The sequence below is a fragment of the Paenibacillus sp. CMAA1364 genome (genome assembly GCF_054373195.1).
The window spans coordinates 57,672-158,006 of sequence record NZ_JBITNB010000006.1 but is presented as its reverse complement, the minus strand read 5'-3'; the positions used below and the strand labels follow the sequence as shown (position 1 = coordinate 158,006).

The window sequence follows — 100,335 nt, the reverse complement described above, 5'->3', positions numbered from 1 at the left end:
ACCTGTGACAACTCGATTAACAGTCGAGTGCTCTACCAACTGAGCTATCAGGGAACAACATAATATCATTACAACCTTTAATATAGCATTATGAACAGACCTTAGTCAAGGTTGGTTCAATAATGATAACTCTAGCGTACCGTTGCATTTCCCACACCGATAACGTGTTATATCTACTTTTCGCTTACGTAGATATTCCATTCCACAAGCGATACATATCAACTTGTATTTATACAACAGAGGCTTTCTAGCTTGCGATCCAGTAAGTGACTGACAGAATCTACTGCCCCCCACCTGATTCAATAATTGTTTGAAATCTTGATCACGATGTTGGTACCCTTTTCCATTCAAATGTAGATGATAGTGGCATAATTCATGCTTAATAATTCTCTCCACTTCTACCCTTCCATACATCACTAGTTGATGTGGATTGATCTCAATATCATGTCCCTTAAGGAAATATCGTCCACCCGTCGTCGATAATCGACCATTGAATGTAGCACGATGAATGAACGGCATGCCAAAATAACAGTTTGAGATATGTTCCACCCAATCTTGCAATTGCTCATTGCTCATCATTTCGGTCATAACTCTTCTTTGATTCCTTCCTACTACTTGAATTTTAACTTCACGATAGGCTACACTGTCAAGTATACTTATATATTGCTAGAGGTCATCTAACTGTGCTTCTTCAACTTCATAATGATATCAAGGGGGATTCTAATATACTATGGCAAAGATGAGATACGTTATTCTACAATTACAACATGAACTTGAGTTCGTGGAAATGCCAGCCGATTATACTTATCAATTAAGCGCACTTAATCTACGTCTGAATAAAGAGATTGCCAAACTAACCGCAGCTAATGTTCCCACATTACCATTAGCTGTCGCAGAATGCGATGACCTTGACCTATTGCAAGAACAAAACCAAATCCAAAGTGGTCTTGATTACATCAACAAGTTGGAGCAATCCTTCGCCGCAATTAATGAGGGTAGTTACCCTCTCATATCTCTTCTCACCGAGATCCGCGCTCTTCAAGCGCAACTAGAACAATGGTACGAAGAAGAATCGATTTAGATCTGCACACTCTAGGCTGATCCTCCATATGCTAACGAAACAATAGGGATGCAAGAGGAGGAGATACGTTTGCCACAGTGGCTATCTAATCAATTAATGCGCGCTTTTAATAAAAGAGATCGTCGTCAAATCAAATTATTAAATGATTGTTGGTTCTTCTATCTAACTACTCCAGGTAAGAATCGTAACGCATCTTCATAATCTTCATTAGATCAATATGACAGTTAAAAGCTTCGCCATCCGTAGAGGATAGCGAAGCTTTTGGTTTTGCCATAAGTTCTTATATTTGATTCTTATTGGGGTTCTTCATGGTAAGTCCGACGCGCCCCTTCTTCTCATCTATATTTAATACCCACACCGTTACATTATCACCAACAGAGACCACATCCATAGGATGCTTGACGTATCCATTACTTAGCTGTGAGATGTGTACTAAGCCATCATTCTTGATTCCAATATCCACAAACGCTCCGAAGTCTATCACATTACGAACCGTTCCTTGCATTTCCATGCCCGGCGATAAATCTTCCATCTTTAATATATCTGTACGAAATATAGGAAGCGGAAGTTCTTCACGGGGATCGCGACCCGGACGTTGTAAGCTTTCTATAATATCACGTAACGTAGGTACACCAACATCCAGAGTTACCGCTAACTCCGCAACATCCTGTTGTTCTAACAGTTGATTGAACTCTTGGCTTCCAAGCTTCTCTAGTCCTATATTTAATTCACCGAACAACTTATCTACAACTGGATAAGATTCCGGATGAATTGGGGTACGATCTAGAATATGTTTACCTTCAGAAATTCTCATGAACCCTATACATTGTTCATATGTCTTTGCTCCTAGACGCGGAACCTTTTGCAATTGCTTACGTGTAACGAATTTCCCATTCTCTTCACGATATTTCACGATATTCTTAGCCGTAGTAGCATTCACACCCGCTACGTAGGATAACAACGATGGTGAAGCGGTGTTCACATCTACGCCCACATGGTTAACTGCAGACTCCACGACTGCCTTGAGGCTCTCCTCCAAGTGCTTCGGGCTAACATCATGTTGATACTGACCCACACCAATAGCTTTAGGATCAATCTTAACCAACTCTGCTAAAGGATCCTGAATGCGACGGGCGATGGAGACTGCGCTTCTCTCCGAGACATCCAATTCAGGGAATTCCTCTTGTGCCAACTTTGATGCAGAGTACACACTCGCACCCGCTTCATTCACAATAAGATACGCTAACTCCTGATCCTTCATATCACTAATCACTTCAGCAACGAATTGTTCCGTCTCTCTAGAAGCTGTTCCGTTACCTACAACAATCAATTGAATCTTATATTTCGTAATCAACTCACGAAATTTCTCTGCTGCTTCTTTTGTTTTATTGTGTGGAGCCGTTGGATAAGTCACAGCAACCTCAAGTAATTTACCCGTATCATCCACCACTGCCAACTTACAGCCCGTACGAAAGGCTGGATCTACTCCTAATACACAACGTCCTTTCACTGGCGCTTGTAACAGCAAGCTACGCAAATTACCAGAGAAAATAGATATGGCTTGATTCTCACCCTTCTCCGTCAATTCAGCACGTATCTCACGTTCAATAGAAGGAGAAATGAGTCTTTTATACGCGTCCTCGATAACCGATTCCAGTATACTCTTCACACATGAATCACTCTTTATGACTTGAGAACCCATAAATTTGTAGATGGATTCAACGGGTACATCAAGACCTACTCTAAGGATGTCCTCCTTCTCTCCACGGTTAATGGCTAGAATACGATGAGGTGGCATCTTCTTCGCCAACTCTGTATACGCGTAATAGTTCTCATATACCGATTCATGTTGCGAGTCTTTCGCTTCAGAGACCAACAATCCATGATCCATACTATATCGGCGTATCCAAGTACGTATGGTGGCTTCATCCGCAATATTCTCGGCAATAATATCCATAGCTCCTTGGATAGCCTGCTCAGATGTCTCTACACCCTTGTCTGTATCTATATATTTCTTCGCTTCTTGGTCTAGATCTCCAATTTTAGGCTGGTTAGATATCCATGTAGCTAATGGCTCCAAGCCCTTTTCCTTCGCCATACTCGCTCTTGTCTTGCGCTTTTGGCGATATGGACGATACAAGTCTTCCACTTCTTGTAATTTAACAGCTTGCTCAATCGCCGCCTTTAATTCAACGGTTAATTTATCTTGTTCTTGTATAATGCGTATGACTTCACGCTTACGTTCTTCTAAATTACGCAAGTAAGCCACACGTTCTTCGATATCTCTTAGCTGGGTCTCGTCTAGTTCACCCGTCATTTCTTTGCGATAACGTGCTATGAAAGGAATGGTATTCCCTTCATCAAGTAAACCAACTGTGGTACGAACTTGCTTCAATAAAATGCCTAATTCTTTAGCCGTTTGCTGCACAATACGTTCTTGTTCAGCCAATTTCACAGCCTCTTTATTGACATCTTCAACTACGATATGCTCTGACAATGGTATCCCTCTTTCCAAATACGGTATGTAATATATTATCACAAACTTCTGCTTATATTGCCAGTGGACCTCTTGGATGATGAGTTAACTATCCTTCACGAAATAAATAAGGCGTACCATAGGCACGCCTTATTACTATCCATATCATCAACAATCAAGATTTAGAAATCAATTAAACTCAAACTAATGAGTAAGGCCTCATCAACCTTTTTCATCGTTTCTTCGTCAAGATGAGTAATCTTATCTGTTAATCTTTGCTTGTCAATCGTTCGGACTTGTTCCAGCAGTATGACAGAGTCCCGATCAAAGCCATGTGAGACTGCATCAATCTCCACATGCGTAGGAAGCTTTGCCTTTTGTATCTGTGCTGTAATAGCCGCAACGATGACCGTTGGACTGAACCGGTTACCTATATCATTCTGAATAATCAATACAGGTCTAACCCCACCCTGTTCTGAACCAACTACAGGCGAAAGGTCTGCAAAAAACACATCACCGCGTTTTACAATCAATATTCACACCCCGCTTACTGCGCGACCTAGAGTGCTGTCTGCATCTTCCTCTGCGTAGAAAGCTTCAGAAGCCATGGTCAAGTTAATCTTGGCCATTTCCATGTAACCACGTTGCATTGTCTCACGGATATACCTCTTCTTCCGTTCAATCAAATATAGTTTCATGGCCTGTCTAATGAGTTCACTACGATTGGAATTCTCCAATGCAACAATACCATCTACTTCCTGCAAAAGATGATCGGGTAAACTGATCATAATTCTCTTGGTGTTCTGCAAATTAGCCACTTTCTCTTCCACCCCCGCAACACTTCGTCACTTGTGCACCAGTATAACTTTATTCAAAGGAATTTATACAAAGGAATATATATGCATTTCGTATATCATGTATGCTATATTCCATTATAAACTACAATCGGTATTTATATAAGATCAACTCTGAAACTATTTTACTATAGAGTTCATATCTTATAATCCTTTATCCCTATAAAATAAATAAATGGTGATTTCCCTATCGTAATAAGGGATTGACGATGTGTTGAAGGACGCCACCTTGAACATAATGGCGTGGAACTCTCGCAGCTAATAGACAGATCACTTCATAATGGATGGTATCTAGCTTGGATGCCAACTCATCTGCGGTAATCCATTCATCAGATTGTTGACCGATGAGCACAACCTCTTCGCCCACTTGGATTTCTTCTGCTTCATCAGCAAAAGTCTGTAACGATACCATACACTGGTCCATGCAGATTGTTCCGACGATCGGAATCCGGCGTCCGCGTATGAGCACTTCAGCCTTGCCCGTTAGTCTGCGGGAATAACCATCAGCATAGCCGATCGGGAGTGTTGCAATAACTTCATCCTTCTCCGTCACGTATTTCGTGCCGTAGCTAATTCCCCAATGTAGAGGGAGGGTCTTAACATGTACTATGTGCGTCTTCAACGTCAATACTGGCGTTAATGCAATCTTCTGTCCGTCCACTTCATCTGATGGATATAATCCGTAAAGGCCAATGCCTACACGTACCATGTTAAATGAAATTTCGGGCATATCAATTGCAGTCGCACTGTTTCCGGTATGTATAATAGGGATTTCATATCCCCTCTCCACTAACCTTTCAGTAACAGATTTGAACCGTCGGTACTGCTCCAGTGTGTATGTCTTATCTTCTTCATCTGCTCTTGCATAATGCGTAAATAACCCTTCGACTTGAACCCCAGGGATGGAGAATGCCTTCTCAATAAAAGCTATGGCGTCACCTCCAGGCAACACACCAAGCCTTCCCATGCCCGTGTCGATCTTAATGTGTACTCTTAACGGCTGATCTACACTTAGTCCATGTATTCTCTTGGTAGCATCGAGTACGTCATAAGAGAATACAGTCACCGTAATATGATGCTCCCAGGCAACTTGAACCGACTCTGGCGAAACATACCCTAGAACTAGAATAGGGGATTGAATACCCGCCCTGCGAAGTTCAATCGCTTCATCGAGGAACGCGACACTGAGGTAATCTACACCCACCTCCTCCATGTTCTTAGCAACTTGTACTGCCCCGTGCCCGTAAGCATTCGCTTTGACACAAGCTAAGATCATCATTTCTTCGGGTAATGCGGAGCGGAAAGCTAGATAATTGGAACGTAAATGATCCATATTAATTTCCGCCATTGTTGCACGATAGTTCACTTGCAATACTGTCACCTTCTCTGAATATTGAGGACTCATCATTCATGTTTGTATCATCTAATGTTAATGTTCAGAAAGGTCCATGTCAATTTAAGAAAAAAAGACGGATTCACATCATTGCAGAGGGAGAGTACCCTAAGAACAATGGAATCCGTCTACATAAACTTACTTACCCGTTTTTTCAGATAAAGACGCAGCAACTTTCATCATTTCACTTACTGGAAGATTAGCGCTCGTAATTCTAAATTCAATCCCACTATCCATCCAAGTTAATGTCTGTTGGTCGTCTCCAGTCAACAAGCCCACAGTGAACCCTAAATCGATCACGGAACCTGGCGCAAGAGACACTGCACGATCACGCGGACGAGCCTCCATTAATGTGAATTGATAGGCCCCTTCATAACGTAATAACACGGCGTGATCTTTGCTGTCTGCCATCTCGTTCGTATCTTTGAGCACGACACCCTCAGGCAAATAGTCTGGGTCAATGATGCCAAAGCTACCTAATGTCTCCATCACAGGCTCTGGTTGTGTGTCCTCTGTTATTTCTGTAACGACTTCATTCCCGAACTCATCCACTTGGGCAATCGTTTGGACGGAACCTTCACCCATTGCGGTCATGTTTCTTTTCATATCGAATGAATCCTTATCGAACTTGGTATTAAATGCAAATGCATTAAATTTCACTTCCACTACCACGTTGGCTTCTGAATCCGATACCTGTACTTGCTTCGGTGCGTAACTGTCTTTGTTCAACCAAATTTTCTGACGCACCAAGGATTGGCTGTGATAATTGGCGGCAACATCAAATACATAACTATCCTTATCATCGATGAATTGTCGTGTGCTATCACTTAGAATCCCTTGGGCCAATGTCTGGAATAAATAGACCTGACCTTGTTTCTCTGGCCAATCACTTTGGAAGCGGAAGCTTTTATTCAAACTTGGCGTAAGTACGAATACACCATCATCATTACGTAGGACAATTTGCGTGATATCCTTCTGTGCATTCTTCAAGCTGATACGGTAAAACGTCGGATTCTGGTACCATACTTCCACATCATATTGTTGCGGCTTCTCACCCGTGTACAACGTCATTGTCCCTGAGCCTTGATATGAGCCATCCTTCGTTTGCAACTTATCTACCACGTTGTTCAGACCCTTGACGACAGACGCGGCATCCTGCTTACCACCACACCCTGCTAACACAACGCTAATACATAACACCATAGCGAGCATCCACGTTATACGACGCATGACTTCATCCCCTTTATCCACATGTATTGAATTGATTAGTACATGTTTATGAGGGACTTGGTCACAATATGCAGACTAGCATGACAAGCTGGTAGTAAGTTCTACAGACAAATATGACTTTTAACCCCTTTTGCATACCATTATTGTTCTAAGATCGCCTTCAAATCTTTATCTAGTATTAGTAGCTTCCACAGCATCGTCACTGTCTCAGCACGAGTTGCCTCCCCTTTGGGACGAAGCTCACCATTATAGCCTTGAATAATTCCTGCCTTTGTTGCCAACATCATCGCATGCTGGGCATAAGCGGATACACTAGACCAATCATGGAGCTCTTCATTATCTCCTTGCGGCAATGCTGATTCGTTAACGAGCCTCATCATAATCGTGATAATTTCCTCACGTGTAATCGTTTCATCTGGATGGAAGCTTCCATCTTGATATCCTTGGGCGATCCCAAGCTTCTTCAATATACCGATATCGGTCTCTGCCCAATGTCCTTGCACATCTGCGAATCGGCTCGATGACGCCTCATTAGAACTAAACATAAAGAGTCTTACCATTATCTTCGCAAACTCTGCTCTGGAAATGGAATGATTAGGCTTAAAGCTACCATCCGTATAACCATTAATTACACCTAATCTTGCAAATCGATGAATCGTATTCTTCGCCCAATGCTGCTGACTATCCGTAAACTCTGTCTCGTCCGCATTTGTTGAATCGAATCGCTTTTGTATCGCTTCCAGTAGCTCTCTCCAATTTATCAAATCGCTTTTAAAGATCGACGTCGATGGTACCGTCGGTTGCGGTGTCGGCGTTGGCGTTGGCGTCGGTGTCGGTGTCGGTTGCGGTGTTGGTGTTGGTGTTGGCTTAGCATCCTTTTTAATTTCAAATCCAACCGATGCTAAATCATATATCTGTCCCGATGCCAATACCACTCTAGCAGCCACTTTATAAGTGCCTTCTACCAAGAAGGTTTCTAAGCTTTTCTCAGCTTTACCATCGTAAACTACATCTGTCCAACTACCATCGTTCACTTTATACATCGCTTTAACGATGCTGAAGCCATCCACCATATACGGAGATATTACGGTCTCAACAGCTCCAGCATAGGTTCCATTATCTTGCTTCTGCCCCTTCATTACTAATTCTAGTTGCGGCTTAGCAGACTCTGTATTCGTAACCGCGAGCTGGTATGTCTTTTTCTTCGCTGACGAGCTAGCTGGCTGAACCTCAACCTGCCATTCGTTCACACTTCCTGTTACTGATAGTAATAACGGCTGGTCTATAGAAACAAATCCCTTATTCGATTGAATGACCTTGCCCTCACGATCTGTCACAGATACAGTTGCTTGACTATTAGATGCTACTGCCACAACATGCGTTTGCTTCAGATCATTCGCCTTCAGTGCATAGTTCGTTTGATTTGGATCAAAATCCAATGCAATCCCGTTGAGCTTAACTGTACTTAGCGTAGCATCCAACTTATCTGCACTTTCATTGAAGAATACACCTTGTACAGACTCCCCAATTCGGCTGAATTGGACTTCAACGGTTTTCTTCTCCTCAGCGGTAAAAGCTAATAAGCCGGCTGCATCACTCGCCACATACTTTGTCTCAAGTACATTACCCTGCGCATCTAGTAAATGAATTAGCACATTACCAGAGGATATTGGCGCCATATTCATGTTCTGCATCGTTAAATTCACCTTTGTATGAGAAGTGGTGTTCGTCTGCTCCAGCGTTAGCAATACATGATCTTCATTGTATTTGACTGCCAGATTATCAAGCATAATCTTCGCTTCATTGTCAGACTCATCAAACTCCTTCATCACCTTACCTCCAGCATCCTCAACCCAACTGCGCAAATAAATCATTATCCCTTTGTCTGGTATTTCCTTCAAGCTATGTTTTGTCAAATAGGTTTGTACATTGAAATCTACAATTTTAACATATGCCCCTTGATCGATTAATTTCAAATCATTTGCATCTGTTAGCTCAATCACCTTGCCAATTAACGAATCGTCTGAGTAATTGTTATCTTCATACAGAGCAAGCTTAACGACCCGTCCTTTATTACTTAATTCTGTTCCATTTTTATTGTAAACTGGAATCGATAATGTGCGCTTCCCGTCCTCTTCCGTCATCACCTTAATCTTCGAAATCCCCGTATCTGGCACATCTAACTGCAACGTACCTGTGGTCGAGAGCTTTTCACCACCAGTAAAAGTAACCTCAACCTGATACGATGCATCAGCTATCGGTGATGGAACGGTGTGATAAGCAACCAGGGTTTGTCCGCTGTTCGGCACGAGAGACAGCTGGTTCTGATCATAACTCGTACGATTTCCATCAATCGTAATATCCACCGCTCGAATGGCTTCCAGACCTTGATTGATGACATGGAACTGGATCGGTAAATCATAACCCGCTACAATCTCGCCCGGATTAAAGACAACATAATCGGCATTGAATTGATTATGGTACGATGCGTTTGCACTGTACATAGCGCTAACCGTCTTGGATACGGTAACCGGAATCTCACTTCCTCCTGCTTCCCCTTCCTTCTTCGGTGTAATCGAACCAACAACCTCCGTATCGGTTGTATACGTCGTTCCGAGCAATAATGCCTTGATTTCTGTACCTGAGTTATTGCCGATATAAGCCGATATCGTGTCAATGGCGGTATCGTTCGGCATAGCTCCCAGCTCCATGACCCCCGACAAGAACAATTCTCCGTTGTCTAGGCCAAGCTTCACTGCCTTCAATACATCCCGACTAACAGGGACTCCAGCATTTACGTCCACCTGTGCTTCTTTCCAGATTAATGACAAATGATCAAGCTGTTTGCCTTGCTGCGACATTTTTACAAACGTAAAATTCGGGTTAATTTTAATATCATTATATGCCTTTACTGCGCTAAGACTGTCCACAAACTCCGAATATACCTCGCCGTTACGATTAACAGCCCGCATTCGAATATCTTCTGTCACGTTGTCGTCTTGGCCACTTGTCGTATGCCAAGCGATAATAAAGCGTTCAGTTCCATCCGGGAAGATCGCACTCGTTAACTGTGGATTTTCATTGGCATTACGATCATGGGTCACCTGCAAGTTTTTCAAGACACCCTTAGTCTTCCAGGCGGATGCCTGAGCTGTTGCATCTTGATCCGTATCAATCACCGCATATACGATCTCATTATCGGTTCCAGCCACATATTGCTCCGTTGGAATTTGCTCAACATTGCCTTTATTAACTGTATAGACGACAGCCGTTGTTCCATCATTCAGTGTTGCTGATGACATCCCCATTACGGTACCGTTCGTACCGTTATATAATGTCTCTGCATCGCTCCACTTGTTGCTGGCCACATCATACGCCGTGTAGACAATACTGTCCGATTGAGAGAAATCAAGTGGATTGTTAACATTGGATGAAGCGACGCTTCGGTAAGAAACGACAACCTTGCCATTGCCCACGGAGACAATCGGTGCAATATCAGGACTTTGATTGTCCGTTATGCGATGTGTCGTCCACTTGGTCCCATCATAGATAGAAGCCATCACTTCAGCACTATTATTCATCAGCAGTATATCAGCGCCAGTTAGCTCTTCTCCAGCTTTCTTCATGATTTTATCCTTTTGTCTGACCCAAACAGCCGCGATCAGATTACCTTCACCTGCGAGCTGTAGCCCTGTATCTCCATAACCTTTTAGCGCAACGTCGTCCACTATCTTTCCACGATCATCGTAGCCGCCCTGATGATTACGAACTGCCCAAGCAGCAACCGTATCCTCAATATTCGTACTGTTATTATCGGAAAGATATACGAATAGTGAGCCATCCGCCGCAACCTGTGGGTTGGAATACGGATACGCATTGGTTAGCAACACATCTGGTCCAGTTGAATTCGCGGCAAGCAGCTTTCTGTGAGCACTGCTTGATGCTTGTTGCCATGCACGATCATATTCGTTCAGATAGCTACGATCCTCCATCGTCTGTGAACTGAGAACCTGCATTGGATCTTCACCAATAAATTGCATGTAAGCCATAATGGCTGCGTCTGCATTAGCCGCAGTCAGTGGCGAAACAGAATTCTCCTTCCAATAATCTTGAATGTTGTTCCAATTTTTGGACACCCACGTATGGCTGTAGCGTAAGGATGCGAAATCATGTTTTATCGAGATGAACAAAAACTTAATAACGACCCGTACACCAACAATACTTTCCATGGTCAGCTTGTTGCCATATAACACTCGATCATTGCTATTTTGTAAATAATCCCGATTTAGCCAAGTGCTTGTGTTCTCAAGCGTGATTCTACCGAACACACCAATCTTGGCCGCAATAATCGAATAGTCAAAGCCAATTCCGCCGAATGCTTCGATATAAGCAATAACTCGTAACGAGGTCAAATAATCATTGACACTGTCCAGCTTAGGATTGCTCCATGCATACCCCGGAATTTCATCGAACAATACGGAAGCTTTAAATCCAACCTCAACACCGCCGCCAATGGTTAGCGAGAAGGTCACAGGTACAAAACCAGCTTGGATGTTCCATGCCCACGAATACTCGAAGCCCCCCCCCGCATTAAATCCACCAGCATGCACAACTGCTTCCCACTTATCCATTTTCACATTGTATTTGATTTCGCCAACGTAATATCCGCCGACACTAAATGGAATGCTTTTTCCGGAATGTTGATCTTTGTTCACTTTCGAATATTGCTGTTTCTGATCTTCTATATAATTACCCATCGCAATTTTATACATATCTCCGGCACCAGGCGCAAATTTGTTCTTAGACTCGAAGAACTCTACATCGCTTGTACCTTTCGTCGATGCCATACTATTAAGTGATGAAGACATAATCATCTTGAACACCATCGGGTCGTCCGTCGGATACACTCTCATTGATAGTGGACCAACGTCCATCTTTATATTCCCTAGTAAGCTGAGCGTTTCCAACGCTACTTTATCATTATTGCTTGGACCAGTGGTTCTTCCATCGGTGCTGTTCATGTCCTTTTTAAGTTTCTGAATGCTAGTGCGCAGATCATCCTTTTTGACTTCAGGTACCCCAATCATATTGACAAGTGTTGACATCGCCGTAAAGCTTTTACGGAAACTGTCTGCTTTATCATACAGCTTGAAATGAACGGATCCCGATTGCGCTTTATCAAGCCAAATCGTATCCTTATTCAATATCTGCACATGGCGCGTCAGCCATATATTTGAGAACGGATATTTCATGGTTTGATAAGACTGTCCTTGCGGAAGCAGACCCGCTGCATTTAGTAGTTCCGCATTGGCTTCTTCATTTACATTTTCGCCCCACCATAGTAACTCTGTTGTCAGATTAACATTTGGGAATGCATCACTGGGCCCAAACTTGCCTCTGTAATCCCGAATATCCGTCTTGGAACTAAGATCACTATTCTTCAAATATTGATTTACGATCACTGGTGTTGGCTGCTTGCTTGGATTACTAATCATGTTAGCAATCTTGTCGCCAATGATGATGCGATCAACTGGACTAGCATCCCCGTCAAATATTAGAAGGCTTGGGTTGTACAGATTATCACCAAATTCGACCTCAATTATAAATTCAAGTTTGTCCTTTGCAGACAAATTAGCTGCATTCTTCTCCCCCGCCGCCTGTGAATAAAAGGCCGTCGTATCAAAGATAACCTCCAGCTTGCCATCTCCAGCTAGATTTGTAGTAACGCCGTTACCGCTAATTTCTGTAGCCTCAGCATAATTTCCATTTTTGTACACGCCACCACGATAGGTCAATTTTCCGTTATAAGGCTTGCCGTCAGGCGTCTTGAAGAATACCTCGACCTTCGATAGCTGCCGAAGCTGCAGAATATTAATCGGATACAGCTCCATTTGAGCCGGATTACCTTCCTTCGACAGCAATCGATCCTGACTGAATACCCCTGTATAGGTTGATCCATTAGATACAGAAGTTACATACACATCGCTTGCAATACCCTTATCCTCGTAAAGCGCCAATTCTCCGTTGACATCACTTGTCACAGATCTTTCTGCGCCATCGCCATTCGTATACGTTAAGGTTGTCTTTGTCTTAGGATACATTTGGAATAAGTACAATTTGTCTTGTAGCGTCTTCACCGTTACATCCAGTTCCGTATGAATACCTGTTTGGGCATGGGTTGCTGTAATCTTCGTTGTGCCATCGTTCAATCCAGCTAACAGAAACTTTTGCTTTGGCTGATACGAAGAGTTGTTGAACTTTTCAATATCCTCGACATATCCGTTACCGTTATAATAGATTCCACCGATTTGGTTGTTGCCTGATTTCCAGGCGATCTGATCCGTAATCTCGCCCAAATCCTCAAAATCTTTATTGTTGATGCCCAACCGATTGTTTAGCGTAATATTACGCTTCAGGGCCAGAATCTGATCACTCGTCATCTGCTTGATGTCGTTGATATTGCTCATCGTATGCGACGTAACAGACTGACCGTCAATTTGGATTTGCAATGCATCACTTTTGTAAACCTGCAAGAACAATGAATCGTATGACCATGTCGAATCCATACTATTCTTCACTGCCAGCGTAATCGCGTATATATCCTTTATTCGATTGCTTGCCGTCACTGGATCAATATGCAAGCTATAGCCACCGCCTATTGACGATACTTGCGCATCGCTAAACTGACCTGTTGCTTTATCGAATACGATACGGCTTCCCGGAATAAGGGCTCCATTCTTTGTAATCTGAAATTCAAATTCTCCTTTATTAACCGGATCGAAATTGTCAAGCGTCCATGTAATTGGCAACGTGCCTACAGAATCGTGTGCAAATTGACCCATGGATTTATCAAGTGTTACGATTGCCGCTTCCGACTTTACGACGATATAAGAAAGGGCGGAAAGCGTCGATAGCTTATTTTCCGGGTTGACCGTGCTAATACGCACCGTATAGCTAGGTACACTATTGCTTGAGATCAAGGTCATAAGTCTTCCTGGAATGGTAAAGTTGGTAGCATTGACTAATGAAGCATTAGCCGGAGCTGCCCATGTCTCCGTTGGCTGTTGCGTCGCAAGCTGTGCCTCATCCCAAAACCCTTCATAAAACTCAAGCTTGAAGTTGGCAGCCTGTACCGTACCGCCAGCCCCAGCCAGCTCTTTATAGCGGTCCATAACGTTGGTTGACCAAATGATGTTTGCATCCTTGTTCTTATTCACATATACACGGTTGGCAGAGCTCGGAACGACCACTGCTGCAGATCCGTCAGCGCTAATCTTAATCATTTGTGAAATGACTGTAGCTTCTGCCACTTCTCCATTGTTTTTGGCCGCAAGCGTAAAGGTAACATCGCCTGCCATCTTGGGAATAATCGTTCCATCGGTCGTGATATCCGCTACCTGAGCATCACTACTGCGCCATTCGAATTGATCAGGTGTAACATGTGTGGCACCTTGCGGATAGGTGAATCCCAGTTGGGTTGACGTTACATCAACTAGATTTACCACATATTCCGTACCGGAAGGCCATGTTGTAGGATACGTAATCGCCAAGTCCTGGGAAACAATATACTTCGGCATTGTCACCTGAAGATTAACTCTATGATCAGCCAACATCCCGAAATCATCAACATTTCCTGCATCAAGTCCACCTGGTATCAAATTACGATTATAGTAAACTTTTGCCCGGAGCTGTTTACCATCTAGCAGTGAATCTCCGTCTTTCAACGTATCATATACACTTTTTGTAATCTGCAACTCTCCTTCAAGCACAGGTGGAGATAAAGGCAACCCGTCCACACCGAGCTTCCAGTGCACATTAAATAAACCATTCTCCTTATCGCCAATTGAAATCCTCACTCGCTTGGCAATATCCTCGGGCGTCGTCACCCCATCAATCAACCAATCGGCTTCGCCATTAACGTTACTTAACTCGAGCGTCGCCTTCAACGTCTGACCCATCGTATAGTTGGTATTGGAGTTGTCCAGCGTCAATGACTGAAAAGCATCCGCACGTGCAGACACAATGTTAATATTCGGCGGATTGGTAAAGTCTGTGCCCCATGGAATCGGAGCAATTGAACGATATTCAAAGGCTTCTGGCCCCAGCTGAACAGCGGAGTTCTCATTCAAAGCACTGACCACCTGTAGATCAGCAGGCGTCATACCCTTGCCAATCACTGCCATATAGCCGCCAATGAGAGACAAGCTAGGGTATGCCAGTTCGTAAATTTCCGGTCTCTTAAAGTCAGCAATAGGCATGACATCAGGATAGGCAACACCACCGCCAGCAAGCAACAATCTTGGCATGCTCGCCTGATCTCTCGGCTGCTCACGTGAAATGACACCGCTATATAGCACTTGCATGGGTACAATTTGCCCAGTCGTATAAGAGCCTCCCTTTGCCGAGACTTCTAGCATAGAAGGATCCTTCATCGAAGCATCCCGATTCGCTCGGTAGTAGCATGCTCCAAAGCCGACACCATTCAACGAATCACTTTTATAGAGTGCTTGCCCCGTACCCAATGTAAAGGATAAGTATCCACCCCCTTCATAGGAATGGGTAAATGGCACATATTCGCGGGTCGTCGACAGATTATCAAAGTCTATTCGATCCAAATTATTGAAGTTGGAAAAATGTAAATAATCCGCTCGCGCATAGCTTGCCCAGACATTATTCTGATAGTAGAGTACGTCACTCGTAAAAGATCCTATTCCGCTTACGCAATAGCTTTGTACCAAATCTCGCCTCGCGTAAAGACTATTAATTGTGATTTTCTTTGTCGTTTCCCCCGGTTCAAATACAACCGTTCCTTTAACATCCCCACCACCTCTTTTTGTACTATGAAGCGTGCTATCCATCAGCTCATAAGAAAACGATACTCTTTTCGACTGCGCTTTGCTCAACTCAAACGTGAAGTTTACTGTTTCTGTAAATGAAACGCCTGTCGCTTCCTCCAGATAAGTTACGGATACGACCGTTTCGTCTCCATATTCTACGCCTGTTGCAGATTTAAGTACGTTCGCTCCATTCATCGGCTCGCCGTTTTCATTGAAGAAGTTTAAGCCTCCCTCACCTTCAACCTGCGATAGTAATGAGTCGAGGCTGTCCAGATGCTCATTAGACAACCCTCCTTGTGATCCAAGAAGCTTGGCTAGTTGCTCTTCAATCCCGATCATTTGTTTGAGTACGGCAAGCGTAATTGGCTCACCGTCGACTTCAGCCATTTGTGTCAAATCGATACTCTCATCTGTTAATAATTGTTTAATTTCCTCTAGCGTATAACTCATACCATTCAATGAAACTGAGGAGTTTAACAACCCCCCCTTCGAATCTACCAAACCCAGCTTTTGAATCATCTCCAGCATCGCAGGAGCTTGTTCAACACCATATTCAGCTTCTAATAGACGTAGTAGCTCAACATTATACTGACTAGTATCGCTCGGTCCTACTTCTGGTGCCACAGCGAATATCGATGTTGTTATACTTGAAGTCAACATTCCAAACACCACTAAACAAACAATAAATTTCTTGAATATAATTAAATTATTCATGATTTCTTCCCTTCTACAAAACCTCTTCTATTTTCGATAATCATTTTTCGATAATACTATGATATAAGAAGGGATCTAAGCTTGTAGTCCTACAAAAGTAGTACATGCACAAAAAAAGTCGAAGAATGGGATCTATCCATAAGGGATTCAACCATATCTTCGACTTTTTATTCGATTATTTGCAATAATTTAGCCTTGGCAACTGCCTGCCCACGCCTTTTAACTCCTAACTTACTGTATATTCTCGTTGTATGTGTTTTAACTGTCGTTTCAGCAATACTAAATCGTTCCGAAATCTCCCGATTGGACAGCCCTTCCGCAAGTACTGTCAACATCTCCAGTTCCCGGTGGGTTAATGGCTCGATGAATGGGTGCTGATCTATTGCCACCGCTACTTCAGCTATGACATTTGTTATCGTGCCTTCATCTTCAAGTAGCTTAGAATAAATAATACGAATCGCTATTAGCTCTAGTAATTTTACATCCTGCTCTGTAAATACTTTTGCTATTCGCGTATTTTCCAAATAAAGCAGTATTCCTTGCGGATCACCTGGAACCGCGATCGGCATACATAAGATGGATCGGGGGGCATACCGGTTAATATGCTCATCCTCCAAAAAGTAACTTTGCAACGCATCGTCAAGCACAATAGCTTTATTCGTCACTGTGGAATGACGTAGTACACTTTTCGCATACGGTATCGCATGTAATTGTTCAATGGCTAGATCTTCATGCACTGTCATGTCTAACTGTGAATCGACCCTAAAGCTATCGTTAAACCTGCGTAATAGTAGCGCCCTGTCCGCACCTGAGTGCTGCAATACTGTCGTTAACAAGCTCTCCTGCCATTTTCGTTGCTCTAACTTATCAACCGAGTTAATCACTTGCCAAATAATTTTGGATTGTTCCTCTTCCACGTCTGCTTTTGTAGAATTCAGGATTTCCTCTTCCTCGCCCTTGCTTGGAAAATCCAACAATTCCAACTTTCTTTCTTGCTTGCCTTGCACGATTGACTTTCCATATAGATTGGACAGCGGTTGTAACAGGTCAGCATGCTGGTTTCTAATTTGTATTGCTTTGGAAGGAATCCCCCATAGCGAATAGGCTGCGCACGCATCCATCATCGCAATCATTCCTCCCGAATGACTAACCAAATCATGCTGATAGCAGAGCGCTAATCGTTCACAAGCAATTCCCTCCATTAATCCGTGTTTTTCATCCCGTGCTTGTTTCACCGCGCTCATATACTCATGTAACGCTTCCATTGGCTTTGACGTGATGTGCGTGCATTCTGCCTTAAGCAATAAATAGGCAGCCGAATTATATCCAAGGAACCCCTTCCAACTCTTCATCCTGCCCAGCTGCGCACGCACAATCTTGCGAACCCGCTTCTGCTCCGTTGCATTTAATACAGGGTATATAGCCGTTAGCGACAACATCTCATATACTCGCTGCTTTCGGTTCCGCACCCAGTCAAGACCTAGTTCAGTTGCCCTGCATCGCTCTACCCAATACAACGCTTCCCGATAATTCCCAAATAAATAGGCTATCTCAAGCTTGCATCCGCAGATATAGTTATCCTCGTCATCAATATCTGGAATTTCATACTCTGATTCAGGGATAGCAATAAATTGCTGTATTGTAGATTCACCCTGTAATGAGCTAATATAGTTTCTCGTTACTTCAACCAGTTGTATCAATTTGTCGACTGATCTATGCTTCATATGCGAATCAAAGAAATCTAATATATTCACTAACGGCTGCACTTCTCCATTGTAAGTGACTAGAAAAGTTATCATCGCCATATTGGAAAATTCCACATCATTCAAGTTCAAACCACGACACATCGCTTTAACCATATAGGCGTTTGCTTCCCGTGAATATTCTAACTGCTTCGACAATGCACCAATAAACTCCATTTGATACGAAAAGGATATTCTTAATCCATCAAAATGTTGTAGCGCCTCCAATGTCGCAAACGGGATGATAGGCGAATAACTATCAATTACCCTATATACAAGCTGTTCATAAACACCAATAATACAAGCTAGCGGTTCATTCATTCCTTTGCGCAAGCCATAACGAATAAATCGGGCATAGAGATCAATCAGCGCCCCCGCATCGCTTATAAGCAATGGAAATAGGACTTGTTCCATCAGCTCGCACAATACAACATACTCTTCGTCATGATTCATCGGCATGGAATGAATCTTATCACGGTACTTATATAGAATTATTCTAGTATGTAACACTTCTTTCAAAATCGTTGCCTTTGACGCCCTCTCTGACAGTTTCCAGCCGTACTCCGATAAGGCCTCTTTACCGTATTGAACGGCCGTCTCATTTTCCATCATCGTATGAAACTGAATCAACGGTTTCCAAATCTTTATGCGATCTACTTTATTTAGATTCTTACTATACTCGTTTAAATCAAGCAATAGGTTCTGTGCCTGTTCTATATGACCACCCATATATTCAGACCATACCAAATCCAGCTTTAATTGAAGGTAGAGCGGGCTAACTGTTTCCTCTCGTTCCTTGTGCATTAGCTTAAGTCCAGCTTCGGCATATTGCTTTCCCTTTGTAAATCGACCATCCATAATAGCTTGATGGGCCGCATATAAATTCTTTTCAATTAACTGTTGTCTTTCTGGCTCATCCATGACTTTAACAGCCAAATTCAAATGATCGATTGCATCTGAAACATTCAGATCATTCAGCCCCGTATGCTGTCGTTGCTGCAATAGCAAGCCGATCTGCCGATGCCAATGGGGATTCTTTTCCTGATTTGAGACGTATATCATTTGATGAACAGTAGAATTAAGAAACGAATAACCGTTCTCCTTAGTATCACCAAGCTGTATCTCACCATCTGCAAAAATAACCCCCAACTCGAGCGCCTCTTGCAGTATGTGGGCCAACTGCTCCTGTGTTAATCCGCACAATTCTGCAAGAAACGGAGGCTGAAAGGATAGTCCAACAACTGCAGCAACCGTGAGTATCTCCATCGCTTCGACAGAAACCTTAGCAATAGCTTCTTCAATAAAATCAAGATGAAATTCCGGGTTATGAATATACTTAACTAATTCATTCGGCCATACCCAATAATGATGCTTCTCATCAAAATTAAGCTGCTTAGTCTGCACCCAGCCCTCTAGCAACAAACGAATGGCTCGTGGATTACCACCAGTATGTTCATACACCACTCGTGCAAATAAGTCCAAACGAGCCAACGAGTCATGCATGGCGATCGCAAGAACTTGTCTAACCTCTTCATAGCTTAGGGGGAGTAACAGCACCCGCTCCAATGGATACCTATTCCATCTGTCAGATAACCAGCAAAGTTCCGGGCTGACATCGAATGGTATTTCATCTTCTTGCAGCGCTACTGTTTGATATACTCCAATAACTAGCAGCCCCGTCGTCATCTTTCCCGCCGTTAGTGACTTAAGCACTTCATATGTACCTACCTCAGCCGATTCGAGACAGTCAACAAAAAGAACAAGCGGCGGCTTGTTTGCGGCAAAACAGCGAATCATACTTGCCAATAGCTCCGCAATAGGATTGGACTGGTCCATTATATGCTCTGAGAACCCCATTCGTGCTTCCTCTACGTTAACATCCAGCAAAGGTGCCGCTTCAGGTAATAATGAGACAATTGTGCGTGCATCATTGTGATCATATACAGCTTGCAGCTTTTCTTTCAGCGCAGTAATAGCCTTTGGTGGATCACTCCATAACTGCTCAATCCATTGCCGCAAAGCTTCTAGAATTGGTTTATATGTAGACATGAGCTGCCCTAAGCTATTCTGCTGATCGAAATCTGGAAATTGCAATTGAATGCTATTTCCTTCAATAAACCTTCCCCCGCTTCGCACTGTTTCCCACTGTAGCCGATGCACCAGCGTTGTCTTGCCAATTCCTTCTGATCCAACAATCCAACGGAATGCTTGATTCCCTTGAAGTGCCTGTTGTACTCCTTCTGCCAATTGCTCCATAGCGATGCTATGTCCATACCTTGAGTCTATGAATTGTAATGATTGAATACGGTCCCGTCTGCCTGGTTCAAAGGGTTGCTTCCACCCTTCCACTCCGATATGTTCGCATTGATGCAAATCATCTAGCAAGCCGTACGCACTTTGATAGCGATCTTCGGGAGCCTTGGCAAGCAGCTTCATTATAATTTTCTCTAGCATCCCGGACGCATCAGGACGGATTTCCGCCAAAGGAGTTGGCATTCGAGAAATATGTACGATATCCCATGCTTCATCTGATTCCGGTTCCAACGGCAGCCGTCCAGTTATCAACTCATACAATATGACACCTAACACATATAAATCGCTACGGTTATCTGGCATGCGATTAATTCTGCCCGATTGTTCTGGAGAACGATAGGTTTCGTTATTATCCGATTTATTAGATAGTCTTGCTACTTGTCCATTTCTCGTTATGTAAAGGTTGGCAGGGTTAAAACTGCCAATAACCACCTTCTGTTTATGTTCAGCATGAACCATTTCAGTTAGTAAAATAGCAAGCTCAAAGAATTGTCCATATGATATAAATGATTGGTTTGTTATATAATCTTGTAAGCACTTTTTCATACTCGTAACATGCACACCCTCCTAGGCTACATTCTACAGTCATAGCACTTATGGATTTAAGCTATCACACCATTATAACCCTAATAGAAAGGTCAGTCTAGCATGACAAGCATGAATTAGTTATCGCCTTGTTCCAACCTTAGAACGCCGTCTACCATTTTATATACCTTGTCGCAGTATTCCACTAATCGAATGTCATGTGTCACCACGATCGTTGTCGTATTCTTACTTTTCGTTTCATGCTTCAATAGCTCCATCACTTCATAAGCACGATCAGAATCTAGGGATGCCGTAGGTTCATCTGCCAATAGAATCGATGGATTACTGTACAGAGATTTGGCAATGGCTACTCTTTGTCTCTCCCCACCAGATAGATCGGATGGATATTTATTCCGTAGATCCTCGATGCCCAGATCCTCATATAGTTGATTCATTTCTTCTTTAGTCATATTCCCCTTCTTGACTTTATCCAATAATCTCATCTGATTCTCTACAGTAAGAAATGGAATTAAATTAGAAGATTGAAGAATGAATCCTATTTCCTTCAACCGAATCTTGGAGCGATCCTTCTCCGATAACTTGGTAATATTCTGATTGTTAATCATTATTTCACCGTCAGTAGGTGTTTGTAAGCCACCAGCAATCGTTAAAAAGGTACTTTTTCCAGAACCCGATGGACCAATAACAGCAATCAGTTCACCTTTTTCTGCGTGGAAGTCCGTTTCTTTGAGTGCCTCTACTGTTTTATGCCCTGTTCCAAATATCTTCGTTACATTATTCAGTTCTAATACAGCCATGATTTAACCCCCAATCGCTTTCAATGGATCTATCTTTACAATGGTATATACCGAAATCAGTGCCCCAAATACGGAGAACACAATAAGAACTAAGCCATAAATAATCATCGTCATGTAGTCAAAGGCCACCGGTACCGCACTTGGTAGGAATGCACCCGTCACAATCGTCAATATGAAACCAATCAATACCCCAATAGTTGCCAATATAAAAGTCTGTGCAAAAACCGATTTAGCTAAGTAACCGTTAGAAATCCCTTGAGCTTTCATCACACCAAACATACTAATCTTTTGTACCGTAAGAACATACAAGAAAATAGTGACTATGATCGCAGCGATAGCAAACAGAAAGTAGATCATGAAATTTAACGTTAAGCTTTGTTCCGTATAACCTGGCAAACTTCTAATAAAAGTCTCTAACTCTATTACTTCTAGTTGATCCGTATTTTGAATAGATGACATATCGTCCGTACGAAGAACAATTGCATTTATCGCTCCCTCGTTTTCTTCAGCAAATTCTCCATATTTTATATTCAAGAATGTATCCATATCACCATAAAGAACAGGGGCTGCGTTAAACCTAGCTGCATCCGTGAAGCCAACAATGGTTAACTTCTCTTGAGTCGAAGACAGGCTGAGTTCATCCCCTACCTTAAATCCCTCGTCAATCAGTGCATCACTTGCAATCACTTCATTCGGTTTAGAAAATTCATTTCCTTCCGTCACATTAGGCATAATAAATTCATCTTTTCGAATACCAAAGAGGGAAATATTCTGCTTCGACTCACCGTTATTTACGATGGTATTTAATTGAGATAGAATCGCCTTCTCATCTGATTTAAATTGACTTTCCTCTTTCACCATAAAAGAAGACTGACCCAAGCTAGAATCGGACTCTTGCGTTAGAACAATCGCATCGGCTTTCCATTTATCCACGGATTCCCTGTTAAGACTTTGTAACCCTGTAGCTAACCCAGATAAAAAGAATACTAAATAAGAAACGAGCATCAATACACCCATAATTAAAATGAATCGAAGTTTATTCTTCTTTATTTCATTCCACGCTAGAAACATCTTTTCACATCCTATAATATAGATTTATAAGCTTTTGTAACTTTTTTTGATAATCTATTTATAACAAACTATGCACTTGTTGTCAAACGTTTGTATATGGTTTAATATAAATGATTATACAACAGGAAACAATTGTTACTTCTTATACCATATCTAAATACTTGGAGGAACCTTCTATGGAACAATGTAGAGCTTGTTATCCACAAGCACTTTATTATCAAATTCGATTTGTAGGACAAGACAATATCGTTCAACTCGCACATATCCGTACATATCTTCAAGCCAATGGAGGACTTATTAGTTATACTGATGATCAACTCGTTGTAGATGAAACTTCCGTTGCAGGCTTATATGATTATATGTGCGACCACATGAATCTCGAAGGCATCTCATTTCGCATCGATAACCACATGTGGAATCCAATACAAGAGGTAACAGGTCTGCTGGATTACCAATGGATTGATAACGTCATTCGGAATGAATTGGTAACATGTCATATTCAACCGATTGTGGATATCCATGAAGAAATATTCGCTTATGAAATGTTATCTCGGTTCACAGATGAATCAGGTCAATCTGTATCTCCCTACCACGTCTTCACAGCTGCCAAGCGACGAAATCGGACATATGCTCTAGACCGTATCTGTAGAATGAATGCTGTTAAGAATGCTGCTTTGATCGATAAGAAAGTATTTATCAACTTTATTCCAACTTCTATCTATTCACCTCAACACTGTCTACAATCAACCGTCCAATTGGCTCAGCAACTCGGTATCGAACCGTCACGGTTTGTATTTGAAGTGGTGGAGACAGAACAAGTGCATGATTTAGATCATTTAAAGGAAATATTGGCATATTACCGAGAAAAGGGATTTCATTACGCCTTAGATGATGTCGGAGCAGGTTTCAGTACGATCGAGGTATTAGAACAATTAGAACCCCACTATATGAAGTTGGACATGGCATTTGTGCAAGGGGTATCCACTGATCCGATGAAACAACACAACGCAAGAACCGTACTCGAATCTGCCTTACGTATTGGGTCCGTCCCCCTTGCAGAAGGAATCGAGAACAGAGAAGACTTCGAATGGTTAAAAGAAATAGGATACCAGTTATTTCAAGGTTATTATTTCGGAAAGCCGGCTCCTATCACTTTGTAGAATGTTATCAAATGAACATTGTACAAGGTGTGAATATACACTATACTGGATATATTAGAATTAGAGACTGCTGTATTGGGGAACACGGCTGAAAGGATGAGTAATATGAATAACTCTTACGTAAGTGGACGGTATTTCATTCAGCAAGTGGCAGATGTAACGGGTCTCTCCAAGCAAGTTATTCGAAAATGGGAAGAGCGATATGATCTTATACAGCCTGAGAGATTGGACAATGGCTATAGAATGTATAGCGAAAAAGATGTGAATACCCTTCTTAGAGTTAAAGCTTTATCAGATAAGGGACATCCTGTTAGCCAAGCTGTTATTCTCGTGAAAGAGAAGGACGATCCCAATGAGGAATTGTTTCAAGAAGATAATCCAATGACCGATTTCAAAGAAATGAATAGTTATGTCTTTCAACTTCTTGAAAAGGGCAGTCTTTGTGACGAAATAGAAATTAATCTTATTCTGCAACGAGCGTATAATGTCTTTGGACTAACTTTGTTTCTAACATCTGTCGTTATTCCTTTCCTCAAGGAAGTCGGAAATCGTTGGGAGAGAAAAGATTGGGATGAATATCAGGAATCGTTCTCAAGCATGATTGTGCGAGACTTCTTAGTGCAGATACGTCGGAATTATCCTTGCAGAGAGGATGCTCCGTTGGTGTTAGGGGCATGTCTTCCGAATGAGCAACATGAACTGCCATTGCATATTCTATTGCTTCAATTCATGATGAGAGGCTGGAGAACCCTATTAGTAGGAACATCTCCTGCACCAAAGTCCATAGAAGCATTAGTTCAAAAATTAAAACCCGCAAAAGTAGTCCTATCCGCAACAACAACGATTCCTTTTGAAAACAATCCAGATCTATTACAAGAACTTGATCAATTCGCAGCAAATCATAAGAAAATCGATTTCTACTTAGGTGGTTGCGGGGCTATGAAGTATACAGCGAACAAGAAGCTTCATTCACTTCATATTTCGAATTCTATAGAAGACATTCTATAAACATGATGTTCAAGAAAAAGGGGTTGTATACCAAGTCATGAAGATGACCTGTGATACAACCCCTTTATCATTTATTGTTCTAATAATTGTAGTATATCTTGCTCCAAGGCTTGTGGCTGATGTGTTGGTGCATATCTTCCAACAACATTGCCTTCTTTATCAATTAGGAACTTTGTGAAGTTCCATTTAATCTTTTTGGAGAGGAGCCCTTTACTGTGCTGAGTCAAATAATCAAATAGCGGATGTGCATCTTTACCGTTAACCTTTATGATCTCATGCATTGGAAAGGTAACCCCATAGCTTAATCGGCAAGATTGTTCTGCGTCCTCTGCCTTCTTAAGTTCTTGACCGAATTGATTCGAAGGAAATCCAAGTACAATTAATCCTTCTTCTTTGTACTTATCATGTAATTTCTCTAATCCGTCAAATTGATTACTTAATCCACATTTGGTCGCGGTATTTACAATCAACATAGGCTGTCCTGAATATTCATTCAGTTGATATTCTACCCCATCCGAATTCGTCACTTTGATATCGTAGATACGCATCTCAATCACTCTCCGCTCTTCTTTGGTGGCATCGGAATGAACTTACTTGTTTGCTTCTCATACAAAGGCCATTCCGCATGCTTCTTGAATTTCTTCTCTAATAAGGGTACACCTGACACAAACAGCAGTAATAACGTAATTATGATCGGACTGTAGATTCCTGTCCATCCCTTGGGAACAGATAAGGAAATGATAAATATTCCCCACCACATGGTCGCCTCTCCGAAATAATTAGGGTGACGTGTATATTTCCATAGTCCATATTTCATGAGTCTTCCTTTATTATTAGGATTCGATACAAAGGTCTTCAATTGATAGTCACCTATTACTTCAAACAGATAACCGACGACCCATATGGTTAGACCGATATAATCAAGCCATCCAAGACCAGCATTAGTTGAAGTATTCACCGTCAATATGGGCTGTGAAATGATATATAGTAACACCAATTGAAGGACATATACATTCACGAACATCTTCAAATACTTCCAGTTATTCGTACCCCAGCGTTTTCTCATATTCACATACCTATAATCCTCTGACTTGCTCCAATTACGTCTAAATAGATAATACGCCAGTCGAACTCCCCACAAGATAACAAGCAGGGTAATTAATAAGGATCGGTCTGTCTTAACTTCACTTGTCATATAACTATAACCCGCAACAATAACAAATCCTAGACCCCATGCAATATCCACTAGGCCATTATTCTTTCTCCATTGTGCAATTAGAAAGATGACTACAAAAAATATAAATAAGACCAAAATTGTTCCAACATACGTATTATTCAATGGTATTACCTCCTCTTTATTCCGTTGTTAACGCAATAGCTACACATCCGATACCTGCATTCATGGCAACGATAGAAGATATATCTGTCGTGTAGATAGGGGATTTGCCAGTAATCTGTGTAACTACCTTTTCTAACTCCGTTGCTCGTTCTATAGCGTCTGCGTGTACGATCGAATAGCTAACAATGTTCTTCGTTCGGGAAATTTCTTGGACTAACAACTTCATTTTCCTCATGGTGGCTTTCAGACTTAACGTTGCACCCATAATCATTCCTTTTCCTTGATCATCGATCGATACAATAGGTTTAAGATTCAATACCTTTGCAGCAGAACCTTGGATTTTCTCCACTCTTCCCGAGCGAACCATATACTTCAGATTATCGACGCTCACAAAGATCTTGGTAGCGGCAATTGTTGTTTCTATACTTTGAATCACTTCATCCATTTCTTTGCCCGCTGCAATCTCCTCGGCTGCCTTCAATACAACTAACCCCTGTGCTCCTGAGTTGAGCTTGGAATCAATCACAGCAATTCGTTTACCTTTGGCGTTTAACTTCTCAGCTACCTGCAGAATGCTACTATGAGTTCCGCTCATCAGCTTCGATACGGTCACTACGATAACGGATTCATAATTAGATGACACCTGATTGAGAAAGTTCTCTGTATCTCTTAACGTCGGTTGTGAGGATGTCGGGTAATTCTTCGATTCATTCATCGATTGATACAAGTACGAAGGACTAATCGTCATTTTATCCAAATAAATACTATCATCCACGATGAGATTCAATGGAATCATGTGTATTTGATATTGATCCATCAACGCTTTGGGTAAGTCCGCAATGGAGTCCGTCACTAGGGCAATATTATATTTTCTAGCATGTGTTGATTCATATTGTCTGATCATATCGTCGGCTTTTTGCTGAATGATCTGACCGAACCCTCGTAATCTATCAAATATATCTTGCGGTGCACGGGTGTGAATATGAATCCTTGCTTTATGTGAGTTCCCCGTAATGATGAGTGATTCTCCTGAATCTTTAAGTGCATTTCTCATATCATCTAGATCAAGATGCTCCCCTAAGACTAGTGCCTCAGTACAATATCTATGGTTAACATCAGGGTTCTCGATGTGATGGACTTCATCCACCACCATCTCAATGTCATCGAAGTGATAGGTCGTCTGATCCACCTGTTTGGTTCTCATGAAATGAGCGAAGCCTTCTAGAAAATGTACGAAACCCTTTGCCCCTGAATCTACGACAGAAGCATCTTTCAACACCTGAAGTAATTCTGGTGTCCTCTTTAAGGATTGCAAAGCGACCTCAAGCGATTTGGTAAGTAACTCCGTGAAGTCATTTGCTCGATCTTTCATCATATCCAAAGCGTCTGACCAATCTCTCATAACCGTAATCATCGTTCCCTCTACTGGATTGGATATGGATTTGTAAGCATAATTCACAGCGCTTTTCACAGAACTAGAGAACCCTTTAATGGATATGTCCTTCTTATCATCCAGTCCCATATATAATCCATTGATAAAGCTAGCAAAGATAATACCCGAATTCCCTCTTGCACCAATTAGCGCGGCTTCTGCAATAGATTCCATCGTTTTTTTGGCCGACTCTTTCACTCTAGCTTCTTCAATAATAGAAACCATCGTAAATGCGAGATTCGTACCTGTATCACCATCTGCCACGGGAAACACATTAATTTTATTCAATTCATTTCTTTGCTTAATAACGGCGTTTGCTCCAGATAGGAAACCGAAGTATATCTTTTCACTGTCTATAAATTGCACGTTCATCCTATCACACCTCCAATATGTTCATGATGTATCCAGTAATCATGAAGGTCTTTACTCATCTTAAATTCATTATCTAATTAATATCAGACCGCTCTTCACTTGTCAATGGTTTGTATACACTTTTTTAATGAAAGGTTGTACAGGGTTCCGCCTTTTGAATTTCAAACCTTTCCCTTGATTCTCAGGAAATATCATCCCAAGCTTGATCGCCAACATGATACAATAAGATGTATACGACTTTTAACATCATTCATATGAGGAGAGCTTATGGAATTCGAATCTACCATCATTACACCTTATAAACTTTCACTTCGCTCACGAATAGCTCTAAGACTGAGAGGGACTTATAACTTCGATACTCGTTTTTGGAGGTTGTCGCTCAGTGGTGTGTGGGCCGTGGGTTGTTATATGTTCGCTCTAACTGCGCTTAGTATTCCTACGGGCCTTGGTACGATGCTCGATATCGCCATGATGATTACTTTGGGAACACTAGGTTTGTTTGGTTCAGCACATCTGATCGCATTTCTGCTCGCACTGATTGGAATTCCTTGTCCTCGTTTATTCATAGGTGGAATCATATTTAATCTAGTCACGTTTTATTTCATGTTCTGGATTCCGGGAAGTGGCATCGTTATTTCCATCTTCACGTCTGTCATTCTTACCATGATAGGCATGCTAATAGGGTGTTGGATAGCTATTATTACGAATCCATATACGAAGATGATGACGAAGTGGATGATGACTATATTCATATCTACCATTCCTATTGTCATTGTCGGCCCCATGTTCATAGATAAGTCTGACATCGTTCGCGTGTCGCCTATAGTCGACACCACGATCGAGAACATACCATTGCCTAGTCCTGCTGAGTTGGGTTTATTTGATATTCAGCATTTCACATACGGAAGCGGAACGGACAAATACAGGGAAGAGTATGGTGCTTCCGTTAATCTACAATCAGCATCTGTCGATGCCTCTTCCTATATTGATACATGGCCTTGGTTACGAACCTTATCCTGGGGGTTCGATGAGAAATCACTGCCTTTAAATGCGAGAACTTGGATGCCAACGGGCGAAGGCCCTTTTCCACTTGTCCTTATGGTTCATGGCAATCATTTAATGGAGGATCATTCGGATGGTGGCTATGATTATCTGGGGGAGCTACTTGCTAGTAGAGGATTCATCGCTATATCTGTGGATGAGAACTTTCTAAACTATTCCGTGTGGTCCAATATCCCCGACAATGATATTAAAATACGCACATGGATCCTCCTGAAGCATCTTCAACAAGTAAAGCGGTTCTCAGAGCAAGCAGAATCACCATTCTATAAGAACGTTGACTTGCAACGTGTTGCTCTGATCGGTCACTCACGAGGAGGTCAAGCAGCTGCTATGGCTGCAGATGCAGACCGTTGGTTCCGCTCTGACCTTGATCTTGCTAAAGATCTAAAGGAGATCTCTATTCAAGCTGTGGTTGCTCTAGCTCCAACCGATGCGCTCGTCGACGGCGTACATGCTAAACTTCGCAATGTAAGCTACATGGTGCTTCAAGGAGCCCGAGATGCCGATGTGAATGACTATTTCGGAGAGCGACAATATGATCGTGTTCAGTTCTCAACACATGAGATTGGGTTCAAGACGTATCTCCATATTCCTAATGCGAACCACGCCCAATTCAATACGTCATGGGGTGGATTAGATACAGGTCTACCTAAGGGTCTGTTCCTGAATAGAAACAACTTGATGAAAGGTTCGGAGCAAAGAGAAGTTGCGAAGGTATATATATCTGCCTTTCTAGAAACAACCCTTCATGGACAAAAAGCTTATACTGATTTATTTCGCGATTACAGAACAGGATTACAATGGTTGCCCGATTCGATCTATTTCAATCGATTTGAGGATAGCCATTTCTTAGAGCTTGCTACATTTGATGAAGATAAAGTATCATCTAACGTTGTTGATAAGATAAAGACTGAAGTTAGCGGTGAACTTCGTGCTACCGAGGAGTCTATAACACCAGAGAATAAAGGTATTCTACTAAGTTGGAATAATGATGATTCGCAAGCAGCTTCCTATTCATTCACTTGGGATCATGACGACAAATCCAATTCCTATGCAGACGCCGATGGTTTCTCCTTCTCTCTAGCAGATCAAAGCATAATCAATAACAGTGAGCATCCTAACCCTTTACCTATTACAAAAGTTGATATTACCATAGAGACTAAGGATGATATATCCATCACCTTACCTCTAGTTCAATTCATGAATGTCCAACCTATGATTAATCCGCAATTCACGAAGAATAAATGGTTGGAATCGCATTTCGATGATGAAAAGTATGCTAATATGGATGATGGCATATTTCAGACCGTTCTACTTCCTTTTGAAGATCTAGAAAAGGTGAATGTAGACTTCGTACCCAACGATATCACACGCATGACGCTGATCTTTAACGAAGGTCCAGGTGAAATAGTATTTAGTGACTTTGGACTATATTGGAATTGAAAAATGAGTGTATGATACACAAGGAGGTGAGTGAAGTGGAGAATGAAACACTACGTTATACTTATGCTTACAAGGTAATCTCTACGGGGAATGAAGAACAGATCAGCGTATTTGCTGACAGCAAGGAACAGTCTTATGATCTTGCCTTAGAAACAGCTTATGATTATGAGTTTACTTCCAAGGAAGATATTGAGATGGGAGAGCTTCTAAGCATCTCTAAGGCTGTTGGTGATAACTACGTGGAATGTGCCGGTTGCGCATCCTAATATAGGATGCATGGAACTTTAAGTGGAATGTGCCATGCATCACTGCACATGCGGATCATTCTTACGATCGCTATTGAACATACAAAGACAAGCTGACATTTGTATTCACAAATGTCAGCTTGTTTCCATTAGGCTCAGACTTTTTCGTACATGTAATATTTCTTTTCATGTTTCATTAACTATTCTACCTTTGTATCACTCCGAGTCTGAAGTAATCGTAACTTTGACTGGCGACCATTCGGCAATAACTGTCTGTCCATGCACAGATACGCTACCTTCTGGCGATAGATCCTTCTCCGTCATAATCCCTAGTGCAACCGTGAACTGATTCAGCTTAACAGGGATATTCTTCTCTCTTCTAACCTCTACGCCATTCAAATAAAAGACAGCCTCATCTTTAGCACGATGATATGTTATCTTGTATGTGTTAAATTCTCTTGCCTTAAAGTTCGTATCTTCTTTGAAGATACAGAAGTAACGTTGCTTGTCTGTTTGTGGTACCTGAACACCTGGGAAGGGAAGAATACCATAGACACTGGCATACTTATCATTTCCAGCAAAGAAGTCAAGCGCTGCCCCTGTTGTAAAGTCCAATAAGTTCAACGAAACATAGCCATCATAAAGGTCCCCTGGTGCTGTGTTCTGTGTACGTGCACGAATCTGAAGCTCAAAACTCACTTCTCCCGCTTCCGGAATCTGTACAGGTTCCGCAGAATAATACATATGCTTCGCATTATCAAGAATCTGAATATGATCATTCTTTCTACTTAACGTAGCACGTGCATATAGAATCTCGTTACGTACAATGACAACGGCATCCGGCTCCCGATACTCCCAGAATGTTCCGTCTGGAAGTGGGAATCCACCCATCTTCCACACTTTTTCTTCAGACATGATCGTATGAAAATCTCCAAGTATCATTTGTTGCTCCATATCCAATCCCTCTTTTCATTTATCTAAGTATTTCTATCATCCCTGAATGAACCCTTGAATCAACATAATGATAATTAGTATGGCTCCAAATCGTACGGTTGCTTGAAGGGAACCGCCCATTAACGGCAAATAAGCTTGGGAAGGATTATGATCCTTCAACCTACCATACACACGGTATAATGGAATTAAAGCTATCCATGCGAGGAAGGCAATGTAAGGCAATGCACCGACTACGATGCATATGAACAATGATATTGCTGCCAAAAAGAGTAATACCTTAGAGAATCGTAGCGCTTTTGACTCACCCCATACGACGATTAATGTTTTCTTCCCTGCTTGCAGATCCAATTTCCAATGTAAGAAATGATGATTGAATAGAATAAGTGTTGTTAGTAATCCAATCGGTAATGACAAGAAAAACGCGCGAATATCCATATGAGCTGTCTGCACATAATAAGCACCCATGACAGGCAATACGCCAAAAGATAATAGAATAGCCACTTCGCCTAATCCTTTTCCACGATACCCAAGCTTTAATGGAGGTGCCACATAGAAGAAGGCAATCGCTCCACCCAATAATCCAAGAATAAATGCCCACCAACCACTAAAGAAGCTCAATATGATACCACATGCAATCGCGACACCAAATAGCAACCAGGTAACGATCGTATATACACGAACGCTCCAAATCCCCTTCGTTAAGTAGCCAGAATGGCTCGTTATCGCGTCCACTTCTTCTTGATTCGAATCAGCACCATTCTTATAATCCCATAAATCATTGATCATATTGGAGAACAAATGTGCTAGTGCTGCTCCAAGTAGCGTTAGCGCAAATAGACCTACATGAAATACACCATCCCATACAAAGGCCGCTAGCGCACCCAACGCGACGGGGATAAGCATGACCATAACAATTGAAGCGCGTGATGCTTTTAGAAACTGTCTTAGCTTGTCCAATCTTGATGTTCCCTCCCTATTATCTGAATAAGCTCATAATACGAACCACTAGAGCTTAGTTAGTAACATCTCATATTTACTAAAGCCATTTACTTCACCCATGTATTGATATCCATGTCGCGGATAGTAGTTATTCAAATGTTCATTATTCGCTATACAATCCAGACGTATTCGATCCTTACCTTTGAATTGAATGTCTTTCTCTACCCAATGCAGAATGTCCTCACCCAATCCTTTCCCATTATAATCACGACTAACCGCCAGTCTGTGTAAATATACAGCATCATTAAGATGTTCTTCATGCTTTCCCCATAAATCCTCATCCCATGGACTAGCTTGCTGTTTCAGAATTACAGTACCCACACAAACTTCCTTTTCTTTAAAAACATACACTTCTCCACGTGAAATGGAGCCCATCATATCATGACTATCTTCTCCTTCCAATAATCCCTCCCATTGGTTGGAACCTTTGCTATGCAGCCATCTAGCTATGCCTATGAGAATGTCCATAATGTCATGTGCATCGTCGTGCGTGGCTTGATATGAGACAACTCTGCTATTTATGCATGTATTCATTTGATATGATTCCATTCATCTTCCTCCATCTTGATAGGGATTAGTTCACATTTTAAATAAATATAACATAAATGGATATCACAGATACAACAATAGGCAATGATACCCTTTAGGCTACATAGACCTAAAGAGTATCATTGCCAATTTCATTGTTCCATCATCATAGTTATTTACTCGTACTTCGGTAACCAATTGCCATGAGCTTCAATCAGGTCATCACACATCGCAACGATGTCATCCATCGATAATTCCGAAGCCGTATGTGGATCAAGCATGGCTGCGTGATAGATATGTTCACGTTTACCCGTCATTGCAGCTTCAATCGTCAACAGTTGCGTATTGATATTCGTTAGGTTCAGTGCAGCTAGTTGTGGTGGAAGATCACCAACAAAGGTTGGTGTGACTCCACTTCGATCTACTAGACATGGAACCTCAACACAGGCTTCTTTTGGAAGATTCGTAATTAGCCCTGTATTCATGACGTTGCCACCAATCTTATACGGTATTCCCGTCTCCATTGCCTCTAGGATATAACTCGCATACTCGTGTGAGCGTTCGTGACTTAGCTCATGATTGTTGACCATATCATCACGCATCGTAGACCAATTGCTGATCTGTTCGATACAGCGACGTGGATACTCATCAAGTGGAATGTTAAAACGTTCAATCAGTTCAGGATAGTTCTTCTTGATGAAATAGGGATGATATTCAGCACTATGCTCAGACGACTCTGTGATATAGTAACCGAACCGTAACATGAGTTCCAGACGCACCATGTCGTTATGTTTCTCTTGCTGTTTCTCCCGTGCACGACGTTTAATTTCTGGATACAGATCTTGACCATCCTTCTTACATTCTAATAACCATGCCATATGATTGATTCCAGCAATCTTCGTCTGTACTCCCGTCATATCCATGTCTAAATTGTTGAACAAATCGGACAAACACGTCTGAACGCTATGGCACAACCCCACAGTTTGGATTCCGCCATATGTATTCATAACATTCGTTAACACCGCCATCGGGTTCGTATAGTTCAAGAATAATGCATCTGGACAGACTTCCTCTATATCTCGCGCGAAATCTAAGATGACGGGAATGGTTCGGAGATTACGGAATATACCTCCAATTCCCAATGTGTCGGCAATCGTTTGGCGTAAGCCATATTTCTTAGGAATCTCAAAGTCGGTGATCGTACAAGGATCATAACCGCCTACTTGGATTGCATTGATGACATACTTTGCACCACGTAAAGCTTCCTTTCGATCGGTATAAGCCTTGATCTGACATAAGCTACCTGAAGTTGCTTTTATATTGGTAAGCATATTCTCTGAATCCTTGAGTCTTTCCTGATCAATATCATATAAAGCCAATTCGAAATTCTGGAGTGCAGGTGTTAGCATGCAGTCACCTAGAACATTTTTGGCAAACACCGTACTGCCAGCCCCGAGAAATGTAATTTTATCCATTATGTACAGCCCCCTTATGAATGCGTTTACTTTATATAGATACTCTACTCCCTACAACGAAACTATGACATAGAATAATTCCACTTCTATATGGATAAATGTAGTTTCTCATATATAATTAACTTATCAATTAGGAATGTAGGAGGTCTATATTGAAATCACATACACAGCCTTTAGATGCAATAAATCCTATTCCAAGTCATGGAGAACTTGTCGTACTCTTTGCTGGTCATCACCGTACAGTGCCTAATCATGTAGCCGGTCCTCAGGTGTTAGATTATTATTTAGTTCATTATGTCGTATCTGGTAAAGGAACGTTTCGTTGTATGGGCGTTGATTATGACTTGGGACCAGGTGACTCCTTCTTTATTTTCCCAGGGGAGCTGGTTCGTTATGAGTCAGACTCTATCGATCCATGGCATTATCGTTGGATTGGGTTTATAGGTTCTGTGGCTGATTCATTACTACGACAACACCATATTACACCACATACACCAACACTACAGATGACAAAAAAACGTAACATCGCACTCTTATTTCATAACGTATATCATGCGCTTCAAGCTGGAGATTCGGCATGTGACCTACGATCGGAAGGTTATTTACGCCTATTATTCGCCGAATGGGCCAAGCATAACGACTCCATATCCGTATCTAACCGTAGCGATCATATCATTAAACGACAGGTAGAGCTGGCTATTCGTTGGCTTAATCTTCAATATGCGAAGCCGATCACGATAGAAGAGTTAGCACGCTCTCTTGGATACCACCGCACCTATTTATCCAAAATATTTAAACAAGAAACTGGGTTGTCACCTATAAGTTACCTACAATATATTCGCATGGAACGTGCTAAGATATTACTTCAAGAACGCTTGACCATAGAACAAGTTGCATCATCCGTTGGCTATCAAGATGCGCTGTATTTCTCCAGACAATTCAAGAAATGGAGTGGTTCGTCACCGACGGATTACCGCTTACAGTTTAGTAATCATTTGCCGATAACATAGAGGTAGACTATTCCATCAATGAGGAGGATGACAACATGGATATTGCAGCACTATCGATTGGACTCGCCCAGTCTAATTTAAAACAAGCCGTTGGATTTTCCGTCCTAAAAATGGCGCAAGATCAAGCAGCTGGGGACTCACAGAATCTTGTTAAAATGTTAGAGCAAAGTGTGCAACCTCATCTAGGTGGATCGATAGATATCAAAGCCTAGAACGGTACTTACACATTTACATCACGTATTTTAAAAAGGCAATCCAGCCCTTGTTACAACAAGGTTGGATTGCCCTTTTGTTATGATCTATATCGTATTTTATGATTTCAACCAATCTAATGTAAATGTAGCAAATGGAATATCAAGGTCACTCCACTCCGCATCGAAGATACGTTCATACAATATTCCGATATCTCCGTTATCTAGCACTGTTAAACAGGAATAACCAAAGAATCCTTCCTCCACTACTTTACTGAATGGCCAAGTCTTCCCACCATCCTCACTTAAGCGGACTGTTCCTTTGATCCTAATTCTCTCATCATTCGGATTTGAAAATAAGATACGGACTTTGCCGTCTCCAAGATCAGGATAAAGAATAACGCTTGCCTGACAGATTGGGTCTACTAGCGTCATATCAAAATTGACATTACCCCATGTCTCTCCGCCATCAACACTCGAAGAAACGGCTGTACGCTGTAACCCATAATGATTCCTCATGTAATATTTCAGTTCCCCAGTAGGTAACTCAATTACTTGAGATTCCGTTAGATTTTGCTTTTCATGAGAAAGTGTCTGTGCAGTTAGCACCTCGCCATCTAGAACTCTTCCATCATTCGGCGATTCCCCACGATGCCAAGTAAGACCGTGATCGTCACTATATATACAAGCACATGACATTTGTCCCGCTTCATTTGAGTAATACATAGGGAATAGCAATCGCCCAGCTTTCTCACCTTGTTGTAGTTGAATTCCGCGACCCGGGCCTGAACCTATGAACCGCATCCATTCTTCTTTTACCATGGTGTTCAATTCTATAGGAGAAGACCATGTTAACCCATCGTCTTCACTCTGAATGATCTGAAGAAAAGAAGTGCGTGCTTCAAGCAAGCTCTCGAATGGATCAATACCTTTTTTGAAATAAATATTCCCTTGCGGTTCATCACCTTTAAATACATAACCCTGCTTGTTGACCTTATACGCCGTTAAGTTGCCATCTTCATCATGTACACATCCATCGTGTGTGAGTAGATGAAGGTTCCCATTGCGATCAAACAGCTTTCTCTTCCTCTCTGAATCAAAGGCGATACCGGGCTCACTTGCCAACAAACCTATTCCCCCTGGGGTATGTGAAAAGAGCATAAATAACGTTCCTGTATGCCTATCTTGCAAGATGGATGTATCTATTGCTGCGGCTCCATCTAATCCATCACCCGCATAGGATACGAGTTTCTGAACATCTCCCCACGTTTTTCCTTGATCTTCACTCCGTCTGATTGTCGTGTCTATCTGGTTGGGATTATCCCGGTCATCAACAATTCTGGCATCGATTCCCGCAATAATGGTACCTTTTAATGTAGTCATTAAAGAAGGGATACGATAAGCCTTGGAGCCCGCAAGATTAGAATAGAATAAAGCCTGTGAATTCAACAATGACAAGATTATCACTCCTAACGTGGAATTACTTCCATTATAAGGAGTGATAATCAGTTTTACAATGCATAACGATCAGTCTATAGTTTGAATCGATTCACTACTTCTTGTAACTCTTGGGCGATCTTATTCATATCATTCACAGAAACCGCTACCTTCTCTAGTTCAGCCTGTTGATCTGTCGCTGAGGCACTAACTTCCTCCGCAGAAGCCGCTGTTTCCTCAGAGATAGCTGAAATACTATGAATTGCCATCATCGCTTGGTTCTTATGCTCCAACATATTGGATAATTCAGAGACCAACTGATGTATAGATACAGCAATGGTACTTGAAAGTTCATTATTGTCTATAAACGCCGATTCCGTGCGATGAACCGATTCATTTTGCGCTTGTATCAAGCTCACGTTGGAAGCAATAATAGATACGGTCTTTTTCGATTCTTTCAAGATGCTTTCAACTGTATTTCTAATCGCTTCCGTCTCTACTCTCGATTGCTCTGCTAGCTTCTTCACTTCCAATGCTACTACAGCAAATCCTCTTCCATGCTCGCCTGCTTGTGCAGCTTCGATACCCGCATTTAGAGCAAGTAAATTCGTCTGCTTAGCAATACCTTGAATCGACGTAATCACTTGATTGATATTAGCTATATTAGATGTTAACGTTTCAATTTGTTGTTGTATTTCTTCATTCATTTCGTTCGTTGCGACGTTATGTTTACGCAAGCTTTCTACTTCCTTCATTCCTTTTTCCGTTGATACTTTCGTCTTATTGGATAACTCATCCATATCAGAAGATAGTGTTGTCAGCGCATCAATCTGATCCGACAAATCCATCATTCTAAGATTCGTTTCTTCCGTATCCTCTGATTGCTTAGAAGCTCCTTGTGCTATCTCGATCGTAGCCATAGACACTTCTTGACTAGATACGACGATTTCTTCAAATGTGTCATGCACATGGGAAGATGACTTATTAAGTAGCGTAGATGAATTATACACGGTCTGTATAGCATCATGTGTTTGTTCCAACATATTATTATAGGCTAGTGCAACGGCACCAATCTCATCCGACTTAATCCATTTTTGATCTACTTTTTTAGTTAAATCACCATTAGCAGCAGTTTCAATGGATTCACGTAGAAATTGCAAAGGTTTTAACTGTTTGAATATAAACCACGCCGTAGCTATAGCCATTAAGACCATCATTAATATACCGGAAACAATATTTATCATCTTAATTTGATTAAATGTTTGTAGCATTTTCGCCTTAGGTAACACTAGTTGTACGGACCATGTCTCTTCTATACCGGTCAGCAACATTGGCGCAAAAGCATTAAAGGACTTTTCCCCTAATTGTTTGGAATCTATATACGTACTGTCTGGCATACCATTATCCAATGCTTCTTTGATAGGCTTCCAATCTATCGCATTTTGCATAAGGGTTCCGTTTAATTTCTCGTTAATACTATTCATCGTTAATAACCCTGTATCCGTGATAATTCCAGCGTATCCTCCATCCGGCTTAATCTTATCTACCATTTCTGTAAAAAAGTCAAGCGATAAGTCTGCCGTTAGAACACCGAAGAATTCACCTGTCGCGTTAACTAAAGGAACTGCTAACGTTGTCATAGTAACTTTTTCACCGTTCACTTCGTAATCGTAGGGTTCCGTAAGGATTGCCCTTCCTTCCTTTTTAGGGATCGAGTACCACGTTGCACTCGATTCTTCTTCATAATCTTCAATAGAAGTAACTACTGTTTTGTCTCCAATTTTTGATACGTACGGTGTAAATCGATTGTCTGGATCCATAAGGTTAGATGAAATAGTTGACTCTACTTGTTGCAATGAACCCTTTTCTAAGATGGCACCCACACCAATCAAGTAGTCATTGTATTCCAAATTCGTTTCAAGGATACTTACTACTTCCTCAGCGGATAAATCGCCCTTGAATTGGACATTCTCGAATATATTCTTTGTTGTATTGAGGGTATTGTTTGCCTTTTTAAATCGTTCACTCATCTTCGCCGCGGCCAATTGTGCATCTACAAGTGTTGCCTCTTCGGAATCTTCTACACTTTTACTATACAAGATGACACTTGTACTTACTGTGTAGCCAATAAATAATACTATAAACAAACCTAAAATTAACGATGATAACTTCCATGCAATACTCTTATTCTTCCTCATGATCATATCTCCTAGGCATCTGTGTGCGCATTATTGTGTGATAGCTTTAATCCAAAGCATGTAGCAGCCAAATTGCATTTCTTATACTTGTTCATCTCGACCAGATAACATTCCGAATATCATCACTAATATAGAAATAATCATCAGTGTGATGAGTGGAACCGTCCATACGTGAGCTATATCGTACAAATAGCCAATCAGTATGGGTCCAACTGCCGCAATAACATACCCCGTAGATTGTGCCATTCCCGATAATTCTGCAGCTTGCTGCCCATTGCGAGTACGAATTCCGATATAGCTTAAGGCTAATGGGAAATTCCCACCAAGTGCTATTCCAATCAAAATAATACTTACAATCATCGTAGTATAAGATGAACTTAGCCACAATCCACCGTAACCAGCTATGGAACACATTCCCAATGCACATGCAATCCACACTTGAGAACGTAAACGCGCTGCAATAATAGGAACAAAGAAACTAGCAGGTAATCCAACGATCTGTGTGAGCGATAGCAACCAGCCTGCCGTCCCCCGACTTATTCCGTTGTTATAAATGATCTCCGGTAACCAAGACATCGTGATATAAAATAGTGATGACTGGAACCCCATGAATAGTGCTATTTTCCATGCAAGGGGTGAGTGCCAGATTCGAGTTGCACTAATACTCACGCTTTTTACCTCTTTATTATTACTTGGATTTATTCTAAGGATCAATACCCAGACTAAGATCCCTATCACTACAGGGATTCCCCAGACAATGAGTGCCCCTTGCCATCCCATATTCAGATCCATTGCCAAAGGAATGCTTATTCCAGATGCTAAGGATGCAAATAATCCCATGGAAGTTGAGTATACACTAGTCATTAGACCGAACCTTTGCGGGAATTTCTCCTTCACAATAACTGGCAATAGCACATTACCTATGGCTATACCTGCCCCAACTAAAAGTGTTCCGGAGAAAAGAAAGACTGTCATAGAAATGGAACGAATACAAATACCTACGAGGAGAATAATTAGTCCTATCAATAACGTCTTCTCATTCGATAGACGAGTAGCGATTCGGGGAACGAGCGGTGACATAACAGCAAAAGATACTAACGGTATGCTCATTAATAAACCAGCGCTCCAATGAGCTAGTCCAATATCGTTCTGAATGATACCTACTAATGGCCCCACGGAGGTGATCGCAGGACGAAGATTAAAAGCTACCAATACAATTCCGGTGATGAGTAAAACGAGGTACAACGAATTTCTTTTAACTTGTGACTGTTGTGATTGCAATGACCCAATCTCCTCTCAACAAATGACTTCAACAAACACCTTTCATCACACACGAATACAATCCAATAGAGTAATCTCTAACGGATTGTCCAGTTAAATAAACTAGTATTCTTTTGTTTAATGGGTGAAAATGCCCATACTTATACTAGTTTGTGTCATTTTAGTTATATCATATTCATTCAAAGATGAACAGTAACTTATTCTAATTATTATGCTACGGATGGGCAAATACCCAGTTCAATTGTTGGGCATCTGCATAGGATGCTGTATAAATTAATTAGGAGGTTTTTATTTGAACTATCCAATGCAAAACATGTCTAATATGCCTATGCCTAATATGCCCATGCCCAATAAGCCTATGCAACAAACGATTACGGTCTGCCCGGTGGATCCCTACGTCGTAGAAGCATTGAAGTCTCTGATGGGTAAAAACATCATGCTTGAAACAACACGCGGACGCATCAACGGTTGTGTCTTAGACGTTAAACCTGATCATGTTGTTCTAGATGCAAGAGGTAGGAAGTTCTTTGTACGTATTAGCGAAGTTGTATGGATTTTGCCTGAATAGATTATGAATTGGGGGTGTTCTATTAGAAGATAAATCCACTAATAGAACACCCCCAACATATTCAAATCATATTTAAGTATACGATGTCCGTTATTTAACAATCGTTATCGGACAATTGACATGCTTCATTACTTTATGACTGACGCTACCAAGAACCATTTCTTGAAACGTATTTAACCCGCGGCTACCTATGACAAGTTGGTCAATGGCTTCTGCATTCACATACTTGATGATTTCTTGACTTGGATTGCCTTTTAACATGGTCATCTTCGTCTTCACTCCGACATTTTTTGCTAGTTCCAATACAGGATGTAGCTTTTGCTCTCGTTTTAAGTTTACGCTCTCTGGACTTTGCGCTAATAGTCGCTCATCTTTCGCCTTATTATAATCCGATACATAAATAACTTCTAAATTGGCCTCGGGTAAGTATTGGACAAGCGTAATGGCATGTTTGGCTGCACGTAAAGCATTTTCAGATCCGTCAATGGCTACAGCAATCTTCATTCAGATCCCCCCCTTTATATTAATCGTTCGTACAATTGTGAACTTGAAGAATTAAGTCCTCGAACGTGTACCGTCACACCTTTTTCCTCAAGCTTCTGTTTCACTTTCATGATGGCACCGACTGCCGATTCGTCCCATAGCTGACTATCTTCGAAATTAATGACGACTTCATCCGTTGTCACGTTGTCGAATGACTGCATGAATTTGGTCGTTGATGCAAAGAATAATGGTCCTTTGACCTTATATTCATCCAAGTTATATGTTACGCTCACTCTGGAAATTTTGGCAACAAAGAATAGCGCGCTTAATATAACACCAATAACAACACCAATCGCTAAATTATGTGTATATAAAATAATCGCAACTGTAATGAGCATAACAAGTGATTCCGATCTAGGCGCTTGTTTCAGAAACTTAAACGAACCCCAATTAAATGTTGTCATACTCACCATAATCATTACCCCAACAAGAACGGGCATCGGAATTAGGATAACAACATCACCCAATACGATAATTAAAAACATTAGAAACACACCTGCGGTCAATGTCGACAAACGACCTCGGCCACCTGATTTAATATTGATAATGGATTGACCAATCAAAGCACAACCTGCCATCCCACCGAAAAAACCAGTAATAAAATTGGCAATCCCTTGTCCACGTGCTTCTGTATTCTTATTGCTTGACGTATCCGTCATATCATCTATGACTTGGGATGTAAGTAAGGATTCCAATAAGCCTACAATGGATAAAGCCAAAGAATAAGGGAAAATAATGGCTAACGTTTCAAAGTTAAGTGGAATATCTGGGAAAAAGAACACCGGTAATGAATTTGGCATCGTTCCCAGGTCACCTATCGTCTGTAACTTCACACCACTGAAAATCGCAATACTTGTCATCACGACAATTGCAATAAGAGGTGCAGGAATAGCCGTGAAAAATCGCGGAATCGCGTACACTAATATTAATGTAACAATAGCAAATATATAGGTCATACTACTTGACCCAAATATATAGGGCATTTGCGTAATAAAGATCATAATTCCTAGTGCATTCACAAATCCAAGCATAACGGAGTTGGGGATGAATCGCATTAAATTAGCAACACCAAGTCCTCCAAGTATAAATTGAATAATACCTGTTAAGATTGTGGCTGCAAGGACATATTCTAGACCATGACTCGCCATTAAGCTTGCGAGCACTAAAGCCATCGCACCTGTCGCAGCTGAAATTAAACCAGGTCTGCCACCTACAAATGAAGTAATGACCGCAATTGTAAACGAAGCATATAACGCCACACGTGGATCTACACCCATAATGAACGCAAAAGCCAATGCTTCAGGAATAAGTGCGAGTCCCACAACGATACCTGCTAAAATATCGGCACCTACATTCCCAAACCACTGTTGTTTTAAAGTATGCATATTGTTCCCCTCTCATGATGGATAAACTTACAATTCATTTATACCAATGTTAGAATGTAAATAGCATACCATTTCAACTCCCATAAGTGAATAGTTTTGGGAATATAGGAGTGAAAAAATGAACTATGGATATATCCGTCCAATCGTTGCGGATCAACAATGTACTCTTCAATTAAATGAACTTGTAATGGATACAATATTTAAAGAAACACATGGACTTTCTAAGAAAAGAACAGAATTAGAAAACCTCTTCATGACTATTCAACAAGATGATGAGCTGTTCGTGCAAAATATTTCGGTATTAGCCGACTCTTTGCAACACCTATTAGATATTTTAAGGCTAGCAGAACGAGATCAATTGACAATTCATTTTATAGATGAACACATATCCAATCGAACGATACAACAAGCCTCACTGCTTCAAAGCGCTACGTTCTTCGTACATGTACAGTCCATATTATTAAGCCATTCATCTACATTTATGCTTCAAGTTGCGAAGCAAGAAGGTAAATTGATTGGTCGTCCACGAAAATCAGATCATAATTTACAACTAGCATTTTCCATGTATGATAGCAAAAATTATTCGCTTTTCGACATCAAAGAAGCGACTGGGATTAGTAAATCAACATTATATCGGTATTTAGATAATCGAGAAGTTTAATACAATGGGAATACAAGAAACTGATGCATTAGGAGGATGAAATTCATGCGTACAATGAAAGCCTTTGTTCGAACGGATTCACACACGACAAATGTAGCACTAACGGAAGTTATGATACCTATACTAAGTAAGAATGAAGTCCTCGTTAAGGTTGAGGCCTTCGGGGTTGGCGTTCATGACCGTTATTTCATACCCACGGATGCTACATTTCCCTATCCCATTGGATCTGAGGGTGCTGGTGTTATCGCCCAATTAGGTAGCGAGATAACGAAATATCACATGGGAGACCGGGTCATTCTTAGCAGTGCTCTCCAGCCTACAGGAGGTTGTTGGGCAGAATACGTAGCGGTCTCAAGTGCTAACTTAGTTCTTATTCCTGATGGAATGGACTTTACTAACGCCGCCGCTATTCCCGTAGCAGGTAAGACAGCTCTTGAGTGTATACGTGCACTTGACCTCAAGACAGGAGATACACTGTTTATCGCTGGCGCTTCCGGGGCAATCGGAACGCTAGTTATCCAATTAGCCAGTAATTTGGGTATTCGGGTCATCGCTTCTTCTTCTAGTAAGAATCATGAGTACATGAGATTACTTGGTGCGGACATGGCAGTCGATTATTCGAATCCCAATTGGAAGGATGAAGTTACTCAATTCATACCCGGTGGCGTAGATGCATCACTAGCTATCCAGCGGGAAACCGCAAAGGATTGCATGGATGTGGTTAAGAACAACGGAAAGGTCATTACCGTTTCTGGTGATCAAATCGTGGCTGAACGTGGCATTACGGTACAACAATTTCTTCATCAATTAGATATGCATCAAGCGGTAAATAGTCTAGTCCAAGATATCGTTGCAGGACAGATAAGAGTGGTTATTGACCACGTATATCCATTTGAACAAGCATTAGAGGCACTAACTACAACTGAGACTAGACACGCTAGAGGTAAACTTATTGTTAAAAATAGTTGAATCACATATATAGGTAAGGATAACTTCCCAAATGGGCAAGTTATCCTTATTTTGTGTTTGTTTAGATTTCGTTACTTAATAGATGTACTTAAATTGTCTAACCTTACGTTTGTAGAATCAAAAGATCATATGGTAAATAGAATAATTTATTTCAATCAAATTTTACTTCAAATTACTTTAATGTTAAGATGCCCAATACAAATAAAAAAGTATCATTCATAGGAGAAATGAAGTATGCAATTGAATAAGAAGACGATTATCACGAATACCATATTATTTGCTGGGATTATTGGTTTTATCATGGCCTTCGGTGGTGTGTTTGGAAGCGAAAATATATTAATTGGCGTATCCACGATCACAGCCATGCTGATGTTACTAGAAAGGGATTTAACGAGCCACCCGGTCAGTAATACGGTTACCTTTGTATTACTGAACCTCTTTATTGGAGTTGCTGCATTTCTAACAGGTTTCAATATATGGCTAGCTATCCCAATCAACTTTATCGCTATGTTTGTCATTAGCTATTCCCTTTTGTCTAATCTGAAGAATCCGCTATATTTACCTTTTTCACTTCAATACCTCTTTATCTTGGCAACGCCTGTACCCATTGAGCACATGCCATTACGACTAGCCTCCCTCGTATTTGGCGCATTAGCGATTATGGGGATTCAAATGCTAGCGAACCGCAATAAGATAACGAAGAGCGGGAATAAAAAGATCCAAGCGATCTATACGACATTAATTGAAAAAATTGAACTGATCAAAAAAGGAGAAAATCTTGAAACGATCGATCAGCAAATCGCTACCGATATTAGTGATCTACGAAGCATCATTTATGATAAACGGGAAGAAAACTACTATTTGACGGAGGAAGAACGCTTAAAACTAAATATGTCCGCTTCCCTCGAAAAAATAAATATTCTTTTGGATAAAATAGTGAATGAGGGGGCAGATCAGGAATTACTTGATATTGTCAATCAATGTTTGCTATTAGCTAATGATAGTCTCACGAATGTGGAAGCCGCAGAGAAGCTGAATGAATACTTCAATCAGATACTTGGTAAATACAAGGACGAGCATAACCATTCATTACTAGTGTTACGCATGCTAAATAATATGGACTTCTTAAAAGAAAGCTTGTTGGATCTGAAGACATTAAGGAAGGAACAATATAATGTTGTCAAAAATCTTGAATACATCCCTAAAAAGTTCCGAAAGATAAGAATTAGGGATACATTTAGCCAGACAAACTCTATTAAGATTTCCTACGCTGTAAGAATGGCTGTCGCAATCAGTCTAACTGGCTTCCTTGTCGATTTCTTCGAAATAACGGAAGGTCGTTGGATGATGTTCACCGTGTTATCGGTCATCATTCCTATTTATGAACAATCGACCAAGAAGATACGAGACCGTACCTTTGCAACCGTGATAGGTGCCATATTGGTGACCGGATTATTCATGATCTTCCATGGCCACGTTGCAAGAACCATCTTACTGATGTTAGCAGGGTACTTGATGAGTTATATTAAAGTCTATCGCTATAGCACGATACTTGTGACCTTCTCTGCAATTGGGGCTGCCGCACTCGTTACGGGGACGACTGAAATATTGACATTCAATCGAATTGCACTTGTGGTGTCAGGTATCATTCTTGCACTGCTGATCAATAAGTTCATCCTCTCTTATAAGCTAAATGACGCTAATAGTGACTTGAAGCTGATGTACGATGATACGATACATGGCATGCTAATTGAAGCATCGGATCAGATCAAAGGCACAGGTAATAATCACGTCATGAAAAACCTATTGCTTATCTCAAACATGATCGAGGATCGATTGAAACTGAATAATCAGGGTTCTGAAAGTGAAAAGGGCATTGCCTGGTTGCAACATCATCGGCGATCTGCGACCACCATTTACGAACTATACTGGTGGATTTCAAAACACGGGCTAAGTGAATCCAATGCACCTGCTATTTCCTCCGGCTTGGAACTATTATTGAACCAGAACTTGTCCACAGATGCTTTACAAGAGGCCATGATGAATATACAGGAGCAAATCCATCACATGGTACGAATTGAGGACCGCATGGTACTCAGTATGATTCTTGAGGTCGCCGAAGAAGTGACTTCGTCCAATGCCATTACGGGCTAAGAGATATGCTTGGTAGATGAACCAAAAGAGAACCTCCATCTTAACTGCACCCCGTCAAGTAACCAGCTATAACAAAGCAAACTTTAAGCAACCAGAGTCATGTATTCATAAGGACTCTGGTTGCTTAGTTTCAGTTGAAACCATCCATGATTGTTGAAATGAATACGTTTTTGAAGGACGCGATCCACTTGCTCGGCAGTATGAAAAGAATGGAGATAGAATAGTGACATTAATCAGAAATGCCTATCCAGTCGCAGTAATCATGGCAGCAAAAAAAAGCAAAATGCGTACAAATTCGCATTTTGCTGCCAAGATGAGCTAATTTACTAGTTTTCTTTACGCGCTAACTACCAGATTTCGTCCATTATTTTTCGCTTTATATAATGCCTCGTCGGCGGCCTTTAATAAGAGTCTAGGGTTAGTATTAGGCGTGTAAGCTATCCCCGCTGAGAGCGTAATATTAACTGTTTGCTCATTTTGTTGAAATACTTCATTTTCTATTACCTTCCTGATTCTTTCTACCGTAGCAACAGCATCGTTAGAATTACAATTTGGAAAAATAATTACAAATTCCTCGCCACCGTATCTTGCAATGATATCATCATGTCGTGCATGATCGGTAATGAGTTTGCTTACCCTCTGCAATACCCTATCCCCAAAGATATGTCCGTAATTGTCATTGATTTTTTTAAAGTGATCGATATCTAAAAATGCAATTGCAAGCTGAACATATGTCGTCTCATTTATATATTGATCATAATAATAATTAAATGCCCTACGATTATACAATTGTGTAAGCGGATCTTTCCGAACTTTGTTTAACAAATCAGCTTTATGTAAATACTCGTCATGCAAGTCTTTCACAATACTAACCAGTAATGTGCTTAAGATAATATTGATGGGAAGAGCAGTAGGTACAATTATGGCTAAATACTTTTCTGGCGGAATTACTCCAAGAAAAGCGATTATTAATGTATTTAGGACATTTAGTATCAGGACTGCCATGAAAATTTTGAACTTTGGTTTCCAGCGAACAGAAATAAATAAAAGAACACCCCCTACAATCGAGAGTAGCAACATATTTATAAATCCAACTGCTGCAGCTTCACTTATACCAAATGTAAATCTTGAAAGACCTATGCCCAGTCCAATTAATAAAATATGAACCAGTTTTCTTGAATATATGGTGGCGATGATAATAGGAACAAAACGCAGATCAAAAATTACAGAATTATCCATATGGATGCCAAAAATCATAGAGCACCATCCTGCAAATATGGAGAGCAGGATAAGCGTCGATACTTTTATTTTCCACTTCACGTCCATTAAAAACTTCTTATGGAGAAATCCAGATAAATAAATAATTGAAATAAGTATTGCTGCATTCACGATATATTCCTTAATATTAATCATAGGAAGCACTCACTTTCAACCAAAATATATAATATCGATCTGTGACATAGAATCTACAACAATGGCCGTAAATGATGTTGGTTAACACCTCAGAAGCTCAACTAAAAAAATAAAACATCACCCTGATGGATGATGTCTAACAAACGTCCACTTCGGCGGCTTGGCGACCATAGAACAATTGGTTCCGTAGGTCCATAGCTTTGCGTCCCGATCTTTCGAAAGGTTTGCCTTTATCGATTAGTACTCATTATATTCATAAAAAAATACTTTTCAACACTTTTCTTATATATTGGTGAAACATTCCGTTCTTATGGTTAATGCGTAATTATTGAATACCAGTTGCTAGCAGCTGTAACTTCTGTAGATGTGAGTTGATGCCCCTTATCCTCCCAATACATATCAACACTAGCATGTGCATTTTCTAATAATGTTTGTAATTCTTTAGATTCCTCTAGTGTACAAATAGGATCATTGGTTCCTGCCGCAATAAATATAGACTTTCCTGATAAATCTGGTAATTTGATTCCTCTTCTTGGAACCATAGGGTGATGAAGAATAGCAGCCCTCAAAGAATTGTGGTAATGAAATAATAAACTCGATGCAATATTTGCTCCATTAGAGTAACCAATGGCAATGACATTATCTCGATCAAAATCATATTCTTTCGCTGCATCTTCCAGGAATTGATTTAATTCTTTGGTACGGTATATTAAATCTTCTTCATCAAAAACGCCTTCTGCTAATCTCTTAAAGAAACGAGACATCCCATTTTCCAAAACATTTCCACGGACACTTAAAACACTTGCTTTGTCGTCTATTGTTTGAGCTAAAGGTAATAAGTCTAATTCCGTTCCCCCAGTTCCATGTAATAATAAGAGCGTTGGTCTTTTAGGGTCTTTTCCTTTATTAAATATATGCTTCATTATTCATCCTCCTTATAGACTCAATCTGCTAATGTAACAAATTACTATCTTTGCTCACCTAAAGTTATTTAGGTCTTTCCATAGAGAAAATCTCTCCAATCTTCGCATAATCGTCTCCTGCTAACCTACTGATCGCGCCAAGACTTCTAGGATCAATTTTTCCATTATTGTAAATCTCACTTTCAACATAATATTGCACTACTCTTCCAATAAGGAGATCAGATCCTGGAGTATCTTTGTCGCCTAACTCTAATGCATGTTCTAGTACACATTCCATCCGAATCTTTGCTTCTTTAATTCCTGGTACTGACACTTTCAAACTTTGAACCGGCGTTAATCCTGCTAACTGAACTTCACTTTGATTGGATGGTAAACTAGCTGCTGTTGTATTGATTTGTTCAACATTTAGTTCATCAACAATGTGAACCACAAATTCCTTCAATTTCATGATGTTTTTAGCAGTATCCTTTTGTCTTCCTCCAGATCGTTGTATCGATAAGGAAAGCAATGGTGGATTAGAAGATACGATATTAAAATAACTAAAAGGTGCTCCATTTAAGGTGTCATCTTCTGACAAACTAGTCACAAATGCAATTGGTCTTGGAATAATACTCCCAATTAAAAGTTTGTAATTCTCTCTTTCTGTAATAGACTGCGGATCAATAGAAATCATCCAATCACTCCTTTATAAAGATTCATCTAACACTCTCACCTTGATTGGGGTTAATCTACGTTCTAACTGCTCTCTATATTGTTCATACTGAACTGGCAACATTAACTGTTCCCCCATGGATTCAGCTGATTCATCGTGAGCAAAACCAGGCGGATCCGTTGCTATTTCAAATAATATTTCGCCATGTTCTCTAAAGTAAATGGCATTAAAGTAATTTCTGTCTTGTACAGGTGTAACATCATACCCATGTGCTGCAACATGCTTTTGCCACTCCAACTGATCATTGTCATCCAACGCTCTCCACGCAATATGATGAACCGTCCCTACGCCCATATGTCCTCTACCACTAGTCGTTAATTTCAAATCAATGATATTTCCGATATCACTAGAGGAACGAAAACGTACATAGTCTCCTTCTTCTCCAATTCTTTGAAGTCCCAATACATTTTCTAATAATATAGCCGTTTCTTCTGGTTGTTTGGATAAAAGGGTTGCTCCACCAAAACCTTTAATGGCATGATCAGGGGTTATGTCCCCGAATTCCCAATTGTTTTTCTCTGATTCATCTCTTTCAACAATTTCCAAATGAAGCCCATGAGGATCCTCAAATCGTAAGCATTCTTCTCCAAAGCGAGTCATCTTTGTAAAAGATACATTAAATGTTGCTAATCTTTCCTCCCAGAATGTCATTGCTCCTTTGGGAACAACATAAGAAGTAGCTCCTACTTGACCATCTCCAATGACTCCTTGACGTGCACCTTCCCAAGGGAAAAATGTTATGATAGTCCCTGGTTTACCACCCTCATCACCAAAATATAGATGATAAGTACCCGGATCATCGAAGTTAACCGTCTTTTTCACTAAACGCAAACCAAGTACACCTGCATAGAAATCCACGTTTTCTTGAGGATGACCTACCATGGCTGTAATGTGATGAATTCCACTTGTTTTTTTTATCATTTAAACACACTCCTAATTCGTATATTACTAATCCGAGACATTATGCCAAAAAAACTATATGCTTTGTGCATGGAAACCTAATTTTTTTAACTGTTTAATTAGTTCTTCTTTTTCTTTTATATCTAGCCCACCAAAAATTTCCTTTATAGCTTTTCTATGCTTAGGAAAGACTTCATTCATCAGTTCTGTTCCTTCGTTTGTTATTGTAGCATGGGTTACACGTCGATCTTTCGGACAAGGCTTTCTCTTGATTAAGTTTTTCTTTTCTAACTTATCTACAACATAGGTGATACTACTACTCGCAATCAACACTTTTTCACCGATTTTTTGTATCGGCTGGTCGCCTTTACTATAGACTAATTCTAAAACAGCAAACTCAGTTGGATTTAATCCTAAACATTTTATGTCTTCTTCCACACGTGCTTTAATTGATTGTAATGCTCGAGTCAAAACAATAAATGCCTTCAAAGACAAATCCTCTTCGTATATGTCTATATTGTTGTAATCCATAACTATCTCCTTTTTATCTCGAATTCGAGATAATTATATTGTATTGATATGAATGTGTCAACTATTTGGTATACTACAATAGTAAATAGAGATGGATAAAAGGAGTGTTTCACATATGCAAATTATTGCAGGTAAAAATGCGATCATTACAGGCGCAGGTAGAGGAATTGGTCGTGCAACAGCGATTGCCTTCGCACAAGAGGGTATACATGTCGGATTAATCGGTAAAACATTAGCAAATCTAGAACTCGTTGCTGAGGAAATTCGTCAATATGGTGTCAACGTATCACTAGCTACTGCCGATGTATCGGACAATGAATCCGTCATGGCAGCAGTCAAGCATGTAAGAAATGAGCTTGGTCCCATCGATATTCTTATTAATAATGCAGGTGTTGGACAATTTGGAAAATTCCTTGATCTTTCCGTCGAAGAGTTCAAGAATATTATCGACGTCAACTTAATGGGCCTCTACTATGTGACAAGAGCTGTTCTACCAGAAATGATCGAGAGACAATCTGGAGAAATTATCAATATCTCCTCCACCGCTGGTCAAAAAGGTGCGCCACTTACCAGTGCATACAGTGCTTCTAAATTCGGAGTTCTTGGATTAACGGAATCTCTTATGCTGGAAGTGCGTAAACATAATATCCGTGTGACGGCATTAACTCCTAGCACAGTTGCTACCGATTTGGCAATCAAAGAAAACCTTACAGATGGTAACCCTGAGAAAGTGTTACAACCAGAAGATCTTGCTGAAATGATGGTTGCTCAGTTGAAACTCCATCCACGTGTTCTCCTTAAATCTGCTGGACTGTGGTCAACGAATCCTTAATAGAAAATTGCCTGCGCCCCAAAATACACCTTAGCGAAAATAGGGTTCACATCCCTAATTCTCTAAGGTGTATTCATTGTGCATCAGGTAGCTAAGATAACTTTTCCATCTTCTACATAAATCACTCTATTTGCTCTGGCTGCAATACTTTCATCATGGGTGATCATTACGATGGTTTTGCCTTCATCGTTCAATTCCTGAAAAAAAGAAAGAACCTCTTTGCTTGTTTTTTGATCAAGGGCACCTGTAGGTTCATCTGCTAGTATGAGAGGACACTTGCCAACCAATGCCCGAGCAATGGCAACACGTTGCTGTTGGCCACCCGAAAGCTCGTTGGGCCGGTAGTGTATCCTATCTCCAAGCCCTACTCTTTCTAATGTTTCTTTAGCTATTTGCTGAGCTTTTTTGTAACTATCTCCACGCAGAAGAAGAGGTAGGGCGACATTATATAAGGCTGTGTATTTTGTAATAAGGTTAAACTTCTGAAAAACAAAGCCGATTTTTTCGTTTCTAATTTTTGCATAGTTTTTTTCCGACTGCTCGGCTATGTTTACGCCATCCAAAATATAATCCCCACTGTCAATAGTATCAATCAGACCGATTAGATTCATCAGCGTAGTTTTACCTGAACCGGAAGGGCCCAAGATGGCTACGAATTCACCAGCTTCCACCGAGATAGATATTCCGTTTAGAACATTGACTTCATGTCCATCTTTACCATAGGACTTCATGATCTTTTGCATATTAATTACCTGATTTCCCACCAGCTCCACCACCTGTTCCTGTTCTTGGCTTTTGCACTTTGATTTTCTTAATTGTTTCTCCATCGTCCTGATAAAAAATGGATAAATCACTACCAACAGTTAATTCATTCAGACTGATTTCATTTTCAACCATGCCATTTTCTCCCCTACTCATGACAACAATAGGTATTCCAACAGGAATGATGATCGACTTCTCCTCACCTGTATATTTTTTTTGTCTCTTATCACCTGTTGCACCTGCACCACCGCCCATTACTCGACCCTGTTGAAGAAGTTCTGGGATTTCTGTCACTTTAATCTCCACTTCATTCCCAATCACTTCTTTTATTTCTCCATACAGGTCAATTTCTTCAATAATTCCTTCTCCTCTTTGCTGTTCCTGAATCTTTGTATTTGTTTGCGTTGGGGTTGCTTGATCTACAACATCTTCGCTGACTGAACATCCTACTAAGGTCAACGTTAATAGTAACGCTGATGTAACATTTATGAATGGTTTCATTGTCATTGTTATCATTCCAATCAATCATAATTTAGCGCTTCAATTGGTTGTAGCTTTGAAGCTTTCGCAGCCGGATAATAACCAAAGAAAATACCAGTGATAGCTGAAAAACCTAGCCCAAGGATAGCTCCTTCAAAAGAAGCAACGTATTGGATCTCTGTAAATGAGAGTAGCCAGGGCGCTAACATACTGAGCAGTAATCCTAGGAAACCTCCGCACACACTTATAAAGAATGCTTCCAATAAGAACTCCATAAGAATTACTTTTCTAGCAGCCCCTATACTTTTGAGAATGCCAATCTCTCTAGTCCGCTCTTTAACAGCTACCATTAGAACGTTCATAATTCCAATTCCGCTGACTACCATGACAATTGCTGCCACGGCAATCAGTAAAGCTGACATCGTAGTAGAAGTGTCCTGAGCTGAAGCAAGTGTACTTCCTGCATCAACGACAGTGTAAGATTCAGAATCACCTGTTGCCTCTCCAATATATTCTCTAATTTCTGCCATGGCTGGTTCGATACTATGAATGTCATTGGCTAACGCAATATAAGTCACCGTTGCCGTGCCACCTCCTCGTACACCTCCTTTTCCAGAAGTATATTTCAGAGCGACTTCATAAGGAATAAATGCCATATCATCTGCAGAGGAACTTGCCGCCCCACCACCTGGGCCACTACTGATTCCTCCTGCTCCCCCAATTCGCTCTAGCACACCTTTAACCGTGAAGCTTGTTCCTTTTAATAGAACTTTTTGCCCTACAGCATTATTTACATCGTCTCCAAATAATAGATTGGCAATATTGTACCCAAGCACAACTACCTTGTTCCTTAGCAGTCCCTCTTCATCTGTAAACAACTCACCGTTGCTAGGTGTCAGATTGGTAATGTCAGCATACGCCTCATTGATGCCTTGAATATTTATCGACTCCGCTGTCGTTCCATAAGCAACTTCGGAAGAAGTACGTGTACTCACCCCTACACTTTTAACATGCGAAAGTACTTCCGACATTTGTAATGCATCTTCTTTGGTCAGCGTCTTGGAACTTGTACTACCCGCTCCTCTGGCTTTGGAAATTGTAATACTTTCTACAGACAGACGTTTATACTGTTCGGCTACCGCTTCCTCGCTCGCTTTACCAATTCCTACTACCATGATAATTGTAAAGGTTCCCATAATAATTCCAAGAGAAGTTAGGAAGACCCTTACTTTATTATGAGTTACACTCAGTAAGACCGAACGTAACTGTTCCACTATCTTCATTTAACGACACCACCGATAATAATCGTCTCTCCCTCTTTCAACCCTTCCATGACCTCTGTATTCACTCCGTTTGACAGTCCTCCAGCTACAAGTCTTTTCTCTATCTCTCCCTCGGAGGATTTAACATTCACATATTGCTTTCCATCATCGATGAAAATCGCTTTATTAGGCACCATCAGCACATCTTTCTTTTCTTTCTTCAGGTAAGTTAGAAACGTTGTCATCCCCTCTTTAATAGCAGGATTCGTTTCGGTAAGTTTACCAACCACTTCATAAGTTACAATTCCTGAACTGTCGATATTCGGAAGTTCACTAACACGGATTACTTCAGCAGCAACATTTTCCAGAGATAAAGGGTCAATTGTCAGTCTCATTTGTTGTCCTAGCTCTATCCCAGAAATGTCCGACTCCGTAATGTTTGATTTCACATAGATGACTGAAGGATCCATTAATATGACGGATGCGTTAGAAGACGTACTGGAACCAGAAGATGACTGCGTTTCTGTTTTGCTTCCTGTCACCATCTCACCAACCTTAAAATTGATATCCAATACCTTTCCCTCAATAGGTGCTTTAATATAGACTTTGTCCGAATTAGTAAGCGCAACATCTGCACTTTCAAGCTCAGCAATGATTTCCCCAGTACTTACTGTCTGCCCTTCTTCAACATGAATCTCTTTTACAGTACCCGACATCTCGAAATTTAGATTCGTCAATGAACGGCTTATTCTTCCATCAGCAGGCAACCCCACCTCCAAATTCCCTAGCTGTACCTTTTGCTCCTTTGTCTTCATAGGTGTTATCTCTACTTCCTCGAAACACCCTGTCAATAAAACCGCCATTAACGAACCTGTCAGAATAAATCCCATAGCTTTTCTTCTCACCATACACTCTTCCTTTCACTTTTTACTTTCTTTAGTTTAGAGGGGACATGTGATGGTTATGTGATGTGTAACTTAAATGACATGGTTATTGGATCAAAAAAAAAGCCTAATCTCTATAAAAAAGGAGAAATTAGACTTCTTAAGTAATACAAGAACCACTGTTTCATTCTTTACTTAAAATAAACCAAAATGACGGACCATCCGCATCGTTTGTCACCCCATATTGTCCACCATGAGCGCTAATAATCGCCTGGACAATAAATAGCCCTAGACCTGATCCGCCATATTCACGAGTTCTTGCCTGATCTATCTTGTAAAAACTTTCCCAAATCCTCTCAGTTTGATCTTGTGCAATCATTTTACCTGAATTAAAGATACTAACTATCACTTGTTGCTCCATCTCTTTGCCATGCACTATAATTTCTCTTTTTAAATCGACATGATTTAATGCATTCGTGAGATAATTCGTTAGTGCCTGTTCCACTCTTTCAGGATCTGCCATGATCATACAATCGCCTTCATAAGAAACGGTTAGTTTAATTTCCTTATCTGCAAAAACAAACTTATACTTTTCAAGTGTTTTGTCAATTAGCAAAGATATATCAAAGGCTTGCCGATTCATTTGTTTATAGCCAGCCTCCACTTGGGAAAGGTCAAGTAAGCTTAAAACAAGTTTATTCATTTTCTGAGTTTCATCCATGATCACATCACAATATAGATCTTTTTCTTTTTCATTAATATTTACTTTTAGACCTTCTGCATAACCACCTATAATCGAGATCGGTGTTTTGAGTTCGTGTGAGATGTTGGCAATAAGTTCTTTTCTTGACTGATCTATTTTTTCTTGTAGCATTATGTCCTTCTTAAGTTGCGTATTCGCTACAGCAAGTTGGCTAAGAGTCTTATCTAATTTCTCAGAAAGGAAGTTGATATTGCGCGAAAGGTCTCCAATTTCATCGGTAGATTGTACTTCCATCCTCTGTGTGAAATCGAGATTAGCAATTGCCTCTGTTACTATTCCTAACTTGACAATTGGTTTCGAGATACTTCGGGAGACATAGTAAATGACTACTATACCAATGGCAGCGACAAATAAGGATACATAAAGAATAAAGTCACTGGCTGCCTTAACGCTATCTTTCATCGCATCCACAGATGTACTAATGACTGTATATGCTTGTGTCCCATCAGGGAGTCTGATTGGAGCATAAAGACTGAGATATTCTATATTTGTCTTTCTATCGGTTCTAGTTACAATCGAAGGACTGTTTGAAAATCTGTCTATGTCATCCTTGAATAATTCCTCTTCATGGGGAAAAATATACTTTGGAGGCAGATCATTATTGCGATACTGTTTTCTCACAAAAGCCGGACGAAAGATAGTCGCATAATCATTATCCACTAGTACCATAATAATATTTTTATTTTCTTGAAGTACGGCAAGTTCCTCTTCAAAATCCAGGTCCTTCGAGATGATTTCCTCGGCTTGAGTTAAACTTTCTTTTAATAACTTCTTTTTTGATGAAAGGTAGAAATCTTCTAATAAGAAACTGCTAAATAATTGAGTCGTGACTACAAATAGAAAGATGATAGATCCAAGGATAAGAAATAGCTTAACCCTAATTGATATCTTCACGCTTGCACCTCATTCGATATCCTATGCCTCGTACCGTTTCTATATAAGAACCATAGTCGCCTAACTTAAACCGTAGTTGTTTCACATGTGTATCCACTGTACGTAAATCACCAATATAATCGTAATTCCAAACAGCATTAAGAATGTGATCCCTCGATAATGCGATTGTTTCATTTTTAGAAAAATACACGAGTAAATCAAACTCTTTTGGAGTAAGCTCGACATATTTATCATCCATATAAAGAGAACGTTCAGCCAAATGAATAGAAATATTCCCTATTCTCATCACTGCTTGGCCTAATCCTCCCTTGGATTTCAGAAGGTTCTCTACTCTTGCAACAAGGATACTTGGAGAAAATGGTTTGCTCACATAATCATTCGCTCCAAGCCTGAATCCCGTTAACTGATCAGCTTCTTCTGTACGAGCTGTTAGCATGATAACTGGTTTGTCTGAAATTTTTTTAACCTCTTTCAAAACTTCCCAACCATCCATTTCTGGCATCATAACGTCTAGAATAAGCATATCAATTTCTTGGCCTCTCGCTAGAAACAAATCTAAGGCTTGCTTGCCATTCTCAGCACTGACAACATTAAATCCTGCATTTACAAGAAAGTCTGAAACCAGCTTCATCATTCTTTTTTCATCATCAGCCAACAGTATAAGTGGCCTTTTCATTACATAGCACATCCAAACTAAGTTTATTATAATATATACCAATTGAATGTGATGATTCTGTGATGGTTGTCAATTAGTCCATTATTTCAATCACTCTCAATTACTAACTATCTTGAAATCTAGAGATATCTGACCTCTTTGATATCAGTGGACCTTTTGAATAAATGCGTTACTCTGTCTTACCATAGGGTACTTAAACATATTTATATTAACGAATAACATTCTTGCAAGATACAAATGTGGATTTTGTCACCTCGGTAACAAAATCCACAATGTATTACTGTTAATTGCAGTTTCAATTCCTATTGCACCTTGATGTTGACGCTCCACAATTTCCTTAGATATCGCAAGCCCTAATCCTGAACCACCATTCATACGGTTACGAGAAGATTCTAGTCGATAGAATCGTCTAAATACTTTTTCTCTTTCTTTGGCTGGGATAGGTTTACTAGGTCCTGTAATAGAAATATAATAATCCCTTTCTTGTTTTTTTCCAGTTAATATTATTGGCCCATTACCTTCATAGTAGCGGATGGCATTATCGATCAAGTTAGAGATCACCTGTTGTATTCCTTCAATGTGAATCGTTAGATTGCATGATTCGACTTCTAATTGTATTGAAACATTCTTCTGCTCCCATGCTCTTTCGAACATCGCTACACTTTGAATCAGTAAATCTTTTATCTCATGTGGTTCCTTTTTAACAATGGATTGGGCAGATATATAGTCCCATTCTTTCAATTGTTCGATTTGCTCAACTAATTTTGACAATCTTCTTGATTCCTGATAAAGAGATGCAAATAATAGTTGATCACCTATTATATCTCCATCCTTTAACGCTTGCAGATAACCTTCTAAATTCGATAAGGGTGTTCTTATTTCATGAGATAAGTCAGTCACGAGCTTTTCTCTTTGCTGTTCATTCGTTTGCAATTGTGAGATAAGGCCATTGTACTGTATAACTAATTGACCGATTTCATCGCGTTTGTAGACTTCCACTGGTTCAGGATAAATCCCAAGCTTCAGTTGTTCAGTAGATTGAATCAAGCTTCGGATTGGCTTGATAAGATGTTTAATCAAATAGAAATGAAGGACACTTCCAACAACGGCTGCCATGGTCATAAAAATCCATAAGTATTCTAAGAGTGTGCTATTAAATTGTTGCTGTCGTTGTGCATCTAATGCTCCTGCTCCTGCCACTAGAAAACAAGCTGTATTATAAACAGCCCAACTACTGATAGCAATTGCCGCTACAATAACTAGGATATTTATAAACGTCAAACGCCAAAGAAATCCAGAAGGCATGAGATATGTTAAATATTTATTCATTCGCAACAAATTTATACCCCATTCCTCGGACAGTTTGAATGCGCTTTGGTTTCGAAGGGATATCTTCAACCTTCTCCCGTAATTTCTTTATATGCGCATCGATCGTTCGATCCATGACGGTATTCTCCAGATTGGGGTAAATCTCCATGATGAGTTGTTCTCTTGATAAGACCATGTTTGGATTTTTCATGAAGTAATAAAGAAGGTTAAATTCATACTTTGTTAATTCTAATTGTCCACCATAAAGTGAGACTTGCCCTTTTCTTGGCATAATACATAGCCCTTGGCGTACAATCTTCTGACAAAACTGATCAGTACGGCGTAGTACAGCCTCCACTTGTGCAATAAGTTCATTTGGATCAAATGGTTTGGTCATGTACGCATCGGCACCTAAATTCAATCCGGATATTTTATCATACACTCTTGCTTTAGCTGATAGCATAACAACCGAAACTTCATGTTGCTCTTGCTCACGAATCCATGTGTAAAATTGTTCGCCGGTTAATATAGGTAGCATTAAATCCAATATGATTAAACAGGGTAGATATTCAAGGAAAACGGCCTTAGCCTCTTCTCCATTACTTGCTTCTACAGCTTCATAGCCATTTTTCCTCAAATATATAAGAATAAGCTCTCGCATCATTTTGTCATCTTCAACGACCATAATGGTTTGTTTCATAATAATCACCTCATTATTAGTCTACATGACAATATGAGTTATTTCATCATTTCAAACTCTTGTACCATCATGTCATAATTTATCGCACCTCTAAATCTAGAATGGATGCGGCCGCTTGAATTAATCATAAGCGTGGTTGGATAGGCAATGATTTCGTAGTGCTGTGACACAGCCGATTGTTCATCTAATGGAATTGTAAAGGTGAGTCCAAATTCATCTGCAAATTTTTGAACATCGTCCGGATTGGATTCTGTTTCAAGTAAATTTACAGCCACAATGGCCACATCCTTTTTCTCATAAAACTTTTGCATATCAGGCATTTCTGAACGACATGGTGGACACCATGATCCCCAAAAGTTAAGCATAACGGGTTGACCCCTGTAGTCTGACAACCTTACCACTTTTCCATCTAATGTCGTAAGTTCGAAATCAGGAGCAATGTCACCTTCATTAATCCCTATCTGATCACTTTCATCCATTGTATCGGATATGGTATTATCGTTACCTTGAACGAGCGATTTATCAGTTGAAGAAACGAACTCGTATACTGCCCAACCGAGCATTCCCACTACGATCACAATAAGTATTGCCTTTTTCATTGAATTATACCTCCATTTATTATCCTAATTGCTCGAACCATGTACCTTGTACTAAATTAAGTAGAAATGCGGTGATGCGTGGCATTTGACCGGTAAACAGAACCAAACCCATAATAATCATAATAACAGCACCTATTTTCATAATCACTTGACTATGACGGACAATCCATTTCGTCGACCCTAGGAAAAAGGTCAACACAAGAAATGGTAGAGAAAAACCAATGACATACATCACGGTATAAAACACGCCTTGCCCTGGGTTACTTGCAGCTAGAAATAAAATAGAGCCAAATATTGGTCCAATACACGGTGTCCATCCAGCAGCAAATCCCATGCCGACGAAAAATGTTCCTAAATAACCAACGGGCTTGCTCGAATACTGGAACCGTTTCTCTTTCATTAACGCAGTAATATTAATCCAACCCCCAACGAAAAGCCCCATAAATATAATGAACACTCCTGCTATACGTTGGATCAGCAAACCTGAATCACCTATTAATAATTGCTGAATCCATTGTCCCAAAAATGAAGCACCGACACCTATACTAATAAATACTAGCGAAACCCCTGATAAAAAGAATAAAGAATGACTCAACAACTTCTTGCGTATTGTAAAATCTTGATTTCCTTGCAGCTCTTTCACACTCACACCTGTAATATACGATAAGAATGCTGGGAAGATTGGCAGTACACAAGGTGATAAAAAAGATAGCGCTCCTGCTCCAATTGCCAGAAACATCCCAACAATTAACATTGTATCTGTCTCAATTCCACCCACTTACGCCACCTTCTTTCTTTGATTAAATATAATTAATATTAAATAAGTAACTAAAAATAAAATTAAAAACCAAGGTCTCATTGTATAACCAAATACCATGGCAACAGGCATAATCAAGGACAATGCTAATGTCCCCACACTCCAACCCAACAATATGATTATAATTAAATTATGTGTTACTATGCGATCACGGATAAGTAGAAACACGATGAAAAGTAGAGCCAATAAAGTCATATAACCGATTGAATACGTATCTTTATCCCACACAATTCGAATGAATTCATATACTAATGAGGCGACTAGAAACACTTGCATAAATGCATTCGAAAATAAAAGAACATCAACTTGTTGTCGTTTAGCCTTATAAGCAATGGCTACTGTACTAAAAAGTACAGCAAGATAAAAAGCTAATGCATTGCTTGGATAGGCTAATACGACCAGTGGGTCTTTTACGAATACAGAAAACTTCAAAATAATTTTACTAATCCAAATAAAGATAACGAAATTAATGAGTTGAGATGTTATTTCATTAACATGCTGTTTCTTTTGTGCCGCTGATTCATTACTATCTAGTAGATAAAATGCTAGAGTTCCCACAATCACACTTATGATGATCTTAATGATTGGTGCTAATACACTAACTATTCCCATAAACATCCCTCCGTCAACAATACAATATGTCTTTTTCTTCTTCCAAGTTTATTACCTTTATATATTAATGAAGATAGGTTTGCCATTCTAGAATATTCCAAAGCTCATAGTACTATAATTGTGTGAAAATTTGATGAAAGCTTGAATTGAATTTTTTGAAGTTGATATGGTTAGAACTTGTAATTATGTTTGCGCCCGCTATAGGATCAACATTATCTGGTGTTATTGTTGAATATTTAGGATGGCGTTATTTATTTCTACTCGTTATACCGTTCTCGTTATTTTCGATTGGCTTTGTTTATAAATTTTTAATCCATGTAACAGAAGTAACTTATTTCATTTCTTTTGCGATGTCCAGAAACGTATAATGAAGGGGTATTACCTACCAATTTGGCATTCACAAAAAAACCTAATGGCATATGGTCAACGAATCCTTGACAAAAGGTCACTTTCATATTTTTTTATTCTGGACAACAGAAATACAGAGCATTTCTTATCACAAAGAAATGCTCTGTATTTTATTATTACAAAGTATTCATAAGACTATCGACATAAAGATGACTATGCAACCAAGTCTGTTTGTCGATCGTTATCTACACAGTTACGGTCTCCTCAATTAATCTTTCAATACGTTGGCATGCTGTCTCCAAATCCTCTAGACCAGACCAATAATACTTTAATTCTTGTCTAATCTTCTCTAACTCATCGAACGAAATATTAACGTCCGATAATTGTCGGTACGTTGGGATGATATCGCGGAACATTCCGTAATGGGATGGTCGCTTTTGCTTCTCTTCTCCTTTCCATTCTGCTATAGATTTGACGCTTGGAATACTCAAAGTGTTCTCACGAATATGCAGTTGGGCACTCTCAGACAATAAGTAATTAGTGAATAGATTAGCTGCTTTCTTCTGCTTACTTTTTGAACATATAGCTATACCTATGCCCAACAGTAGTGTTCTTGATTTATTGTCATAAGGAAGTGGAGCTATATCATAATCAAAAGCCGCATCACGCACAGAGTTTAGACTAAAGTAACTGGTTATAATCATAGATGCCTTCTGCTCTAGAAAGAACTTCTCTATGTCCTTATCCTGCCATGCAAACATAGAATTCTGATTGGCAAGAAGGTCAAAGCTAGTTCGAATACATGTCTTAAATAGTCTCTTTGAATAGCTCAGTTGTCCATACGAATTACGTTCAAATTGAAAGTCATTCTGTAATAGAAATAGAGGCCACCGATTGGCTGAGAACAACTGATAGAGAAGCCCAAACCGTTTTTTTTGTTCAGCAAGTTTCTTGGCAACTTCAAGCGTATAATCCCAAGTCCAGTTGCTATCAGGCTCTGGAAGATGGCATTCCTTCAGATGATCCCGATTATAACAAAGAACAATGGGCGAAAAAACAAAGGGTTGCGCATACAAGAACCCATTGCTCGTGAAGGATTTGAATAAAAAGGGATATACATTACTTAGTGGTTTCTGTTCAACTAGTAAGTCAACACTTCCATGGTCATTAATGAACAACTCGAAATTATGCTGATTAATCGTCACTACATCGAGTTCGCCATTCTCTACCATATCTTTTACGGAAGGTGTACTTTGACGATCCGTAATCGGAATTGCTTGTAAATGAATCGTTGGGTACGTTTGATGAAATTTCTGTAACAACATTTCAAGGTTTACTTCATTCATGAGCGATGGGTAGTATCCAAATTTCAAGTTAATGACGTTTCTATCATCTAAGCCTACTACGCGGGACCCTACTCTAGGTATTTTCTGAATAAGTCCCTCTTCAACTAATAAGTTTAGCGCATTGCGTACGGGATGCTTGCTCAATTTAAATTGCTCAATTAATGATGACTCCGAAGGTAAATAATCACCATCCACATATTTTCCTGTTAATATATCTTCGCGTAAAGTTGTGATCATTTGATCCAAACGAAAACGAAATGTATTACGACCAATTTTTGTGTTTGCCAAGGTAAGCTCCTCTATTCTCCATTCATTCATAATCATTCCATATTCAAAATCATGATGTCATTATAATTGAAAATTGTGAAAAAGTCACAATATAATACTATTTACAATGACAGTTGACAACGCTTACATTATAGCATAGAATCCCAGTAAGAACTAGATAACAACCAGTATTGACTGTTTAATTGGAGGGAGGGTATGTTTTGGGTTGTTTATATCAATCATCTCGCAGTGTGTCTTAATAATTGGTTCTTATCAGGTTGCTATAATAAAATTGGAGGGTGATCATGATTCGTTTATTATTTGTTCGAAGGAATTACGTTAAAAGAGTCTGTTCCTTTTTACTTGTCCTAGTGTTGTTATCGTCTTGCATTGCACCCTTACGGGTAACAGCAGCACCCGTACCTCAAGCAGCTGTAAATCTGGTTACACACAGCTCCTTTGAAGAAGTATCTTCTATACCCACATCGATTTGGAAATTATACTTGCCTGCATCCAATCCTATTCAAGCATCCATCCATACCTCTGATGCGAAGAGCGGTACGAATGCGCTAAAGATCACCCTTGATACTTTGGGCAAATCTGGTTCCGTGTATCAAAATATTCCTGTTATAGGTGATCAAACATATAAAATCTCATTTTGGATGAAATCCGACTATTCAGAAGGTACCCGCGCAAGCTTCTATACAAGAGATACAGCAAGCGCTAAAAATATGACTGCCGTTGCGATGGGACGTTTATCTGCTTCGGAAATAGATCAGTGGATTTATGTGGAAGACACTGTAACAACCCCAATAAATACAGCAACTCTTGTTATAGGGGCAGTTCCAGAATATAACAATGGCGTAGGAACGACATTGTACGATGACTTCAAGGTAGAAGCATGGATTCCAGTAACTGCAATTTCCTTAGACCAAACAAATGTTGCTATGGAGCCTCATCAGACGGTGCAGTTGCAACCAACTGTTACGCCTGTTAACGCTAGTAACCCAACACTTACATGGAGTAGCTCCAATCCAACTGTTGCGAGTGTGGATCAGAGTGGTCAAGTGACTGGTTTACAGTCAGGATCAACCATCGTTACCGCCACCTCTTCTGATGGCGTGTCAGCAACTACTTCTATTCAAGTGACAGAGAATAACTCACCAACACCAACTGTCAATCTTGTAACGTACGGTTCTTTCGAAGAAATCTCATCTATACCAACAGCGAATTGGAAGTTATACTCTCCACCTCCCCATTCTGTTCAAGTATCCATAAATACTTCCGATGCAAAGGAAGGCACTCATTCGCTAGGAATCACGCTTGATGCTTTAGGGCAATCTGGATCTGTATATCAAAATATCCCTGTTACAAGCGAACAAAAGTATAAAATTTCGTTTTGGATGAAATCAAACTATGTAGAAGGTTCCCGTGCGGGCCTATATACAAAGAATACAGCAGGCACAAAAAATATGACTTCTATATCCATGGGACGATTATCACCTGCGGAAGTAGACCAGTGGATTTATGTAGAGGAATCTATGACGACTCCTCCCGATACAGGTACTCTTGTTATTGAAGCCGTTCCGGAATATAACAAAGGCATAGGAACGACATTATATGATGACTTCAAAGTGGAAGCATGGATTCCAGTAACTACAATCATCCTTGATCAAACAAATGTTACTGTGAATCCTCTTCAGACGGTTCAGCTACAAGCAACGATTACTCCGCTTAACGCTAGTAACCAAACACTTGTATGGAGTAGCTCCAATTCAGCAGTTGCAACTGTCGATCAGAGTGGTCAGGTGACTGCCTTGCAATCAGGCACAACCACCATCACCGCCACCTCTTCTGATGGTGTGTCGGCAACTAGCCAAATCGCCGTTGATGGTACATCTGTCCCTGTAACGGGCGTGGACTTCTATCCAACAAAACATATTTTGGCTGTAGGAGATTCATTGGCTATCACACCTATTGTTCTACCATCTAATGCGTCGAATCAAGATATGATCTGGCTATCTTCTAATCCCCTAGTGGCTACTGTTATTAATGGTCAAGTGACAGCTGTTGGAAAGGGTCATACGACCATATCTGCGACTTCGGTTGACGGGGATATAGAATCTCTTGTAGACGTTTCTGTTAGCAACCTCATTAAGGATGGCACAATCGAAACATCACAAGATTTACAAGGTAAATGGCGAAGTTATGATGGAGGCGCAGCACAGAAATTTGAAGCTTCTGTTGATTCAACGGTAGCTCGTTCCGGCCAAAAATCACTTAGAGTCTATAATAATGTCGGTGGATCAGGAAGTGTGTACCAAAGCATCCCCTTAACTGGCGGCAAAAACTATCGATTAAGCGCTTGGCTAAAATCAGCTTTGCAAACAGCATCTGGTGATCGTATAACTTACTATTTCAAAAATGCCATTGGCACCAAAATTTCTAGCACAACGTATCTTTCATTACCTGTGGAAGAAGATCCATATGGATGGAGATATATCGAAAAGTCAGATATCTTAGCACCTAGTAGTGCGACTTCGATGACACTTGCCGTCTATCCAAATTCAGGATCTTCTGTAACTTGGTATGACGATCTGGCACTTGAAGAATGGAATGCTGTATCGTCAATCGTAATCGACCATAATAATGTCGTCCTCTCTCCCAATGAAGAGTTGCAATTGTCAGCTACAGTACTCCCTAATAACGCTTCTAATCAGACAGTACAGTGGATGACCTCTGATGCAGCTGTTGCTAGTGTAGACCAGACAGGTAAAGTGACAGCTCATACGAATGGGATGGTATTTATTACAGCGATGTCAGGCGAAAGAGGCATTCATGCTATCACTTATATACAGGTAGGCCAGGCAATCAACCTAACTGCCATCGATCAGACTGTTGTAACCCCCTTTGGTAAAGAAATTAGCGGCATTGTAAATGCCACTAACTCGAATGCGCAACCGCTTATTTACAGCAAACTGGCAGAAGCTAGTCACGGAACAGTAACGGTACTTCCAAACGGACAATGGACGTATACACCTGAAGTTGGCTTCGAAGGGACGGATACATTTCGAGTAGCTGTTGCTGATAATGCAACCAACTTCACTAGCTCAAAGGTAACGGTTACTGTTGTATCTATGAACAATATGCTGTTGCCATTTGAGAATCAGCATCCGCGCTTGTATTTGGATGATTCCAAAATCACATCGTTACAATCATCTGTCTCTGCACAAGGTATGCATAAGGACCTATGGACAGATTTGATTGCAAGGGCTGACTCCAATCTCTTTAACAATACGAACTATCGGGCGCCTGATGCTTCAGGTAGCCAAAATTGGATGAGGGATATAGGAAATCAAACCGTTGATTTTGCTTTTACTTATCTACTAAGCAATGATCCTAAATATTTAGTAGCTGCGAAGAAGTTTGCGCTTGCTTCATCAAGTTATCCAACTTGGGGTGCCGGTGAGCTTGCGAATGCAGATCTTCCAGCAGGACATCAGCTGTTCAGCTTGGGTGTCACATACGATTGGTTGTATGACGAACTGAGCCCCGCTGAGAAGAAAAGTATTCGAGATGCCATTATTGCTCGCGGAAGTGAAATGTATGCGAAGGCAATAGGTAATGAGTACAATAACAATATCGTAAAGGCTTACTGGGAAGAGTCCTATTTACACAATCATTTGTGGGTAAATCTAGGAGGTCTAACAGCTGCCGCACTTGCTGTTTATGATTATGATCAAGAAACAAGAGATATTGTTCTACCTTGGCTGAAATTAGCTTATGAGAAATTTGACAAAACACATCAAGTACTTGCTGATGATGGCGCTAGTCCGGAAGGATTCTCATACTGGCAATATGGTATGGAATGGCTCATTAAATATGGCATGCTGTCGGATACATTCTTTGGAGTGGATACGCTTCAGAACGAATGGTACAAACAAGGATCTACCTTCGCATCTTATATGATGATGCCCGAAGACAATTGGGTTGATGGAGTACATCATCTAAATCTAGCCGACGATCCCGGGGTAAGTTGGTATGGTCCGAACTACTTACTGCACGTATTAGCAGCTAAGCATCAAGACGGAGTAGCACAGTGGCTTGGCAATAAAGTATTTGAGAAAGATATAGGAACCAGAGCTTCTAGCTGGTTAGGTGTACTATATTTCGATCCAACGGTGATTGAAGTTCCAAGAAGTACTCTTCCAACCGCACATCGTTTCAATGATATGGAAATTGCAATTGCACGTTCGGATTGGTCGAAGACCAGTTCCATGGTAGCTTATAAAAACGGTCCTTACCTTGGTCACAATGAAATGCTACTCAATACAGGTGCTATCGAGAACTGGGGTTCAGGTCATGTACATCCAGATGCGAACCATTTCATGGTGTATAGCAATGGAGAATATCTTCTTCGGGATGATGGTTATGCAGACAAAATTACAGCGAACCATAATACACTCATTATGAATGGCCATGGGCAGATGGGTGAAGGTTCTAGATGGTTCCAAATGTTTGATCCTCATGCGGCTAAGGCAACCCCCTCCATCAGCGCAGAGATCAACACGGAAGAGTTCGACTACTGGTCTGGTGACGGAGCAGAAGCATACAATCTTGAGGTAACTGGATTAGAGAAATTCAGACGTCATATGATATTTATTAAGCCTTCGACATTAATTGTTGTCGACGATATTGCTGCAGATCGAACTAGCCAGATGGCTTTGCAGTTCTTCCCAGAAAGCGAGAATATTATGCCTGTAGGAACAAATGGCGATTCATATTTGGCAATCAGCAATCATAATTTAATGAAATTCCAATCTCTCACACCATCCGCTGCTGATGTACGAATGGAAGCTGTACCTTATCGACATGATGACTCCAGTGCAACCACACGCAAAGCATTCAGAGTTATCGGTGAGAATAAGACCAATTTACAAAATGCAGTAGCCTTTACTTGGTCCAACAAACAGGGATCTCCAGAAACGGTCCAGTCATCCCGTGTTGGTAACCTGTGGACCTTCGAAGTTGGTGGAAAAGCAGTACAATTGGATATGACCAGCCATACGGTAACAAGCGTCTCCCCTTCTGGCTCAGGTCAATCCTCTGCATCAACAGAACTGCTTGCCATTTCAATGAATGGTCAACCTTTGGAGAACTATAATCCGACAGTCTTGAACTATCAATTAGAGAAACAAGACAAAAATCCTAACACCGTAATCGAGGTTATTAAAGCTTCATCGACCGCGATAGCTAATATTGACTACAGTGGTAGCGTTCCGGGAATTGCCACGATTACCGTTTCGGATGAGGGTCTGCCTAATCGACAGTACACTATTCATATTTCCAAAGGGTTATTGCTTCCTGTCGTCTCAGCACAAAGCAATGGTACGACAGGATTTGATCCTAATCTGGCCTTCGATGATGATATGACAACGATCTGGTCAGCTAAGAAGGATCCTGTTGCGATTACGGATAACCCCGATGGATACGCTTGGCTTATTGCGGATCTAGGTAAAACAGAGGAGATTAACAAAACAGCCATTGCTTGGTATCTAGGTCATCAACGAGTATTCAATTTCGATGTTGAAGTTTCCGAAGATGGTCTCACGTGGACTAACGTTGGGGCATGGAGCAGTAATGGCCTCACAGATGATTATGAACAATTTAATTTCGATACAATCCTTGCACGCTATGTAAAGGTATGGACCAAGAGCAATTCTACAGGTGGTGCATTTAACAGCATTAAAGAAATGAATATTTACAGCACTGGAAATGCATCTGTTCCTGAAGAGGAAGAACCTAATGTAGATCCACCTGTTGTTAATCCACCGAATGTAGACCCACCTGTTGTGGGATCACCTGATAATTCAACGGGTCATACGCTTCCTGTGGATAGTGATAAAGACTCTAAGCCGACTATGGTGAATGGTTTCGCTGAGGTTACGATGAATGACAATACTTCTATATCACTTCGACATTTAGTAGACTTGAATAAGTCAGATCCGAATGCTGTGATTCGAATTGTTGGAACGCATGGAACAATGACATTCCCTATCGCCGCCATTAATTTCAAACAGTACGCTGAGGATGCCAAGCTTCATGCCACGATCGTACCTGTAAAAGAACCTTTAGTTACCCAGGCTGAAATGTTGGGCATGCAGTGGTTGAATCAACCTGTTAATGTTACATTAACCATACAGACAGGAAGTAAACTTCATGATGTATCCAATTTACAAAAGGCTGTGACATTTAGTTTTAATCCAGCCAAAGAAATGGATCATCAAAACGCAGTTGTCGTGTGGCTGAATGAAGACACAGGTGAAGTATTCCCTATTCTATTCAAAAAGAATAAACAAGGTAACCCAATGACATTGTCGTTTTCTATCCACAAATCTGGTAGTTATGGTGTCATTATCAGAAACAAATCACCATTAGATGCCCTTAAACATTGGGCAAAGAAAGATCTAGCTATGATTAGTAACAAACTGATATTAGTTGGAAAATTGGAAGAGAATATTAAGCCTAATCGCTTAGTAACTAGGGCAGAATTGGCCGAAATGATGTCACGATTGCTTGGTATGGCAGGCATGCCGAATCCTAATCCAAGTCCATTCAAAGATATAGCTGATGGGTATTACGCAAATGCGATCCATCAACTGTACGCTAACCAATTAATGAATGGGTTCACTGACAATACATTCCGTTCAGATGAAGGAATGACAAGAGAACAAATGGCACTATTTATTGCTAGAGTAACCGCATTCGCTGGCAAACCGTTGTCTGATTCGAATGACAAGCCATTATACAAAAGATATCAAGACCATGCTAACGTTGCTGGTTGGGCATCTAGTGCCGTCTCAGATGTCATCTATTATGGTCTCATGGTTGGGACTGCTCGTAACGAGTGGAAGCCGAAAGAGAATCTGACTTTAGCGGAAGGCGCAGTCATTCTCAATAGATTATTAGACTATCTAGATTTGAAATAGGCTTAATGTAATTCACATGCTATACGTAATTCATGAAAGGGGCTGTCCCATAAGTAGATCTTCTACGAGCGTAGACAGACGCTATTCATTCTCAAAACAGTAAAATCAATAGAGCAGCGATTCTCCGGTTATTGGAGGATCGCTGCTCTGCGTTTTTGATCATTTGCGACTTGATTTAGTAGATTATGAGCAAGTGAAAGCCAACCGATCTCATGCGTCACTTTTTGCATGCCGCGAAGCAGAAATCTTCGGAATTCCCGGTTGTTTTTCAATTGTCAAAATACACTTTCCGGCTCAATCATTCGACGTACGGCCAAGGCGTAACCTTCCTCGCTTCTCAGAATTTCCCGAGCCTGATTCTGATACCGCAGTCGTTCCAAACTGACAACTACTTCCCGATTTCCTACTGCCTTCGTGCAGCGTTCCTTTAGCGGATAGCCCTCGCAGTTTTGACTTCGGTAATGACGTTTTTGAATTTCATATCCACTAGGTTGAGTTTCTTTGCTCTTCTCTTTGTGATAACTTCCGTATTTCACTACGGCTTGAATTTCTTCCTTTTCCAGATATGCGTAGTTTTCTTCGCTGCCATATCCTGCATCTGCAATGACCGTTCGTGGGAGTTTGCCAAGCATCTGTCTTGCTTTTTCCATATGCGGCTTTAAGCAGCGAGTATTGGTAGGTCTTGGGTGTAGACTGTAGGCCAAAATAAACTGATTTTGGGTCCCAATCTATACATTGAAACCTGGTTTGAGTTGACCATTTCGCATGTGGTCTTCTTTCATCCGCATGAAGGTTGCATCCGGATGGGTCTTGCTGAATCTGTTCCGATTACCCAGCAGCGATTGGTAATGTTCGAGGGAAACATATTTTTCGTCAGCTAGAAATTGAAGGACGGCCGTAAATACCGTTTCGAGCACATCCCGCATCCTTTCGCAACGGAAACGATTGATGGTGCGAAAGTCTGGACGTTGTCGTCCAGCCAGCCATATAAACGGAATTTTTTCTCGGATGGATTTTGCAATTTGAAGGGGCATAGATTCGCTGAGTATAGGCGTATAGGATGACTTTGGTAAGCATTTTAGGGTGGTAGCTGTCACGGGATAAGCTGCGTCAAAGATGGTCCATGGTATATTGAATGTACAAAGAAATCGCTCCTTTGGAATGGTTGTTGGTACTTCCATTTTACCAAAAAGAGCGCAGAGGACGGAACGATTTAGTAAAAGCAATAGCGGTCGCCTAGGTCTGCGAATTCCAACCGCTGAGCGGTTCTAATCCAGAAATTTGGAGACCACAGCGATTGGAGAAATGTTACGTTCGCGGAGCGTCCTCTCAGATACCTTATTTTCGAGTGTCCAGACTATGGGGTACCCATGTATAAGATGCCATCCCCTTCTTTACTTACTTTGTATGTGTACTTAAGATCGGCACTACTCAATAGATACGAAATTGATTTTTTCTCATATAGGACTATTAGAGCATCTTTACTCCATGCGTATATCACTTTAATCGCCAACTGACCTCTTCTGTAGTGTTACCCACACCACACCGCCGATAATCAGACATGAGCCTGCAAGTTGTACCCCAGTAATGGGCTTATGCAGAAGAATAAATCCTGTAATCATCGCGATAAAAGGTTCCAAATTCGATAATATCGAAGCTTTGGAAGCATTTATGTTTCGTATGTGTACATTCCACACTAAATTACAGATGCCATGTACTGCAATGGCTGAACATATTAACAGAAGCCATGAGCTATAGGAGGATGATGATGCCAAACGAATCGGCTGATCAACCATAAAAGCAACGGGTATTGAGACTAATAGACCCACGACATTGGAATACAATGTGGTCTGTAGTGGAGGAAGCCGGTCCGCAAGTTTTCGAGTTAATACAATCATGATGGCGAATGTCAGCATCGTCAAGAAGATCCACATAAGCCCCCAAGAAAAAGCAATCTTCCCTCCTCCACCAATCACCCAATAGATACCAATCATGGCTATGAATGAACCTCCGATCGCCCGAAGCGTCACTCGTTCCTTCAGAAAGATCGCTGCCAACAATCCTGTCGCAATGGGTGTGGTAGCCAAGATGAGGGCTGCGATAGTCGAATCTACCGTTCGCAATCCCATGAAGAAAGTCCATTGATTCAAGAACACTCCTACGCAACCAAGCAGAACCAAGTGACGTAGTTCTCGCCAAGCTAATGGAATAAAGGATTGTCTACTCACCAAGCCGATGAGAGATAACATCAATACGATACATATTAATCGAAGCATCGTTAATATAGATGGCGAGAAGGATTGTAGTAATATTTTGCCGAGAACAAAGTTACTTCCCCAGACCGTGACACATATAATTAACCACATATATGAATGCTTCATGCTTGAACCTCCAATCTTTCGATACCAATTCAATCAAATTAACCTTCTACCTTCTCCTCAAAAAAGAAAAATGGAATTCCCTTGAAGAGAATTCCACCTTCACATTTCATTCCCAAACGTTAAACCAATGCTGCCTTGAAGCCATTATTTATTTATGCTCGATAACATCGGGAACAAGACTTTCATTTCATCACCATCTGGTCTCCTGCCATAATTAGCAATTTCGAACGGCTCTGCATAATGAACTTTTTCCGCATGTTCTTGTCCGAAATGTTTCTCAAGTGTTGGAAGCATTTCATCCGACACGCTTAGGAATTCATCCCAATACTTTAGGATAAATTCTCGCTTACCTTCCCATGTATCCGGCACTTCATGTAAGAATCCGCGTTGCCAAGGTGCAAACTCATAGAATTGTGAAGCATGAGCATCACAAGCGAGTAATTTCTTCTCAATTACACTATCTGCATCAATGACAATATCCGGCTTATAGATTGTCCGTGCAGCATAGTCCGGCATTAATAAGAATACCGGTGATTTCGTTAAACTCGGAACATCTGGCACTGCGTTTGGCACATTGGCTACAAAATCTGCTGCATCTCGAACCACTTTTCCTGCATTACGGTTATCAACATGACCTGGACCATCAGGATGGAAGGTAATCACGATATCCGCTTCCCACCCACGAATTTGGCCTATCACTTCTTTGCGTACTTCAGGAGTCGGCATTAATTCTCCATCTGGAATGGGTAGCACCACGTATTCCATAACTCCCAGACGTCTCGCTGCTTCGTAGGCTTCTTGCGTACGACGTTCTATTAATTTCCGCCCATTCATCTCATAATGACCGCAACATCCATCCGTTAATGAAACGAACTTCACACGGTGGCCCATTTCTGCGAATAAAGCTGAGATGGCTCCTGCATATATTTCCGGTTCATCTGGATGAGCTGCAATCACAATCACATTTAGAGTTTTTGACATGTTGTTTGTTCCTCCTGTTCATTTCCTATCTTCTTATATAAAATTTTAACAATTATCCTTTAATCGCTCCCGCTGTCAATCCTTTAATAACAGTCTCTTGTGATAACAAATATAACACTAGCAACGGCAGAATTGAGATCGATATTGCTGACATCATAGCGCCATAATTGGTACCATAAGCATTCGAGACCAAGGATAAGAGCACCGAAATTGGCTGCATTTCTCTATTCGGTAGGTAGACTAACGGCAATAATAGTTCATTATAGGACCACAAGAACACCATGATGGATACCGTCGCAAAGACTGGAATTGACAAAGGTACCGTTATCTTATAGAAAATTTTCCATATACTACTTCCATCAATAACAGCCGCTTCCTCTAATTCCGTGGGTAATGATACCATAAATCCTGTCATCATCAAGATAGCAAAGCTTAGATTGCTTGCAATCTGCGGTAATATAACCGACAAATATGTACCATTCAAATGCAAATTTTTGATGATAATAAAGTTCGGGATAATGACCGTGAATTGTGGTAGGAGCATACATACAACAAAGATCATATTCATATATTTCTTTGACTTAAAATCAAACCGAGCCAAAATAAACGATGCCAGTCCGCCAAAGAATGCCACACCTAGCACCACACCACCCGATATAATAAAACTATTCATGAAGCCGCGGATCATATTGATATTACCGTATTCATTCAATTTCAAGAAATTATTAAAATTAAAGCTCGTTGGCAATGCAAATGATTGTGTGAGAATTTCATCGGAAGATTTAAAACTATTTAGGAGAACCCACAATAATGGTAGAATCGTTGTGCAGGCCCAGAGAATTAGTATTACATAGATTACCGTTTTGTTAACGATACCCGAAGATGGTTTTTCACCCGGTAATGCTGTTACGTTTGTCATCATCACAACACCTTCTTTACCAAATAATTGATTGCTTCTTAGTCGTTAATTACATCTTTTTTGGTCAATTTATTAAGTACAGTGGTAATCACCACACCCACAATCATCATTGCAATAACAATGGTGCTCGCGTACCCGACATTTTGGCCATTAAAGGCCTTATTGTACATATAGGTACTCAACAACTCACTTGAATTCAACGGACCACCCTTGGTTACAATGTACACAACGTCGAATACGCGTAATGCGCCTGCTGTTGCCAACGTTAAGGTCACTGCAATGACATCTCGCAGCAATGGAATCGTAATATATATCGATTTTTTGAACCCGGTTATACCATCAAGCTCTGCGGATTCATAGATTTCACCTGAAATTTTTGAAATTCCTGTTAAAAAGATCACAAAGTAAAATCCAACGTATTGCCATAGAATTGGAATGAGTACCAAGTAAATCGAACTCTTCTCTGTCAACCATACTTTCTCTGGCAAATGAAGCATCCTCATCAATGCATTCAACAAACCGTAATCATAGTTATATATTAAGGAGAACATCAGACCAATTGCAGTTCCAGAGATGATGATGGGGAAAAAGAATACGGTACGAAAAAACTTAAACCCTTTTTTTATGCTATCAACCAACAATGCAAGTACAAGACCTATCCCAACTTGGAATACGAGTGCTCCCAAAATGAGCACCAATGTATTCTTAAATGATATCCATACAATAGGGTCATCAATCAATTGCTTATAATTAGCTAACCCTGTAAAGGTCTTATGTTGCGAAAAGTTGTACCAATCCGTGAAGCTGTAGTAAACCGTCTGCAGCATCGGGTATAAGAGAAAGACACATAGAAATAGAATCGTAGGTGCTAGGAAAAGAAAAATATACCTTTTGTCTTTAAAAATCACTGCCGCTTCTCCTCCTTATAAGGAAGTCCTGCAGGAAACGGGTTGTTGACCCGTCTCCACAAGCCTTATTTCTCCCCTTATTTATTCTTATCGTTTATAACTTTCGCTTCTTCCAGTATTTGTTCTGCCGTCTTCTTACCTGCAGTTACGTAAGAGATGCCTTTCAAGAATGCCTCATACGATTCACGAGAAACGTAGGAATCAATCGGCATGACAAAGTCTTTCGCCTGACTCACCATGGTGTTACCTGCTTGAAGTAAATGGGGCATGTTTGTGCCCGCCTCCGTATTCACCGCATAGCTACCGCCAATAACAGCGAATGTTCCAGCTACTTTAGGAGAAGTCATATATTTCACAAATTCCAAAGCCATATCATGCTTAGCTTGATTATCGTCATTCTTCTTCATGTACCAACCGGAACCGAACCCAGATATGATTACATTCTCTGCTACACCGCCTGGCACAAGCGGGAATGGTGTAATTTCGATACCATCGACCTTAGATAACCCAGCAGCTGCCCATGATCCGTTAAACATCATAGCTGCTTTCCCGTTAGCGAACAACGTTTGAGCTTTATCATCATCTAACGTTAGCGCATCTTTTGGGAACGCTTTCAGATCTGATAAATCTTTAATTAAATTGATGGCTGGTGCCCATGATGGATCATAGGCCTTCGCCTGCCCTTCTGGACCTACAAGAGAAAGGATCATCGCTTCTTGAATGTAAGGCGTTGTTAGAGATGTGGTGATAGGAACAATATCATTCATTGCGAATGTGGTAACCGCTTTCAATAATGCGTCATATGTGGTAGGTGGTGCCAAGTTATATTGATCGAATAATTTCTTGTTATAAAACAGTCCTTCATAGAAACCGATATAAGGAAGCGAGTATTGTTTGCCTTCATACTTCACTTTCTCTAAGATAGCGCTATTGAAATTTGATGCCCAAGTAGCATCTTTCTGTAGTTCATCTTCCCAAGATACAATTTGATTACTTTCTGCTAATACCTTCGTCTCACTTCCGTTAAAATAAAACATCACATCAGCAAGGTTACTTGTTGCAGCATCTGCTTTTATTTTTGTACGCAGTGCTTCTTGATTAACCGGTGTGGATTCATCCACAATTTTAACGCCGGGGTGTAATAATTCGAATTGTTTCACCGCTTCTGCCCAGGGCGTAACCCATGGATCTGATCCAGCAAATGATGTAGCAACGCGTAGCGAAACATCCTTTCCTTTGCCCGAATTGGAGTCCTTAGCCGAATTGCCGCAAGCAGCAACGACAAGAGACAACATACTCGACACGAGCAGAACTGCGATTAACTTATTAGCTTTCTTAATACTCATCGCTAAACACTCCCTTTATTTGAATAATATATATTAAATCTTGGACTCTAGATTTAAAGAGCCCAAGGAATAATTACAATTGATTAATTAACTTGATTAACTAATTAAATGTCTGGAATCACCCAGATTATTAATCAACCAATTCATTAAAAATATGCTCTAATGCAATAGCGATTCCACCCATAATCACAGCTTTACTGCCTAAGGATGTGTTTACAATCATTGAATTCATAGAGATTAGTCTCATCACCTCGTTTTTCAAGGTCTCAGTGTAAGCTTCTCCGATCGTAACGAACCCTCCGCCAAGTATAACCTGCTCTAGATCAAGCAAATTCATCATGTTAGCTACCGCAACTGCCATAATGCGGGCACTTCTACGAATATGGTCTAGACATAACACATCGCCTGCTTGCGCTGCCTTGATGACCATATTGAAATCCACTTGATTCACATCGCCGTTGGACATCGTCAAGAGATCACTCGACATTGACATATTACTAGATAAATCTGACTTTATGGCACTTAGCAGAGCACCAATAGAGACCAAATCTTGTAACTGTACTTTATCGGTGTTACTCCTGTATAAGGAATCCAAGTTCATAACAAAGCGATCAATATCCCCTGCGTTATTCGAGCTTCCTGCATATAATCTACCACCAAGCACAATACCTACACCAAGTCCGACATCTACACTAACGAAAATGACATTCTGACGTCCAACAGCCACACCATAATTCAATTCGCCAACGACAGCCGCATTGATATCATTATGAACATACACAGGAACGGTGAATTTTTTTTGAATCCATCCCTTTATATCCAGTGTTTGAAGCGATTTCAAGTACGAACCACATTGAACAATGCCACTGACACTATCTACATTTCCCGGAATCGATACAGAAATAGCCAATAACTTATCTACGTCAATCCCGCTCACTTTAAGCAGTTTATCGATATTTATAAGCAGTAACTCTGGTAACTTCTCTAATTGATTTTTTTCAATATCAAATTTCACCACTTGAACTATTTCGGGTATAATTTTAGATAATACCACGCTAATACAAGGATTACTCAAATCGATTGTTATCAAATAACCATAGTGTGGATTCAATCTCAGGACACTTGCCTTCCGTCCCACCCCTGAACCTTCCCCACTAGATTCAATCAGAATTTCTTTCTCAAGTAACTGATCTACATTAGAGCATACACTCGGAACACTTAACTTCAAAAGTTTAGAAAGGTCTCTTCTGGTGGTTGACTCTTGATTACGGATTGCTTGGATAATTAAATTTTGGTTCGTCACTCGAACTAAAGTCTGATCACCAGATAACTTCTTTGACACAAAAAACTCCTCTTTTCTACTCGGAAATTAGGATAAGTCATATTATTTACCTAACCTAATTAATTAGAATTATACATAGCTGAGGAGCAACTGTCAATTATTACTTTCTATTTTTTTGTATGGATTTAGAATATACTCATCAACAATTAGGCTATTTACTTCTATTCACTCTCTCAACATTCAAGCATTGTAGTGATTTCTTTAAACGAACCGCTCACGAGTCGACCTTCATAACATACGACTTGACACTTCGGTCTTCGCGCCACTGCTTCCGCTGAGCAACTTGCAGGCACCAATACAAAGTTCGCATTGTCTCCTATCTTGGGCCACAACTGCTCACCTTTATGATTGAGAGGCGTTATTCCGCCAGTAATAAACCCAAGGGACTGAGACAACGATTGTTCATCATTATACCCATACAATTCTGCAAAACGCCCTGCCTTCTCCAATTGATCTCCATTGCCAAACGGAGACCAGTGATCTGTCAGACTGTCTGTTGCAAGTTTCACCTTCACACCTTTGTTATGAAGCATAGGAAGCGGCATCATTGTTCTGCCAATCGGGACGGTTGACGCAATAGACATCTCAAGCGATGCCATACGTTCAGCTAATTCTTCTGCTTCTTGTGGAGGAGCAGATGCAAACCAGAAAGCATGACTGATAGTCACTTTCCCCAGCAGCCCCGCTTCTTCAGTCAAGTTAGCTAGTCGAGTCAATGTTTGCTTTCCTACGTCTCCTCTATCATGTAAGTGAATATCAATGCCTGCCTTATTCATTACTGCGAGTTCTACCATCGTCTGTAGTGACTTCTCAATATCTCCATCCACTGTATAAGGATCAACACCTCCTACGTGGGTTGCACCCTCTTCCAGAGATTGTTTCACTAGTTGGACCGAATCCGAACGAAGCAGTCCATGCTGTGGAAATGCAACAATTTCATATGAAATTTTACCAGAGAACGTGTTCAGAGCTTGTTTCGTTGCTTCTAATCGATGTAACCCACTAACCGGCTCGATATTACAATGGCTACGAATATGTGTAGACCCGAAGGATTGTATAAGCGTTAAGATACTTTCGGCTTGTTGTCTCGCCATCGGTAAAAGTCTAGGTAATAATATCTTCTCTTCCTCAATCCGTTCGAAGATGCTGGATATAGGCTTTACAGCTTTCCAGGGGCCATCGAAATACGTTTTATCCAAATGAATATGTGCCTCTTCAAAAGAAGGAAGCATCAATAACTCTTTACAGTCGTATTTTGGAAGATGACTATGTAGTTCTTTGCGCGCAACACTCATTTCTGCGATCTTTCCATCTTCAATTCGAATATGACAAATCTCCGTTTGAGTACTAGCAACTTGCCCGTCTTCCACGATATAACCTTTCTCTAATCTCACATTCGTTAACCAATATGAAGTGTTCAACATATCATCCCTACCTTTTCTCTGAATAATCGAACATGCAAAAATTGAACTAAAGTTTGCGCTCACAAGTTCAATTATCTCTAAAAGAGAATCGTGAATATATGCGCTCATCTTTAGTTCAATCTATCTATTTACCACCCTTAATGGTTAACATTTCTATCATTTCTCGATAACCATTACTTTCCGCATGTTGTAAGGGGCTCTTCCCTTCCGAATCTGCAAGATTCACATCTGCACCATATTGAATTAACAGTTGAACAATCACCTGATGATCCTTACCTCCATCACCCAAGATGATAGCTTCTAGGAGTGCTGTCCATCCAAGGTTATTAATATGATTAACATTGACGTCTGAAGTTGTAAGAAGTTCTTCCACAATGTCCACATGACCACGGTCTGAAGCAGGAATCAGTGCAGTCCCCCCAAATCTATTCAGGATAGATGTATCCGCTCCTGCTGCAATCGCCACCTTTACGAAATCAAGCATCCCTTCTGCTCCAGCATAGAGAATAGGATTGTCCATACGGTTATCTCGAATATTTATGTTTGCACCTTTTTCAAGCAATAATCTGAATAGATCCAGTTGTTTCGTGTGTACGGCGATCATAGCGGATGTTCTACCTATGTAATCTGTAGCATCAATATCAGCACCGTCTAATAGTAGATTTGTCACACGATCCTTATCACCTTGCTTAACAGCAGCAAATAGTTCTTGATTCAACTTGTCCATTCCATCGTTCACCACCTCAGTTGTTACCTGCTCTTCGTTGTTTAACAGCGTAGCATAGTCTAGCTGACATCCTGAAATAAAGAGGACCCATGACAACATGAACAAGCGCATAGTGAACCAACACCTTTTCATATGATTATTGCGTAATTAGTGTCACTTGAGAAGCCGTCGCCCAAGCGCCCACTGGAGTTACAATATACGTTGTTCCAGCTATCATTATACCTTTATTGACAATATCGAACGTACCTACAGCACCTTTACGACTGGAGAATTTATACGTTGCAACCAACTTTTCTCCGTTGGAGGTTATCAATTCTACACTGCGTCCTGAGAATAACTCATCGCCCGGATCTTGAGCCAAGGTTAGATGAATTGATGTTTCGCTGACTGCCTCTGCAGCAGAAAGCTGCAACGACGCGATTTGTTTTGCTTCGAATGTTGGATTCACTATTGTCGCCCAATCGGATGTTACGGTATATTTCACGCCTGGTTTCAATACTTGTCCTGCAGGTAGTCGGAACTTTGGCTCCATCTTACCATCTGTCGATTGTGTGAAGGGTACATATTTAGCAACGATCGATTCTCCACCTTCTGGTGTTATCGTTACTTGTCTTCCCTGCATGGAGGAGATGATTTGATACGTTGTGCTATTTGCTGTGTTGTTCTCATCCAAGACAAAGGCATTCGCACCACGACCGCCACTATAAGCAGAAATGACATATCCATAGTCAATTACACCATTAACTTTTAGCACTTCGATCTCAAATGTATCATTCGCAACCTGATTTGTGGTCATCATATCCACCTTCGATGTATTCCCAACAAATGAACCTGATTTCTTACCTTTGTATGTTAAGGTATAATTTGTTCCAGCTTGTTGTACCGAAGTAGGCACGATATACGTTGCAATGGAACCTGACTTCAGCCGCGGCATATTTGTTAATGTTAGACCATCATTAAACACGAAATCTTCTTTCGCTTTAGCGAATACTTCATTCTCACCTGTCAACGGTGCATCCAATGTCACAATCACAGTCGTGTTGTTAATCGATTTCACACTTAATATTTGAGCTTGAACCGAAGGAATAGCTTTGCGTGCTGTATTCAATAAGCTTGCTACTTCTCCACGTGATGCGGATTCATTAGATGAATAGAATGGTTTAGCCCAGTAGTTTACGGATAACATATCCCGATTCAATGCTTTGGATACCACTTGTACAAGCTCTTCATCTGTTACCGTTTCTTTAGGATTGAATGCGCCATTCTTCGTTTCCATGATACCTAGACCAACAAGTTCCGATGCATATTTGTAATACCATGCGTTCGAATTGACATCGGTCATTTGAATATCTTTCTCTGAGGTACCCTGTAGTTTAAAAGTCAATACAATCATTTTCGCTAGTTCAGCACGATTGATCTGATTGTTCACACCCATCGAGTGATCGATATAACCATGTATTATACCAAGACCAGCAAGTGCTTCAAACGCTTTTTGAACCTCTATATCTGATAATTCAAATGATGATGAGGATACCCCTGCATTGCTTGGAACTGGTGCTGCTTGTACATTTAACACCGCGAAGGGTAAAGATGTTACGCTCAGTGTTGCTGCTACCATCATTGCCGCTACTTTTTTAGAAACTTTATTCATTGTATTTCCTCCTCAGATCATTAAGTTATGTGCTACTGATGTCTATAACTAAATGATATAGGTAAGAAATGAACGCCCACGAAACGAAATATTAACAATTTATTAACTAGGCATTACAATTATCAAAATTCCACTAGAATAACGCCATTACACAGTAAATCTATACCCTGCACCCCAAACCGTTTCAATAAACTGTGGATTCGAGGGGTCTGATTCTAACTTTTCCCTTATTCGGCGAATATGAACTGTAACCGTTGAAATGTCTCCGCTAGCATCCATCCCCCATATGCGTTCGAATAGATCATCTTTACTAAACACCCGATTGGGATTACTCGCTAAGAACACCAATAAATCGAACTCACGTGTCGTAAACACGACTTCTTTATCACGTACAAACACCCTTCGAGAATCCTTATCTATATGGAGTCCACGGATTTGGATCTCATGCTTCACCACAGGTTCTAGCTTACTGAGCATGCGTTCATATCTTGACAGATGCGCCTTTGCTCTAGCCACTAATTCACTTGGACTAAATGGTTTCGTAATATAATCATCCGCTCCAAGATTAAATGCTCGAAGTTTATCGATCTCTTCTTTCTTCGCAGAGACGATAAAGATCGGTACTTCCTTCGCCTCCCGAATGCGACGGCACAATTCAAAACCATCAATGACCGGTAGCAACAAATCTATGATAATAAGATTGTAGTCTCCTTGAAGAGCTCGTTGTAACCCTTCAGAACCTGTATGACATACATCAACTTCAAATCCGTTCAGTTCAAAATAATCTCTTTCCAATTGAGCGATCGTCGTCTCATCTTCAATAATTAGAATCCGTGTCATGTGCGTTACTTCCCTCCTTCATTCTCCGTTCGCTTTAAACTAAAGAATAGGCTTGAACCCACACCTTGCTCGCTTTCCATCCATATCGTTCCACCATGCCGTTCAATAATCTGACGTGCAATCGCAAGTCCTAGTCCGCTACCGCCCGTCGATAGATTTCGAGAAGGTTCCGCTCGATAAAATCGTTCAAAGATATGTGGAAGAGCGTTAGCATCAATACCCATACCATTATCCTTCACTTCTACAGTCACCCAGTTGAGATCGGATTGTAGCGAAAACCGTATGATTGGATGAGGCTTGTCCATATACTTAAGCGCATTTTCAATGACGTTCAGCACCATTCGTTTTAACTTATCCAAATCTACTAGAACCTCAATAGGTCCTGAAATATGCTGATCCCATAGAAATGTTACCCCTTTGTTCTCCAAATTGTATTGCATTTCTTCGCTACAATCATCGAGGAATCGTACAATATCAACTGGCTCGAACGTAAATGGCACTTGATTCAAATCTAACTTGGAGTAGAGAAATAATTCATCAACCAATTTGTCCATCCCAACAGCTTTGTTATAAATAATGTCGACGTACATGTCCATCTTCTCTGGCGTATTCGCGACACCATCCCGAATGCCTTCAATATATCCTTTTATATTCGTAATCGGCGTACGTAGATCATGTGAAATATTAGAGATTAACTCTTTACGATTCTCCTCATATTGCAGACGAAGGTTAACGGATTCTTGCAATCTCAGCCTCATTGTCTCGAACGCTTTATTCAACTGCCCGATCTCATCCGTGGATTGTAAATTAAGCTCAAAATGAAGGTTACCCTCTTGAATCCTTTCTGCGGAGTCCCTTAACAAGTTCAGTGGCTTAATAACACTTCGTGTAATCCACTGATACAATAGCACATTCGCAATCACAAGAACGCCAATAAATATGAACGAAAGAATCGGTAACAGCCTTCTTATGATTTCCGCAAATGGACTGTGTTCTTTAATAACGAATACACTACCTTTTGCACCATCCGAATATTTAAAGTCAAATTTGGCATACCCATAAAACCTTTCATTTATATTAAACGTGTTGCGAATCTGATAATTATTCAGATCATAAGAAGGTAACGATTCCTTTAATTCAGGTTGATTGAGTGTAGGCGATTCAAAAATCGGATAACTAGCCCGTCTTACAAACAGCCCCGCTTTTTCTGTTTTTAACTTAAAATCATATTCCAGTAACAATTCCTTGTTCTGCAATTCATCTGGGTCTTTCTTAGCTAAATACTTCAACTCTAAAAAGATAGATTCCTCTTGCTCCGATAGCGGATTTAATTGATAGTGTACTTTATAAAAGTCTCGAAGACTATGAATATCACCTGTCGAAGCAATTGTAAACAAAGCTGCAGTCATGACTAACATAAGTAAACTAACAACAAGCATTCCCGTATAAGATAGCAGTAGTTTTATACGAATGGACACGACTTCTCTCCTTTCACTAGCATTCTATAAGATCTCTGCGAAATCCAATGATTCATTTGAGTGAATACTATCATACGAAGGGAGAGTTTGCTAACGGTGAATAAAAAAGGCTGTGTTTGTTCGAGGCCACTGAAAAAGGTAAGCTTTTGACTTTGTGAAATGCCCAAAATAGATAAAGGCGAATTTCCATTCAATTTTGAATGTGAATTCGCCTTTATTGTATGGTTTTCTTTTTCCCTTCTACTTCAATAGAGTCAATATTCTCTTGAGGTTCACAGTGAATATAGCCATAGCTCCTTGCATCTGCATGCCAACAAGACCTGAGGTAGAGGCCACACCATACGCGTGTCTATGCTTTAATTCGCTATTCTTCGCTTCTATCTTATAGCGCTCTTTCGCTTTCTCATTGAAATGTTCACTTTCTTGAAAAGCTTTCTGTTCGTTATGTTCCGTTGATTTAATACTCACCGAATACGTTTTTGATTTTGCTCCTTCTTTATAACAATCTTCTTTGAGGGGGCATCGCTTACACTTGTCAATATCAAAATAATAGGTATCTGCTTGCTTCTTCCCTCTATTTTTCTTACCTTGACGTGCCTTGCGAATCGCCATATATCCAGCTTTACAAACATACATACCCGTTTCGCGGCTTTTTTCAATCCATGTTTGAAGTTGCTTTCCATCACTTTTTTCACCCGTTGTAATCACAGCAGCTGTAATAATACGCTCTTCATTCATTGCGATATGTGTTTTATAACCAAAGAAAGATAAGTCCGCCGTTTTGTGACCTACACGTGCATCTGGCTCATTGGACAGTTGAAGATGCTCATGATGATCAACTACGATTTCCTTCAAATAGTTCAGTTCATCTTCTAATGCAATATCCACTGTTTTTTGAATTAGCTATCGAGCAGGTTCACATCTTTCAAGCGAAGTTTACGAAACTTCGTTAGTGAACTGGATTGATGACCCCATCTTCAGGCGCCATATCTAAGAAGTATTTGAACATACGAATGGGGGGGACTGCATTACGACCATTATCGAGACAATATTTATTTTGTAATTCATCTTGAACAAAGGAGAAATCAACGAGCTCATTGATTTGACGTAGCATATTATCTTTAGGAACAACGATATCGTAAATGGCTGTGTATGGAATTAGATTAAGAGTTTGTTGGTTTGGAATCATGACGAACACCTACCTAGATTTGATACCTTTATTATACGAAAAATAGGCATCCTTCGCACAAATAGATTGTGTGAAGGATGCCTGAAAACCAGAATAATGTATTAAGTTCGAAGTAGCGAAGAGATCGGAATTGTCCTGAAGAAGCGGTAGCATTCGTCTTTGCCATCGGATTTCAACCGCTTTTGAGGTTATATAATCAAAAAATCTGAGGGCATCAACGATCGTAAGGAAAATCCGTTATCGTAGCGACCACACTAACAACTGTTTCTGGACTTTTTCATTGGCCTCAGAAATTCTCGACAGCCTTTTTTCAAATGTAATATTCAGAGAAGTACACTTTGATAATCAATTCAAACTTTTTAAGCACCTTGTCCGTCGAATAACTATAACGTGTTCGCGACATGTTAAACATTAGAAAGGGTGATTACTTTTGTCATGACAAAAACAGAAAAATTTGAACTTATAGAGACATTTATAATTGAAAATCGAGAATCCCATTATCGCCTTGCATATAGCTATGTTAGAAATAAGGACCTGGCGCTCGATATTGTACAAGATTCTATATTCAATGCACTTAAGTCAATTGACCGTCTCAAAGAAATCCAATATTTAAAAACATGGTTCTATCGAATAGTTATCAACACATCTATTGACTTTATTAGAAAAAATCACCGTATAACGTTCATGGATGATGATATTCTGAGTGTACATTTACCGCAATTAGAGGATGAAATGACCGATATGGATTTGCAAGATGCCATTGATCAGCTTCCTCCAACATATAAGACACTTATCATTCTTCGCTTTTTCGAGGATTTAAAAATCGACGAAATCGCAACCATAACTGGACAAAATGTCAGTACCGTTAAAACTAGGCTTTATAGCGCATTAAAAAAATTACGAATTAAAGTTGAAGGAGATGTTAGATTATGAAAAAAATAGATAAGTTAAAAGAAAATTATAACGAGATAGAAATCCCATCAGAGTTGGAATTCTTCGTAAAGGACACCATTTCTCAGGCAAAAGCAGCGCAGAAGAAACGTCCAATTCTAAAAATATGGTCCATTGGAGCCGCTGCAGCAGTTATTTTATTTATTGGCAGTATCAACATGAGTCCAGCTATGGCACAATCAATGGCGAATATTCCTGGTTTAGGAGCCATCGTGGAAGTCTTCACTGTTCAAAAATTGGCTATAGATGATAAGACATATCAAGCCGATCTTGATACACCAGCGATTGAGGGCTTAGACAATAAAGACCTACAGGCTTCTTTAAATAGTAAATATATCGAGGAAAACAGAGCACTCTTCGAACAATTTGAAGAAGAAGTTGCTGAAATGAAGAAATCAGGAGACGGTCATCTTGGAATTGACACGGGCTACGAAGTGATGACAGATACCACCCAACTGCTATCGATTGCTCGGTATGAGGTAAATACTGTCGGCTCCTCCTCAACAACGATGAAGTACGACACCATCGATAAACAGCAGAATATATTAATCACACTTCCTAGTCTATTTAAAGATGACAAATATATTGATACCATTAGTTCATATATAACAGGTGAAATGAAGCGACAGATGTCGATAGATGAAATGGTCTCTTATTTCTCATTCGATGGATCCGAATTGGATTTCGTAGTCATCAAACCTGATCAAAACTTCTATATTACTGCTAATCATAAACTCGTTATTTCATTCGACAAATATGAAGTCGCACCTGGTTATATGGGTATTGTGACGTTCGAGATCCCGTCGGATATATTGGGAAATCTGTTGGTCAGTGACACGTACATTAAATAATCCCTTTGCATTTCAAAGTAGCAAACACGTTTAGGTGTTTGCTACTTTTACAAAATTTATGGAAAACGAAAGTGTCTAAAAGATCATCGGAGGATATAATCACAATGAAGGAAATACAAAGTATACAACGTAAACGCAGAAATAAAATAAGATTGCGACTCATGGTAATTGTATTAATTATGCTAACTTCTGCTTTTCTTATTGGGTTTATTATAGGAGAGTCGTATGCTGACAGCGGGAAAAATATCGAGCAAAATATCACTTACGGAGTTGAGGCTCCAACCATCACCATCCCAGATAATATAGAAACGGAAACAGAAACGGATTCAGAACCAACTACAGTAGAGACTTCAGTGAAAGAGGTATACCTCACATTTGATGACGGTCCTAGTAAACTAACTAACCAATTTCTAGATATCTTACACGAGCAAGATGTGAAAGCAACCTTTTTCATGCAAGGAGCTAATCTGAAAAAGGAGCACCTCCAAAAAAGCGTGAAACGTGCAATAGCAGAAGGGCATTATATCGGCGGCCATAGCATGACGCATAATTTTAAAACATTATATAAGGATAACCAGTTAGTACCTGAAATGAAAGCAACGTTAGCACTAATTGAAGAGATTACAGGTACAAAGCCAAATCTAGTTCGCCCTCCTTTTGGTTCCGCACCTGGAATGAATAGCGAAAAGATTCGCAACCAACTTGTAGACGTAGGCATTCATGTTTGGGATTGGACAATTGACTCCAATGACTGGGCTTTAAAAGATAACCCAAGCCAAATTGTAGAAAATATTAAAAAGGGCACAAAGAAGGATAGAGAAGTTGTACTGATGCACGAAAAGCCACAAACTTTAGCTGCACTTCCAGAGATCATTTCATTTTACAAAAAACAAGGATATACGTTTGTCGTATATGATGAAACGAATCATTTCGCCCTCAACTTTCAAAATGATATGCGTTTGTAGTCATCTTAAAATTATTTTCAAATGTCTATAATTGAGACCTTCAGTTCATAAATTGGCCTTGTAATCGGAACGAAATACATTAAAAAATAGTCGGTATCATTCCCCCATCCATTCGGATTGGAGAACCTTTAAATGTAAATGCATAAGGACTACATACAAATGTAACAAGTCTACCTATTACAATCGGCTTAATAAATCGCTGTATTTCAGATTGAGGTAAATTTTTAGTCATAAAGTCTTTCTCTTTTTCTGAAAAAGTCATATCTTCATTCGTGTAGATACCCTCAATTATTTGCTGTAACTTCTATTCCTACTATTAATTCAGATAATCCATTTGCAGCAAGAACATTAGTATGAAAGTAATTTATCCATATTGTTGACTAAAATATCGATATTGGGGTATTTTTTGAATAAATCTTCTCTTTGTTGAATATTCATAATATCGGCTGTAGCATATTGAGGAGAGGTCGCCGGGTGATTTGACTTAAATTCATTTATAGTTCGTTCTACCTCTTCATAATTCCCCCCATTAATTAGCACATGAACGCCTTCCCAAAGATGGAAGGCGCGATAGAACGAGTTCTGAACCTCTTATCCAATGAGGAAGGCCACTTCTTTAATATTGAGCGAGGCATTTTTCAAGTACTCTCGTGCCTGCTCATATCGGGTTTGTGTTAACAGATCCTTGAAACTCATCCCCATCTCGGTGATTGAGCGGCTACCTTGTTGCTCGCCCAACGATCGGTCCAGTACGGGATTTAGAATTTCCAGTAACTCTGCATTGTACGAGACAAAAACACAGTCCAGATCTTTTCGATGTAGCGTTAACCGATCGCAATTCGAACCCATCTGGACGAAGCAGCTGAAGCAATCTTCAAGTGCCTATATATCACCCAATGGGTGTGAGAATTCAACCGACTTGGCTGTCAAAGGTTGACCTGTCCCCCGGGGCCCTAACTCTAGAAGAAATGTAAGCGTGATACCCACCAGCATCGGCAGACCGGGTTGCTCGGTATACGACCATCCCAGTTCAATTGTACAGTACTCGCCTTCCTCGGTAATTCTTAAATTTTCGAGAGTACACAGTTGTTTGAATGGGCCATTCGGTATAGAGCATCGTGGTAATCACGCACGTGGTAAGCCGCTAAGACGGACGGTGAGTAATGTGCTGTTTCAAAGACGGTCGCAAGCTTGAGGATACCTTGGGAAATGTCCAGCTATAAGATCAGAATAAGCCTGCCCAGAATCCTATCGGCATTATAATACGAGTCTGGGATGTCATACATACGCCCTCCTTTAGCTATCTACATATTCACTAGTTTTGGTTGTGACTGCGTCTTGCCTTCTTGGCAGGACATTTATAATATCAACTTCCGATTGTCATTTTGTAACTAGCAAAAAACGACATGTTGCTTGCCAATCACGCCAAATAAGGCCATAAGTAATAGGTGCCATTAACATAAGGTGTCCAAGGTGCTGCTTATAATGCGTCATTAGTTGAAGTACGCTTATTCACAATCTCCCTTCACTTTAATATAATCTACTGATTATTTATTGTGATGTGAAAAGGAGCGAAACGTCTTCATCACAAATCTTGTATCCTTTGATGAAAATATATGTATATTTACATTTGGTATTCTAGTTAACTTGAGAAAATGTACTCGTATAAATCTAAGTGAAATACAATTTTTCTATACAGATGAGTGTAGCCGATCTAAAGTTTTACAGCGTATATTTAGAATTTACTAATTGTGATTGATGTTTGGATATGACATGATAAAAGATGGTAATCAAGTTGCGGTGACACTAGTTAAATATAGAGGAGAGGAATGTCAATGACTTATTTATTACAACGGAGTAAATTATTTATTTTTCTAATTTTCATCCTTATGCTGGTTGGAACTTATACGTTTTTAACGCTACCAAAGCGGGAAATTCCTGAGACCCCTGTCAATCTTGTGATGGTATCAGCTATTCTTCCGGGAGCAGAACCAATGGAAGTAGAAAGAACAATAACGAATCCACTGGAACGGGCAGTTAAGAAAATAGACGGAATCGATACAATGAATTCTGTTTCTGCAAATTCTGTATCCATCATTACACTGTCATTAAAAGATGGAATCGACAGTGAGCAAACATTCAGTAAGTTGCAGCAAGAAGTGCAGGGATCTGCTAGTCAATTACCTGAGAAGGCACAGACTCCTGAAGTAAAAAAACTTGATTTAGCGTTCCCGCTCGTTTCTTACATGTTTACTGGAGACGATAAAGCACTTGCAGACTTGGAAACATCGCTTAGTACGCTATCAGATGATATCCAGTCTATAGAAGGAGTTACAGGAACAACAGTCAAAGGGTTTACGGAAAAGCAACTAATGATTACGCTCGACCCTGAAAAACTGGCTGAGAATCGACTGCAACCCTATGATGTACTCAGTGCGTTGCAACAAGCCAATCAACCTCTCTCTCTTGGCACCCACGATGACGGCAAGGAACGCGTCGTCTTGACAGTGAAACAGGATGAAGGAATTGAAAAGCTAAAACAATTACAAATCGGAAATGCAGCTGTGCCGTTGGCTAAGTTAGCCGACATTGGAGAAGTGGCAAAAGATGCGAAAGACATTGTCACGTTTGACGGACAATCTGCAATATCTTATACGATCTTCCTACAGCCTGGGCAAGATATCCCTTCTATGGATAAAACCATTGCGAAGAAGATGGATCGTTATATTGACGAACTTCCCACAGAAATAACGGCCCACACATACGAATCGCAAGCAAATAATGTGAACTCAATATTCAATAGTTTATATATTTCACTACTCATTGCAGTCATCGCGGTACTCGTTGTGACAACTGCTGGACTCACATTGTTCGGTTCGTTTGTAGTAGCATTGACCGTTCTTGCATCCGTACTCATTGGCCTCATCCCAATTCCGTACATGGGGGTCGACTTGAACCAGATTTCAGTCATCGGGCTCATCATCGCAATCGGGATTCTCGTTGATGATAGTATCGTCGTGAATGACAATATTCAGCGACGTTATAAGTTGGGGGATTCACCACTGAATGGTGCTATAAATGGTGTTAAAGAAGTCTATACATCCATTATTTCTTCTAGTTTAGCGATCGTTGTAACCTTCTCACCATTACTTTTACTATCTGGTGGGAATGGTTCATTCATCAAAGCACTCCCAAGTATCTTGATCACGACAATTATTGCATCGACTGTATTATCTGTGACCCTCGTTCCGATGCTTCAGTTCATCAAGACCACACGGAGCAATAAAAAGGTATCAGATACACCAGGATTTTTAGGCAAGCCTTTAGAAAAAATTGCAGTATTCTACTCAGAGAAAGTATTGCGTAAAGTATTGAAACGTCCTTTATTCGTAGGAATAGGTGGTCTGGTCATAGCCACAGGACTACTATTCTTAGCATTTCTAACACCGTTTGAATTCTTCCCAGCTGCAGACAAGGAAGAAGTGACAATGAATGTCCGACTTGCAGCAGGGACGACGATTGACGAAACGAATAATGAAATCCAAAAGATGATAAACGAAATTTCAGAAGAAGATGAAAACGTAAAAGAAACCGCCCTTTTCGCAGGAAGCGGATTACCTAATTTGTTTGCCGCTTCGATGAATAACACCGGTGAAAACACCGGGCAAGCGGTGTTTCGTATCAAAAATGATAATACGAGCGCCTCTGAATTCATCGACAAATGGGAACCAGAGTTGCGAAAACGCTACAGTGATGCGGAAATCTTCTTTGGAACAATTGTCCAAGGGCCGCCTGTTGGAGCACCGGTTACCGTAACGATTACGGGTGACGACATCGAAGAGCTCGCTCGGTTACGCGATAACTTGAAAGCTCGCTTGCTTGAAAACGGTGCGGACATCGTCACAGATAACTTAGGAGCACCTATTCCAGCTATCCAGTACCTCCCGAATCGTCAAGCACTTGAGGATAATGGAATATCCTTGAACTTAGTAACGAATCAGCTACAATTGCTTACGCAAGGCGTCCCTTTGTTCAATTTGTATGAGGGTGATACTTCAAAACAAGTCGTGTTAAAGCAAAAAGGTGTGACTGCGGGGGAACCTGTAGATCTTTCAGAAAGTGTCGTTCCTTCCATGACAACTCAAGGTCCACCTAACTTCGTTCCACTGGATGAACTTCTCACTTCAGAGAAAACGTCATTAATCGCACAAGTACCTCATGAAAAAGGTGAGCGGGCTATCACGTTAAAAGCATATGGTGATGCCGATGGATTTAAAGCTAACATGTTAGATGCTGCGGAAGCAGAAAAGAAAGCCTTACCTAAAGGGTATACAATTTCCACTGGTGGGGAGGATTCTGATCAGCAGGCATTCTTTGCTGAAGTCGGTATTCTATTTTTAGTAGTCTTATTACTTGTTTATTTGGTCATTGCGTTCCAATTCAAATCGTTCAGTCTGCCGTTCCTTGTGTTGTTCGCGGTGTACCTTGGTATTTCGGGTGCGATTCTAGGCTTGTTCATCACTCAGACACCTCTCAGCTTTCTAGGTGTCATGGGGATTGTCTCGTTGACCGGTATTGTTGTGCGGAACGCGGTTGTGTTAATCGACTTCGTGGAAGCACGCCGACTTCTAGGCAATATGGATGTCATTGAAGCAATTGTCGAGTCAGGATACGCACGTATCAAGCCAATCATTTTGACATCACTAACGTCCATTGTAGCCTTGATTCCAGTTGCTGTATCGGGTGATCCATTGTTTGAAGCACTTGCAATTACAATCATTGCGGGGCTTACATTCTCGAGTTTGTTTACATTGGTGATGATTCCATCGTTGTATTTTGTGTACTACAAGCTGATTGGACATAAAACAGAACGTGTATAATCACATGAAAAATCCACAGCGAATTTAGGCTGTGGATTTTTCATGTGATCGTTTGTCACTGTGCAACGCGCTTCTCATAAAGTCATCACTAATCGGTAAGTGCTTTTTTCAAAGTTCTGATTCCGATGGTGTCTTCTATTAAACAGCAAAGAATAATTAACTCCCATTTTTCAGGAAACTTATGGGCTGGTATGTAGTTATGAAGTAACTTATTCATCAGGCGCTTATTGAATCTTATGTGCGCACAGATACCTCCGTAGTTGCGTTGATTCTATAACAAAACACTACGGGGGTCTTTCCGGATGCCTCGACGTCAGTGAATTTTTATAACTATCTAAGTAGAAATTGCAATTGATGTGTTTTCATATTGCGCATCCTTTAATGCTTTTAGGATAAAATGTGCAACGTCAGCACGTGGTATTGACCTTGATCCTTTTGGTAAACTCGTCGTAGATTCTCTATACTTTCCTGAAAGGGGCCGATTGGTTAACCCCATAGGTCTAACAATTGTATAGCTAAGTCCATGTGCTTCAATATAATCAGTGGCAGCCCGATGATCTGTTAGCGTATTCTTAAGTACTCTCATGATCAGTTTCCCGCTTATACCTGATAGTTCTTTATGAATTCCCGCTGAAGCGATGTAGACGATTCGTTTCACATCATGCTTCTGCATGCCAGTAACAATATTTTTCGTCATCTCTTGCAATTCTGTCGATTTTTTCATCCCTTGACTAGAGCCTAAGCATGACACGACAGCATCATGACCAGCAATTGCCGCTGCGACTTCTGCTTGATTGAAGGCATCTCCTTTTATAATAGTTAAATTCCCGTGTGTAAATTCTAGCTTTGTTGGTGTCCGTACAAAAGCCGTTACCTCAAAATCACTTTCTACTGCCTGCTTCAAGACAGATTGACCTACACCGCCGGTTGCGCCAAAAACAATAATTTTCATAGCACTTCACCTTTCTTTCCCATCATTATTCCAAACTCATGAATAAAATAAAAAAGGATCCCATTACTGCTTAGGTTAAATCACCATAAAATAATCAGTTGAAAGGATCCTTATGATGACTACTTTAGCGAAAATCTGCCTGAATTTCAATCAACGTATTGAACCGATTTGTCTATTGGTATAACATGGAGCATCCCATCTTTGCTATCGTGCCATCTCTTCATTTACAGATTTGTAGATTTGTTATTTGCTTATTTATTTCTAGTAGCCTAAATGAGCGTCCACCTCACCTTCCAACATCTCTTGCAACGTCTAGTAAACAACTCTTTCAATGCATTATATACATCATGTGCAGACACTAGTCTTTTCTCTTAACTAAACTCTCTTCATTGCCGTGTCACCCATAATCCCTTGTGCCTTTCCAACCTTTCTTATACTACTATTATTATAGATTCTAGAGTTTACACAATCTATTGTACAAGCTCACCAAATCGATTATACGTGCAGCGAACGGTAATGAGAACGTAAAGACATCATAAAATAAAACAGATGCCTATCTTCACTTGCTTCATACGTCAAGTATTGTCATACACAACCTACACAAATTTTAAAATTCGGACAAGCCGCATTTATCACGTCGGGCTTGTCATAATTACGAAAATGGGGCAAAATAGACATGCACTTCTTATAAATTCAACAACATGAAGTGTGCTGGGTAAAGGAGGAGATCATATGAGTAACGAACATAACTTTTGGCTTGATTTACCGAAGCCGTTTTTTATATTAGCACCCATGGAAGATGTCACAGATGTTGTATTTCGCCACGTCATTCGTGAGGCTGCAGCACCCGACGTCTTTTTCACAGAATTCACAAATACAGAAAGTTATTGTCACCCGGAAGGTAAACACAGTGTACTGCGACGGTTAACGTTCACAGAAGATGAGCAACCGATTGTAGCGCATATTTGGGGGGATAAACCCGCGTTTTTTGAACGGATGAGTATCGATATGAAAAAGCTTGGTTTTCGGGGGATCGATCTAAACATGGGGTGCCCCGTACCAAATGTCGCATCCAATGGACAAGGGGCTGGATTAATACAACGGCCTGACGTTGCAGCAGAACTTATTCAAGCAGCCAAAGCAGGTGGATTACCCGTTAGTGTGAAAACAAGACTGGGTTACAATGATATTGACGAGTGGCGCGATTGGTTAGAACATGTATTGAGACAAGATATTGCGAATCTCTCCATTCACCTTCGTACCAAAAAAGAGATGAGTAAAGCAGATGCACACTGGGAGCTCATCCCTGAAATAAAGAAATTACGCGATGACATTGCTCCAAATACGTTGTTAACCATTAATGGAGATATTCCTGACCGCGCAACGGGAATGAAATTAGTAGAACAATACGGCATTGATGGTGTCATGATTGGCCGTGGCATTTTCACCAATCCATTTGCTTTTGAAAAAGAATCGAAAGATCACAGCGTGAAGGATTTCCTCGAACTATTACTTTTACAGTTGGATCTTCACGATAAATATTCACAAGAAACCGACCCACGTCCATTTAAAGCACTTCATCGCTTTTTCAAAATCTATATTCGTGGATTCAAAGGCGCAAGCGATCTAAGAAACCAATTAATGGATACCAAGTCAACAGATGAAGTACGTTATTTAGTCAAACGTGTATTGGATGAGCAATTAGATTGAGGCATACCCCCTATATGAGAAAAATGAAAGACCTTCCATAAGTTCAATGAACTCGTGAAAGGTCTCTTATTTGTAAAGTTCATCTATAACTCGTGTACAATAAGTAATGCCACTTCGCCATTTGTCATGATTTCAACCAATATTTGTTGTGTTCCCAATTCTAACGGAATCAGAAGACCCTATTTACTTAACATTGAAGCAGCTAGAATTCTAACGGAACTGGATGACGCTATTACGCCGAAATGGATGATCGTAACCCTAAAAAGTAAAAATAAGCGTTGTCACTTCCGTTACAAATATATGCAACACTAAAATCACGATATAAGGGCTCTCATTTCCCTTAGAACAACGGAATTAGTTTAGCTGACCACATACAGCGATGTTACCCCGCAGAAATGATCAAAACCCACTATGCAGATAACCTAAACTTCGATCTTTAGCATGCAACGATGTTACTTTTATGTGATTTAGTTAATCATAAAAAACAACCCCACCGACCAATTAAGGTCGGTGGAGTTGTTTAATCAGGAAAGGCTTTCTTACCAATAATAATGGCTATCCATGTGCCGCGTATTAATTTAGATACAAAACGCGCTAGTGATAATAACCAACAATATGAACAATACTAATATCCCAGCTGAACCCATTCCACCAATTCCGCCTACTCCGCCAACTCCACAACCCATTGTAATTCCTCCTTTAATTTAGCTTACACCTTACTATATGGAGAAATATAAAATTAGGATTGGGTTTAATGGCAATGAAGATTTAAGATTTAATTCATGGGATCGACTAGGGCATAAAAACGATGACATAACCAACACGTATACCTTCATGTCACCAAGCGTAAAAAGAAAGAAGCCTCCCGCAAGTTCGCTTGAACTCATGAGAGGCTTCTAACTAACAACTATATGTTACCCAAGGGTTACCCTTGATACATTCCATCTGCGGTAGCATAAGGGTTTATTCCCCTTATTACATCATGCCGCCCATTCCACCCATGCCGCCCATATCAGGCATTCCAGCAGCACCTGCTGGTTCTGGCTTGTCAGCGATAACAGCTTCCGTAGTCAAGAACATTGCTGCAACGGATGCAGCGTTCTGCAATGCGGAACGAGTTACCTTCGCAGGGTCAACGATTCCAGCTTCGAACATGTTTACCCACTCATCCGTAGCAGCGTTGTAACCAATGCCGATAGCTTCTTTTTTCAAGCGATCCACGATAACTGAACCCTCTTGACCAGCGTTTGCAGCGATCGTGCGGATTGGTTCTTCAAGAGCGCGCAATACAATGTTCACGCCAGTTCTTTCGTCACCTTCTACATCCACAGCATTTACTGCGTTATATACGTTAACGAGTGCAGTACCACCACCGGATACGATACCTTCTTCAACCGCAGCGCGAGTTGCGTTCAAGGCATCTTCGATGCGTAGTTTACGCTCTTTCAATTCTGTTTCTGTTGCAGCTCCAACTTTGATTACCGCTACTCCGCCAGACAATTTAGCCAGACGCTCTTGCAATTTCTCTTTGTCGAAGTCAGAAGTGGTATCTTCCAATTGTGCTTTGATCTGGTTCACACGAGCATCGATGTCAGCCTTGTTACCAGCACCATCCACAATGATTGTGTTCTCCTTCGTTACACGTACTTGACGTGCAGTACCCAATTGCTCAATTGTAGCTGTCTTCAGATCAAGACCAAGTTCTTCCGTAATCACTTGTCCACCAGTCAATGCAGCGATATCTTGCAACATTGCTTTACGACGATCACCGAATCCTGGAGCTTTCACAGCAACTGCGTTGAATGTTCCACGCAATTTGTTCACTACCAACATTGCTAGCGCTTCGCCTTCAATATCTTCAGCGATAATCACAAGTGGCTTCGCTTGTTGAACAATCTTCTCAAGCAATGGTAGAACTTCTTGCGTGCTTGAGATTTTCTTATCTGTGATTAGGATGTATGGATTCTCAAGAACAGCTTCCATTTTATCCGTATCAGTAATCATGTAAGGCGAAATGTAACCGCGGTCGAATTGCATACCTTCCACGACTTCCAGCTCTGTTGCGAATCCACGAGATTCTTCAACCGTGATAACACCGTCATTTCCTACCTTTTCCATAGCTTCAGCGATCAATTCGCCGACTTCATCGTCACCAGCAGAGATCGATGCTACTTGAGCAATAGATTGTTTGCCTTCGATTGGTTTAGCAATGTTCTTCAATTCAGCTACAGCTGCTTTAACAGCCTTCTCGATTCCCTTACGAATAACCATTGGATTAGCACCAGCAGTTACGTTCTTAAGACCTTCACGGATCATCGCTTGAGCAAGAACAGTTGCTGTAGTTGTTCCGTCACCGGCTACATCATTTGTCTTCGTAGCTACTTCTTTAACCAGTTGAGCACCCATGTTCTCGAATGCGTCTTCTAGTTCGATCTCCTTAGCAATGGTTACACCATCATTTGTAATCAATGGGCTACCGAATTTCTTCTCCAGAACAACGTTACGTCCTTTTGGTCCCAAAGTAACTTTTACTGCATTAGCCAAAGCGTCCACACCACGAAGCATGGAACGACGAGCGTCTTCACTGAACTTAATTTCTTTTGACATCGTAATATAAACCTCCCTATGAATTATAAATTACATATTTAGAATCTTCGTAAGTTCCAGGTGTATTAACCTAGAATTGCATGGATGTCGCTTTCCTTCATAATCAAATACTCTTTACCTTCATATTTGATTTCTGTTCCAGCATATTTAGAGAAAAGAACCTTGTCGCCTTCTTTAACTTCAAGAGCAACACGAGCTCCATCTTTAACAGCTCCGCTACCTACAGCAATAACTTTGCCTTCTTGCGGCTTTTCTTTAGAGGAATCTGGAAGAACAATCCCGAATGAAGTTGTCTGTTCTTGCTCGATTGGCTCTACCAATACGCGGTCACCTAATGGTTTGATCATGAAAAATAGCCTCCTTAAACGAATATAGTATATTGTTGTGCAGTAACATCTTGACGAAATATGTATTAGCACTCAACAAGCATCAGTGCTAACAACCAATTTTTATGATACTCAATTTGGGCACTTTTTTCAAGTCCCTTTAGCTATTTTCTCAAAAAAAGTTATACGACCTCTATCATTCTATCCAGTCTTTCGTGAAATATGCTTCTATTTGGGTGAGTTTAAGTTATCTTCCATCCGATGCTTCCGAATAACGTTCTTCGAGCGCCGCATCTGCTGCTAATTGCTTGCGATATATTAAGGATGATAGGAACACACTAAATTCATATAACACAACGAGTGGGATCGCGACCAAGAAATCGGATATGAAATCTGGCGGTGTAATGACCACAGCAACAAA

The 100,335-nt window shown here is 40.4% G+C and carries 75 protein-coding genes, 5 pseudogenes and 1 riboswitch (1 of these 81 cut by a window edge); of the genes and pseudogenes, 20 read left to right on the top strand and 60 right to left on the bottom strand.

Annotation, left to right across the window (positions count from 1 at the left end; all coding sequences use genetic code 11):
- Positions 1-105: 105 nt before the first annotated feature.
- Positions 106-576: a SprT family protein gene (locus ACH8E3_RS06815; RefSeq protein ID WP_458631869.1), complete on the bottom strand. Its 471-nt coding sequence runs from the start codon at positions 574-576 to the stop codon at positions 106-108.
- Positions 577-730: 154 nt separating this feature from the next.
- Here ACH8E3_RS06815 and ACH8E3_RS06810 point away from each other — a divergent pair, with 154 nt between their 5' ends.
- The gene (locus ACH8E3_RS06810; RefSeq protein ID WP_458631862.1) at positions 731-1,081 is read left to right on the top strand and encodes a hydrolase/acyltransferase; all 351 of its coding nucleotides are present in this window, start codon (positions 731-733) and stop codon (positions 1,079-1,081) included.
- Positions 1,082-1,150: 69 nt separating this feature from the next.
- A complete protein-coding gene (cmpA, locus tag ACH8E3_RS06805) occupies positions 1,151-1,282 on the top strand; it encodes a cortex morphogenetic protein CmpA (RefSeq protein ID WP_458631861.1) in 132 nt (43 codons plus the stop codon).
- A gap of 79 nt (positions 1,283-1,361) precedes the next feature.
- Here the strand turns inward: cmpA and ACH8E3_RS06800 are convergent, their stop codons facing one another.
- From ACH8E3_RS06800 to ACH8E3_RS06760, 9 genes are all read right to left on the bottom strand, one after another.
- Positions 1,362-3,578 carry a Tex family protein gene (locus ACH8E3_RS06800; RefSeq protein ID WP_458631860.1) on the bottom strand — a complete coding sequence of 739 codons (2,217 nt, stop codon included), beginning with the start codon at positions 3,576-3,578 and terminating at the stop codon, positions 1,362-1,364.
- A gap of 161 nt (positions 3,579-3,739) precedes the next feature.
- Positions 3,740-4,090: a type II toxin-antitoxin system PemK/MazF family toxin gene (locus ACH8E3_RS06795; protein WP_458631859.1), complete on the bottom strand. Its 351-nt coding sequence runs from the start codon at positions 4,088-4,090 to the stop codon at positions 3,740-3,742.
- Positions 4,091-4,093: 3 nt separating this feature from the next.
- On the bottom strand, positions 4,094-4,375 hold the full coding sequence (locus ACH8E3_RS06790; protein WP_458631858.1) for a CopG family ribbon-helix-helix protein: 282 nt from the start codon (positions 4,373-4,375) through the stop codon (positions 4,094-4,096).
- 223 nt (positions 4,376-4,598) lie between these two features.
- Complete coding sequence (alr, locus tag ACH8E3_RS06785; RefSeq protein WP_458631868.1) at positions 4,599-5,783, bottom strand: alanine racemase; 1,185 nt, start codon at positions 5,781-5,783, stop codon at positions 4,599-4,601.
- Positions 5,784-5,942: 159 nt separating this feature from the next.
- Positions 5,943-7,034 (bottom strand): LolA family protein, encoded by a 1,092-nt coding sequence (locus ACH8E3_RS06780; RefSeq protein WP_458631857.1) that lies wholly within the window; start codon positions 7,032-7,034, stop codon positions 5,943-5,945.
- A gap of 140 nt (positions 7,035-7,174) precedes the next feature.
- On the bottom strand, positions 7,175-16,585 hold the full coding sequence (locus ACH8E3_RS06775; protein WP_458631856.1) for an S-layer homology domain-containing protein: 9,411 nt from the start codon (positions 16,583-16,585) through the stop codon (positions 7,175-7,177).
- 167 nt (positions 16,586-16,752) lie between these two features.
- Positions 16,753-21,186: a LuxR C-terminal-related transcriptional regulator gene (locus ACH8E3_RS06770; protein ID WP_458631855.1), complete on the bottom strand. Its 4,434-nt coding sequence runs from the start codon at positions 21,184-21,186 to the stop codon at positions 16,753-16,755.
- A 116-nt stretch (positions 21,187-21,302) separates the two neighbouring features.
- The gene (locus ACH8E3_RS06765) at positions 21,303-21,983 is read right to left on the bottom strand and encodes an ABC transporter ATP-binding protein (RefSeq protein WP_458631854.1); all 681 of its coding nucleotides are present in this window, start codon (positions 21,981-21,983) and stop codon (positions 21,303-21,305) included.
- Positions 21,984-21,986: 3 nt separating this feature from the next.
- Positions 21,987-23,054: an ABC transporter permease gene (locus ACH8E3_RS06760; RefSeq protein WP_458631853.1), complete on the bottom strand. Its 1,068-nt coding sequence runs from the start codon at positions 23,052-23,054 to the stop codon at positions 21,987-21,989.
- Positions 23,055-23,230: 176 nt separating this feature from the next.
- Between ACH8E3_RS06760 and ACH8E3_RS06755 the strand changes: the two genes are divergently transcribed.
- On the top strand, positions 23,231-24,214 hold the full coding sequence (locus ACH8E3_RS06755; protein WP_458631852.1) for an EAL domain-containing protein: 984 nt from the start codon (positions 23,231-23,233) through the stop codon (positions 24,212-24,214).
- A 105-nt stretch (positions 24,215-24,319) separates the two neighbouring features.
- Positions 24,320-25,222, top strand: coding sequence for a MerR family transcriptional regulator (locus tag ACH8E3_RS06750; protein WP_458631851.1), 903 nt, complete (start codon positions 24,320-24,322; stop codon positions 25,220-25,222).
- Between the two features lie 71 nt (positions 25,223-25,293).
- Here ACH8E3_RS06750 and ACH8E3_RS06745 read toward each other — a convergent pair whose 3' ends face one another.
- Genes ACH8E3_RS06745 through ACH8E3_RS06735 form a run of 3 tightly spaced genes read right to left on the bottom strand, consistent with a single transcriptional unit; the run spans position 25,294 to position 28,365 of the window.
- Entirely contained in the window at positions 25,294-25,770 is a 477-nt protein-coding gene (locus ACH8E3_RS06745) for a glutathione peroxidase (RefSeq protein ID WP_458631850.1), read from the bottom strand.
- Positions 25,771-25,775: 5 nt separating this feature from the next.
- Positions 25,776-26,561 (bottom strand): DUF1295 domain-containing protein, encoded by a 786-nt coding sequence (locus ACH8E3_RS06740; RefSeq protein WP_458631849.1) that lies wholly within the window; start codon positions 26,559-26,561, stop codon positions 25,776-25,778.
- A 16-nt stretch (positions 26,562-26,577) separates the two neighbouring features.
- The gene (locus tag ACH8E3_RS06735) at positions 26,578-28,365 is read right to left on the bottom strand and encodes a DAK2 domain-containing protein (RefSeq protein ID WP_458631848.1); all 1,788 of its coding nucleotides are present in this window, start codon (positions 28,363-28,365) and stop codon (positions 26,578-26,580) included.
- 267 nt (positions 28,366-28,632) lie between these two features.
- On the opposite strand from ACH8E3_RS06735, the gene ACH8E3_RS06730 reads away from it, so the two are divergent.
- Positions 28,633-30,870, top strand: coding sequence for an alpha/beta hydrolase family protein (locus ACH8E3_RS06730; RefSeq protein WP_458631847.1), 2,238 nt, complete (start codon positions 28,633-28,635; stop codon positions 30,868-30,870).
- A 35-nt stretch (positions 30,871-30,905) separates the two neighbouring features.
- On the top strand, positions 30,906-31,136 hold the full coding sequence (locus ACH8E3_RS06725; protein WP_458631846.1) for a hypothetical protein: 231 nt from the start codon (positions 30,906-30,908) through the stop codon (positions 31,134-31,136).
- A gap of 195 nt (positions 31,137-31,331) precedes the next feature.
- Here the strand turns inward: ACH8E3_RS06725 and ACH8E3_RS06720 are convergent, their stop codons facing one another.
- The 4 genes from ACH8E3_RS06720 to melA form a co-directional block, all read right to left on the bottom strand.
- A complete protein-coding gene (locus ACH8E3_RS06720) occupies positions 31,332-32,069 on the bottom strand; it encodes a DUF6081 family protein (RefSeq protein ID WP_458631845.1) in 738 nt (245 codons plus the stop codon).
- Between the two features lie 36 nt (positions 32,070-32,105).
- Complete coding sequence (locus ACH8E3_RS06715) at positions 32,106-33,026, bottom strand: prenyltransferase (protein WP_458631844.1); 921 nt, start codon at positions 33,024-33,026, stop codon at positions 32,106-32,108.
- Positions 33,027-33,074: 48 nt separating this feature from the next.
- A complete protein-coding gene (locus ACH8E3_RS06710; RefSeq protein WP_458631843.1) occupies positions 33,075-33,617 on the bottom strand; it encodes a GNAT family N-acetyltransferase in 543 nt (180 codons plus the stop codon).
- A 155-nt stretch (positions 33,618-33,772) separates the two neighbouring features.
- Positions 33,773-35,071 carry an alpha-galactosidase gene (gene melA / locus ACH8E3_RS06705; protein ID WP_458631842.1) on the bottom strand — a complete coding sequence of 433 codons (1,299 nt, stop codon included), beginning with the start codon at positions 35,069-35,071 and terminating at the stop codon, positions 33,773-33,775.
- 152 nt (positions 35,072-35,223) lie between these two features.
- On the opposite strand from melA, the gene ACH8E3_RS06700 reads away from it, so the two are divergent.
- Positions 35,224-36,081: an AraC family ligand binding domain-containing protein gene (locus ACH8E3_RS06700; RefSeq protein WP_458631841.1), complete on the top strand. Its 858-nt coding sequence runs from the start codon at positions 35,224-35,226 to the stop codon at positions 36,079-36,081.
- 35 nt (positions 36,082-36,116) lie between these two features.
- On the top strand, positions 36,117-36,293 hold the full coding sequence (locus ACH8E3_RS06695; protein ID WP_458631840.1) for a YjfB family protein: 177 nt from the start codon (positions 36,117-36,119) through the stop codon (positions 36,291-36,293).
- Positions 36,294-36,392: 99 nt separating this feature from the next.
- On the opposite strand, the gene ACH8E3_RS06690 is transcribed toward ACH8E3_RS06695, so the two are convergent.
- From ACH8E3_RS06690 to ACH8E3_RS06680, 3 genes are all read right to left on the bottom strand, one after another.
- The gene (locus ACH8E3_RS06690) at positions 36,393-37,730 is read right to left on the bottom strand and encodes a sialidase family protein (RefSeq protein ID WP_458631839.1); all 1,338 of its coding nucleotides are present in this window, start codon (positions 37,728-37,730) and stop codon (positions 36,393-36,395) included.
- Between the two features lie 74 nt (positions 37,731-37,804).
- The gene (locus tag ACH8E3_RS06685; protein ID WP_458631838.1) at positions 37,805-39,907 is read right to left on the bottom strand and encodes a methyl-accepting chemotaxis protein; all 2,103 of its coding nucleotides are present in this window, start codon (positions 39,905-39,907) and stop codon (positions 37,805-37,807) included.
- Between the two features lie 81 nt (positions 39,908-39,988).
- Positions 39,989-41,188, bottom strand: a complete 1,200-nt coding sequence (locus ACH8E3_RS06680) for a CynX/NimT family MFS transporter (RefSeq protein WP_458631837.1) — start codon at positions 41,186-41,188, stop codon at positions 39,989-39,991.
- 322 nt (positions 41,189-41,510) lie between these two features.
- Here ACH8E3_RS06680 and ACH8E3_RS06675 point away from each other — a divergent pair, with 322 nt between their 5' ends.
- Positions 41,511-41,756, top strand: a complete 246-nt coding sequence (locus ACH8E3_RS06675) for a DUF2642 domain-containing protein (protein WP_458631867.1) — start codon at positions 41,511-41,513, stop codon at positions 41,754-41,756.
- Between the two features lie 90 nt (positions 41,757-41,846).
- Here the strand turns inward: ACH8E3_RS06675 and ACH8E3_RS06670 are convergent, their stop codons facing one another.
- Positions 41,847-42,260 carry a universal stress protein gene (locus ACH8E3_RS06670; protein WP_458631836.1) on the bottom strand — a complete coding sequence of 138 codons (414 nt, stop codon included), beginning with the start codon at positions 42,258-42,260 and terminating at the stop codon, positions 41,847-41,849.
- A gap of 14 nt (positions 42,261-42,274) precedes the next feature.
- Positions 42,275-43,684, bottom strand: coding sequence for a SulP family inorganic anion transporter (locus tag ACH8E3_RS06665; protein ID WP_458631835.1), 1,410 nt, complete (start codon positions 43,682-43,684; stop codon positions 42,275-42,277).
- A 118-nt stretch (positions 43,685-43,802) separates the two neighbouring features.
- Here ACH8E3_RS06665 and ACH8E3_RS06660 point away from each other — a divergent pair, with 118 nt between their 5' ends.
- The 3 genes from ACH8E3_RS06660 to ACH8E3_RS06650 all read left to right on the top strand — a co-directional run bounded on the left by ACH8E3_RS06660 (position 43,803) and on the right by ACH8E3_RS06650 (position 47,468).
- A complete protein-coding gene (locus ACH8E3_RS06660; protein WP_458631834.1) occupies positions 43,803-44,345 on the top strand; it encodes a recombinase family protein in 543 nt (180 codons plus the stop codon).
- Positions 44,346-44,390: 45 nt separating this feature from the next.
- Positions 44,391-45,314 carry an NADP-dependent oxidoreductase gene (locus ACH8E3_RS06655; RefSeq protein ID WP_458631833.1) on the top strand — a complete coding sequence of 308 codons (924 nt, stop codon included), beginning with the start codon at positions 44,391-44,393 and terminating at the stop codon, positions 45,312-45,314.
- 234 nt (positions 45,315-45,548) lie between these two features.
- On the top strand, positions 45,549-47,468 hold the full coding sequence (locus ACH8E3_RS06650; RefSeq protein ID WP_458631832.1) for an FUSC family protein: 1,920 nt from the start codon (positions 45,549-45,551) through the stop codon (positions 47,466-47,468).
- A gap of 336 nt (positions 47,469-47,804) precedes the next feature.
- Here the strand turns inward: ACH8E3_RS06650 and ACH8E3_RS06645 are convergent, their stop codons facing one another.
- The 5 genes from ACH8E3_RS06645 to ACH8E3_RS06625 all read right to left on the bottom strand — a co-directional run bounded on the left by ACH8E3_RS06645 (position 47,805) and on the right by ACH8E3_RS06625 (position 51,947).
- A complete protein-coding gene (locus ACH8E3_RS06645; protein WP_458631831.1) occupies positions 47,805-48,881 on the bottom strand; it encodes a GGDEF domain-containing protein in 1,077 nt (358 codons plus the stop codon).
- Positions 48,882-49,032: 151 nt separating this feature from the next.
- Positions 49,033-49,120, bottom strand: a riboswitch (cyclic di-GMP riboswitch).
- Positions 49,121-49,195: 75 nt separating this feature from the next.
- Complete coding sequence (locus tag ACH8E3_RS06640) at positions 49,196-49,804, bottom strand: alpha/beta hydrolase (RefSeq protein ID WP_458631830.1); 609 nt, start codon at positions 49,802-49,804, stop codon at positions 49,196-49,198.
- 64 nt (positions 49,805-49,868) lie between these two features.
- On the bottom strand, positions 49,869-50,477 hold the full coding sequence (locus ACH8E3_RS06635) for a flavin reductase family protein (protein ID WP_458631829.1): 609 nt from the start codon (positions 50,475-50,477) through the stop codon (positions 49,869-49,871).
- Between the two features lie 12 nt (positions 50,478-50,489).
- Entirely contained in the window at positions 50,490-51,437 is a 948-nt protein-coding gene (locus ACH8E3_RS06630; RefSeq protein ID WP_458631828.1) for a ring-cleaving dioxygenase, read from the bottom strand.
- A 54-nt stretch (positions 51,438-51,491) separates the two neighbouring features.
- Positions 51,492-51,947: a MarR family winged helix-turn-helix transcriptional regulator gene (locus ACH8E3_RS06625; RefSeq protein WP_458631827.1), complete on the bottom strand. Its 456-nt coding sequence runs from the start codon at positions 51,945-51,947 to the stop codon at positions 51,492-51,494.
- Positions 51,948-52,062: 115 nt separating this feature from the next.
- Here ACH8E3_RS06625 and ACH8E3_RS06620 point away from each other — a divergent pair, with 115 nt between their 5' ends.
- Positions 52,063-52,779: a 3-ketoacyl-ACP reductase gene (locus ACH8E3_RS06620; protein ID WP_458631826.1), complete on the top strand. Its 717-nt coding sequence runs from the start codon at positions 52,063-52,065 to the stop codon at positions 52,777-52,779.
- Between the two features lie 83 nt (positions 52,780-52,862).
- Here ACH8E3_RS06620 and ACH8E3_RS06615 read toward each other — a convergent pair whose 3' ends face one another.
- The 11 genes from ACH8E3_RS06615 to ACH8E3_RS06565 form a co-directional block, all read right to left on the bottom strand.
- A complete protein-coding gene (locus tag ACH8E3_RS06615) occupies positions 52,863-53,543 on the bottom strand; it encodes an ABC transporter ATP-binding protein (RefSeq protein ID WP_458631825.1) in 681 nt (226 codons plus the stop codon).
- Positions 53,524-54,048 (bottom strand): hypothetical protein, encoded by a 525-nt coding sequence (locus ACH8E3_RS06610; RefSeq protein WP_458631824.1) that lies wholly within the window; start codon positions 54,046-54,048, stop codon positions 53,524-53,526. The genes ACH8E3_RS06615 and ACH8E3_RS06610 overlap by 20 nt, the downstream gene beginning before the upstream one ends.
- A gap of 14 nt (positions 54,049-54,062) precedes the next feature.
- On the bottom strand, positions 54,063-55,304 hold the full coding sequence (locus ACH8E3_RS06605; RefSeq protein ID WP_458631823.1) for an ABC transporter permease: 1,242 nt from the start codon (positions 55,302-55,304) through the stop codon (positions 54,063-54,065).
- Positions 55,301-56,191, bottom strand: a complete 891-nt coding sequence (locus ACH8E3_RS06600) for an efflux RND transporter periplasmic adaptor subunit (RefSeq protein ID WP_458631822.1) — start codon at positions 56,189-56,191, stop codon at positions 55,301-55,303. Before ACH8E3_RS06600 ends, ACH8E3_RS06605 begins: the two co-directional genes overlap by 4 nt.
- Before the next feature lie 160 nt (positions 56,192-56,351).
- Positions 56,352-57,824, bottom strand: a complete 1,473-nt coding sequence (locus ACH8E3_RS06595) for a sensor histidine kinase (RefSeq protein ID WP_458631821.1) — start codon at positions 57,822-57,824, stop codon at positions 56,352-56,354.
- Complete coding sequence (locus ACH8E3_RS06590; RefSeq protein ID WP_458631820.1) at positions 57,808-58,500, bottom strand: response regulator transcription factor; 693 nt, start codon at positions 58,498-58,500, stop codon at positions 57,808-57,810. The genes ACH8E3_RS06595 and ACH8E3_RS06590 overlap by 17 nt, the downstream gene beginning before the upstream one ends.
- A 249-nt stretch (positions 58,501-58,749) precedes the next feature.
- Positions 58,750-59,829 carry a sensor histidine kinase gene (locus ACH8E3_RS06585; protein ID WP_458631866.1) on the bottom strand — a complete coding sequence of 360 codons (1,080 nt, stop codon included), beginning with the start codon at positions 59,827-59,829 and terminating at the stop codon, positions 58,750-58,752.
- Positions 59,822-60,508: a response regulator transcription factor gene (locus tag ACH8E3_RS06580; protein ID WP_458631819.1), complete on the bottom strand. Its 687-nt coding sequence runs from the start codon at positions 60,506-60,508 to the stop codon at positions 59,822-59,824. The genes ACH8E3_RS06585 and ACH8E3_RS06580 overlap by 8 nt, the downstream gene beginning before the upstream one ends.
- Before the next feature lie 38 nt (positions 60,509-60,546).
- Entirely contained in the window at positions 60,547-61,107 is a 561-nt protein-coding gene (locus ACH8E3_RS06575; RefSeq protein ID WP_458631818.1) for a redoxin domain-containing protein, read from the bottom strand.
- A gap of 19 nt (positions 61,108-61,126) precedes the next feature.
- On the bottom strand, positions 61,127-61,885 hold the full coding sequence (locus ACH8E3_RS06570; RefSeq protein WP_458631817.1) for a cytochrome c biogenesis CcdA family protein: 759 nt from the start codon (positions 61,883-61,885) through the stop codon (positions 61,127-61,129).
- A complete protein-coding gene (locus ACH8E3_RS06565) occupies positions 61,886-62,536 on the bottom strand; it encodes a hypothetical protein (RefSeq protein WP_458631816.1) in 651 nt (216 codons plus the stop codon). It lies immediately after the preceding gene.
- A gap of 176 nt (positions 62,537-62,712) precedes the next feature.
- On the opposite strand from ACH8E3_RS06565, the pseudogene ACH8E3_RS06560 reads away from it, so the two are divergent.
- Positions 62,713-62,868: pseudogene (locus ACH8E3_RS06560) on the top strand (MFS transporter); the annotation flags it as partial.
- A 261-nt stretch (positions 62,869-63,129) separates the two neighbouring features.
- On the opposite strand, the gene ACH8E3_RS06555 reads toward ACH8E3_RS06560, so the two are convergent.
- Entirely contained in the window at positions 63,130-64,518 is a 1,389-nt protein-coding gene (locus tag ACH8E3_RS06555) for an extracellular solute-binding protein (RefSeq protein WP_458631815.1), read from the bottom strand.
- A gap of 284 nt (positions 64,519-64,802) precedes the next feature.
- Between ACH8E3_RS06555 and ACH8E3_RS06550 the strand changes: the two genes are divergently transcribed.
- A complete protein-coding gene (locus ACH8E3_RS06550) occupies positions 64,803-71,486 on the top strand; it encodes an Ig-like domain-containing protein (protein WP_458631814.1) in 6,684 nt (2,227 codons plus the stop codon).
- A 275-nt stretch (positions 71,487-71,761) separates the two neighbouring features.
- Here ACH8E3_RS06550 and ACH8E3_RS06545 read toward each other — a convergent pair whose 3' ends face one another.
- The 14 genes and pseudogenes from ACH8E3_RS06545 to ACH8E3_RS06480 form a co-directional block, all read right to left on the bottom strand.
- Complete coding sequence (locus tag ACH8E3_RS06545; RefSeq protein ID WP_458631813.1) at positions 71,762-72,190, bottom strand: transposase; 429 nt, start codon at positions 72,188-72,190, stop codon at positions 71,762-71,764.
- A 246-nt stretch (positions 72,191-72,436) separates the two neighbouring features.
- A pseudogene (locus ACH8E3_RS06540) lies at positions 72,437-72,520 on the bottom strand (hypothetical protein); the annotation flags it as partial.
- Between the two features lie 468 nt (positions 72,521-72,988).
- Positions 72,989-73,867, bottom strand: coding sequence for a DMT family transporter (locus ACH8E3_RS06535; protein ID WP_458631812.1), 879 nt, complete (start codon positions 73,865-73,867; stop codon positions 72,989-72,991).
- Positions 73,868-74,011: 144 nt separating this feature from the next.
- Positions 74,012-74,848, bottom strand: a complete 837-nt coding sequence (locus ACH8E3_RS06530) for a PIG-L deacetylase family protein (protein WP_458631811.1) — start codon at positions 74,846-74,848, stop codon at positions 74,012-74,014.
- Positions 74,849-74,900: 52 nt separating this feature from the next.
- Positions 74,901-75,770, bottom strand: a complete 870-nt coding sequence (locus tag ACH8E3_RS06525) for a carbohydrate ABC transporter permease (protein WP_458631810.1) — start codon at positions 75,768-75,770, stop codon at positions 74,901-74,903.
- 35 nt (positions 75,771-75,805) lie between these two features.
- Complete coding sequence (locus ACH8E3_RS06520; RefSeq protein ID WP_458631809.1) at positions 75,806-76,675, bottom strand: carbohydrate ABC transporter permease; 870 nt, start codon at positions 76,673-76,675, stop codon at positions 75,806-75,808.
- 77 nt (positions 76,676-76,752) lie between these two features.
- A complete protein-coding gene (locus ACH8E3_RS06515; protein ID WP_458631808.1) occupies positions 76,753-78,021 on the bottom strand; it encodes an ABC transporter substrate-binding protein in 1,269 nt (422 codons plus the stop codon).
- A 130-nt stretch (positions 78,022-78,151) separates the two neighbouring features.
- Positions 78,152-79,363 carry an ROK family protein gene (locus tag ACH8E3_RS06510; RefSeq protein WP_458631807.1) on the bottom strand — a complete coding sequence of 404 codons (1,212 nt, stop codon included), beginning with the start codon at positions 79,361-79,363 and terminating at the stop codon, positions 78,152-78,154.
- A 173-nt stretch (positions 79,364-79,536) separates the two neighbouring features.
- Positions 79,537-80,787 carry an amidohydrolase gene (locus ACH8E3_RS06505; RefSeq protein ID WP_458631806.1) on the bottom strand — a complete coding sequence of 417 codons (1,251 nt, stop codon included), beginning with the start codon at positions 80,785-80,787 and terminating at the stop codon, positions 79,537-79,539.
- A 124-nt stretch (positions 80,788-80,911) separates the two neighbouring features.
- Entirely contained in the window at positions 80,912-81,625 is a 714-nt protein-coding gene (locus ACH8E3_RS06500) for an ankyrin repeat domain-containing protein (protein ID WP_458631805.1), read from the bottom strand.
- Positions 81,626-81,650: 25 nt separating this feature from the next.
- Positions 81,651-83,165, bottom strand: a complete 1,515-nt coding sequence (locus ACH8E3_RS06495; RefSeq protein ID WP_458631804.1) for an S-layer homology domain-containing protein — start codon at positions 83,163-83,165, stop codon at positions 81,651-81,653.
- A gap of 147 nt (positions 83,166-83,312) precedes the next feature.
- Entirely contained in the window at positions 83,313-84,005 is a 693-nt protein-coding gene (locus ACH8E3_RS06490) for a response regulator transcription factor (protein ID WP_458631803.1), read from the bottom strand.
- Positions 84,006-84,010: 5 nt separating this feature from the next.
- Positions 84,011-85,483: a sensor histidine kinase gene (locus ACH8E3_RS06485; protein WP_458631802.1), complete on the bottom strand. Its 1,473-nt coding sequence runs from the start codon at positions 85,481-85,483 to the stop codon at positions 84,011-84,013.
- Between the two features lie 240 nt (positions 85,484-85,723).
- Positions 85,724-86,672 (bottom strand): annotated as a pseudogene (locus ACH8E3_RS06480) (transposase).
- 435 nt (positions 86,673-87,107) lie between these two features.
- On the opposite strand from ACH8E3_RS06480, the gene ACH8E3_RS06475 reads away from it, so the two are divergent.
- From ACH8E3_RS06475 to ACH8E3_RS06465, 3 genes are all read left to right on the top strand, one after another.
- Positions 87,108-87,605: an RNA polymerase sigma factor gene (locus ACH8E3_RS06475; protein WP_458631801.1), complete on the top strand. Its 498-nt coding sequence runs from the start codon at positions 87,108-87,110 to the stop codon at positions 87,603-87,605.
- Positions 87,602-88,474 carry an anti-sigma-V factor rsiV gene (locus tag ACH8E3_RS06470; protein WP_458631800.1) on the top strand — a complete coding sequence of 291 codons (873 nt, stop codon included), beginning with the start codon at positions 87,602-87,604 and terminating at the stop codon, positions 88,472-88,474. The genes ACH8E3_RS06475 and ACH8E3_RS06470 overlap by 4 nt, the downstream gene beginning before the upstream one ends.
- A 104-nt stretch (positions 88,475-88,578) precedes the next feature.
- Positions 88,579-89,439: a polysaccharide deacetylase family protein gene (locus ACH8E3_RS06465; protein ID WP_458631799.1), complete on the top strand. Its 861-nt coding sequence runs from the start codon at positions 88,579-88,581 to the stop codon at positions 89,437-89,439.
- Between the two features lie 79 nt (positions 89,440-89,518).
- On the opposite strand, the pseudogene ACH8E3_RS06460 reads toward ACH8E3_RS06465, so the two are convergent.
- Positions 89,519-89,991 (bottom strand): annotated as a pseudogene (locus ACH8E3_RS06460) (Rossmann-fold NAD(P)-binding domain-containing protein); the annotation flags it as partial.
- 42 nt (positions 89,992-90,033) lie between these two features.
- Positions 90,034-90,678 (bottom strand): annotated as a pseudogene (locus tag ACH8E3_RS06455) (AraC family transcriptional regulator ligand-binding domain-containing protein); the annotation flags it as partial.
- 596 nt (positions 90,679-91,274) lie between these two features.
- Between ACH8E3_RS06455 and ACH8E3_RS06450 the strand changes: the two are divergent.
- Positions 91,275-94,319 carry an efflux RND transporter permease subunit gene (locus ACH8E3_RS06450; protein WP_458631798.1) on the top strand — a complete coding sequence of 1,015 codons (3,045 nt, stop codon included), beginning with the start codon at positions 91,275-91,277 and terminating at the stop codon, positions 94,317-94,319.
- A gap of 334 nt (positions 94,320-94,653) precedes the next feature.
- Here ACH8E3_RS06450 and ACH8E3_RS06445 read toward each other — a convergent pair whose 3' ends face one another.
- Positions 94,654-95,271 carry an NAD(P)-dependent oxidoreductase gene (locus ACH8E3_RS06445; protein ID WP_458631797.1) on the bottom strand — a complete coding sequence of 206 codons (618 nt, stop codon included), beginning with the start codon at positions 95,269-95,271 and terminating at the stop codon, positions 94,654-94,656.
- 732 nt (positions 95,272-96,003) lie between these two features.
- Between ACH8E3_RS06445 and ACH8E3_RS06440 the strand changes: the two genes are divergently transcribed.
- Positions 96,004-96,981: a tRNA dihydrouridine synthase gene (locus ACH8E3_RS06440; RefSeq protein WP_458631796.1), complete on the top strand. Its 978-nt coding sequence runs from the start codon at positions 96,004-96,006 to the stop codon at positions 96,979-96,981.
- Positions 96,982-97,559: 578 nt separating this feature from the next.
- Here the strand turns inward: ACH8E3_RS06440 and ACH8E3_RS06435 are convergent.
- The 4 genes from ACH8E3_RS06435 to tatC form a co-directional block, all read right to left on the bottom strand.
- Positions 97,560-97,667: a YjcZ family sporulation protein gene (locus tag ACH8E3_RS06435; RefSeq protein ID WP_458631795.1), complete on the bottom strand. Its 108-nt coding sequence runs from the start codon at positions 97,665-97,667 to the stop codon at positions 97,560-97,562.
- Positions 97,668-97,956: 289 nt separating this feature from the next.
- Positions 97,957-99,588 carry a chaperonin GroEL gene (gene groL, locus ACH8E3_RS06430; protein ID WP_458631794.1) on the bottom strand — a complete coding sequence of 544 codons (1,632 nt, stop codon included), beginning with the start codon at positions 99,586-99,588 and terminating at the stop codon, positions 97,957-97,959.
- A gap of 65 nt (positions 99,589-99,653) precedes the next feature.
- On the bottom strand, positions 99,654-99,935 hold the full coding sequence (groES, locus tag ACH8E3_RS06425; protein ID WP_458631793.1) for a co-chaperone GroES: 282 nt from the start codon (positions 99,933-99,935) through the stop codon (positions 99,654-99,656).
- A gap of 226 nt (positions 99,936-100,161) precedes the next feature.
- Positions 100,162-100,335 carry the 3' portion of a twin-arginine translocase subunit TatC gene (gene tatC / locus ACH8E3_RS06420; protein ID WP_458631792.1) on the bottom strand. Its footprint extends 600 nt past the window's final position, so only the last 174 of its 774 coding nucleotides appear in the window; its start codon lies off the right edge, out of view; the stop codon is at positions 100,162-100,164.

Excerpts from the sequence above, each read along its gene's own strand:
- ACH8E3_RS06815 (WP_458631869.1), bottom strand. The coding sequence starts at position 576 with ATGAGCAATGAGCAATTGCAAGATTGGGTGGAACATATCTCAAACTGT.
- ACH8E3_RS06810 (WP_458631862.1), top strand. The coding sequence starts at position 731 with ATGGCAAAGATGAGATACGTTATTCTACAATTACAACATGAACTTGAG.
- ACH8E3_RS06780 (WP_458631857.1), bottom strand. The coding sequence starts at position 7,034 with ATGCGTCGTATAACGTGGATGCTCGCTATGGTGTTATGTATTAGCGTT.
- ACH8E3_RS06775 (WP_458631856.1), bottom strand. The coding sequence starts at position 16,585 with ATGAATAATTTAATTATATTCAAGAAATTTATTGTTTGTTTAGTGGTG.
- ACH8E3_RS06770 (WP_458631855.1), bottom strand. The coding sequence starts at position 21,186 with ATGAAAAAGTGCTTACAAGATTATATAACAAACCAATCATTTATATCA.
- ACH8E3_RS06765 (WP_458631854.1), bottom strand. The coding sequence starts at position 21,983 with ATGGCTGTATTAGAACTGAATAATGTAACGAAGATATTTGGAACAGGG.
- ACH8E3_RS06760 (WP_458631853.1), bottom strand. The coding sequence starts at position 23,054 with ATGTTTCTAGCGTGGAATGAAATAAAGAAGAATAAACTTCGATTCATT.
- ACH8E3_RS06755 (WP_458631852.1), top strand. The coding sequence starts at position 23,231 with ATGGAACAATGTAGAGCTTGTTATCCACAAGCACTTTATTATCAAATT.
- ACH8E3_RS06750 (WP_458631851.1), top strand. The coding sequence starts at position 24,320 with ATGAATAACTCTTACGTAAGTGGACGGTATTTCATTCAGCAAGTGGCA.
- ACH8E3_RS06745 (WP_458631850.1), bottom strand. The coding sequence starts at position 25,770 with ATGCGTATCTACGATATCAAAGTGACGAATTCGGATGGGGTAGAATAT.
- ACH8E3_RS06735 (WP_458631848.1), bottom strand. The coding sequence starts at position 28,365 with ATGAACGTGCAATTTATAGACAGTGAAAAGATATACTTCGGTTTCCTA.
- ACH8E3_RS06730 (WP_458631847.1), top strand. The coding sequence starts at position 28,633 with ATGGAATTCGAATCTACCATCATTACACCTTATAAACTTTCACTTCGC.
- ACH8E3_RS06720 (WP_458631845.1), bottom strand. The coding sequence starts at position 32,069 with ATGGAGCAACAAATGATACTTGGAGATTTTCATACGATCATGTCTGAA.
- ACH8E3_RS06710 (WP_458631843.1), bottom strand. The coding sequence starts at position 33,617 with ATGGAATCATATCAAATGAATACATGCATAAATAGCAGAGTTGTCTCA.
- melA (WP_458631842.1), bottom strand. The coding sequence starts at position 35,071 with ATGGATAAAATTACATTTCTCGGGGCTGGCAGTACGGTGTTTGCCAAA.
- ACH8E3_RS06695 (WP_458631840.1), top strand. The coding sequence starts at position 36,117 with ATGGATATTGCAGCACTATCGATTGGACTCGCCCAGTCTAATTTAAAA.
- ACH8E3_RS06685 (WP_458631838.1), bottom strand. The coding sequence starts at position 39,907 with ATGAGGAAGAATAAGAGTATTGCATGGAAGTTATCATCGTTAATTTTA.
- ACH8E3_RS06675 (WP_458631867.1), top strand. The coding sequence starts at position 41,511 with ATGCCTATGCCTAATATGCCCATGCCCAATAAGCCTATGCAACAAACG.
- ACH8E3_RS06670 (WP_458631836.1), bottom strand. The coding sequence starts at position 42,260 with ATGAAGATTGCTGTAGCCATTGACGGATCTGAAAATGCTTTACGTGCA.
- ACH8E3_RS06665 (WP_458631835.1), bottom strand. The coding sequence starts at position 43,684 with ATGCATACTTTAAAACAACAGTGGTTTGGGAATGTAGGTGCCGATATT.
- ACH8E3_RS06660 (WP_458631834.1), top strand. The coding sequence starts at position 43,803 with ATGAACTATGGATATATCCGTCCAATCGTTGCGGATCAACAATGTACT.
- ACH8E3_RS06655 (WP_458631833.1), top strand. The coding sequence starts at position 44,391 with ATGCGTACAATGAAAGCCTTTGTTCGAACGGATTCACACACGACAAAT.
- ACH8E3_RS06650 (WP_458631832.1), top strand. The coding sequence starts at position 45,549 with ATGCAATTGAATAAGAAGACGATTATCACGAATACCATATTATTTGCT.
- ACH8E3_RS06645 (WP_458631831.1), bottom strand. The coding sequence starts at position 48,881 with ATGATTAATATTAAGGAATATATCGTGAATGCAGCAATACTTATTTCA.
- ACH8E3_RS06640 (WP_458631830.1), bottom strand. The coding sequence starts at position 49,804 with ATGAAGCATATATTTAATAAAGGAAAAGACCCTAAAAGACCAACGCTC.
- ACH8E3_RS06635 (WP_458631829.1), bottom strand. The coding sequence starts at position 50,477 with ATGATTTCTATTGATCCGCAGTCTATTACAGAAAGAGAGAATTACAAA.
- ACH8E3_RS06630 (WP_458631828.1), bottom strand. The coding sequence starts at position 51,437 with ATGATAAAAAAAACAAGTGGAATTCATCACATTACAGCCATGGTAGGT.
- ACH8E3_RS06625 (WP_458631827.1), bottom strand. The coding sequence starts at position 51,947 with ATGGATTACAACAATATAGACATATACGAAGAGGATTTGTCTTTGAAG.
- ACH8E3_RS06620 (WP_458631826.1), top strand. The coding sequence starts at position 52,063 with ATGCAAATTATTGCAGGTAAAAATGCGATCATTACAGGCGCAGGTAGA.
- ACH8E3_RS06610 (WP_458631824.1), bottom strand. The coding sequence starts at position 54,048 with ATGACAATGAAACCATTCATAAATGTTACATCAGCGTTACTATTAACG.
- ACH8E3_RS06605 (WP_458631823.1), bottom strand. The coding sequence starts at position 55,304 with ATGAAGATAGTGGAACAGTTACGTTCGGTCTTACTGAGTGTAACTCAT.
- ACH8E3_RS06600 (WP_458631822.1), bottom strand. The coding sequence starts at position 56,191 with ATGGTGAGAAGAAAAGCTATGGGATTTATTCTGACAGGTTCGTTAATG.
- ACH8E3_RS06590 (WP_458631820.1), bottom strand. The coding sequence starts at position 58,500 with ATGAAAAGGCCACTTATACTGTTGGCTGATGATGAAAAAAGAATGATG.
- ACH8E3_RS06585 (WP_458631866.1), bottom strand. The coding sequence starts at position 59,829 with ATGAATAAATATTTAACATATCTCATGCCTTCTGGATTTCTTTGGCGT.
- ACH8E3_RS06580 (WP_458631819.1), bottom strand. The coding sequence starts at position 60,508 with ATGAAACAAACCATTATGGTCGTTGAAGATGACAAAATGATGCGAGAG.
- ACH8E3_RS06575 (WP_458631818.1), bottom strand. The coding sequence starts at position 61,107 with ATGAAAAAGGCAATACTTATTGTGATCGTAGTGGGAATGCTCGGTTGG.
- ACH8E3_RS06565 (WP_458631816.1), bottom strand. The coding sequence starts at position 62,536 with ATGGGAATAGTTAGTGTATTAGCACCAATCATTAAGATCATCATAAGT.
- ACH8E3_RS06550 (WP_458631814.1), top strand. The coding sequence starts at position 64,803 with ATGATTCGTTTATTATTTGTTCGAAGGAATTACGTTAAAAGAGTCTGT.
- ACH8E3_RS06535 (WP_458631812.1), bottom strand. The coding sequence starts at position 73,867 with ATGAAGCATTCATATATGTGGTTAATTATATGTGTCACGGTCTGGGGA.
- ACH8E3_RS06530 (WP_458631811.1), bottom strand. The coding sequence starts at position 74,848 with ATGTCAAAAACTCTAAATGTGATTGTGATTGCAGCTCATCCAGATGAA.
- ACH8E3_RS06525 (WP_458631810.1), bottom strand. The coding sequence starts at position 75,770 with ATGATGACAAACGTAACAGCATTACCGGGTGAAAAACCATCTTCGGGT.
- ACH8E3_RS06515 (WP_458631808.1), bottom strand. The coding sequence starts at position 78,021 with ATGAGTATTAAGAAAGCTAATAAGTTAATCGCAGTTCTGCTCGTGTCG.
- ACH8E3_RS06505 (WP_458631806.1), bottom strand. The coding sequence starts at position 80,787 with ATGTTGAACACTTCATATTGGTTAACGAATGTGAGATTAGAGAAAGGT.
- ACH8E3_RS06500 (WP_458631805.1), bottom strand. The coding sequence starts at position 81,625 with ATGCGCTTGTTCATGTTGTCATGGGTCCTCTTTATTTCAGGATGTCAG.
- ACH8E3_RS06495 (WP_458631804.1), bottom strand. The coding sequence starts at position 83,165 with ATGAATAAAGTTTCTAAAAAAGTAGCGGCAATGATGGTAGCAGCAACA.
- ACH8E3_RS06490 (WP_458631803.1), bottom strand. The coding sequence starts at position 84,005 with ATGACACGGATTCTAATTATTGAAGATGAGACGACGATCGCTCAATTG.
- ACH8E3_RS06475 (WP_458631801.1), top strand. The coding sequence starts at position 87,108 with ATGACAAAAACAGAAAAATTTGAACTTATAGAGACATTTATAATTGAA.
- ACH8E3_RS06470 (WP_458631800.1), top strand. The coding sequence starts at position 87,602 with ATGAAAAAAATAGATAAGTTAAAAGAAAATTATAACGAGATAGAAATC.
- ACH8E3_RS06465 (WP_458631799.1), top strand. The coding sequence starts at position 88,579 with ATGAAGGAAATACAAAGTATACAACGTAAACGCAGAAATAAAATAAGA.
- ACH8E3_RS06450 (WP_458631798.1), top strand. The coding sequence starts at position 91,275 with ATGACTTATTTATTACAACGGAGTAAATTATTTATTTTTCTAATTTTC.
- ACH8E3_RS06445 (WP_458631797.1), bottom strand. The coding sequence starts at position 95,271 with ATGAAAATTATTGTTTTTGGCGCAACCGGCGGTGTAGGTCAATCTGTC.
- ACH8E3_RS06440 (WP_458631796.1), top strand. The coding sequence starts at position 96,004 with ATGAGTAACGAACATAACTTTTGGCTTGATTTACCGAAGCCGTTTTTT.
- ACH8E3_RS06435 (WP_458631795.1), bottom strand. The coding sequence starts at position 97,667 with ATGGGTTGTGGAGTTGGCGGAGTAGGCGGAATTGGTGGAATGGGTTCA.
- groL (WP_458631794.1), bottom strand. The coding sequence starts at position 99,588 with ATGTCAAAAGAAATTAAGTTCAGTGAAGACGCTCGTCGTTCCATGCTT.
- groES (WP_458631793.1), bottom strand. The coding sequence starts at position 99,935 with ATGATCAAACCATTAGGTGACCGCGTATTGGTAGAGCCAATCGAGCAA.